The sequence below is a fragment of the Marinobacter sp. SS21 genome, assembly GCF_028369065.1.
Classification (GTDB): domain Bacteria; phylum Pseudomonadota; class Gammaproteobacteria; order Pseudomonadales; family Oleiphilaceae; genus Marinobacter.
Genome location: NZ_JAQNDA010000001.1, coordinates 57,672 through 172,667, shown reverse-complemented (window position 1 = coordinate 172,667; position 114,996 = coordinate 57,672). Strand labels below are relative to the sequence as shown.

The 114,996-nt window shown below is 62.4% G+C and carries 108 protein-coding genes, 1 tRNA gene and 1 pseudogene (1 of these 110 cut by a window edge); 47 read left to right on the top strand and 63 right to left on the bottom strand.

The features are described from left to right. Together N6L25_RS00775 and N6L25_RS00770 are read right to left on the bottom strand one after the other, a co-directional pair. On the bottom strand, positions 1-1,086 hold the 5' portion of the coding sequence (locus N6L25_RS00775; RefSeq protein WP_271977410.1) for an MDR family MFS transporter. 306 nt of this gene lie to the left of the window's left edge; the window shows 1,086 of its 1,392 coding nt (coding positions 1-1,086); the start codon lies at positions 1,084-1,086; the stop codon falls past the left edge of the window. 28 nt (positions 1,087-1,114) lie between these two features. Then, a complete protein-coding gene (locus N6L25_RS00770; RefSeq protein WP_271977075.1) occupies positions 1,115-1,540 on the bottom strand; it encodes a MarR family transcriptional regulator in 426 nt (141 codons plus the stop codon). Positions 1,541-1,815: 275 nt separating this feature from the next. Between N6L25_RS00770 and N6L25_RS00765 the strand changes: the two genes are divergently transcribed. Next, positions 1,816-2,718 (top strand): WYL domain-containing protein, encoded by a 903-nt coding sequence (locus tag N6L25_RS00765; RefSeq protein ID WP_271977072.1) that lies wholly within the window; start codon positions 1,816-1,818, stop codon positions 2,716-2,718. On the opposite strand, the gene N6L25_RS00760 is transcribed toward N6L25_RS00765, so the two are convergent. After that, positions 2,715-3,053 carry a hypothetical protein gene (locus N6L25_RS00760; RefSeq protein ID WP_271977070.1) on the bottom strand — a complete coding sequence of 113 codons (339 nt, stop codon included), beginning with the start codon at positions 3,051-3,053 and terminating at the stop codon, positions 2,715-2,717. The genes N6L25_RS00765 and N6L25_RS00760 overlap by 4 nt on opposite strands. Before the next feature lie 172 nt (positions 3,054-3,225). Between N6L25_RS00760 and N6L25_RS00755 the strand changes: the two genes are divergently transcribed. The 3 genes from N6L25_RS00755 (at position 3,226) to N6L25_RS00745 (ending at position 7,247) form a co-directional block, all read left to right on the top strand. Then, a complete protein-coding gene (locus tag N6L25_RS00755; protein WP_271977068.1) occupies positions 3,226-4,998 on the top strand; it encodes an ExeM/NucH family extracellular endonuclease in 1,773 nt (590 codons plus the stop codon). Positions 4,999-5,100: 102 nt separating this feature from the next. After that, a complete protein-coding gene (locus N6L25_RS00750) occupies positions 5,101-5,988 on the top strand; it encodes an alpha/beta fold hydrolase (protein ID WP_271977066.1) in 888 nt (295 codons plus the stop codon). A gap of 185 nt (positions 5,989-6,173) precedes the next feature. After that, complete coding sequence (locus tag N6L25_RS00745; protein WP_271977065.1) at positions 6,174-7,247, top strand: AraC family transcriptional regulator; 1,074 nt, start codon at positions 6,174-6,176, stop codon at positions 7,245-7,247. 16 nt (positions 7,248-7,263) lie between these two features. Here the strand turns inward: N6L25_RS00745 and queE are convergent, their stop codons facing one another. Both queE and queC read right to left on the bottom strand, forming a co-directional pair. Continuing rightward, a complete protein-coding gene (gene queE / locus N6L25_RS00740; RefSeq protein WP_271977063.1) occupies positions 7,264-7,920 on the bottom strand; it encodes a 7-carboxy-7-deazaguanine synthase in 657 nt (218 codons plus the stop codon). Then, on the bottom strand, positions 7,920-8,585 hold the full coding sequence (gene queC, locus N6L25_RS00735) for a 7-cyano-7-deazaguanine synthase QueC (protein ID WP_271977060.1): 666 nt from the start codon (positions 8,583-8,585) through the stop codon (positions 7,920-7,922). The genes queE and queC overlap by 1 nt, the downstream gene beginning before the upstream one ends. A gap of 160 nt (positions 8,586-8,745) precedes the next feature. Between queC and N6L25_RS00730 the strand changes: the two genes are divergently transcribed. Together N6L25_RS00730 and N6L25_RS00725 are read left to right on the top strand one after the other, a co-directional pair. Next, positions 8,746-9,282, top strand: coding sequence for a 3'-5' exonuclease (locus N6L25_RS00730; RefSeq protein WP_271977059.1), 537 nt, complete (start codon positions 8,746-8,748; stop codon positions 9,280-9,282). A 587-nt stretch (positions 9,283-9,869) separates the two neighbouring features. Then, positions 9,870-10,142, top strand: coding sequence for a hypothetical protein (locus N6L25_RS00725; protein WP_271977058.1), 273 nt, complete (start codon positions 9,870-9,872; stop codon positions 10,140-10,142). 48 nt (positions 10,143-10,190) lie between these two features. Here the strand turns inward: N6L25_RS00725 and N6L25_RS00720 are convergent, their stop codons facing one another. Genes N6L25_RS00720 through N6L25_RS00710 form a run of 3 tightly spaced genes read right to left on the bottom strand, consistent with a single transcriptional unit; the run spans position 10,191 to position 14,768 of the window. Beyond that, a complete protein-coding gene (locus tag N6L25_RS00720) occupies positions 10,191-10,607 on the bottom strand; it encodes a response regulator (RefSeq protein ID WP_271977056.1) in 417 nt (138 codons plus the stop codon). A gap of 40 nt (positions 10,608-10,647) precedes the next feature. Further along, a complete protein-coding gene (locus tag N6L25_RS00715) occupies positions 10,648-11,199 on the bottom strand; it encodes a hypothetical protein (RefSeq protein ID WP_271977053.1) in 552 nt (183 codons plus the stop codon). Between the two features lie 56 nt (positions 11,200-11,255). Next, complete coding sequence (locus N6L25_RS00710) at positions 11,256-14,768, bottom strand: response regulator (RefSeq protein ID WP_334312375.1); 3,513 nt, start codon at positions 14,766-14,768, stop codon at positions 11,256-11,258. 164 nt (positions 14,769-14,932) lie between these two features. Between N6L25_RS00710 and N6L25_RS00705 the strand changes: the two genes are divergently transcribed. Further along, positions 14,933-15,949, top strand: a complete 1,017-nt coding sequence (locus tag N6L25_RS00705) for a hypothetical protein (protein ID WP_271977052.1) — start codon at positions 14,933-14,935, stop codon at positions 15,947-15,949. Here N6L25_RS00705 and N6L25_RS00700 read toward each other — a convergent pair. Continuing rightward, positions 15,943-16,197, bottom strand: a complete 255-nt coding sequence (locus N6L25_RS00700; protein WP_271977049.1) for a hypothetical protein — start codon at positions 16,195-16,197, stop codon at positions 15,943-15,945. The two genes, N6L25_RS00705 and N6L25_RS00700, sit on opposite strands and share 7 nt — an antisense overlap. A 412-nt stretch (positions 16,198-16,609) precedes the next feature. Between N6L25_RS00700 and N6L25_RS00695 the strand changes: the two genes are divergently transcribed. After that, the gene (locus N6L25_RS00695; protein ID WP_271977047.1) at positions 16,610-16,954 is read left to right on the top strand and encodes a hypothetical protein; all 345 of its coding nucleotides are present in this window, start codon (positions 16,610-16,612) and stop codon (positions 16,952-16,954) included. 19 nt (positions 16,955-16,973) lie between these two features. On the opposite strand, the gene N6L25_RS00690 is transcribed toward N6L25_RS00695, so the two are convergent. Continuing rightward, complete coding sequence (locus tag N6L25_RS00690; protein WP_271977045.1) at positions 16,974-18,260, bottom strand: serine hydrolase domain-containing protein; 1,287 nt, start codon at positions 18,258-18,260, stop codon at positions 16,974-16,976. 128 nt (positions 18,261-18,388) lie between these two features. Here N6L25_RS00690 and N6L25_RS00685 point away from each other — a divergent pair, with 128 nt between their 5' ends. The 6 genes from N6L25_RS00685 (at position 18,389) to N6L25_RS00660 (ending at position 24,624) form a co-directional block, all read left to right on the top strand. After that, complete coding sequence (locus N6L25_RS00685) at positions 18,389-19,219, top strand: M90 family metallopeptidase (protein ID WP_271977043.1); 831 nt, start codon at positions 18,389-18,391, stop codon at positions 19,217-19,219. A gap of 66 nt (positions 19,220-19,285) precedes the next feature. Then, positions 19,286-19,750 carry a c-type cytochrome gene (locus N6L25_RS00680; protein ID WP_271977042.1) on the top strand — a complete coding sequence of 155 codons (465 nt, stop codon included), beginning with the start codon at positions 19,286-19,288 and terminating at the stop codon, positions 19,748-19,750. A 30-nt stretch (positions 19,751-19,780) separates the two neighbouring features. Further along, positions 19,781-21,151, top strand: a complete 1,371-nt coding sequence (locus N6L25_RS00675; protein WP_271977041.1) for a D-arabinono-1,4-lactone oxidase — start codon at positions 19,781-19,783, stop codon at positions 21,149-21,151. Continuing rightward, positions 21,151-22,452 (top strand): DSD1 family PLP-dependent enzyme, encoded by a 1,302-nt coding sequence (locus N6L25_RS00670; RefSeq protein ID WP_271977039.1) that lies wholly within the window; start codon positions 21,151-21,153, stop codon positions 22,450-22,452. The genes N6L25_RS00675 and N6L25_RS00670 overlap by 1 nt, the downstream gene beginning before the upstream one ends. 187 nt (positions 22,453-22,639) lie before the next feature. Continuing rightward, positions 22,640-23,698, top strand: coding sequence for a phospholipase A (locus N6L25_RS00665; protein ID WP_271977037.1), 1,059 nt, complete (start codon positions 22,640-22,642; stop codon positions 23,696-23,698). A gap of 122 nt (positions 23,699-23,820) precedes the next feature. Then, positions 23,821-24,624, top strand: a complete 804-nt coding sequence (locus N6L25_RS00660) for a DODA-type extradiol aromatic ring-opening family dioxygenase (RefSeq protein ID WP_271977036.1) — start codon at positions 23,821-23,823, stop codon at positions 24,622-24,624. Positions 24,625-24,628: 4 nt separating this feature from the next. Here N6L25_RS00660 and ada read toward each other — a convergent pair whose 3' ends face one another. Next, positions 24,629-25,705 (bottom strand): bifunctional DNA-binding transcriptional regulator/O6-methylguanine-DNA methyltransferase Ada, encoded by a 1,077-nt coding sequence (gene ada, locus N6L25_RS00655; RefSeq protein WP_271977035.1) that lies wholly within the window; start codon positions 25,703-25,705, stop codon positions 24,629-24,631. A 161-nt stretch (positions 25,706-25,866) separates the two neighbouring features. On the opposite strand from ada, the gene ybaK reads away from it, so the two are divergent. After that, positions 25,867-26,340, top strand: coding sequence for a Cys-tRNA(Pro) deacylase (ybaK, locus tag N6L25_RS00650; protein WP_271977033.1), 474 nt, complete (start codon positions 25,867-25,869; stop codon positions 26,338-26,340). A gap of 412 nt (positions 26,341-26,752) precedes the next feature. Continuing rightward, on the top strand, positions 26,753-27,196 hold the full coding sequence (locus tag N6L25_RS00645) for a YHS domain-containing (seleno)protein (RefSeq protein ID WP_271977031.1): 444 nt from the start codon (positions 26,753-26,755) through the stop codon (positions 27,194-27,196). A gap of 132 nt (positions 27,197-27,328) precedes the next feature. On the opposite strand, the gene N6L25_RS00640 is transcribed toward N6L25_RS00645, so the two are convergent. Next, on the bottom strand, positions 27,329-27,598 hold the full coding sequence (locus N6L25_RS00640; RefSeq protein WP_442915189.1) for a DUF3303 domain-containing protein: 270 nt from the start codon (positions 27,596-27,598) through the stop codon (positions 27,329-27,331). A gap of 25 nt (positions 27,599-27,623) precedes the next feature. Beyond that, the gene (locus N6L25_RS00635) at positions 27,624-27,899 is read right to left on the bottom strand and encodes a hypothetical protein (protein ID WP_271977027.1); all 276 of its coding nucleotides are present in this window, start codon (positions 27,897-27,899) and stop codon (positions 27,624-27,626) included. A gap of 269 nt (positions 27,900-28,168) precedes the next feature. Between N6L25_RS00635 and N6L25_RS00630 the strand changes: the two genes are divergently transcribed. Then, positions 28,169-28,993: an RluA family pseudouridine synthase gene (locus tag N6L25_RS00630; RefSeq protein WP_271977026.1), complete on the top strand. Its 825-nt coding sequence runs from the start codon at positions 28,169-28,171 to the stop codon at positions 28,991-28,993. Here the strand turns inward: N6L25_RS00630 and N6L25_RS00625 are convergent. Together N6L25_RS00625 and N6L25_RS00620 are read right to left on the bottom strand one after the other, a co-directional pair. Continuing rightward, positions 28,990-29,472 carry a nucleoside deaminase gene (locus tag N6L25_RS00625; protein ID WP_271977025.1) on the bottom strand — a complete coding sequence of 161 codons (483 nt, stop codon included), beginning with the start codon at positions 29,470-29,472 and terminating at the stop codon, positions 28,990-28,992. The genes N6L25_RS00630 and N6L25_RS00625 overlap by 4 nt on opposite strands. A gap of 96 nt (positions 29,473-29,568) precedes the next feature. Continuing rightward, positions 29,569-30,633, bottom strand: a complete 1,065-nt coding sequence (locus N6L25_RS00620; protein ID WP_271977024.1) for an AraC family transcriptional regulator — start codon at positions 30,631-30,633, stop codon at positions 29,569-29,571. Positions 30,634-30,746: 113 nt separating this feature from the next. Here N6L25_RS00620 and N6L25_RS00615 point away from each other — a divergent pair, with 113 nt between their 5' ends. Beyond that, positions 30,747-31,622 carry a metal-dependent hydrolase gene (locus N6L25_RS00615; RefSeq protein WP_271977023.1) on the top strand — a complete coding sequence of 292 codons (876 nt, stop codon included), beginning with the start codon at positions 30,747-30,749 and terminating at the stop codon, positions 31,620-31,622. 68 nt (positions 31,623-31,690) lie between these two features. Here the strand turns inward: N6L25_RS00615 and N6L25_RS00610 are convergent, their stop codons facing one another. The 3 genes from N6L25_RS00610 to N6L25_RS00600 form a co-directional block, all read right to left on the bottom strand. Beyond that, complete coding sequence (locus tag N6L25_RS00610) at positions 31,691-32,983, bottom strand: hypothetical protein (protein WP_271977022.1); 1,293 nt, start codon at positions 32,981-32,983, stop codon at positions 31,691-31,693. A 146-nt stretch (positions 32,984-33,129) separates the two neighbouring features. Then, positions 33,130-33,516, bottom strand: a complete 387-nt coding sequence (locus N6L25_RS00605; RefSeq protein WP_271977019.1) for a VanZ family protein — start codon at positions 33,514-33,516, stop codon at positions 33,130-33,132. Between the two features lie 155 nt (positions 33,517-33,671). Next, a complete protein-coding gene (locus tag N6L25_RS00600; RefSeq protein ID WP_271977017.1) occupies positions 33,672-34,730 on the bottom strand; it encodes an SDR family oxidoreductase in 1,059 nt (352 codons plus the stop codon). Between the two features lie 57 nt (positions 34,731-34,787). On the opposite strand from N6L25_RS00600, the gene N6L25_RS00595 reads away from it, so the two are divergent. After that, complete coding sequence (locus tag N6L25_RS00595) at positions 34,788-35,210, top strand: MerR family transcriptional regulator (protein WP_271977016.1); 423 nt, start codon at positions 34,788-34,790, stop codon at positions 35,208-35,210. A gap of 7 nt (positions 35,211-35,217) precedes the next feature. Here the strand turns inward: N6L25_RS00595 and N6L25_RS00590 are convergent, their stop codons facing one another. From N6L25_RS00590 to N6L25_RS00575, 4 genes are all read right to left on the bottom strand, one after another. Further along, positions 35,218-35,853, bottom strand: a complete 636-nt coding sequence (locus tag N6L25_RS00590) for a glutathione S-transferase family protein (protein ID WP_271977014.1) — start codon at positions 35,851-35,853, stop codon at positions 35,218-35,220. Positions 35,854-35,928: 75 nt separating this feature from the next. Beyond that, positions 35,929-36,582, bottom strand: coding sequence for an HD domain-containing protein (locus N6L25_RS00585; RefSeq protein WP_271977013.1), 654 nt, complete (start codon positions 36,580-36,582; stop codon positions 35,929-35,931). A 70-nt stretch (positions 36,583-36,652) separates the two neighbouring features. Then, the gene (locus tag N6L25_RS00580) at positions 36,653-37,684 is read right to left on the bottom strand and encodes a hypothetical protein (RefSeq protein ID WP_271977012.1); all 1,032 of its coding nucleotides are present in this window, start codon (positions 37,682-37,684) and stop codon (positions 36,653-36,655) included. 172 nt (positions 37,685-37,856) lie between these two features. Beyond that, positions 37,857-38,774: an oxygenase MpaB family protein gene (locus N6L25_RS00575; protein ID WP_271977008.1), complete on the bottom strand. Its 918-nt coding sequence runs from the start codon at positions 38,772-38,774 to the stop codon at positions 37,857-37,859. A 26-nt stretch (positions 38,775-38,800) separates the two neighbouring features. Here N6L25_RS00575 and N6L25_RS00570 point away from each other — a divergent pair, with 26 nt between their 5' ends. Beyond that, entirely contained in the window at positions 38,801-39,469 is a 669-nt protein-coding gene (locus N6L25_RS00570; protein WP_271977005.1) for a TetR/AcrR family transcriptional regulator, read from the top strand. 23 nt (positions 39,470-39,492) lie between these two features. On the opposite strand, the gene N6L25_RS00565 is transcribed toward N6L25_RS00570, so the two are convergent. The 10 genes from N6L25_RS00565 to N6L25_RS00520 form a co-directional block, all read right to left on the bottom strand. Beyond that, positions 39,493-39,960 (bottom strand): hypothetical protein, encoded by a 468-nt coding sequence (locus N6L25_RS00565; protein ID WP_271977003.1) that lies wholly within the window; start codon positions 39,958-39,960, stop codon positions 39,493-39,495. A 45-nt stretch (positions 39,961-40,005) separates the two neighbouring features. After that, a complete protein-coding gene (locus tag N6L25_RS00560) occupies positions 40,006-40,872 on the bottom strand; it encodes a M15 family metallopeptidase (RefSeq protein ID WP_271977000.1) in 867 nt (288 codons plus the stop codon). 270 nt (positions 40,873-41,142) lie between these two features. Then, positions 41,143-41,712, bottom strand: coding sequence for a YdeI/OmpD-associated family protein (locus N6L25_RS00555; RefSeq protein WP_271976998.1), 570 nt, complete (start codon positions 41,710-41,712; stop codon positions 41,143-41,145). A gap of 719 nt (positions 41,713-42,431) precedes the next feature. Beyond that, the gene (locus N6L25_RS00550; protein WP_271976996.1) at positions 42,432-44,675 is read right to left on the bottom strand and encodes an NADP-dependent isocitrate dehydrogenase; all 2,244 of its coding nucleotides are present in this window, start codon (positions 44,673-44,675) and stop codon (positions 42,432-42,434) included. Positions 44,676-44,970: 295 nt separating this feature from the next. Further along, positions 44,971-46,962, bottom strand: coding sequence for an acetoacetate--CoA ligase (locus N6L25_RS00545; RefSeq protein ID WP_271976994.1), 1,992 nt, complete (start codon positions 46,960-46,962; stop codon positions 44,971-44,973). Positions 46,963-47,001: 39 nt separating this feature from the next. Further along, on the bottom strand, positions 47,002-47,781 hold the full coding sequence (locus N6L25_RS00540; RefSeq protein ID WP_271976992.1) for a 3-hydroxybutyrate dehydrogenase: 780 nt from the start codon (positions 47,779-47,781) through the stop codon (positions 47,002-47,004). A gap of 13 nt (positions 47,782-47,794) precedes the next feature. Further along, positions 47,795-49,159, bottom strand: a complete 1,365-nt coding sequence (locus tag N6L25_RS00535) for a TRAP transporter large permease (RefSeq protein WP_271976991.1) — start codon at positions 49,157-49,159, stop codon at positions 47,795-47,797. Next, entirely contained in the window at positions 49,159-49,797 is a 639-nt protein-coding gene (locus N6L25_RS00530; RefSeq protein WP_271976990.1) for a TRAP transporter small permease subunit, read from the bottom strand. The genes N6L25_RS00535 and N6L25_RS00530 overlap by 1 nt, the downstream gene beginning before the upstream one ends. Before the next feature lie 109 nt (positions 49,798-49,906). After that, a complete protein-coding gene (locus tag N6L25_RS00525) occupies positions 49,907-50,959 on the bottom strand; it encodes a TRAP transporter substrate-binding protein (protein WP_271976989.1) in 1,053 nt (350 codons plus the stop codon). A gap of 316 nt (positions 50,960-51,275) precedes the next feature. After that, positions 51,276-52,721, bottom strand: a complete 1,446-nt coding sequence (locus N6L25_RS00520) for a sigma-54 interaction domain-containing protein (protein ID WP_442915188.1) — start codon at positions 52,719-52,721, stop codon at positions 51,276-51,278. 293 nt (positions 52,722-53,014) lie between these two features. Here N6L25_RS00520 and N6L25_RS00515 point away from each other — a divergent pair, with 293 nt between their 5' ends. Both N6L25_RS00515 and N6L25_RS00510 read left to right on the top strand, forming a co-directional pair. Further along, positions 53,015-53,236: a hypothetical protein gene (locus N6L25_RS00515; RefSeq protein WP_271976987.1), complete on the top strand. Its 222-nt coding sequence runs from the start codon at positions 53,015-53,017 to the stop codon at positions 53,234-53,236. A 5-nt stretch (positions 53,237-53,241) separates the two neighbouring features. Next, positions 53,242-53,931 carry a Crp/Fnr family transcriptional regulator gene (locus N6L25_RS00510; protein ID WP_271976985.1) on the top strand — a complete coding sequence of 230 codons (690 nt, stop codon included), beginning with the start codon at positions 53,242-53,244 and terminating at the stop codon, positions 53,929-53,931. On the opposite strand, the gene N6L25_RS00505 is transcribed toward N6L25_RS00510, so the two are convergent. The 3 genes from N6L25_RS00505 to N6L25_RS00495 form a co-directional block, all read right to left on the bottom strand. Next, complete coding sequence (locus tag N6L25_RS00505) at positions 53,915-54,541, bottom strand: HPP family protein (protein ID WP_271976984.1); 627 nt, start codon at positions 54,539-54,541, stop codon at positions 53,915-53,917. The genes N6L25_RS00510 and N6L25_RS00505 overlap by 17 nt on opposite strands. A 135-nt stretch (positions 54,542-54,676) precedes the next feature. Beyond that, the gene (locus N6L25_RS00500) at positions 54,677-57,799 is read right to left on the bottom strand and encodes an Ig-like domain-containing protein (protein ID WP_271976983.1); all 3,123 of its coding nucleotides are present in this window, start codon (positions 57,797-57,799) and stop codon (positions 54,677-54,679) included. Between the two features lie 476 nt (positions 57,800-58,275). Further along, positions 58,276-58,635: a DUF6164 family protein gene (locus N6L25_RS00495; RefSeq protein ID WP_271976981.1), complete on the bottom strand. Its 360-nt coding sequence runs from the start codon at positions 58,633-58,635 to the stop codon at positions 58,276-58,278. A 143-nt stretch (positions 58,636-58,778) separates the two neighbouring features. Between N6L25_RS00495 and N6L25_RS00490 the strand changes: the two genes are divergently transcribed. From N6L25_RS00490 to N6L25_RS00470, 5 genes are all read left to right on the top strand, one after another. Continuing rightward, positions 58,779-60,182 (top strand): DUF2868 domain-containing protein, encoded by a 1,404-nt coding sequence (locus N6L25_RS00490; RefSeq protein ID WP_271976980.1) that lies wholly within the window; start codon positions 58,779-58,781, stop codon positions 60,180-60,182. After that, entirely contained in the window at positions 60,179-61,609 is a 1,431-nt protein-coding gene (locus tag N6L25_RS00485) for a GTPase/DUF3482 domain-containing protein (RefSeq protein ID WP_271976979.1), read from the top strand. The genes N6L25_RS00490 and N6L25_RS00485 overlap by 4 nt, the downstream gene beginning before the upstream one ends. 82 nt (positions 61,610-61,691) lie before the next feature. Then, complete coding sequence (locus tag N6L25_RS00480) at positions 61,692-62,084, top strand: ectoine synthase (protein WP_271976978.1); 393 nt, start codon at positions 61,692-61,694, stop codon at positions 62,082-62,084. Positions 62,085-62,102: 18 nt separating this feature from the next. Then, positions 62,103-63,293 (top strand): MFS transporter, encoded by a 1,191-nt coding sequence (locus tag N6L25_RS00475; protein WP_271976976.1) that lies wholly within the window; start codon positions 62,103-62,105, stop codon positions 63,291-63,293. A 123-nt stretch (positions 63,294-63,416) separates the two neighbouring features. Beyond that, positions 63,417-63,623: a putative motility protein gene (locus tag N6L25_RS00470; protein ID WP_271976975.1), complete on the top strand. Its 207-nt coding sequence runs from the start codon at positions 63,417-63,419 to the stop codon at positions 63,621-63,623. 24 nt (positions 63,624-63,647) lie between these two features. On the opposite strand, the gene hrpB is transcribed toward N6L25_RS00470, so the two are convergent. From hrpB to N6L25_RS00435, 7 genes are all read right to left on the bottom strand, one after another. After that, on the bottom strand, positions 63,648-66,122 hold the full coding sequence (hrpB, locus tag N6L25_RS00465; RefSeq protein ID WP_271976974.1) for an ATP-dependent helicase HrpB: 2,475 nt from the start codon (positions 66,120-66,122) through the stop codon (positions 63,648-63,650). A gap of 412 nt (positions 66,123-66,534) precedes the next feature. Further along, on the bottom strand, positions 66,535-67,752 hold the full coding sequence (locus N6L25_RS00460; protein WP_271976973.1) for a YbfB/YjiJ family MFS transporter: 1,218 nt from the start codon (positions 67,750-67,752) through the stop codon (positions 66,535-66,537). Between the two features lie 113 nt (positions 67,753-67,865). Next, positions 67,866-68,531, bottom strand: a complete 666-nt coding sequence (locus N6L25_RS00455; RefSeq protein WP_271976971.1) for an SCO family protein — start codon at positions 68,529-68,531, stop codon at positions 67,866-67,868. 30 nt (positions 68,532-68,561) lie between these two features. After that, positions 68,562-69,467, bottom strand: coding sequence for a heme o synthase (gene cyoE / locus N6L25_RS00450; protein ID WP_271977407.1), 906 nt, complete (start codon positions 69,465-69,467; stop codon positions 68,562-68,564). A 23-nt stretch (positions 69,468-69,490) separates the two neighbouring features. After that, the gene (locus tag N6L25_RS00445) at positions 69,491-70,579 is read right to left on the bottom strand and encodes a COX15/CtaA family protein (protein WP_271976969.1); all 1,089 of its coding nucleotides are present in this window, start codon (positions 70,577-70,579) and stop codon (positions 69,491-69,493) included. A 24-nt stretch (positions 70,580-70,603) separates the two neighbouring features. Then, a complete protein-coding gene (locus N6L25_RS00440; protein WP_271976967.1) occupies positions 70,604-71,251 on the bottom strand; it encodes a hypothetical protein in 648 nt (215 codons plus the stop codon). After that, positions 71,220-72,059: an SURF1 family protein gene (locus N6L25_RS00435; protein ID WP_271976965.1), complete on the bottom strand. Its 840-nt coding sequence runs from the start codon at positions 72,057-72,059 to the stop codon at positions 71,220-71,222. The genes N6L25_RS00440 and N6L25_RS00435 overlap by 32 nt, the downstream gene beginning before the upstream one ends. Before the next feature lie 60 nt (positions 72,060-72,119). On the opposite strand from N6L25_RS00435, the gene N6L25_RS00430 reads away from it, so the two are divergent. Next, positions 72,120-72,323 (top strand): twin transmembrane helix small protein, encoded by a 204-nt coding sequence (locus tag N6L25_RS00430; RefSeq protein WP_271976964.1) that lies wholly within the window; start codon positions 72,120-72,122, stop codon positions 72,321-72,323. A gap of 27 nt (positions 72,324-72,350) precedes the next feature. On the opposite strand, the gene N6L25_RS00425 is transcribed toward N6L25_RS00430, so the two are convergent. From N6L25_RS00425 to coxB, 4 genes are read right to left on the bottom strand one after another with little or no spacing between them, the layout of a single operon-like run. Continuing rightward, positions 72,351-73,268, bottom strand: a complete 918-nt coding sequence (locus N6L25_RS00425) for a cytochrome c oxidase subunit 3 (protein ID WP_271976962.1) — start codon at positions 73,266-73,268, stop codon at positions 72,351-72,353. Between the two features lie 16 nt (positions 73,269-73,284). Next, positions 73,285-73,878, bottom strand: a complete 594-nt coding sequence (locus N6L25_RS00420; RefSeq protein ID WP_271976960.1) for a cytochrome c oxidase assembly protein — start codon at positions 73,876-73,878, stop codon at positions 73,285-73,287. Positions 73,879-73,893: 15 nt separating this feature from the next. Continuing rightward, positions 73,894-75,477 carry a cytochrome c oxidase subunit I gene (gene ctaD, locus N6L25_RS00415; protein WP_271976958.1) on the bottom strand — a complete coding sequence of 528 codons (1,584 nt, stop codon included), beginning with the start codon at positions 75,475-75,477 and terminating at the stop codon, positions 73,894-73,896. Positions 75,478-75,527: 50 nt separating this feature from the next. Beyond that, complete coding sequence (gene coxB / locus N6L25_RS00410) at positions 75,528-76,652, bottom strand: cytochrome c oxidase subunit II (RefSeq protein WP_271976956.1); 1,125 nt, start codon at positions 76,650-76,652, stop codon at positions 75,528-75,530. 289 nt (positions 76,653-76,941) lie between these two features. Here coxB and N6L25_RS00405 point away from each other — a divergent pair, with 289 nt between their 5' ends. The 6 genes from N6L25_RS00405 to N6L25_RS00380 all read left to right on the top strand — a co-directional run bounded on the left by N6L25_RS00405 (position 76,942) and on the right by N6L25_RS00380 (position 82,870). Then, positions 76,942-78,282, top strand: coding sequence for an MATE family efflux transporter (locus tag N6L25_RS00405; protein WP_271976955.1), 1,341 nt, complete (start codon positions 76,942-76,944; stop codon positions 78,280-78,282). 190 nt (positions 78,283-78,472) lie between these two features. Further along, positions 78,473-79,120: a hypothetical protein gene (locus tag N6L25_RS00400; protein ID WP_271976954.1), complete on the top strand. Its 648-nt coding sequence runs from the start codon at positions 78,473-78,475 to the stop codon at positions 79,118-79,120. A gap of 98 nt (positions 79,121-79,218) precedes the next feature. Continuing rightward, complete coding sequence (locus tag N6L25_RS00395) at positions 79,219-79,605, top strand: DoxX family protein (RefSeq protein WP_271976953.1); 387 nt, start codon at positions 79,219-79,221, stop codon at positions 79,603-79,605. A gap of 46 nt (positions 79,606-79,651) precedes the next feature. Continuing rightward, entirely contained in the window at positions 79,652-79,879 is a 228-nt protein-coding gene (locus N6L25_RS00390; RefSeq protein WP_271976951.1) for a DUF1653 domain-containing protein, read from the top strand. Positions 79,880-79,994: 115 nt separating this feature from the next. Further along, the gene (locus N6L25_RS00385) at positions 79,995-81,332 is read left to right on the top strand and encodes a Na+/H+ antiporter family protein (protein ID WP_271976950.1); all 1,338 of its coding nucleotides are present in this window, start codon (positions 79,995-79,997) and stop codon (positions 81,330-81,332) included. 206 nt (positions 81,333-81,538) lie between these two features. Beyond that, on the top strand, positions 81,539-82,870 hold the full coding sequence (locus N6L25_RS00380; RefSeq protein ID WP_271976949.1) for a Fic family protein: 1,332 nt from the start codon (positions 81,539-81,541) through the stop codon (positions 82,868-82,870). A 157-nt stretch (positions 82,871-83,027) separates the two neighbouring features. Here N6L25_RS00380 and N6L25_RS00375 read toward each other — a convergent pair whose 3' ends face one another. Together N6L25_RS00375 and prlC are read right to left on the bottom strand one after the other, a co-directional pair. Next, positions 83,028-83,273, bottom strand: a complete 246-nt coding sequence (locus N6L25_RS00375) for a YheV family putative zinc ribbon protein (RefSeq protein WP_271976948.1) — start codon at positions 83,271-83,273, stop codon at positions 83,028-83,030. 108 nt (positions 83,274-83,381) lie between these two features. Continuing rightward, positions 83,382-85,427: an oligopeptidase A gene (prlC, locus tag N6L25_RS00370; protein ID WP_271976946.1), complete on the bottom strand. Its 2,046-nt coding sequence runs from the start codon at positions 85,425-85,427 to the stop codon at positions 83,382-83,384. Positions 85,428-85,534: 107 nt separating this feature from the next. On the opposite strand from prlC, the gene N6L25_RS00365 reads away from it, so the two are divergent. Beyond that, positions 85,535-86,080 carry a gamma carbonic anhydrase family protein gene (locus N6L25_RS00365; RefSeq protein WP_271976944.1) on the top strand — a complete coding sequence of 182 codons (546 nt, stop codon included), beginning with the start codon at positions 85,535-85,537 and terminating at the stop codon, positions 86,078-86,080. A gap of 557 nt (positions 86,081-86,637) precedes the next feature. Beyond that, on the top strand, positions 86,638-87,087 hold the full coding sequence (locus N6L25_RS00360) for an Hsp20/alpha crystallin family protein (protein ID WP_271976942.1): 450 nt from the start codon (positions 86,638-86,640) through the stop codon (positions 87,085-87,087). Between the two features lie 43 nt (positions 87,088-87,130). Here the strand turns inward: N6L25_RS00360 and N6L25_RS00355 are convergent, their stop codons facing one another. The 8 genes from N6L25_RS00355 to N6L25_RS00320 form a co-directional block, all read right to left on the bottom strand. Then, positions 87,131-87,448, bottom strand: coding sequence for a PA4642 family protein (locus N6L25_RS00355; protein ID WP_271976939.1), 318 nt, complete (start codon positions 87,446-87,448; stop codon positions 87,131-87,133). A 144-nt stretch (positions 87,449-87,592) separates the two neighbouring features. Next, on the bottom strand, positions 87,593-88,429 hold the full coding sequence (locus N6L25_RS00350) for a flagellar motor protein MotB (RefSeq protein WP_271976937.1): 837 nt from the start codon (positions 88,427-88,429) through the stop codon (positions 87,593-87,595). Next, positions 88,429-89,202: a MotA/TolQ/ExbB proton channel family protein gene (locus N6L25_RS00345; protein ID WP_271976936.1), complete on the bottom strand. Its 774-nt coding sequence runs from the start codon at positions 89,200-89,202 to the stop codon at positions 88,429-88,431. The genes N6L25_RS00350 and N6L25_RS00345 overlap by 1 nt, the downstream gene beginning before the upstream one ends. Positions 89,203-89,334: 132 nt before the next feature. Further along, positions 89,335-90,159, bottom strand: coding sequence for a shikimate dehydrogenase (gene aroE, locus N6L25_RS00340; protein WP_271976934.1), 825 nt, complete (start codon positions 90,157-90,159; stop codon positions 89,335-89,337). Then, positions 90,152-91,084 (bottom strand): oxygen-dependent coproporphyrinogen oxidase, encoded by a 933-nt coding sequence (gene hemF, locus N6L25_RS00335; RefSeq protein WP_271976932.1) that lies wholly within the window; start codon positions 91,082-91,084, stop codon positions 90,152-90,154. Before hemF ends, aroE begins: the two co-directional genes overlap by 8 nt. Positions 91,085-91,093: 9 nt before the next feature. After that, a complete protein-coding gene (locus N6L25_RS00330; RefSeq protein WP_271976931.1) occupies positions 91,094-91,669 on the bottom strand; it encodes an L-threonylcarbamoyladenylate synthase in 576 nt (191 codons plus the stop codon). Positions 91,670-91,696: 27 nt separating this feature from the next. Beyond that, positions 91,697-92,896: a DNA-processing protein DprA gene (gene dprA, locus N6L25_RS00325; protein ID WP_271976930.1), complete on the bottom strand. Its 1,200-nt coding sequence runs from the start codon at positions 92,894-92,896 to the stop codon at positions 91,697-91,699. Positions 92,897-93,037: 141 nt separating this feature from the next. Next, complete coding sequence (locus N6L25_RS00320; RefSeq protein WP_271976929.1) at positions 93,038-94,057, bottom strand: LysM peptidoglycan-binding domain-containing protein; 1,020 nt, start codon at positions 94,055-94,057, stop codon at positions 93,038-93,040. Positions 94,058-94,495: 438 nt separating this feature from the next. Between N6L25_RS00320 and def the strand changes: the two genes are divergently transcribed. The 11 genes from def to N6L25_RS00265 all read left to right on the top strand — a co-directional run bounded on the left by def (position 94,496) and on the right by N6L25_RS00265 (position 104,289). Continuing rightward, complete coding sequence (def, locus tag N6L25_RS00315) at positions 94,496-95,002, top strand: peptide deformylase (RefSeq protein WP_271977406.1); 507 nt, start codon at positions 94,496-94,498, stop codon at positions 95,000-95,002. A 97-nt stretch (positions 95,003-95,099) separates the two neighbouring features. Beyond that, positions 95,100-96,035: a methionyl-tRNA formyltransferase gene (gene fmt, locus N6L25_RS00310; RefSeq protein ID WP_271976928.1), complete on the top strand. Its 936-nt coding sequence runs from the start codon at positions 95,100-95,102 to the stop codon at positions 96,033-96,035. After that, positions 96,036-97,337, top strand: coding sequence for a 16S rRNA (cytosine(967)-C(5))-methyltransferase RsmB (rsmB, locus tag N6L25_RS00305; RefSeq protein ID WP_271976927.1), 1,302 nt, complete (start codon positions 96,036-96,038; stop codon positions 97,335-97,337). Between the two features lie 39 nt (positions 97,338-97,376). Continuing rightward, positions 97,377-98,750, top strand: a complete 1,374-nt coding sequence (gene trkA / locus N6L25_RS00300) for a Trk system potassium transporter TrkA (RefSeq protein ID WP_271976926.1) — start codon at positions 97,377-97,379, stop codon at positions 98,748-98,750. 179 nt (positions 98,751-98,929) lie between these two features. Further along, complete coding sequence (gene glyQ / locus N6L25_RS00295; protein WP_271977405.1) at positions 98,930-99,895, top strand: glycine--tRNA ligase subunit alpha; 966 nt, start codon at positions 98,930-98,932, stop codon at positions 99,893-99,895. Between the two features lie 2 nt (positions 99,896-99,897). After that, positions 99,898-101,979, top strand: coding sequence for a glycine--tRNA ligase subunit beta (gene glyS, locus N6L25_RS00290; protein ID WP_271976924.1), 2,082 nt, complete (start codon positions 99,898-99,900; stop codon positions 101,977-101,979). A 7-nt stretch (positions 101,980-101,986) separates the two neighbouring features. After that, positions 101,987-102,535: a D-glycero-beta-D-manno-heptose 1,7-bisphosphate 7-phosphatase gene (gmhB, locus tag N6L25_RS00285; RefSeq protein WP_271976921.1), complete on the top strand. Its 549-nt coding sequence runs from the start codon at positions 101,987-101,989 to the stop codon at positions 102,533-102,535. Between the two features lie 62 nt (positions 102,536-102,597). Next, positions 102,598-102,674 (top strand) — tRNA-Pro (locus N6L25_RS00280). A 160-nt stretch (positions 102,675-102,834) separates the two neighbouring features. Next, positions 102,835-103,098 carry a hypothetical protein gene (locus N6L25_RS00275; protein ID WP_271976919.1) on the top strand — a complete coding sequence of 88 codons (264 nt, stop codon included), beginning with the start codon at positions 102,835-102,837 and terminating at the stop codon, positions 103,096-103,098. A 57-nt stretch (positions 103,099-103,155) separates the two neighbouring features. Then, positions 103,156-103,377, top strand: coding sequence for a hypothetical protein (locus N6L25_RS00270; protein ID WP_271976918.1), 222 nt, complete (start codon positions 103,156-103,158; stop codon positions 103,375-103,377). Between the two features lie 159 nt (positions 103,378-103,536). Further along, entirely contained in the window at positions 103,537-104,289 is a 753-nt protein-coding gene (locus N6L25_RS00265; RefSeq protein ID WP_271976917.1) for a VC0807 family protein, read from the top strand. Positions 104,290-104,425: 136 nt separating this feature from the next. Here the strand turns inward: N6L25_RS00265 and gyrB are convergent, their stop codons facing one another. The 7 genes and pseudogenes from gyrB to dnaA all read right to left on the bottom strand — a co-directional run bounded on the left by gyrB (position 104,426) and on the right by dnaA (position 114,389). Further along, positions 104,426-106,840: a DNA topoisomerase (ATP-hydrolyzing) subunit B gene (gene gyrB, locus N6L25_RS00260; protein WP_271976915.1), complete on the bottom strand. Its 2,415-nt coding sequence runs from the start codon at positions 106,838-106,840 to the stop codon at positions 104,426-104,428. A 24-nt stretch (positions 106,841-106,864) separates the two neighbouring features. Then, positions 106,865-107,995 (bottom strand): DNA replication/repair protein RecF, encoded by a 1,131-nt coding sequence (gene recF / locus N6L25_RS00255; RefSeq protein WP_271976913.1) that lies wholly within the window; start codon positions 107,993-107,995, stop codon positions 106,865-106,867. Positions 107,996-108,308: 313 nt separating this feature from the next. Beyond that, entirely contained in the window at positions 108,309-108,743 is a 435-nt protein-coding gene (locus N6L25_RS00250; protein ID WP_271977404.1) for a group II intron maturase-specific domain-containing protein, read from the bottom strand. 6 nt (positions 108,744-108,749) lie between these two features. Next, positions 108,750-109,577 (bottom strand): annotated as a pseudogene (locus tag N6L25_RS00245) (reverse transcriptase domain-containing protein); the annotation flags it as partial. An 805-nt stretch (positions 109,578-110,382) separates the two neighbouring features. Then, positions 110,383-111,654 (bottom strand): ABC1 kinase family protein, encoded by a 1,272-nt coding sequence (locus tag N6L25_RS00240; RefSeq protein ID WP_271976911.1) that lies wholly within the window; start codon positions 111,652-111,654, stop codon positions 110,383-110,385. 105 nt (positions 111,655-111,759) lie between these two features. Continuing rightward, positions 111,760-112,863, bottom strand: coding sequence for a DNA polymerase III subunit beta (gene dnaN / locus N6L25_RS00235; RefSeq protein ID WP_271976909.1), 1,104 nt, complete (start codon positions 112,861-112,863; stop codon positions 111,760-111,762). Between the two features lie 68 nt (positions 112,864-112,931). Next, positions 112,932-114,389 (bottom strand): chromosomal replication initiator protein DnaA, encoded by a 1,458-nt coding sequence (gene dnaA / locus N6L25_RS00230; protein WP_271976907.1) that lies wholly within the window; start codon positions 114,387-114,389, stop codon positions 112,932-112,934. Between the last annotated feature and the right edge of the window lie 607 nt (positions 114,390-114,996).

Here is a 114,996-nt window from a genome sequence, read left to right as displayed (position 1 = left end):
GGTCAGCTCCGACACCGCAAACAGCAGCGCCGACAAGGTGAACAGCCCGATACCCAGCACGATCAGCGCACGGGCGCTGTAGCGGTCGGCCATACGCCCGGCCAGCGGGAAGGTCAGCCCCAGGGCAATACCGGCGGGCAACATCAGTAAGCCGGCGTCGGTGGCCGAGTAACTCAACGCGGTCTGCACGAACAATGGGATCAGGTAAGTAGAGCCAAACAGCGACAAGCCCAGTGCCAGGGCACCGATGTTGGCATAGACGAAAGACGGCCGCCGCAACAGACTCAACTTCAACAACGGGTGGTCAGTGCGGCGTTCACGGATAATGAACGCCAACAGAGCCAATATCGCCAGCCCCGCCTCCAGCGCTATCCCACTGCGCGTGGCCAGATGGGATTGCAGACGGTTGAGAGCATCCAGGCTGGCCGCCACCGCCAGCCCGAGGCACAGCAGCCCCATCAGATCGAAGGGGTAGGGCGCCGGACGGGCAACCGGCAGCGGCAGGAACCGCCACGCCATGAACACCCCCAGCACCGTGATCGGTGCCGGTGCGAACATGACATAGCGCCAGTCCAGCTGATCCACCAGGAAGCCGCCCAGCACCGGACCCAGGGCCGGCGCCAGGATGACGCCCAGGCCATAGATACCCATGGCCTGGCCCCGGCGCTCACGGGGGAACACCCGGAACACCAGGTACATGGCCATGGGCTGCATCAGTCCGGCCAACGCGCCCTGGGCAATACGGGCGGCGATCAGGCTCTCGGCATTGGCGCTGAAGCCGCCCAGGACCGAAACCAATGAAAAAGCCGACATGGCGACCATCAGCGTCTTGCGTAGGCCGAAATGATCCAGCAGCCAACTCGACGCCAGCATGGTGGTGGTCATGGCGGCAATGAAGCCAGTTGCCAACCAATGGGCGGTGCCCTGACGAATGCCGAACTCGGACATGATATCCGGCAACGCGACGTTGACCACGGTGGCGCTGAGCACCGTCGCCATGGTGCCCAGCATCACCGTGCACACCGCCAGCCAGCGCCAGCGATCGCCGTGGCGGGCTTTCAGTGCCTCGACCGTATTGCCGCTCAGAATCCTGCCTCCCCTGGCCGGCGAACGCTTACTGCTGACGTTCCGCGTTTACCATGATTTTCTGGAACACCTGCAGCGCACATTCGATCTCGTCATCGCCAATACCGGCCAGCATTTCCTCGCGCAGCGCCTGGGCCCGGTCGTTCAGGTCATCCATGAAGCGTTCGCCGGATTCCGTCAGGAACAGCCGTCGGGCGCGGCGATCGTGCTGGCAGGGCCGACGCTCAATCAGCCCCTGCCCCTCCAGGCTGTCGAGCAGGCGCACCAGGGTAGGGTTCTCGATTGCCATCAGACTGGCCAGTTCACGCTGGGTCAGGCCCTCGCCGCCCTTCTGCAGGTAGACCATGGTGGTCCAGCGCGCCTGGGTGACCCCCAGATCCTTCAGTCGTTCGTCCAGCAGCTTGCGCCAACGGCGGGTTACTCGGGCGACGGCAAAGGGAAACTGGTCTCTCATAGGGTGGTACTCCGCAACACCAAAAAATTGATTTGAACCCGAAACAATGGATTCACCAATAGTAAGCTAATTATTGCCATGAAAACAGAATAGGCATCTCATCCGGCATCCGCATTTACCGAGAGCCCGCCGGCCTGAAAGCGCCGGGGCGCCCGCTGTTTGACATTGTTTTACATTAAGGCGACGTAACCCACGCCAGTTCTCCGAAGCGGTACCATGAAGCGAATCTTTGGGGTTGGGAGCCCTGTATCTGCCGAATCAACGAGCCGAGCGACATGAAAAAAACGGAATGGCCCATCCGGTGGGATCTGCTGCTGCGCTACCGCCTGATCGAAATCATCGCCCTCTGGGAAGGACGACTCACCACCAACCACATCTGTCATGGATTTGGCATTGGTCGGCAACAAGCGTCCAAGGACATCAACATGTACCTGCGGGACGTGGCTCCGGGCAACCTGGATTACGATCGCCACCGTAAGGGGTATGTTCCCTCGGCCGCCTTCAAGCCCAGGGTCACCGAGGGCGCAGCCGACGAATACCTGGAGCTGATGAGTCGCCATGACAGCCTGAGCCAGACCTTCGAGTCGCTGGACATTCGCCTGCCGGCCAGCGCTGTCGTGCGCCTGCCCTGCCACCAGGGCAACCCGGAAGTGGTACGGGCGGTCATCGCCGCGACTCGGCAGGGCCGCAAACTGGCCCTCGATTACGCCTCGCTGCATCAACCACAAGCGGAAAGCTGCGTGCTGTCACCCCACACCCTGGTGTGCAGCGGCAGCCAGTGGTTCGCACGGGGCTGGTGCGACCGCCAGCAGCAGTACCGGGATTTCCAGCTCACCCGCTTTCGGGGCAACCCGAAACTGCTGAGCGAGCGGGCGAGCCGCAGTGCCTCGCAGGATCAGCAATGGAGCCGCACCATCACCCTGGTGTTCCGCCCAGACCGCCGCCTCACGCCCCACCAACAGGCCGTGGTCGCCCAGGACTACGGCATGGTGGAGCAGCGGCTGGCGTTGCCCATCCGTGCGGCGTTGCGTTCGCATGTTCTCAGCCAGCTGGGCATACCGGTGTCAGGGGTGTCGGTGGACCCGCTGCAGTTCCCCCTGGAACTGGCCGAAAGCTCCGATGCAATGCCGGAGCCACACGAGCCCGCGCTCAAGTCCCCTCAGCCCGCGCCCTGCTAATCGTCCACGGCGCGCCGATGCTGGTCGCGCCAGGCCAGCAGTTCCCGTGCCCACAGTCTGGCGCGGTCGCCGCGCTGGTGCAGGGCCAAGCCCACTTCGCGGAATTCTGGGTGATCGAACTTCAGCACCAGCCGGTAGCGGTATCGGGCAGCCTCCATTTCCCGGGCATCCACCTCCACCGCCACCAACTGCTCCGCCGACAGTACCCGGTAGCGGTTTGGCCATACCAGCGCCAGCCGGCCGCTGCGGTCGTCCACCACCACCATCACGTTGGAACGCCACTGCCGGGACACCTCAAAACCGCTGGCGACCAGCGTCTGTAACGTGCGATCCATACGCGTGTGCTGGAACCAGACCAAGCCTGCCACTAAAAGTGCCACTACCACCAAAACCCAGAGCATGTTACTCATTAGCTGCAACTCCATTGTGATACCGTCCGCCGTCCGAACGACCGCGGTTACCCTTCACCGACCATCAATCCCGTAACAGCCAACACCCTGGATGATCATGGCCATCCCTGCCAGCCCACGCTCAACACTGCTCGCCCTGATCCTGCTGAGCCCCAGCCCGGCACTGGCTGCCGACTGCGGCCGGCCCGCCGAGCCCATCGCCGCCATTCAGGGCAGCGGTCCACACTCGCCAATGGTTGGCGAGCGGGTTATTGTGGAAGGCATTGTAACCTTCGACGCCAGTCAACGAGGGGGCCTGGGGGGCTTTTTTCTGCAACAGACGGATGCCGCTGCCGACGCCGACCCAGCCACCTCCGACGCCCTATTTGTCTACAGCAACCGGCCGTCGCCCCGGACCGGTCAGCGGGTGCGGGTTACCGGCACGGTGCAGGAATACCATGATCTGACCGAGCTGACTTCGGTCACCTCAGTCATAGCCTGCGGTGACGGGGCGCTTCCGGAGCCGGTGCCGCTGTCACTGCCCTGGCCCGAACCAGCGGCGCGGGAAGCCCTGGAAGGCATGCGGGTCACCGTGACCTCACCCCTGGTGGTCATCGATCACTTCGACCTTCATCGCTACGGCGCCCTAACCCTGGCACCGGCGCTGCAACCGGTGCCCACCCAGCTGCTCCCACCCGGTCCGGCGGCCATCGCCCTCCACCGGCAGCAACAACGGCAGCGGCTACTACTGGACGATGGCCGTCGCCAGCCGTTTCCAACGCCCGTGCCTTATCCCCCCGGGGGCTTGAGCCTCCAGCATTCGCTGCGGGCCGGCACCGAAGTCACGGGCCTGACCGGCGTACTGGACTACCGCTACGGCGAGTGGCGCCTCCACCCCGACGCGATGCCCCACTTTCACGACACCAACCCACGCCAGCCGGCGCCCGTCCATCCCGGTGGCAACACGATCCGGGTGGTCACCCTCAATCTGGGTAATTTCTTCAATGGCGACTCGGGTGACTTCAGCGGCTCCCGCGGTGCCCGCAATCAGCACCAGCTGAGCCGCCAGACCCAGCGATTGGTGGCCACGCTGACCGCGGCCGAGGCCGATATCGCGGCGGTCGCGGAAATCGAGAACGACGGCTACGGCCCGGCCAGCGCCCTCGCCGAGCTGAGCCAGGCTCTGGGCCCGGAGTGGCGCTACATCCAGCGGCGGGGCCATGACGGCGACGATGCCATCCGGGTGGCCCTGCTGTACCGCCACACCCGGGTGCAGCCGGTCGGCGCCGCGCAATCGCCACCGGCCGCCTCTCCGCTGCGGCGGGGCCGTCCACCCCTGCTGCAACATTTCCAACCGGCTTCCGGCGGGGCCACGGTCGCCATCGTGGTCGTTCATCTCAAGTCGAAGAGCTGCCGCCATGCCCGTGGCGAACAACGGGACCAGCAGGACGGCCAGGGCTGCTTTGGCCAGCGCCGCCTGGCCTCCGCCGAGGCGCTCAGCCAGTGGCTGGCGACACTCGCTCACCCGCCAGGTCATGCTGGCACCCTGATCACCGGCGACCTCAATAGCTACGCCCGGGAGCTACCGCTGCAACAACTGGCCCAAGCCGGTTACAGCAACCTGCTGCCAGCCGGTCCGAACCACGCCAGCAGTTATCGCTTTCGAGGCCGCAGTGGCACCCTCGATTACAGCCTGGCCGACGCCAACCTGCGGCCGCGGGTACGCCAGACCCACATCTGGGCGATCAACGCCGACGAACCCAGAGCCCTTGGCTACCAGGTCGGCTACGATGCGGGCAACGATGTGCCGGCCGAGGCGCACCCCATCACCGAGCCAGTGCCCTGGCGCAGTTCCGATCACGATCCGGTCATCACCGATCTCGACCTGTAGCCCCGACTTGCCCACATCACCGACACTCCAGGGCGGAACAGCCAACGTCAGCTCGCCGCACAGCTGTACACTAAAACGGTAACCGATGTATGAGGCGAAACCGTGACTGTACCGACTCCCAACCTTTGGCCCCTGGCGCGCACTGGCCACCGCTGGTTGCAGCAGAGCAAGCGCCGCGAAGGGCTCGTGGACCAACACCGTATGATTTGGCTGGAACGGGGCACACCGGGACCCGGACGTCCAACCGTGGTCTTGCTCCACGGCTTCGCCGCGATGAAAGAAAACTGGGGGCTGTGGCTCCTTCACCTGCCCCGGCACTGGCACATCCTGGTACCCGATCTGCCCGGTTTCGGCGAGAGCGATTACCGTGCCGACGCCAGCTATCGCTATGAAACCCAGGCCGCCCGCCTGCGCAACTGGCTCAGCGACCTGCACCTGGACAACGTGCACCTGGTGGGCAGCTCCATGGGCGGTGCTATCGCCACCATTCTGGCCCACAAGCTGGAACCTGCCGCCCGTTCGCTGACCGTGTTGAACAGCGCGGGCATTCCGGAGCACGCCGAGGTCGACCTCGAGGCACCGTTTGAATCCGACCGGGATGCGGTGCTGATCCCGGATTCCCTGACGGCGGTCTACCGCATGTTCAATTCGGTGGGTAACGGCAAGCCCAACCCCAGCTCCCTGGCCATCGCCGGGTTACTGGGACCAGACCTGATCAAGCGCTCCACCGCCCACCGCCACATCTTCGCGGATATGGTGGCCGATGGTCTGGCGCCGGCACGCTACCTGCCTCGCCAGTCCATTCCGCTGCAGGTTCAGTGGGGCGACCGGGACGTCATTACGCCCACCCGCTGCGTGGATTACTACCGTCGTGTCACCCCGAACGCCGATATCCGGCTGTTCCGCGGCGTCGGGCATCTGCCCATGGTGGAAGTCCCGCGCCGGTCTGCCAAGGCACTGATCGACTTCGTTCACCGCCATCAAAACTGACCCCCCGGGGCCAAAGTGACGCTGACGCGGAATTGGCCTGCGCATCCCATTGACCCGTCAGCGGAGTCATGGGGTGGAACGACTGTTCACGTCATAATCAAGTGGACGCTGTAAAGCGCCGGTGACCATCAGGGTCACCTCCGTTTACCGACACAATAAGAACAGAATCTAACGAGGATACACACATGCGAGCCTCAGCATCCCAGGCCCAGGACCTCGGCTTGCCAGCAATCTACCTGCATCTGCTGGCGGAATTGTTACGCAGTCTCAACGTCGATGAGCGCGCCCTGCTGTTGCGGGTGGGACTCGATCCCGCCCGCCTGCAGTCAACCGAACTGCGGGTCAGCCAGGCCCAGGCCAGCGAATTCGTGACCCGTGCCATCATCGAAAGCGGGGAGCCCGGTCTGGGTATCATGCTGGCCAATGAAATGAAGCTACCCTTGCATGGCGCGCTGGGTATCGCCGTCATGAGCAGCGACAATCTGGGGCAGGCGCTGGAGCTGGTATCCCGTTTCCTGACGCTGCGGGCCCCGCACCTGAGGGTGCTTCAGCGCCAGGAAGGCAGCAAGGTGGTGTTTCGCATGGTGTGTGACGTTGACCTGGGCCCCCTGCAGGGGTTTCTGCTCGATGCCATTCTGTTCGGCTGCGCCACCATGGGTGCTCAGCTGCTGGGCAGCGCCCCCCTCAACAACGCCGAGATCCGCCGGCGCAGCAACGAGCCCAGCTACTTTCACCGCTTTCGGCACCAGATTGCCGTCCCGGTCCGCTTCAATCAGGACGAGGACGCGTTTGTGCTGCCGCTGACTGAGCTCGACGCCCCCATCCGTTTCAGCGATGTGCAACTGGCCGCCTCATCCCGGGCGGAATGCGAGGAGGCACTGCAGCAATTGACCGAAGACGCGGGCTTTGCCTGTCGGGTGCGTCGGGTCATTGAAACCAGCCACCCCTTTCCACCCAAGCTGGCGCAAGTGGCCAACACCCTCTTTGTATCCGAACGCACCCTGAAACGACGCCTGCAGGAAGAAAGCTGCAGTTTCCAACAGTTGGTGGATGACGTGCGACTGGATCGGGCAGGGGATCTGCTGGAAAACACCGGCCTGAACCTGAGTCAGATTGCCGACTCCCTGGGCTACGCCGATGCGGCCAACTTCACCCGGGCCTTCAAGCGCTGGACCGGGGTCAGCCCCAGCCATTATCGCAACCAGAGCAAGGCGGCCCCGGTTCCGGTCCAGGAACCTCGCCCGGCCACGTCACTGTGAGTCCGGATACCGTCGGCTAGTCGATGCCGACGATCTTGTGCATCTGCAGGGTCAGGCGCCACTGCGGATGGGCGAGGCAGTAGTCCGTCGCCTTCCGGGTATTGGCCTCCTTGACCGTGTCCGGCCCAGACTCCGGCACTCTGGGCGAGGCCATCGGCGACAGGAAAAAGTGGCCGGCGGCGATGTCGGCAAACCGCTCCGGCGGCGCCAGCGGCTGCGGATACACCAGCTTGAGCTCGTCACAGCGTTTGATCACCAGCTCGGCATCGGCCTTGGGACTGACGCAGAGCCAGTCGATGCCCGCCGGCGCCGGCAGGGTGCCGTTGGTTTCCACCCCCACCTCGAAACCGGCGCGATGAAACGCCGCTATCAGCGGCTCGTCCAACTGTAGCAGCGGCTCACCGCCGGTGCAGACCACATAGGGACGACCGCCGGCATCGGGCCACAAGGCCGCGATATGGGCCGCCAACGCCTCGGCAGTCTCGAAGCGACCGCCATGCTGACCGTCCGTACCCACGAAATCGGTATCACAGAAGTTACACACCGCCTGGGCCCGGTCCCGCTCCCGTCCTGTCCACAGGTTGCACTTGCTGAAGCGACAGAACACCGCCGCCCGGCCCGCCTGGGCACCCTCACCCTGGAGGGTGTAGAAGGCCTCTTTGACCTTGTACATCAGGCTTCCTCTTCGTAGGGCAGCGGATCCCGGAGACCATGGGCGGCGAAGGCCTCACGGCGCTCGACGCAGGAGCCACAGCGGCCACAGGCCTTGGCGCGGCCGTTATAGCAGGTCCAGGTCTGGCTGTATTCCAACCCCAGGGCCAGGCCCTCGCCGAGGATTTCGGCCTTGCTGGCACGAATGAACGGTGCCGCGATGGCCACCGGCTGGTAGTTGGCGATGCGGCAGACCGCGTCCATTTTCTCGACGAACTCGGGGCGACAATCTGGATAGATGGCGTGATCGCCACCATGGGCCCCGAACCACACCGCCTGAGCTGCCACCGTCACCGCGTAACCGGTGGCTAACGACAACAGGATCATGTTGCGGTTAGGCACCACCGTGGTTTTCATGCTGTCCTCTTCATAGTGACCTTCAGGCACGGCCAGGTCGCCGGTCAGTGCCGAGCCGGCCATAACCGCATTCAACGCGCGAATGTCGATCACCTTGTGGGGGATTGCCAGCTCCCGGCACACCAGACTGGCACACTCCAGTTCCCTGACGTGGCGCTGGCCATAATCGAACGACAGTGCATGCACCCGGTGGCCTTCGGCGATGGCTTTGTGCAACAGGGTGAAGGAATCCATGCCCCCTGAATAGATTACAACGACGGTGTCTGTCATGAATGCCTCATGGTGATAACGGCGAACGTCCCGACCGGTCGGGACCACAGCAATGAATCGGTGAGCATATTGTAACAGTGGAATGGCAGGATAGGGTTCGCGTCTCTTTGACAGGACGGTTACACTCTGGAAACGGCTCACTAAAAAAAAACTATACCGAATGAAAACCGACAACAGCCCGGCATTTATTGATTTCGAGGCCTCAAGTCTGGACCTGATTGCCAGCTACCCCATCGAAGTCGGCGTCTGCCTGCCCGATGGCAGCCTGCAGTCCTGGCTGGTTCGGCCCCATGTCATCTGGAGGGACTGGTCGGACAGCGCCGAGCGCGTCCACGGCATCAGCCGGGCCACCCTGGAGAGGGACGGTAGAACGGTGCGGGACGTCGCCCATGAGCTCAACCAATTGCTGAGCGGCCAGATCTTCTGCGACGCCTGGTCCTTTGACAGTTTCTGGCTCCACCGGCTGTATCGCGCCGCCAACCTGACTCCGGCGTTTCAACTCGAGTCGGTATCCAGCCTGCTTAGCCCCGAGCAGGTGCAGCGTTGGTCCGCAACCCGCCAGGACGTCATTCAACAGCTGGCCCTACCGATCCATCGCGCCGCCAACGATGCCCTGATCCTGCGGGAAACCTGGTGCCGACTCAACAGCCGCCCACTGGGCGAAAGCAACCATCCGGGACACAGCCACCTGGCCTAGGGAGGCTCTGATCAATTCCCGGCGCGACGCCGCGGCCAGGCCAACAGGAGCCGGCCGTCATCAGACACCATGAGAAATCCGAGATAAAAAAAACGCAGCCTGGCGGCTGCGTCATAAAAGGAGAGATCCATTCAACGACTCCACCGGTAGACGGGGAGACATCGCGGATTGCACAACGTAAAACACGTGACAGGACAAATTATGCGACGACCCGCCGTGGCCGTCTGTAGGGGTTTGCCGAAGCCCAAACGTTGCTGCTGCGGTGCGTAGAAATGCCCACTTGCAAACCCACGGCAAGGCGATACACTGACGTCAGTACCGAATCCATTCCGCTGACCAAGCAACCACCCAAAGCAATTTAACGTCGAGCCAATCGCGATGCCGAACATCATGATCCATCGATTCACCGTCCGTTGCGAGAGCTGCCAAAACCGGCAGATTGCTCGTGCCTTGGTGGTAGTCAGCTAGCGGCTTTCGGTCTTTCCCGGGAGCCTTTGAGCGACCGGGTCTGGTTCTCCCCAACAAGCCCCGGTTACAGAGACCGGGGTTTATTGTTTTTGCAGCAGCAAAACGACAAGGAGAACACCATGAGAAGACAACCAAATACCCGGCCAGGCAAGCCATCGCCGCAACAGCGCCCAAGCACCCTCAAGCGCCCGGGCCAACTACCGCTGCTGGATGCCATCTGCAAGAAGTTGAATCAACGGGTCAACCTGGACGACGAGCAGCGGGTGCTGGGCTTGTACGAGCGGGGCTGGATCTTCAAGGGCGTGCTGGGCAACCTGGATGGCGCCGAGGCCCGTTACGTTCGGGCGCTGGCCACCAAGTACAGTTCCTGGATCGCCCGCCAGGTGGCCTGAGTTCAGACCGGCCTGAACCGGCGCTAGCGTCACCATAGCCGGCGCCCCTCAGTGGCGCCGGCGCAGCCCCCCCTTCAACATCGCTGCCTCACCACCGTGAACCATCGCGTAGTTGTTGAGGACATCCAGAATTTTCTCCTGGGAGTAGGGCTTGACCACGTAGCCATTAGCTCCGGCGCTGATGGCTTTCTGAATACTCTCGATCGAATCATCAGCGGTCACCAGCACGATATGCTGAGTGGGATTGGTGTTCTTGAACTCCGCCATCAGCTCATGGCCGTTACCGTCCGGCAGCCCGAGGTCCAGCATGATGATCTGATAGCTGTCGGCGGCGAAGGCGGCCCGGGCACTGGCGGCATCGGCCGCCTCCCGAACCCGGGTTGCTCCAGCCTGGTACAGCATGTCCCGGAGCAGCTCCCTCATGCTGGGCTCATCCTCGACAACCATCACTCTCAAATTTTCCATAAAACTTTCCTCTATCGTGTACGTATGCCAGCCGGCCCGCCTACATTGCATCGCCCTCATGGCGTCGCGGTATGTTGAGGGGCTCAGGTGAGACCTCGGCTTTCGACTCCTGGCCTGCTCTGGCAGCAGCATCGCCTGGTTGATCTTGAAGTGGCGCATGCTCTTGAATCAAGATATTACTTATACTGATCGCCGTGGTGTACAGGGAAATTGAGACAATTAACAAGATGGGCTGGACAAAAGCCACAAATCCCGGAATGTCTTCATTACCAACGATACTCAGGATCAGGATGATCGCCGGGCCCAGCACCACAAACATGGTGACGGCGATAAAGAACACGATACGTTCCTTGAAGCGCCCCAGATCCCGTTCCGTCACCAGCCCCAGCACGAACTTGCCAATCGCCAATCCGCCCAGAATCGCCGCCGCGATACTCAGATCCGGCCGCAGCAGCACGTCCTCCAGTTTACCGTCCCACAGCCGCTGCATCACGATGGCCAGGAACGGGAACAGCACAAACAGTACATCGGCGTAGGTGCCGTACATCATGCCGAGGGATCGGGCTTCGTGGGGTGGGGTGTTTTCGGTCATTGTCTTGGTTTCCTGTCGTTTTTGCTCTGGCGAACCATCGTTGCTCTGACGCACCATCACGCCTGCGCCTGCCCGGTCTGCAAGGCCATATCAATCAGCTGGTCAAGCTGCTCCAGTTGACGCTCGACCGCCTCCCAGTCTATCGAGGGCTGCTTCAGGCTGCGCTCCAGCACGCCAGCCTGCTCGGTCATCAATGGATAGCCCATGGCGCCCGCTGTCCCCTTGATCTGATGCGCCTGGTGACGCAAGGGTTCTTGATCCCGGCTCTGTAACGCCGACCGCATCGCCGCCTTGCGCTCGCCCAGACCGGCCAGGAACTGGTCCACCAGCTCCTGAATGCCCAAGGTCTCGGCGTTGTGGCCGCTGGCGCTCCCATCGGCTTCCAGGTAACGGTCCAGCAGGCCCACCAGGTGTTCCTGGTCGATCGGCTTGGTCAACACACCCTCGCACCCGGCATCTATCAAGGCATCGATTTCACGCTGGTCCCCGGCGGTAAAGGCCACAATCGGGCGACGGAAGCCGGCCTGCCGCAACAGCCGGGTGGCATCGACGCCATCCATCCCCGGCATGTGACGATCCATCAGCACCAGATGCACGGATTTGCTCAATGCCTGCTGCACCGCCTCCTCGCCGTTGCCAACCGCGATCACTTCCAGCTCCAGCCGCCCCAGCATACGCTCCACCAGTCGCCGGTTATCCTGATTGTCCTCGGCCACCAGCACCAGGCCCCGGTAACGCCGGTCGCCATAGCTGGATTCCTCACCGGACGAACGCAGGTATCGACCCAGCACCTCATAGAAACGCAGTTTATCGATGGGCTTGGCCAGGTGCTCGGTAAACCCGGCGGCTTGGTAATCTTCGATATCCTCCGCCATTACATTGGCAGTGAGGGCAATGATGGGCACATTGATACCCGCCTCCCGCAGGGCCACGGCGGCATCGCGACCATTCATCACCGGCATCTGGATATCCATCAGGATCAGGTCAAACTTCTCATGGGTCGCCAGATCCAGCGCCTCGGCACCATTGGACACGTGGCTCAGCTCGGCACCGGTGCGGTTCACCAACAAGGACACCAGCTTGCGATTCACCTCGTTGTCTTCGGCACAGAGAATGCGGCCCTGCAGTTTGGGGGCCACCACCATGGGCAGTTGACGGCGACGCTGGGTGAACTCGGAGGCATCGCGCAGGAAATGCACCCCCTCCAGGCTCCCGGTGTCGATGGACACTTCGAAGTCGCTGCCTTCGCCGTAGGTGCTGTTCACCACGATGTTTCCTCCCAGCAGCTCGGCCAGGCGCTTGGAAATACTCAGCCCGAGACCGGTACCACCGTACTGGCGGGCAATGCTGGTGCTGCCTTGGGCGAAGGGGTCGAACAGTCGCTGCAGTTGTTCCGGTTTCATGCCGATGCCGGTATCCACCACCCGAGCGATCAGGCGGCGAGCGTCCCGATCGCATCGAATCGCGACCGATATGGCGCCCTGCTGGGTAAACTTGATGGCATTGCCGCACAGGTTGATGATGATCTGGCGGAAGCGGGTGGGGTCGGTGTGGATGGTCTCCGGCAATGGGAACTCGCAGGCGATGGAGAACTCCAGCCCCTTCTCCCGGGCCCGCGGCTCGAAGAAGGCGCGAAGTTCATCAAGCATTTCCGGCAGATTGATACTGACGATGTCCACCTCGAGTTTGTTGGCATCGATCTTGGAGTGGTCGAGGATATCATTGACCAGGTCCAGCAAATGGCGCCCGCTGCGTACCACGGTTTCGGCGCTGTTGCGTTTCTCGGTGTCGTCCAGATCCGGGTCCAGCAGGGTTTCACCGTAGCCAATGATGGCCGCCAGCGGGGTGCGGATTTCATGGCTCATGTTGGCCAGGAACTGGCTCTTGGCGGCGGCGGAGCTATGCGCCAGCTCCTTGTCCAGCCGCTCCTGCTCGCGCTCTTTCTCGATCAGGTGACGCTGCTGCCGTTCAGTGGCATCAATGCAAGTGCCTTCCAGGTGCTGGGGGTAGCCCTCGGCATCGTACACCGTGTGCAGGGAAATCGTCGCCCAGCGGTCCTCTCCGCGCTGGTCCACGTAGCAGGCCTCGACCCCCTTGATCGCTCCCCGCTCCTGTAACTGGCGCTCGACCCAGCGGCGAATGCGAGTTTCCCCGAAACACAGGGCCAGTACATCCGGGCTATGGCGGATCATCTCCTGGCTGCTGCGGTAACCCATCAGCTCCGCCATCGCCGGATTGGCGGTGATAAAACGGCGGTCCAGGGACATCTGGAACACCCCTTCCACCGCATTGTCGAACAGCGACTGATACTGGCGCAGGTTGGCCAGAGCCCGGTTGCTCCAGCTCAAGGCCTCGCCCTGCACCAGTTTGATTCGATCTGCCAGGGCAAAGGAGAACAGGATGACCTGGCCGGTCAGACCGATCTGGCCGGCATGACCGGTGATGATGTTCAACGGCAACACCCCGATCACCGTCAGCGCATACACCGCATAGCCGGTGGCGGCGACGGTCCAGGCGAAGAAATAGGCCTTCGCCGCCGGGTTGTAATGGCGCCAGGACAGGTAACTGATGGCAATCATGATGACACCGAGCAGGACGGTGACCAGGACGCTCCATTCCATGCCTTGACGGTAGGGTAAAAACAGCGCCAACACGAAGCTGACGGCGACACCCCACAGGCTAAGCTTCAGCACCTGATCCAGGTCCGGCGAGCGCTTCCTGGTTTCAAGCAGCTCCCTGGCCATCAGCAAGCCGAACAACCAGCTAGCGAAGACCATCAAGTGCAGATAGTGCTTGTGCAGGAACCAGGGGCGGTCACCGAACAGCTGGATGCCATGAACCTGTTCGGCGAAAATAAAGACCACGGCGCTTACCAGATAGAGCACGTAGTAAACGGTGCTGGGCTCTCGCACCGACACCGCCACAAACAGGTTGTAGGCGAGGATACCCAGGATGGCCCCCAACAGAATGCCGCGGAACACCTCGTCGATGGAGACTTTTTCGATATAGCGGCCGGGATGCCACAGGGTGATGGGCAGCCGCAGGGTGTTCTCACTGGTGATGCGCAGGTAGAGCTGGGTCTCGCTGCCCCGGGGCAGGGTCAACCGGAAGGTGGGGTTGGGCACCGCCAGGTCCCGCTCCGACCAGGGCATGTCGTAGCCGCCGTGGCGTTCACTGACCACCAAACCGTTGCGAACCACAAACAGGGTGGCGTCATCCACCAGCGGCAAGGCCAGCTCCATGATCCAGTCCTGATTCGGGCTGCTGGCCGAGGTTCGCAGGTCGTAGTGGATCCAATAGGCCGAGTCGGTGTAGCCGACATTGAAGACGCCGTTCTGGTGCAGGGTGAAGGCCTCCTGACCCAGGTTACGTACCTGCCGCAGGCTAAACTGTCGATCCGGGTCCTCCAGATAGCGGAAGCACTGGCCCAGATCGTAGGATTCCCGGTTGCTTTGCAGCAACAACTGGTCGGAACAGGCCGCGCCGGCGGCCCCGGGCAGCGCCGCGACAAGGACCATTGTCCACAGCAACAGCCGTACCAGACCAGCAGTGAACTCCCGATAGTGCAAAATGTGATCTCCGCGCGGGCAGGCGCCTGGAATAGTCTCTATTGTTACCGCCTGGGGTCGGGCACTTGTTATGATTGGTGGCCGTCATCACTGTTATCCTGGGCCCTTTCCCCAGATTCACTTTAGCGTGTTATTGCTACTTTTACACCTCAGGGGCGTTGTGAATGAGATCTTTACCTTGGTGTCTGGCGCTGTCCGGCCTCGGCCTGTTGCTGACGGGTTGCGGCGACGACAGTTCCGACAGCGCGTTCAATCCGGCTGACGATGTCGACCTGGTGTTCTCCACCTTTGATCTGGTCGATCAGGAAGGGCAGCCGCCGACCCTCGAACACACCCGCTTCCATGATTTTTACCGCGGCATCGAACCGCTGGATGGCTCAGACACCGACGCCGCAGACACGGCCGCAGAGCTGCGCGGGCTGATTGATCAGGTCATGGGCGCGGTGGCGAGCGCCAGTGGTGACCACTACCGCAAGGTACGCAACCCGCTCGATTTGATGAATCAGGTGCTCGCCTCCGGGGAAGTCTCCAACTTTGCCACCGGCCGCGGCTATATCAGCGAACGTATCGCCGCCGGTGAGCCGGGCACTTACAATTCCCGGGCCAACGGCGCCCTGATCCGCTTTATCGATCAGGCCGCAACCAACGCTGGCGCGTCGCGGCCGGATCGGGAATGGCTATACCACACCCTGGCCTGGACCTACGCCCCGGACGATCCAGACGGCAATGCGGGTTATGAAAAGGTTTTTCGCACCATTCAGTACGTGTCCAGGGATGACGAAGGCGCCGAACCAGACACCCTGCCTGAACTGTTCAGCCTGCTGGCCGGGAGCCAGTTCGACGCCAACAATTTCGTCGTCCAGGGCTACAACCCGCCAGAGTACGCCAACGTCAGTTTCGCCACCCGAACTCTCGGTAGCATTGAATTTCGGCAGGAAATTATTGGCCAACAGACCGACACACTGTTCGTCAGCCGGTCAGACGAGGACGCCTCGCCGGATTGCCTGCGGGCGGAACTGGACTACCCCATGGCAACACTGCGGGTCTACACCTCTACCGATGAGCCTGCACAGATAGAGCAAGACGGGGCCTTCCTCGACAATCCGCAGCACTGCGCATTCCAGCAACCGGGTGACGAGCACAGCCGTTACGATACGGTGGCCATTGCCGAGCGTCAGTGATTGCCGGAGCCATCCAGCTGCCAGCGTGCGATAAAGCCTTTCTTGCGGTCGATCATGCGCTCGTAAGCCGAGATCATGATGTCAGCATGGGGGGATTGGACCAGGCGCAGGGTTTCAATGCGCCGCTCAAGCTGGGCCACCTCGTCATTGAGTCGACGCTGGACGTGTGAGCGGACGCTTTCGTGCTGATCGAGTTGAACGGTACGACGTTCTTTGTCTTCAGTAGGGTCTGAGGGTTGCGAGGCCATGGTTCTCATCCATTGAGTCGTGTCCTGTCCTTGTGCGCTTAGGGCAACGGCTTATTGCGGCCTGTGATCCAGCCGTGGTGGCGGTCACGCGATACCGTAAGCTTAGCAGTTCCAGTATAGCAACTGCGGAGTCGGCCGCAGCTGCTGGCGCAATTTTTCACATTTCCAGGCCCCTGGCAACAAGGGTGAACGCGACGTCATTTTTTTCAACCGGCCCGGGCCGATACCGCCCTGCTATAGTTCGACAGAACAGATCGCGAACGCGGAAGAACCGGTCGATAGGTGGATATGTCGATAGCAAGGGTCGAGAGCCCGAAAAATGGCGCGAGCGTTCGATAGAGGGCGCCGAATACCGTATCGTTAGCCACGACAACCACCTGCCGCCCAAAGCATGCCTCATGGAGTGACCAAAATGAACCAGACCTCAGTCGCAGACACTCTGCGTGAATACCTGTCACTGCTGGAGTTGCTGGATGATGCCTACTGGGAGGCCGGCACCATTCAGCACAAAGACATGCTGTACGACATCATCAGTATTTTCAGCCAGGAAGTGGCGGAGCTAAACAAACTCAGCGTGATGGACCACCACTACCCCTACGAGGTCATCACCGAGGGCATTCGCCGGGTGATTCCCAAACTGGAGCGGCTGGACGATCTGCGGGAAGACGTCATCCAAAGGACCCAGACCCTGACCGACTTCCGCGACATCCTGTCGTCGGTGCAGGGGATCCTGGAGGCCCAGCTGGACACCGTCTGAGGCCGGCCAGGCCCTGGGCTCAGACCAGCGCCAGGGGCCGCTCCGTCTCCGAAATCAACGGAAACTCCCGGCACACGGTGTAGACGAACTTCGCCAGCGCCGGAATGTGGTGGGCCACGATGGGCAGGCCGGTGTTCAGCAGGCTCACCGAGATATCCCGGCCGGCATCGGCCCAGCACAGTTTGTTGATCAGGCCCAGGTGGCCGAAGGCAGACCGGCTCTGCGGCCCCCAAATGCCCACCGGATTGCCCCCTAGCATCATGCCGGCACTGAATCGCATCGGCACCATCAGGGTGCGATCCAGCTGCAGCGAACCGAACTGCTGAATGGCCCGTCGCACGGTGATCTCGGAGCAGATGCGCTTGCCTTCCCAGACGCCCCCATTGAGCATCATCTGGAAGAACCGGCCCATTTCCTCGGCGGTACCACAGAGGTTGCCCGCCGGTATTACCGCCGCCTGGAAGCGGGGATCGTTGACCACCTCTTCCACCGTCAGGATGTCCCCGCCCAGGGCCCGCTTCACCACCCAGGACACCGGGAAGGTCGGCCGTGGCCCGGTGGCGTAGGTCTGGGCCAGGTGGACCAGCTCGGTCTGATCGATACCGTAGGTGAACCAGCGCATGCCCATGGGCTTGCGCAGGAAATGATCGAGGAAGGTGTCGATGGAGTCCCCCGTCACCTTTTCCAACACCCGCTGCATCACATAACCGCCGGTGATGGCGTGATAGGCCAGCTTGGCGCCATCCACTTCCACCGGCTTCGCCTCACACAGCAGGCGCCAGATTTCGTCCTTGTCCCAAAGCACGTCGATGGGGGTGTCCTTGGGAATGGCGGGAATGCCGCCCCGATGAGACAGTACCTGGTGAATGGTGATGGTGCGCTTGCCGTTGCGGGCGAATTCCGGGCAGTAGTAAGACACCGGGTCCATCAGGTTGACCAGGCCGCGCTCGGCCAGCATGTGCATCAGCAGGGCGGTGACCGCCTTGGACGCGGAGAAAAAACAGACCGGCGTGGCCGTGGTCATCGGCACCTTGGGGGTGTCAGCGCCATCGCCAGGACCATTGCCATGGGCGTGACCGATTGCCCGGTGCAGCACCTGTTCACCGCGATGCCGGATGGAAAGCTGGATGCCCGGGTGAACTCCGGTACGGTAGAGATTCTCAACGCTGCGCCAGATGGAGTCGACCGACTCCTTGCTGACGCCCACGGCGGCCGGATTTTCGCCATCCTGATCAAAATGGCTGACGGTACTCAGATCACTGGGCACCGCGCAGGTATGGAGGGCTCGCCGGGCAAGTTGTTTCATTCGTAACACCTTGATTATCGCTGTCGTTATCGTTGGAATTCTCTATCATTCTAGCTGCCACCTTCGAGCACATTGGCCGCAATGCGCCCCGGAGCGTGTCAACCCATACACAGTGCAGGATTCTCAGCATGCTCGGGTACGGAATTGCCCTCATCGCCATTGTCGCCATCTCGTTCTATGGCTTGTTCATCTACCCCCAGCAACGGGCCCAACGCATCGCCCGCCGGCCCTTTCCCGAGCCCTGGCAACGGTATCTGGTCGCGCACATGGCGCTGTACCGGCGGCTACCCCCGGAGCGCCGCTCGCGGCTGCACCGCGACATCCAGGTGCTACTGCACCGGGCAACCTTCTATGGCTGCGCCGGTTTGCAACTGAATGACACCATGAAGGTGCTGATCGCGGCCCATGGCGCGCTACTGGTCAACGGGCTATCGCCGGACTACTACCCGAAGCTACGGGCCATTCTGGTGTATCCCGGCGCCTATCGTGTTCGGGAGCAGGTGCAAGACGGCGAGATACTGAGTCACAGCGAGCAGGACCGGCTCGGTGAATCCTGGCACAGCGGCCGGCTGGTACTGTCCTGGGACACCCTGTCGGAAGAAGCGGCGGCCGAAGCTGGCCACAGCAATGTCGGCCTGCATGAGTTTGCCCACCAACTCGACCAGCTCGACGGCGCTTCCGACGGCGCCCCGCCGCTGGCGTCGGAGGCCCAGGCCCGACACTGGCAAACGGTGTTCAGCGACGCCTGGCAGCGACGCCAGCGGCAGACGGACCGGGACAGCATTATTGACGAATACGGCACCGAGTCACCGGCGGAGTTCTTCGCCGTGGTCACCGAGGCCTTTTTTCTCCAGCCGCTGACGTTGGCCCAGCAGGAACCGGAGCTGTACCACTGCCTGGTCCGATTCTACCAGCTCAACCCCGACGAATGGCCCGGAATACCAGACGCCGCGGCTTGACTTGCAAAACGTGATAGATGATTATGTTTTGACAAGCTGACCACCGGACTTAACGTGAATAACCCCATGCCAAAACTGCTAGCACAAGCGATGGCCTTGCTGGTTGGCAGCCTGATTCTCGCCGGCTGCGATCGAGGGCCCGACGCCGCCACCCTGAATCGCTACGCCAGCACGGCGCTGCCAGCGGACACGGAGCTGGCCGAGATCTATCAACGATCCTGCCAGGCCTGCCACGGCCAAGGTAGCTCCGCCGCCCCGCTGACCGGGGACGAGGCGGCGTGGCGGCCACGGCTGGCCCAGGGCATGGACACCCTAATCAACCACGTGGTGGACGGCTTCGGCGGCATGCCGCCCTACGGCCTGTGTATGGACTGCAACGTCGATGACTTCGAGCACCTCATCCACTTCATGTCCCGCTACCCTGACCGTCCTGAAGCCGTTGACAGTCCTGACCCCATGAACAGTCCTGACCCCATGAACAGTCCTGAAGCCATGAACAGTCCTGAACCCATGGACAGCCCTGAACCCTGACAGTCCCTGATCGACCGACAAGAGACCCCCATGGCCAACCGTCGCGAATTTCTGCAGACCCTCATCGCCGCCGCAGCGGCTTCCTCGCTGCCGGCACTGGCGGTCAGCGCCACCGGCAGCAACGCCAGTCGCCGGCTGCCCTGGAAAAACTGGTCGGGCTGTCAGCTCAGCCACCCCACTGACCGGCTGGCCCCGGCCACCGTCGCCGAACTGCAGGAACAGGTGCGTAACGCCCGCGGGACGATTCGTGCGGTCGGCTCCGGCCACTCGTTCTCACCCCTGGTGCCCACCGACGACACCCTGATCTCCCTCAACCGTCTCAGCGGCGTGATCAGCCACGACGACGTCCGCCAGCAAGCCACCATCGGCGCCGGCACCCGCCTGGGCCAGCTGGGTGAGCCGCTGGAGGCCCGCAATCAGGCGCTGATCAACATGCCTGACATCGACCAACAGACCCTGGCCGGCTCTCTGGCCACCGCCACCCACGGAACCGGAGCCGGGCTGCAATGTCTGTCCGCCAGCATTGCGGCACTGACGCTGGTAACCGCCGCCGGCGAGCAGGTGGAGTGCAGCCAGGAGCACAATCCCGAGCTGTTTCAGGCTGCCCGGGTCGGCCTCGGCGCGCTGGGCATCGTCACCAACGTTACCCTGCAAAACACCCGGCCCTACCGTCTGAAGCGGGTCTCGGAGTGGTTGCCCATCGAGGACATCCTGGCCACTGCCCAGGACAACGCGGACCGCTACCGCAATTTCGAATTCTTCTACCTCCCGTTCTCCGGCATGGGCCTTCAGGACACCCACGAACTCAGCGCCGAACCGCTTTCCAGCACCGACCAGTTCGACCAGAACGACGGTGCCCGGGACCTGCAGCAAGTGCGCGACCTGCTGAGCTGGTCGCCCACGCTGCGCCGGATGGTGCTCAAGGGCATCCTCAACAGCATCGAGCGGGAAACAAAAGTGGCGGCGTCCTGGCAGAACTACACCAGCGCCCGCAACGTCCGCTTCAACGAAATGGAGTATCACCTGCCGCGGGAGGACGGACTGCAAGCGCTGAAAGAGGTTCGCGAACGGCTGGAGAACCACTTCCCGGAGGTGTTTTTCCCGCTGGAAGTCCGCTTCGTCAAGGGCGACGACATCTGGCTGAGCCCGTTTTATCGGCGCGATACCATCTCCATCGCCGTGCATCGCTACTTCGAGGAAGATTACCGACCGTTGTTCAACGCGGTGGAGCCGATCTTGCGCCAGTACGGCGGCCGTCCCCACTGGGGCAAGCTCAACACGCTGACCGGCCCCGACTTCGCCGCACTCTATCCGCACTGGGAGGACTTCAAGACGGTCCGCCGGCAGCTGGATCCCACCGGCCGCTTCCTCAATTCCTACCTGCGGGAGCTGTTCGCCTGATGTCCCACAGCGAAGCCTTCCACCGCAGCCGACGCCGCTTCCTGCTGGGCAGTGCCGCCCTCGGCCTGGCCGGGGCCAGCGCCTGGCTCAGACCCGGCGCCGCTGGCGGACACCACAGCGACTATTTTCAGGCACTGAGCACCGCGGCGGCGGCGCATAACCAGTACCGGCCATTGATGATCGTCGATGAGCAGCGGCTGCTGGCCAACCTGGACACCCTGACCGACCGCCTGGCGGGACAGTACCACTACCGGATTGTGGCCAAGTCGCTGCCCTCGGTGGAACTGCTCCAGCTGCTGATGGCGCGGGCCGGCACCGAACGGTTGATGGTGTTCCACCAGCCGTTTCTGACCCAGGTCGCCCACCACATTCCACAAGCCGACGTGCTGCTGGGCAAGCCGATGCCGGTACAGGCGGCGCGCCAGTTTTACCAGGAGTTCTTCGCCAGCGGCGACCCGCGTTTCCAGCCGGCACGCCAGCTGCAGTGGCTGGTGGACAGCCCGCATCGGCTGGCGCAGTACCGGCAGCTGGCGGAGGAGCTGGGCCAGTCGCTGCGCATCAACCTGGAGATTGATATCGGCCTGCACCGGGGCGGCGTTCAGGACCGGGACCAGCTGGTGCAGATGCTCAGGCTCATCGAACAGTCACCGTGGCTGAGCTTTTCCGGCTTTATGGGCTATGAGGCCCACATCACCCAGGCGCCGGGGCGCGCCGAATGGCTGCGGGACCAGGCCATGGCGCGCTATCGCGCCTTTGTCGTGCAGGCCGAGCAGACGCTGGGGCGATCGATTCGCGATCTCACCCTCAACACCGGCGGCAGCACCACCTACCCGCTGTACCGGGACCAGCATCGACGCTTTGTCCCCAACGAGCTGGCGGTCGGTTCGGCCCTGGTCAAACCCACGGATTTTGACCTCCCCACCCTGAGCGACCATCGCCCCGCCGCCTTCATTGCCACTCCCGTGCTCAAGGTCACTGACCGGCTTGCCATTCCCGGCGTTCCAGGTCTCGGCCAACTGATGGCCTGGTGGAACCCCAATCGGGCCAAGGCCCTGTTCATCTATGGTGGACACTGGCCGGCGACCCCGGTGTCCCCGGCGGGACTGAGTACCAACCCGCTGTACGGCCGTTCCAGCAATCAGGAGATGCTCAACGGCAGCGTCGGACTGACGCTGCAACCGGACGACTGGGTATTCCTGCGGCCCAGCCAGAGCGAACAGGTGTTGCTGCAATTCAATGGCCTGGCCCGCTATGACGCTGAGCAGCGTCGAATCACCGGCCACTGGAGTGTTCTGGGCTAATCTGGACTAATCTTGGCTAATCTGGACTAAGCAGCCTCGCCGATCCGGTGTCAGCGCCTTACCACACCGTCATTGGGGGCAGGGCGACGACGGTGCTAAGCTCACGGCAACGGCGACCAACAGCGACCATGGCATGAACAGCACAACGATCGGGCAGACCTTAGCTTACCTACTTCCAGTTTGGGCGATGAGCTTGCCGGCACTGGCCCAGGAAACGCCCGACCCCTACAGCCTGCCGCCGACCCGACTGGATCGCTGCCTGCTGATCGAAAACGGCGTCAAACGGCTGGCCTGCTTTGATGCCGCCCTCGATACCGAGGCGGCCAGCCAAGCGGCCAGCCCGGAGGAACGGGCCCAGGCGGAGAAAGAAACCGAGTTGCTGTCCCCCCGGCAATACAGCGATACCGGCGGCGTCGATCGGGAAAACAGCATGGCCGCGGCCCTGGTCAGCCGCCACATCGCCACGGAACGGGCGTTCATGTCCTTCGCCGGTGGCTTCCTGCCCTATCGCCAGAGTTACCTGTTGCCCTACACCTACGCCCAGTCCGCCAACCAGCGGCCGTTCAGTCCCGCTCTGGGATTCACCGATTACGATTACGACGTCAAGAACCACGAGGCGAAATTTCAGTTCAGCTTCAAGATCCCGCTGCTCAGCGGCATCTTCGACAAACGCACCACCCTGTGGTTTGGTTATACCCAGCTGTCGTTCTGGCAATTGTATAATCGGGAAGATTCCGCCCCTTTCCGCGAAACCAATTACGCACCGGAACTGTTCCTGCGCTACGACGCCGGACTTGACCTGGGCCCGGGCCGGCTGGACGTGGTGTCGCTGGGCTTCACCCATCAGTCCAACGGCCAGACCGAGCCTCAATCCCGTAGCTGGAACCGCATCACCGGCAACCTGGTCTACGGCGTCGACCGCTGGTTGTTCATGGCCAGCCCCTGGTATCGCATTCCAGAGAGCCGCAGCGATGACAACAACCCGGACATCGAGAAGTATCTCGGCTACGGCGATTACTGGGCGATCTTCAAGGTGGACGAACACCGTTCGATTTCGCTGAAGCTGCGCAACAACTTGCGCGCCTCGGACAACAAAACCTCGGTCGAGCTGGGCTACAGCTTTCCCCTGGGTTCGTCAGTGAAGGGCTATATCCAGTATTTCAACGGCTATGGCGAGAGTCTGGTGGACTACAATGAACGCATGCACCGGCTGGGTGTGGGCATCATGCTGCACGACTGGCTCTAGGGAGCCTGCTGGCGACCCCGGAGCAACAAATTTTCTGAGGAAATCCGACAGCTTATTTCGCTATCAAGGCAACAGGGCAGTGAGGCATCATCGTCCTGCCCCCGATTCACTCTGGAGTCCCGATGAGCGAGCCCTCTGCCCCCATTCTGTACCTGCCTCACGGCGGCGGCCCGTTGCCACTGCTGGGTGATCCCGGCCACCAGGCCCTGCAGGATTTCCTGGAATCCATCCCGGCCCGGCTTGGCCAACCCGAGGCCATCGTGGTGATCAGCGCCCACTGGGAAGCCGACACGGTCACCGTCACCACCGGCGCCCAGCCGGAGCTGATCTACGACTACTACGGTTTTCCCGAGGAATCCTATCGCATTGCCTATCCGGCACCCGGCCATCCGGCATTGGCTGCCGACATCCTGCAATGCCTGGCCGATGCCGGTATCCCGGCCCGTGGCGACGATCAACGCGGCTTCGACCACGGCCTGTTCGTGCCGCTGAAAATGATGTACCCACAAGCCAAGATACCTTGCGTTCAGGTATCCCTGGTACACGATCTCGATGCCCAAACTCACCTGGCCATCGGCGCGGCCCTGGCGCCGCTGCGCAAGCGTAACCTGCTGGTGGTCGGTTCCGGCCTGTCGTTCCATAACATGAAGCTACTCATGGGTGGAGACAACAGCCATGACCGGGAAATCGACTCCTTCCATGACTGGCTGCGGGCCAGCCTGTGCGATCCCACCATCGTGCGGGACACCCAGGCCCTGCGATTGACACACTGGGGCCAGGCACCCGGTGCCCGGCTCTGCCATCCGCGGGAAGAGCACCTGCTGCCACTGCATGTCTGCTGGGGCATGGCGGCCGACTCATCCCAGGCCGAGGTGGTGTTTGATGGTCCGGTGATGGGTCGTCGGGCCATGGGGTTGCTGTGGTAACGGCTCAGTCCTTCCGATCCTGATCCCGTTCCCGTTCCCGTTCCCGTTTCAATAAGGCGCGTTTGCGCTCGATCCCCCAACGATAGCCCGATAGGCTGCCGTCGCTGCGGACCACCCGGTGGCACGGGATCGCCACCGCCAGTGTATTGGCGGCGCAAGCCCCGGCCACGGCACGAACGGCCGACGGCTGACCGATGCGCTCGGCGATTTCGCTGTAGCTGGCCGTGGTGCCCGCCGGAATGGCCTGCAGTGCCTGCCAGACCCGTTGCTGGAATGCGGTGCCGCGAATATCCAGCGGCAATTCCAGCCCCAGCCCCGGCGACTCCACGAGGCCCACCACCCTGGCCACGAGCCGCTCAAATTCCGCATCACCGCCCACCAGCTCGGCGTTGGCGAATCGATCCTGTAACTGGGTCACCAGTGACTCCGGCTCATCGCCCAGACTAATGGCACACACGCCGCGCTCTGAGCTGGCCACCAAAATGGCGCCCAGGGCGCATTGGCCGACGACAAACCGAATGGTGGCTTGATGCCCGCCCTGGCGGAAACGACTGGGCGTCATACCCAGCCACTGCGAGCTGTCGGCGTAAAAACGGCTGCTGGACTCATAGCCAGCATCGTAGGCAGCTGCGGTCACGCTGTCGCTTTGCCGCAAGGCGTCCTGCAGCCGCCGCGCGCGATGGCCCCGGGCATAGGCCGCCGGACTCAACCCTGTCTGCGCTTTGAATAGTCGCTGCAGATGGTAACGGCTGAGGCCGGCCCGCTCGGCAAGCTCCTGCAAGGATGGCGCGGTCTCGGCGGACTCGATGTAACGGCAAAGCTCGGCAATCCGCTCACCTGGCCCGGTCAGGGCCTCCGGCCGACACCTGCGGCAGGCACGGTAACCGGCCCTTTGCGCCGCCAGCGCGTCATCGAAAAACTCGACGTTGTCGGGGTTGGCCCGACGCGAAGGACAGGAGGGACGACAATACACGCCCGTGGTCTTTACCCCGTAGAAGAACTGGCCATCGGCGCGGCCATCCCGCGCCAACACCTGTCCCCAGCGGGGGTCGTGAATGGTTTCCGGCTGCTGGGTTGTCATGGTCGATTCTTTCCCGCTACTTGAGATGCTGTTATCACTTTACCCTGCGCCCACCGGCAAGACACTCCGTTTGTTGCGGTCAAACCGATCCACTGGGGAGCCTGCCGGTTTCGTGTTAAATTGCCAGCGATTCATCCCCTTATCCACAGAGCAGAGAGCTCATGACGCCCGCCATCAACACCGCCCGCAAGGCCCGGGTCAGCCATCAGGTCCACGACTACCCCCACGACCCCGGTAGCGAATCCTACGGCCTTGAGGCGGCCGAAAAGATGGGGGTGGCACCAGACCGGGTGTTCAAGACGCTGGTGGTTGCGGTGGATGGCAAGGAACTGGCGGTTGGGGTGGTTCCGGTCAGCGCCAAACTGAGCATGAAACGCATGGCCAAGGCCGCTGGCGGCAAGAAGGCGGCGATGGCCGATCCCGCTGCCGTGCAACGGGCCACCGGCTACGTTCTGGGCGGCGTCAGCCCCTTGGGCCAGAAGAAACGGCTGAAGATCTTCATCGACAACTCCGCTACCGGCTTTGACACGGTGTTTGTCAGCGCCGGCCGCCGAGGCCTGGAAATCGAGCTGGCCCCGGGCGACCTTCAGCGCCTGACCAGCGGCGTGTTCGTGTCCCTGGCGCAGGCAGAATGAACCTTAGGGAGCCTCTGATGAACTCCGAATCGCCTCTGCGCGATCTGAAGGCTGTAGATGCAAGACGCGGTTCGCAGCTAATGGCCGTAAGCCCTTGGCAAGAGCCGCAACGCCGCAGGTGCAGCCTTCAGAGCGCGCCCTGCGGGGCGTTCAGAGCCATCCACACTCGGCGTTGCGCCTTTTTGCAAGGTCCAGACATTACTGCCAAGTCCAGACATAACTAAAAAGTCGCGCCTTGATTGTGAATGGCTCTGAATGCCAGAGGTGATCCGGAGTTAATCAGAGGCTCCCCAGGAGCCACACCGGCCCTGTCCTTCGACCATCCTGGCCGGCTTTTCTGACGGCGACTCCGTAACAATCTGCGGTTTTCGGTGTCACTAATGGCACAGATCCAGCAGAGGAGGGTATCCCCATGGGCAGAGTCCTGTTATTGGCCGCAGGCCTGTTATTGGCCAGCACGATGGCATGGGCGGGCAAGGCCCCCGTCTACACCGGCCTGTTATCCAATACCGGTGCCGGAGGCTATGACGTGGTCAGCTACTTCGAACAGCAACAAGCGGTGCCCGGCTCCAGTCACATCACCACGGAATACCAGGGCGCTACCTGGCGCTTCAGTTCCGCTGAGCACCTGGCCCGGTTCGAGGCCGATCCGGAGCGCTACGCACCCGCCTACGGCGGCTACTGCGCCTGGGCCGTCAGCCAGGGATACCTGGCCAAGGGTGATCCCAGGCACTGGACCATTCTGGAAGACCGCTTGTACCTGAATTTCAGCCAGTCGGTTCAGGACACCTGGTTACAGGACACCGCAGGCTTCATTCAACAGGCCGACCGGAACTGGCCCAGCGTGCTGGAATAGGTGCTGGAATAGATGTTGGAATAGGCCCTGGCTGGTCATCAGCGGCGCGCAGAATCCGTACCCCACCGGTCGAATTCTGGGCCGGTGCAGGGCCCAGGTCAGGTCGCCAAACCATCAAGCGACGCTTAGCCGCTAACGGCGCAGCGCTGCGGCCATTATCGGTCCAACCTGCTCATCCGTTAATACGGGACTGACATCCAGGCGCATCAAATCATTCCATTCGAGCGCCCACTGCTGGATCAGCACCGGGTCGTTCGCCTCCAGGATGGCCACCCCGGTTTGCTGGGCAACGGCAAACCAGCGCCCCAACAGAGTGACGCCATCCGGCGGCTTACCGCCGGTTTCGAGAAATCGCGCGATGGCTTCATTGCGACGTTCGGGTTCCAGTTTCCAACTCAACATAAACAACATACCTAACCCCCCTATCTTAACGGGCAGGGTCCACCGCTCCATTGGACAGGCCCTGCCGGGCCAGCTGAGCGGCTAGTGCTCCGGCTTGCGGTTCCACATCTTGCGCTTGATCAGCCACTTTCCCGAGGGTTACCTGTTCAACAGTCAGGCGACGGTGAGCCGGAAGTTGGACGCTGCGGCAACCGATGGCCTCCCTGGCGAACCACTTCGAGTAGGTCAGGGAATCGCTGGCGTTGACGGCGCTGGCGTAGGAAAGGCACAGCGATTGGAGCACGTCGTCAGCTTGGGACATGGTGCTGCCTCCGTTACTGGATCACTGCGCTGGCTGAATGCTGCCGTCAGAGGCCAAAGGTGGCGGAGGGACCAGCCAGCCGGGCCGGCATTGCGGCCAAGCCTCTTGTTTCAGTTTAGTCGATTTTTGCTGGTACCCTATTGAGCAACGGGGCGGAAGGTGGCCCTCGGTTATCGCCCCATGGCCAGGGTTGGGCGGCTCTCAAAAACCAGACATCCTGGCCAAGTCCGCTTAAACTAGTCGGCTACCCAGCCAGACGCCAGAGCCCCATGCGCAAGAGTTTTGAGTTTACCCTGAGTCAGCCCCAGACCGCCGCCGAGGCCTTGGCGGAACACACCGGCCTGTCCAAGGGACGGATCAAGGACGCCATGACCAAGGGTGCCTGCTGGTGGACCCTCAAAGGCAAGCAACTCCGCCTGCGCCGGGCCAGCAAGGCGCTTCAGGCCGGCACCCGGTTGACCCTGTACTACGACGAGCGGGTGCTGGCGCTGAAACCAACGCCGGCGCAATGCATTCAGGATCATGGACGCTACAGCATCTGGCACAAACCTCATGGTCTGCTGGCGCAAGGCTCCCAATGGGGCGATCACTGCAGTCTGTTGCGCTGGGTGGAGCAGCAGACCCGCCGGGACTGCTTCCTGGTGCACCGCCTCGACGCCGATGCCGCCGGGCTGATGGTGGTTGCCCACGATGCCAAGGCGGCTGCGGCCCTGTCCCAGCTGTTCCACGGCCGCGCCATTCGCAAGCTCTACCAGGCCCGGGTAAGCGGGCAGCTGCAGACCGGGGAGCAGCGCCTGGATGCCGCGATTGATGGCAAAGCCGCGCTCAGCCACGTCACCGTTTTGCGCCAGGAAGAGGCCGCCACCCTGGTCTCCGTCATCATTGAGACCGGTCGCAAGCACCAGATCCGCCGCCACCTGTCGGGCATCGGGCACCCCATTCTGGGTGACCGGCTCTATGGCGGACCAACCGGCCAGCCCTTGCAGCTGGTGGCCGTGCAACTGACGTTTCAATGCCCATTACGGCAGCAAACGGTGGATGTGGTGCTGCCCGAAGAGCTGCAACTGCTGGCCGTGGCTGCACCCGAGCGCTAGCCGTCAGCCCGGTGACGCCGACGGTGCAACTCATGCACCTGCGCGGCAAGTTCGGGCACCGGGCCATCCACCTCGACTCCCGGAACCACCGCCTTGATCGGCAGTGTCTGTACCGGCGCTGGTGGCAAGCCCAGTTTACCCAGCCAATCCGCCAGCTGTGCCGACGAGCTGGCGTAGACGATCCGGCCCAGCCCGACCCAACCATGGGCGGCGGCGCACATGGCACAGTGCTCACCGGAGGTGTACACCGTCGCCTGCGCCCGTTGTTCCGGCGTCAGATTCTCGGCCGCCCAGCGGGCAATCTCGAATTCCGGATGGCGGGTGAGATCGCCACTGGTCACCCGGTTACGGTCTTCGAACAGCACCGTGCCATCGCCGCCCACCAGCACCGAACCAAAAGGATCGTCCCCCGCCAGGAGAGCCTCCTCCGCCAGGGTCACGCAGCGCTGCAGATTGCGGAAATCGGCATCGGTTACCATGGTGTCCTCCTGTGTTACCTGCCATCAGGCCCGCGATCACCGGGCCCGCCTGATTACAACTTAGTCGGCCAAGTGCTCCCCGGCCAGGCCAGCCGCTTACGAACGCCGGTGCCGCCGGCGCCACTCACTCGGCGTCAGGCCGGTCCAGAGCTTGAATACCCGGGTAAAGTTGGCCGGTTCGCGATAGCCCAGCAGCTCGCCAACCCGCTGGATTTCCAGATCTGAATTGGCCAGTAGCTGGCAGCTGTCGCGACGGCGGGCCTCTTCCAGCAATGACTTGTAGCTGTGCCCCTGATCCTGCAGGCGCCGGCGAAACGTCCGCGTGGTCAGATGCAGGGCTTCCGCCAGCTGTTGTGGCGAGGGGTAGCTCTCGCCGCCGAGGGTAATGGCGGCGCGGGTCTGACGTACCACATCATCGCCGGCATCCTGCAGGTTACTCTCCCGCTCGCAGTGGGCAATGGCCTGGGCCAGCGCTTCCGGGTTGGCGGTAGGCAGAGGCTCGTCCAGCCAGGCCCGAGGGCCATAGACCGCCAGCCCGGAACGGGGCATGTCGAAACGAACGGCGGGCAGTGAGTCCCGCCAGGCCTCGAAACCAACCGGTTCCGGGCCCTGCATCCAGATTTCCCGTCGCATGGCAACGGTCGGCATGACAAAGCCCATGCCACTCGCCATGCTGGCCAGGGTGGAGCTGAAAAGCAGATCCCGTATCTCCGCCGGTAGCGGCAGCTCAGGTATCAGCTCAAACAAAAGTCCCTGATCGAGCTCCGTCATCATCAGCAGCACGCCCCGGCCGCGCAGGTGCCAGAACCGTTGCAGCAACTCGGTCACCTCCCGGGGCGTGGCGGCGCACATCACCGCGTAGCCGAGACTGCCATGGGCGGTCAGCGGTAGCCGCAAGCCGGTCTGGAAACCGGTGGTCATGTCTCCACTCAGGGTGTGGACGGCCCTCAGCACCCGCAACGTGTCCAGTAGCGACAACCGGCCGGAGGGGTCATCCAGCGCGTCGGCGGGCAGTCCGGCCTGCCGGAGTATCTGTGCCCGGGCCACGCCCTGCTGCTGCACCACCTCGGCAAACATACGGGGATAGGTAACCGCCTGACTGGCTTGTCGGGCCCAGGCCGGGTAGGCCGGCGAGGCGGATGAAAATTCGGATGCAGACACAGTGGCCACCAATGACAAGTGCTTTGTCCACCGAGCATCTCACGCCGACCCGTAGCCGACCAGTACCTTAGAGGCCAGAGCACCACCAACCCTGTATTTCTTGGAGGTCTGATATGAACGCCATTGCAGCCATCACCCGTGCCACCAGGTTCCGCCGGGCCCAGGCCCAGACGCCGGCAGGCCTGGTGCCCCAGGTGCGGCAGCCGAAGTTCCATTTCCCCGACGATCTGCCGAAGTACTGGTGGGCCAATGATCCGGCCCGGACCCTGCTGCTGGCGGCACTGTCGTCAGGGTTTCCGGCGGGGGAGCGCTTTTTCATCGACTCGGTGCGCCATTATCAGGACCGCATCGACGATCCCCAATTGCAGCAGGCCGTTCGCGGCTTCATCGGCCAGGAAGCCCACCACTCCAAAGAACACAAGATGCTCAACGGCTATCTGGAGCAGCGCGGTATCGGTCTGGGCCGCCTGGAGCAGGAAATCCAGGATCTTCTCGACTGGATGCGCAAGACCTTCACGCCGGAACGGCAACTCGCCCATACCGTGGCCGTTGAACATTTCACCGCCCTGATGGCTGAGGAGTTCCTGCTCAAGTACGACGCCCTCGAAGAGATGGATCCACGCATGGCGCCCATCTGGGCCTGGCACGCCATCGAGGAGTCCGAGCACAAGGCCGTGGCGTTCGATGTGTACCGGGCCATCGGCGGCAGCGAGTTCATCCGGCTGTCCGAGATGCTGGTGGTCAGCGTACTCTTTCCGCTGTTCACCACCGTGCATCTGGTCCAACTGATGAAGGAAGACGGCCAGCTGGGCAACCTGAAGTCCTGGGCCGGTACCCTGAACTACCTGTGGGGCAAGCCCGGGGTGTTTCGCAAGCTGCTACCATCCTATTTCAAATACTACAGCCCGAATTTCCACCCGTGGAATCACGATGCCCGGGCGCTGGTGGCGCAGGCGAAACGGAAATGGCTGGATAAGGACGCCGGCTAGCCAGGCCAAGTGTACCTTGGGACCGGCCTACCCATGCCCGGAATGCATGGGTAGGCGGTTGGTAGGGGCTAAAAAATCGAGGAATGTTCGGTTTCAAAACCGGTGGCGGTACCTTCCGTGCCCTCATGGACATGGGTCCAGTTTGCCTGTACCGAAGGCGTTTCCCCAGACAGGTCCACGGCGATATCCAGTACGAAGCCGTTCATGGCGATGGCAATCAGCCGGACGGTATCGTCCCTAGTGCTGACCACTTCCGCCACGTTGATATCCCAGAACCGGGGATCGTTAGCGGCGTTGTCGGAATGGGGCGTGCCGCCCGCGAGCAAACCGAATGGGAATCCGTCCAGGGCCTCATCGGCGAACGAAAAGGAGCGGTTGTCATCGAGGTGGATGGTGAGCGGCAGCAACGCCGAGAACTGCTCCACCAGGGCGCTGTCGATGACCGGGTCAAAGATCAGTTGGCGGGTGGCGGTGAAGGACACCAGGCCGTTTTCTTCTGTGCCCGAGAGCACCCCGTTGTCGATCGTGGCGGGAACGAAATAGGTCGCGCCGGTGGAACCGTCTACCTTGAAGGATTCAAAGTTGCCCAGGGTGTCAAACGGCCCAGCCAGTTCATCATTAGCGGCATTGGCGTAAATGCCGTCCGCCGATTCGTTGGTGCCATAGGCATAGCCCTCACGGGACACCACGAAGGTCAGCCGGGTCACGGTATCACCAAAATCCACGGTGCCGTCATAGAGGCCGGCGTACTGGATGTACAGACCCAACACCAGGTGACCTTGCGCTTCGCCGGCGTCGACCAGGGTGTAGGGACCCTCGGGCAGTTCATCGGTCAACTGGGTCATGATGCTCTCAACCGCCGACTCAAAGTTCTCGCTGGTTTGATCAAACTCCAGAACGACACCGATGTCTTGAAGGGAGGATTCATCAATGGCAATGCCGTTGGAAGGATCCTGGTCGATGTCCAGGCTGATCAGCAGCCGGGCCATGTTCAGCACGGCGTCCGTGGCTTCATTGGTGTTGTCACCCACCAGCGTCGCCGGCGTGATAAAGACGGTGTCCTCGTTCATCACCGTGCTACCCAGTTCGATGCTGCCCACGAAGAAGGTCACCGTATCGCCGATCTCACAGGTCAGCACGCCACGGGCATCGGTCAGGTGAACATCCGTCGAGCTGGAGCACTGATACTGCAAACCGGAGACACTGCTGTCCACGAAGGTGGCTGACACCGTCTCCGGCTGTGGCTCAGGTGTTTCAGTCCCCGTCGATGGGTTATCGTCCTTATTGGAGCTGCCGCCGTTACAGGCACTCAGCGCGAAGCATGACGCCAACAATGCCGCCAAAATTCCTTGGTTTTTCATTATGTTAATTCCATAAATTAATTATTAGGCCAGTTAGCAAGTTGTACGGCGATGGACCGGTTGGTCACCGCCGTGCGCAAATATTACAGACTGTCAACATTTTGATAAAGCGCCAGCCTCGTCCGGGGCGCTCCCGATCTCTGCCATCAAGCCGCCGGCAACCTGGATGGCCTGCCCCACCGACTCAACAGGCTGAACACCGCGATGCCCAAGGCATCGGCAAGCAAATCCTGAGCGTCCAGGGTCCGGTGCGGTAACCAGGCCTGGGTCAACTCCTCGCACAAGGCGAACAGGGTGACGGCAACCGTGCCGAAGTACAGTCGCAGCCGGCCCAGACTCACTGTGCGAAGCTCCAGCGCGAGATTCAATAGCAGGGTCAGCAGCCCGTAGAGCAGCAGATGACCGAGCTTGTCGCCATGGGGCACTTGGCTGACCAACTGGATGAGCGCCGTGCTACCGGTGTCGGCGAGGTAAATGATCCACAGCAGGAAGACAAAAAATGCCAGGGTAAGCCAGCCAATGGGTTTTCGCATCGGGTCACCATCTCTTGGGTTGGTTAGGGGCGGCGCGGTGCATGCCCGCCCCAATCGATATCCGTTGGCAGCATAGGGCCACCAAGTGGCAATCCGGGCTTTAAAATAGGATGAATAGTGGCGCCAGACCCTCAATCCACCGAGCAAGATGACCCTTAGGGCGATGGCCGCCCGCCGCGACGGTCCAGGTAATGCGCCACCGAGCACCGGATAACCTCGGCCATGGGCGGTGGCAGTAAGCCGTGTTGCCGCTCAAAGGCCGCGATTGTGGTGGTATCGAAGCGGGTGGGCTGAATGAAGTGCAGCGCCTCCGGGTAGGTATTCATCAGGGCTGCCAGCCCCGGCAGGCGCAACAGCGCGGCCAGCCAGGGGATCGGGATGAACCGTCGCGGCGGGCGCCGGCCCAGCCCCACCGCCGCCAGCGCCAGCAGTTCTCGCAAGTTGGGGGTGGCCGGGTCCAACGCCAGCAACCGGGGTGGCGGCTCGCTGGCGGTGGTGGCCAGGGCAATCAGCCCCGCCAGGTGGTCCACCGCCACCAGCGGCAGCCAGTGCGCCGGTGTGCCCGGCACCAGCGCCATCCGGCCCCGGGCCAGGTTATCCAGCAGCGCAAACAGTGGCTGGGCGGCGTCCAGCTCACCGGTGTCGCTGTGACCGGCCACGGTGGCCGGCTGTACTTCCACCAGCGCCAAGGTGTGTTCCGCAGCGTAGCCACGAACCTGGAACGCGGCCTCCAGCTTGCTGGCCTCGTAGCCGCCAACCCGGTGGTACACCCGTGACCAGTCGGTTCGTTCCGGCTGCTCCTGATCAATGCCCACTCGTCTAAGATGTTCCCGGTTCTCCAGCATAAAGCCGCTGATGAACACCAGCCTGCAATCCTGGCTGTGAGCCAGGGCCGCCACGGCCAGACTGCCGGTGACGTTGGTGCGCCTGGCGGCTTCGGCGTCCAGCTGCCAGGCAAAGCGGGCGCCCAGGTGTACTATGGCCGAGAGTCGCGGCAGCGTCGGTGGCAGACCAAGCCCGGGCTGGTCCAGGTCGCCGGTCACCGCGTCGAGACAGTCGGCGTTGCCGCCGAGTGCCTCGACCCGGGCACGCAGGGGCGCCAGTTGCGTCTGGGGGTTGCGGAGCATGGCCAGGACTCGGTGATTGTTTCGGGTCAACTGGGCGCAGACATGGCGTCCGATAAAGCCGGTGGCGCCGGTGATCAGTACGGTCATAGCGGTGTCCTTTCGCGGTGTGAAGGCAGGGTTCACCACTACGCTAAGGTATAGAGTATGCTCGAAGGTCAACACACTTCAGCGATGGACACGATCATGCGCATTGCCGAGCTGGAACGGCGCACCGGGGTGAACCGCCATACCCTTCGCTATTACGAGAAAGAGGGTCTGCTGCAGGAGGTGGCTCGCCGGGGCAACAACTATCGGGATTATCCGGAGCAAGCGGTACAACGGGTGGGCATGCTCCGTCAGCTCAAGGAACTGGGTTTCTCACTCAAGGAAATCCGCCAGGTACTGGATGCCCTGCGCACCGACAGCATCGACTGTGAACAGGGTGCAGCGCTGATGGCCGACAAAAAAGCCACCGTCGATCGCAAGATTGCCGAGCTGAGAAAGGTCAGCGCACTGTTGGGCCGGGAACAACGGCGTCTGCAGGAAAGCGCGGCGTTGCAGCGGCAACAGGGCCGGTGCCGGGCCTAACGCTGACTCAGGATGACGCTGCGAGCTGATCATCCATGGCCCGGGCCGCCTGCAGTGCGGGTCGCTGGGCCAGCCTGGCGGCATAGGCCTCGAATTCCGGACGCTTGGGCATCGAGCCAAACTGCATCCCCCAAATCACATGGGAGCCGACGTAGACATCCGCCGCCGAAAAGCGGTCACCGGCAAGGTAGTCGGAGGCGGTCACCGCCATCGCCAGCACATCCAGCGTGCGCTCGAAACTGCCGTACCCGACCATCCGCTGCTGCTCGGCGCTGACGGTGACATGGCGGGCCTTGTCGATCATCGCCGCCTCCACCGGTCCGGCGGCAAAGAACAGCCAGCGGTAATACTTCGCCCGCTCGTTGGGCGCCGGTGCCAGGCCCGCATCCGGAAAGGCATCGGCCAGGTAGGCGCAGATCGCCGCACATTCGGTCACCACCTGCCCCTTGTGCGTTAGCGCAGGCACCTTGCCCATGGGATTGATGGCCAGGTAATCGTCGGCCTTCATCGGCGAGCCGTAGTCCAAGAGCACCTGGCGGTAAGGAACACCGGTTTCCTCCAGCATCCAGCGGACAATTCGGCCGCGGGACTGGGGATTGGTGTAGAAGATCAGATCACAATCCGCTGCATCGGTGATGGCCACAATGACGCTCCTTGTTGGTTGCAGGAATCCTTTCAGGCTAGTCGATCTTGCCCGAAGTTGGGAAATGATCCGGAGTCATTCCGAGGCGCCCTGGAGCGTCTCAATGGCATGGCGCAGATTGTCTCGGGCCTGCGACTCGAGCTTCTTGCGCAGTGGCGGCAAACGGTAGATCGGCTGTCGCGCCAGAAAAGCCATTAGGATGTCGCGGCGCTTGCTGTGGAAAGGGGCGTCCGGTACCCAAGCGTATTCTTCCCGCACCTGACGTTGGTATTGGGCAAACCGCGCCGGCGTGGCGCCCAGGATGGCCAGGTCGATATCCACCAGTAATTGCTGATCGATCCCCTCGGGCAAGACGCTGTGGCGGGTAGCCAACACCAGAGCCTTGACCCGGCCAATACGCTCAGGGCAGACCCCGGCGGCCCGCAATGCCTCCCCGGCCCAGGCCGCGCTGCGGGCTTCGTTGTCGCCCGCTTGCACGTCATAGATGGCATCGTGAAACCACAGCGCCACCGTCACCGCCGCGGCATCCTCCGCCAGACCGAGGCAGGATTCCAGCAGCGTCAGACACTCAACCAGATGTTGCCGGCTGTGATACTTCCGGTGCGGTTCGTCGTAGGCAGCGATCAGTCGCTGTTTCAGCGCCTCGCCGTCACCGCGAGCCCCCAGTGCCGACCAACAACGAGCCCAGGACGCATTGAGGACGGTGTCGTCAGAAACGGATGGTGACATGGGTCTTGGGAGCAGGCGGCGAAAGAAGCGCTATCCGCGCCATCCCCCGCACTGCCTCCGTACTCCTGTGTTATTGGGGTAGATAGACTTCCGATTTCACCGGATGATTGGTCGCAGCGATACGGCGTAACTTCAGGTTCATCGACTGGACCAGCATCTGAAAAGCGGAAATGGGGTCGACCAGTTCCTGTGTACTGTGCTCGAACCCGTCCAGTACCTGTTCCTGAGTGTCGGATAGCTCGCCGGCAGCCTCGTAGACGGCCTCAAGCAAGTGATGAAGCTGCATTTTCTCGTTCACAATGATCAACCGGTCCCGGACCTTTTCCCACTGCGCAACGCTCATCCTGGTGTTTCTGGCAAGCTTTCGTCTCACCTTGTTGATATTAATCTCAACCGCATAGGCCCGGCCCAGATCAACCAGTTCCTGCATCAGCTCGTCCGTCACATGAACCCCAACCGAGGACAGTCGCTGGCGAGTCCTGTCGCTGGTCAGCTGCTCTTCCCGCCAGCTCCACTCGGTCGTGTCTTCATAACACTCGATGAAGAATTCCCGGGGATCGGCAATTCTGATGGCTTTGCCTTCGGTCGTCAGCTCCTGTTTTAGCCGTTTCAGGAAATCAGTGATGGAATCGGCCTCGTCAAACAGCATCCGATGGCCGGCGGGACGGCTGTCGTAAGCCGCGTGAGCATTGGAGGTGATGCACAGACTGCCATCGTTCAGTTTGCCGGCGACTTCGTAGATAAACGAGGCCTCGGCGCTGGCCTGGGACGACTGAGCTTCGTAAAGGGCAACCACCGCCCAGTCCTTGACCTTCCACAGCGAGAGCCGAATGATCGCAAACCCGCTGTGGACACAGAAATAGCCCACGTGATGGGCGCCAAGGATTTTGAGCTGACGTTGCTGGAAATCCAACCGCTCCCGCTCCACCCAGTCGTCAGCACTGGACGGCTCCAGCTCCATCGACTGGTCTGGCAGCACGGCCATCGCCATCGTGAGGTCAGCATTGACTCGCGCTCTAACCAGCCGATAGACCTTCCAGGCCAACAGTGCGATTGCCAGAAGGAGAATCAGAAACACCACACCCAGAATCTGCAAGATCATGCCGTTACCCTACGTTCCCTGCCCATTGCTTATTGTTGCTGCGAGGGCTAAAACTGCCAGTAAACGCGTCACAGTAAAAGTGCCCGATACGGTTTTTTACCATGCACTTCGGTGCCGATCAGCTCCCATTAAGCCTAGCAGCCCGATTCGAATTGGCGTACTCGCACCAGGTTCAGTGAAACGGACACCCAGTGGTGGCGTTGCGATGATTGATCAGTTTCCGGGGGCCCAGCTGGCAATAGTCCAGGCGGTTACCTGGGTAGCTGGGGTAATGGTTGGCCAGCCAGCCGTCTGAGAACGGTTTGCGTTTCCAGGGCCGGTATATCTTCCCGGTCAGCCACCACAGCCCCAGTCCACAGCGGACAACCGCGGTCTGCAACCTGGTGGGTGGCGACAGGCCGAGATGCGCCAGCAGCGCTTTATCCTCCAGCAGGGCGACCACCACGGCAGGAATGACCGGCCGCACCCAGCGCGGAAACTGCGCCTTGATGCCTTCGATGGCGCCCAGGGCGACGGCTTGATTGGCCGGGTGGTACCGCTCATGCCGGCGTCGGTAATCCTGCTGCCACTGGTTCAGCGACGCCAGGCTTTGCTGTTCAAGCTCACGACACGGATCAAACTCAATACCCATGGCCTTGCCGACGCTGACCATTTCAGCCCTGATCAGCTCGATTTCATCCGGCGTCAGGCTACGCCAGCCCCAGCGGGCGTTCCAGTCAAGCGGGTTCAGGAACAGCCGCAACAGCGTGTACAGATAGTCCTCGTTGGTGATCGAATAGTGACTGTGTACCCAATTCAGGTGTTCAATCATCTGCGCGCGTTCACGGCTGCCTTCCGGGTGGCTGAAAATCGAGGTCAAGGTCGCGCGGGTGTCGTCCAGCCGCTTCACCCCATCCATCTCATACTGGCCGGTACGGTGCAGAAGTCTGGAAATCGAGGGGATGGCGTAGGTCTGAAACTGGGCCAACTCACCGGCAATCAGGAAGTCCAGGGGGAAATCATGCTCCATGATCCGGCGGTAGCGTGAGAATTGGTGGCGTCGTTGGCGCTCGCCGGTGTCGCCGGCCGGGATGACGATGGACTCGTTCATGGTCTGGTTGTCCGATGAATAGACTCGTGTCTATTATTAAGGCAACCGCACAAAACGCCATGGACGGACCGGCGTCGGTGTCCATTTCTGGACACCTTGACAGCCATGTCCAGACCCAGAACCCAGAACCCATCGAGGTGCCCATGCCTTCAGCCAAGCGTGCCATCCAGCAGGCGTTTCTGGGCCAGTTGACCCAGCAGCCCTTCTCGCGGATTCAGGTCAAGGAGCTGGTCGAACACGCCGGCGTGGCCCGTGCCACGTTTTACCTGCACTTCAACTCCAAGGAAGAACTGCTGCTGGATTACTGCGACGATATGTTCGATCGCTTTTTCGAACGCATCGAAGGCCAGCTGAACCTCGCGGACTCGGTGGATGAACCGGTTGCCAGACTGATGTTCGCCACCTTCGCCGCCGAAAAAACGTTCAGCAGGGTGCTGACACAGGACTCGGTGCAGTCGATCCTGCTGGGCCGATTCCAGGGCTATCTGGCGCGGGTGGTCGGGCATGTCTCGCGCCAGTCCGGTGGCTATCGGCTGCCCCCCAACCAGCTCACCTACCTGATCGACTATTGGGCCGGGGGCTCGTTTCTGTTGATCAAGCAATGGATTGAACGGGACTTTACGCCAGGCGAGGAGGAAATGGCCCGCCTGTATTCGAAGCTTGCACTGTCCGGTCTGCGAGCGCTGATGGACTAGTGTGCCGTCGGCTCAATAACCCGTCACGGTGCTGGCGATACAGGCATCCGCACTGACCGGACCCGAATATCGTGAACCAGGATGGTGTCGCCAGACTGGGCCAGCGTGATGTCCAGCTGGGCGTCTCCGGCAGTGAAGTGGGCGAGCAGGGAAAAGCCCAGCAAGTCATAAACCGTGCCGGCGATAGGCACGTCGGTACTGACGCCGAGGTATTGCAAGTGCTCGAAGGACCGCAGTGACCCAAGCCTGGCGGCCGCCTGCACAAAGCGCTGGCCGTCGTCGGAGGACAACTGGCCATAAAGGGCTGGCGTCAGCATCGGCGCCAGCCGTTCCAGGTCCCAGGTCACCAGGGTCGCCAGGCTGCCCTCGAAGTAAGGCTGGGCAAGTTCGATGTTTTTTGAGGTGTTGATGCCGAACCACACCACCACCAGGAGCAGCAGGGCGACCAGAGCCGACATCAGATAGCCCAGCGTCTTCACAAATCGGTTCATCTGCGGCGTCCTTTCCCCATCATCAGCAAGAGATCGACGGCACAATCATGGCATCGCCTCGAAGACCTGTTCGATACACCCGGCACGCTGGCGTTTGAACGGGTCCTCGTTAACGCCTTCCGCCATGCAGGCGGTGTACAGGGCAATGTAGCGATTCAGCAAGGCGCGACCGTCTTCCACGGAATGTGCCGCCAGGGTTTGCACAAAGGATCGCGGGCCCACCTGGAAGTGCTGGTAATCAATGGGGTAGTTCCAGTCGCCGCCCCAAACAAAGAAACCGTGGCGGGCGAACAGGTCCGCCACATGCTCCGCCATACCCGAGCGTGGCGTTTTGTTGGGACGACTGTCGGAACGATTGACCGCATAGCGGGCACTGGCCGGCGGCAGGATTTGCGCGGTGCCGTCAGTCCGAATGTCGATAAACGGGTTCTGGACCGGGTTGAGATCAATCGCGACGCCATAGGCATGGCTCGACCAACCGGAGCCGCCGGTAATGCGCCGGCCGTTGAACGCAGAGGTGTTGTTAGCGGCCATCGAGGCGTTGTCGTCGCCGCCGTAGGCTTCAATGGGACGGGCGCTGGCGATGAAAAATTGCCGTGCCAGCAACTCATCGGTGATCGCCGCAACGTTCGGTGCGACCACATCCAGCACCACCAATTCACCATCGCGCTTGATCTCGCCGTTGTCGCTGGCATAACTGAAGCTCACCTTGCTCAGGCGATGGCAGGGCACCGGATTATGGTCGGTGATGACACCCTGCGCCTTCAGTGCACGACACTCTGCCAGGCTCAATAACCGGTAAGAGGCGGTTTCCACGGCGGCAACATCCATGGATGCATGGGCGCCGCAGGCGAGCCAAAGCTGCAAGGCTGCCCCCAAGGCAACCAGGCATTGCACCGATGTTTTCTTCACACCCGACTCCTTGAAAGGGTTAGCCTCATAGTCATTTCGCGCAGACGTACTGTATCCAATGCCGGGGATTCGGTCACTTCAAAAACCCGCTCCGGCTCCCTCCGCCCCAGTGTTCCGTCCAGTTCATTCGCCGAGCGTCTGAAGGAATTGTCCCAGAGGGCTCTGAGCCGATGTTGCCACTCGTGGATGTGGAACCACATCTGCAGGCTGGCGCCTTGGTCGGAACCCTCTGAGATAATCAGTAGGTCAGCGAATGAGCCAGACGGGACATTAACGATCGCTCAAGCCCTTGCCGTCAAGAATCCTCGGTACGCAATTTTCAACCCGCGACTGCCGCGTGCGCGACTGTTTCGCGCCCGAAAAATGGAGAAGGTAGCCTCGTTGCCGCCCGGGGGTTAATTGCTCAAACGCCGTTTTCAAGGCCGGGTTCCGATCCAGTTCGTTCTGGAATTCCTCGGCCACAGGAAACTCGTTCGTTGGCTTGAAGTCCACCGCTTTGCCGGCCTTTTCGACGGCAATGGCTTCGCGCAGGTAGGCCTCCAGGGTAGATGCCTGCGACGCGATGTCGGCCACCCCGGTGAACCGGATCTGCCGCGCCGATTGCACATTCTCGGTTTGTGCGACAAGAATCCGCTCAGGATCCTGAATCAAGGCGCCTTTCATAAACAACAGCGCACAGTAATCCTTGAAGCCGTGCATCAACACCACGTTTTTTCCGTCAAGGGCGTAACACGGCTTTCCCCACTTGAACGCCTCCACCAGCGGACTGTCGAGCAGGATCTCGCGGAGTAGCCGGTACTCCTGTTGCCATTGGCTGGCGTTAGCCAGGAACGCGTCCACTTTCGGATTCGGTGCCTTACCAGTGAGCTGAGTCATCATGAACTCCTTTTCATACTTGTTAGCACTGGCCTGCCTGCTAGGGAGCCTCTGATTAACTCCGAATCGCCTCTGCGCGATCTGAAGGCTGTAGATGCAAGACGCGGATCGCCGCCAATGGCCGTCGCCCTTGGCAAGAGCCGCAACGCCGCAGGTGCAGCCTTCAGAGCGCGCCCTGCGGGGCGTTCAGAGCCATCCACACTCGGCGTTGCGCCTTTTTGCAAGGTCCAGACATTACTGCCAAGTCCAGACATAACTAAAAAGTCGCGCCTTGATTGTGAATGGCTCTGAATGCCAGAGGGGATCCGGAGTTAATCAGAGGCTCCCTAGTACTTTACTGTCGGAGAGTAGCTGATGCCAGAGAGTACCTTATGCCAGAGACCGGATGGCACTTTATGCCGGCGAGCACTTTACGTCAGATAGCCCTCTTATCTCTGATAGCACTCTATCGCCGCCGTGCCGGTAACGCCAGCCTCAACCCGGAACCTTGGGTGTGCGGTTGCGGCGCTGAGGCCGTGGCGAACACCGCCCAAAGTCGACCGTTTCCGTAAGGATCGCTCTCGACCGGGAGCGGATTCGCAATCTGCAAGGAGAGACGCCATGCCAGGCACAAAAAACCCGAACCACGGCCGGTGATTCGGGTTTTTTTGTGCCTGCAGGCCGTCAGCCGGCCCTCAGATCTGTCAGGCTACAGACGCCCGGGCGTCCGCCAGGATCTTGTTGAGGGTCTTGCTCGGCTGCATTACCTCGCACACCTTGTCGGCCGGGGCGTTGTAGTAGCCGCCGATTTCGGCCGGGTGGCCCTGGATCACGCTCATTTCTTCGAGGATCTGGTCCTTGTTGGCTTCCAGCTGCTCGGAAATGTTGGCGAAGTAAGCCTTCAGTTCGGCGTCCTCGTCCTGGCTGGCCAGGGCTTCCGCCCAGTAGCGGGCCAAATGGAAATGGCTACCGCGGTTATCCAGCTCGCCGGTCACCCGGGACGGGGACTGGTTGTTGTCCAGCAGACGCTCGGTGGCCTGGTCCAGGGTATGGCCCAGCAGGCGGGCGCGGGCGTTGGCTTCTTTCTCGCCCAGCTCGTCCAGGGAGACGGCAATGGCGAGGAATTCACCCAGGGAATCCCAGCGCAGGTGGTTCTCTTCCAGCAGCTGCTGTACGTGCTTGGGCGCGGAACCGCCAGCACCGGTTTCGTACAGGCCACCGCCGGCCAGCAGCGGCACGATGGACAGCATCTTGGCGCTGGTGCCCAGCTCCAGGATCGGGAACAGGTCGGTGAGGTAGTCACGCAGCACGTTGCCGGTCACCGAGATGGTGTCGAGGCCGCGAATCAACCGCTCCATGGTCCAGCGGATGGCCCGCACCGGGCTCTTGATCAGAATTTCCAGGCCGTCGGTATCCAGCTCCGCCAGGTAGGTCTCGACCTTCTTGATCAGCTGGGCGTCGTGGGCGCGCTCGTCGTCGAGCCAGAACAGCGCCGGCATGCCGCTGGCGCGGGAACGGTTGACCGCCAGCTTGACCCAGTCGCGGATCGGCTCGTCCTTAGTCTGACAGGCACGCCAGATGTCGCCTTCCTCAACCTTGTGTTCGATCAGCGCACGGCCGTCGGCATCGACCACCCGGATAATGCCGTCTTCCTTCATTTCGAAGGTCTTGTCGTGGGAGCCGTATTCTTCCGCCTTCTGCGCCATCAGCCCGACGTTGGGCACGGTACCCATGGTGGTGGGGTCGAAGGCGCCGTGGGTCTTACAGAAGTTGATCACTTCCTGGTAGATGGTGGCGTAAGTGGACTCCGGCATGACCGCCTTGGTGTCCTTCAGTTTGCCATCCCGAGCCCACATCTTGCCGGAGTTACGGATCATCGCCGGCATGGAGGCATCGACAATGACGTCGCTCGGTACGTGCAGATTGGTGATGCCCTTGACGGAATCCACCATGGCAATTTCCGGGCGGTGCTCGTAACAGGCGTGCAGGTCTTCCTGGATTTGCTCCTGCTTGGACTCCGGCAGCTGCTTGATCTTCTCCAGCACGCTGGACAGGCCGTTGTTGGGGTTGACGCCGATTTCGTCGAACAGCTCACCGTACTTGTCGAACAGCTCTTTGTAGAAAATCTTCACCGCGTGACCGAACACGATCGGGTGGGAGATCTTCATCATGGTGGCCTTGACGTGCAGGGAGAACATCACGCCGGTTTTCTCGCAATCGGCAATGGCGTCCTCGAAGAACTGACACAGCGCCTTCTTGCTCATGAACATGCCGTCCAGCACTTCGCCTTCCAGCAGGGCCAGGTCGTCTTTCAGCACCGTCTGCTCGCCCTGGCTGTTCTCGAACACGATGCGGGCATTGGTGGCCTTGTCCAGGGTCAGGGACTGCTCGCTGGAGTAAAAATCGCCGCCGCGCATGTGGGCAACGTGGGTACGGGACGCCGGGCTCCATTCACCCATAGAGTGGGGGAACTTACGGGCGAAGGCCTTGACCGCGGCCGGGGCGCGACGGTCGGAGTTGCCTTCCCGCAGCACCGGGTTAACCGCACTGCCCAGCACCTTGGCGTAACGGGCCTTGGCCACTTTTTCCGCATCGGTCTGGGGGTTCTCCAGGTATTCAGGCAGTTCGTAGCCCTGTTCCTGGAGCTCCTTGATCGCAGCACGCAACTGGGGAATGGAAGCACTGATGTTGGGCAGCTTGATGATGTTGGCTTTCGGGTCCTTGGTGTATTCACCAAGCTCAGCCAAGGCATCGGGGACCCGCTGGTCTTCACTCAGGTAATCCGGGAACTGGGCCAGGATGCGGGCCGCCAGCGAGATGTCGCTGGTGTCGAATTCGATGCCGGCCGGCAGAGAAAAAGTTTCCAGAATGGGTAGCAGGGAACGGGTTGCAAGCGCCGGTGCTTCATCCGTCAGGGTGTAAACGATCTTGGACTTTGATGCGGTCATTTTCGTCCTCTGGATAGTGTTGGAGTTCAGGACGGTCATGGCCAGACCGGACGTCTTGTGAACGAGCGGTCAGGGCAAAGACTGATTACGAACTTTTGATGGGCGTACAAAGATACCAGTTTTTTCATCACAATGAGTAAGAAATTAGTATAACAACCTACTTATTGTCCCATGTGGCGGTGACAATCCGGTTAAATAGCGGATTTTTTCGGAACATTCGGAAAACTTATGAAAAAGCGGGGGCGTCCCCCGCACCAATACCAAGCATAGGCACCAGTGCGGGGCATTGCCATGCTCAAGAAGAGGGCAAGAGCTTGGCGTCGATCAGCACCGCACGGATCTGGTCCAGTGCCTCCGGGTTGGCGAGGGCGTCGCGGTTGTCGCTACGGGCGGCGCCGTTGATCAACCGGGCCACCGCCAATTCCACTTTCTTGCCGCTGCGGGTGTAGGGAATGTCTGGTACCGAGACGATGTGCCGGGGTACGTGACGGGGGCTGGCGCCGTCCCGGATCCGCTTGCGCAGCCGCGCCACCAGTTCGTCGTCCAGCCGGTGGCCGGCCACCGGCACCACCAGCAGCACCACTTCGACGTCACCGTCGATCTGCCGCCCCACCACCAGGCTGTCTTTCACCGCCGCCTCGGTTTCCACCTGACGGTAGATTTCGGCGGTGCCGATACGGACCCCCCCCGGATTGAGGGTGGCGTCGGAGCGGCCATAGATGATGGCACCGCCATGCTCGGTGAATTCGATGAAATCGCCGTGGGCCCAGACACCGGGATAGGTGTCGAAGTAGGCCTCGTGGTAGCGGGCGCCATCGGCGTCGTTCCAGAAACTCACCGGCATCGAGGGCAACGGCTGGCGACACACCAGCTCGCCACGGCCGTCACTGACCGGTTGGCCGTCGTCGCCATAGGCCACCGCATCCACCCCGAGGAAGCGACACTGGATCTCCCCGCGCCGCACCGGCAGCAGCGGCGTGGCACCGACAAAGCAGCCACAGATATCGGTGCCGCCGGCGATCGAGCCGAGCAGCGCCTTGGGAGCCCCGACGGTATAGATCCAGTCGTAGTCCTCCGGCAGCAGCGGCGAGCCGGTGGAGAACACCACCCGCAGCGCACTCTGGTCCAGATCCCGTGCCGGCGCCAGTTCGGCCTTGCGACAACCGGCAATGAAGCGGGCACTGGTGCCAAAGTGGGTCACCCGCTCGTCCGCCACCGTCTGCCAGAGGAAATTGAGGTCCGGGTAGCCCGGCGAGCCGTCCACGGTGATCACCGCAGCGCCAGTCAACAGGGCGGAAGCCTGCCAGTTCCACATCATCCAGCCACAGGTGGTGAAGTAGAGGAAACGGTCGTCCGCGCCGACATCGCCATGGAGCATCAATTCCTTGGCGTGGTTGACCAGCAGGCCAACGGCACCGTGGACGATGCACTTGGGCTTGCCGGTGGTGCCGGAGGAGTACAGGATATACACCGGATGGTCCGGCGGCAGTGGGGTAAAGGAGGGCGCCTGGCCCTCGCCGAAGGCCAACGCCTGTTCCCACGGGGTCACCTTTTCGCCCTGCAAATGCGGCTGCTCCGGCAGCTGCTGCACGCTGACCACGCAGCGCAGGCTGGGCAGGGCGGCGGCCAGCTCGGCAAATTCGGACTGGCGGGGGAAGACCTTGCCGCCGTAGCCGTAGCCATTCACCACGATCAGCGCGGCCGGTTCGATTTGGCCGAAACGGTCCTGGATGGCGCCAGTGCCAAAGTCCGGCGAGGCGGAACTCCACACCGCCCCCAGGCTGGTGGCGGCCAGCATGCCGACCATGGCCTCGTAGCCGTTGGTGACCACCCCGGCAACCCGGTCACCGGCCACGATGCCCTTGCTGCGCAGGAACGCCTCCAGCGCCCCCACATCCCGCTTCAGTTCGGCGTAGCTGCGCCGCAGCACCGGGCGGGTCTCGCAGTAGGCGACTACCGCCTCCCTGGTGGCGTGTTCGCCGTCGGCGTGGCGCAGCAGATTGGCCGCGAAGTTCAGCTGCATGCCCGGGAACCACTGCGCCCCTGGCAGATCGCGGCGGCCCAGCACCCGCTCGGCGGGGGTCTCGCAACCCAGGCCGCAGAAATCCCACACCGCCTGCCAGAAGCCTTCCAGGTCGTCGATCGACCACTGGTGCAGGGCGTGATAATCGGCAAACGGGCCCTTGCCCTGGTCTTCCAGCCAGGCTTTGAATCGTGCCATCTGGCTGGTGTTCAGTGTCTCGTCGCCGGGGACCCACACCACCGATGACTGTTCGGTATTGCTCATGCTTTTCTCCTATCGATACCGCCGTTCGGCGCCAACGCCCTATTGCATGTGCCAGCCGTGGCTGACCACCACCGACTGCCCAGTGAGCGCCGCCGAGGGGAAGGCGGCCAAGTGTACGGCCAGTTCCGCCACGTCTTCCACCGTGGTGAACTCGCCGTTCACCGTGTTCTTCAACATCACCTTGCTGATCACCTCCTGCTCGGAAATGCCCAGCTCCCTGGCCTGTTCCGGGATCTGCTTGTCCACCAGCGGGGTGCGCACGAAGCCCGGGCAGATGATGTTGCTGCGCACACCATGTTCGGCACCCTCTTTGGCGACCGCCCGGCACAATCCCAGCATGCCATGTTTGGCGGCCACATAGGGCGATTTCAGCGGCGACGCCTCCAGCGAGTGCACCGAGCCCATGTACAGCATGGTGCCGCCGCCGTTTTCGTACATCCGCTGCAGCGCGGCCCGGGTCACCAGGAAGGCGCCGCCCAGGTGGACATCGATGACCTTGCGCCAATCGCCGTAGGCCAGCTTGTGTACCGGGTCGATGTGCTGGACGCCGGCATTGGCCAGGGCGATATCGAGCCGGCCCCAGTCGTTGACAATGGCCGCCACACCCTGCTCCACCGCGGCTTCGTCAGTGACATCCATGGTTACAGCCATGGCGGTGCCACCTTCGCCTTCGATGGCTCGGGCCGCGGCTGCGGCGGCCTGGCCGTCCAGGTCGGCGACCGCCACCCAGGCGCCCTCACGGGCGAAATGTTCGGCAATGGCCCGGCCAATGCCACGGGCGCCGCCGGTAATCAGGGCAGTCCGGTTCTGTAATCGCATCTTGTCAGTCTCCTTAGTCGTACGCCACGCTGGGCAGCCAGGTCGCAATTTCCGGCACCAGGAACACGATGGCCAGCGCCACCAGCTGGATAAGGATGTAGGGCACCACGCCACGGTAGATGTCGGTGACCTTGATCTCCGGCGGCGCCACGCCCTTGATGTAGAACAGGGCAAAACCCACCGGCGGCGTCAGGAAGGAGGTCTGCAGGCACATGGCAAACAGGATGGTGAACCACACCAGATCAAAACCCAGCTGCTGCACCACCGGCGCCACCAGCGGCAGGATAATCAGGGTGATCTCCACCCAGTCGAGAAAGAAGCCCAGCAGGAACACCCCCACCAGGATGGTCAGTACTACGCCATATGGACCGAACGGCAGCCCCAGCAGCGCGCCCTCGATGACCTCGTCGCCACCGAGCCCCCGCAACACCACCGAAAACGCGGTGGCCCCGAGGAAGATGGCGAAGATGAACGCCGCCGTGCGGGTGGTCTGGAACAGCGAGGTGTTGAGTACCGGCAGCGTCAGCCGACCCGACAGCAGCGCCAACACCAGCGCGCCCAGGGCGCCTACCCCCGAGGCCTCGGTGGGGGTGGCCACGCCGGCGAAGATGGAGCCCAGCACCCCAAGGATCAGCGCCGCGGTGGGAACCACCGCCTTGAACACCTCCCAGATCACCGCGGGGCTGACCCGGACGGTACCCGCCGGCACCGGCGCCAGATGGGGCTGGAACAGTGGCCGCAGGATGGCGTAACCAACATACATGGCACCCAGCATCAGGCCCGGCAGGAACGCGCCCATGAACAGGTCCCCCACCGAGGCGTCCGGCACCGCCAGCCGGTCCGCCATCAACACCAGCATGATGGAGGGCGGAATCAGGATGCCGAGGGTGCCGGTGGCGCAGGCAGTGCCTACGGCAAAGCCTTTGTCGTATTTGTTCTCCATCATCACCGGCAGCGACAGCATGCCCAGCAACACCACCGACGCCCCGATGATGCCGGTGGTGGCCGCCAGCAGCACGCCGATCACGATCACGGTAACGGCATAGCCACCCCGGACCGCGCCGAACAGCTTCACCATGCTCTTCATCAGACGCTCGGCGATGCCGGACTGGTCGAGCATGATGCCCATGAAGATGAACATCGGCAGGGCCACCAGGGTTTCACTCTCGACGATGCCCCAGATCCGTTCCGGAGCCAGGCCCATGGACGAGGGGTAATCGAACCAGAGATTGGCGCCAAACTGCTCCACCGACACCACGCCGATCACAGTCCAGATCACCGCGGTGCCGCCCAGCACCCAGGCCACCGGGAACCCGGTCAACAACAGCGCCCCAAAGGTGAGGAACATGCCGATTACATATAGGGTTTCGAGCTCCATCAGGCGGTGTCCCCTTTATTTTTCTGGGTGGGTTGGCATGGGATGGGTCGTGGGAACCCGAACAGCAAAGCGGTGACCTTGAACAGCCGGGACACCGCAGCCAGGGCAATCAACAGGAATGAAATCGCCACGATGGCCTTGAGAATCCAGCGCTGATCCAGCCCCGCCGGCGCCGGACTGGTCTCGCCCACCTGGTAGGAACTGAGCGCGTAGGGCACCATCTCGTAGATGGAAATCACCAGAAATGGCAGCAGCAACAGCAGGATACCGATCAGCTCAATCCAACCCTGGGCCTTGAGGCTGAGGCGTTCGTGGAGCACGTCGACCCGCACATGATCGTCACTCACCAGGGTATAGGCCAGGCCCAGCAACCAGCCGGCACCGGCGATGTGCCACTGCAGTTCCTCCAGCAGTACCGAGCCCTGGCCAAATACGTACCGGCTCACCACCGCCCAGATGATCACCCCGGTGACCACCACCCAGCACCAGGACGCCACTTTGCCAATGGCCGTCAGCACGCCGTCGAGCCACCGGCTGAGCCGGGTGTCCGGCAATTCGGTGTGATGATGGATCAGCTCTTCGGTTGCGGTTACGGAGGCATGCCCGGGCACGGGCGAGCCTTGATCAGACACCGTCATGGAAGGTTTCCTCGTTCAGACTACAAACGACGGATGGCCACCGGCTGGGGCCATCCGTTCGGGTCGCAGCCACCGGAGCGATTCCGGCACCTGCGACCATCTGGCGGGTTTACAGGTCGCTCGGCAGGTAGGCGCGGCTATCCCAGACCCGGTAGGTTTCCATGAACGCCTGCTGGCTCTCGTAGACCCGTTTGAAATCGGGATCCTTGGCAGCCTCTTCCTGCAGTACCTCCTGGGTCACCGACTTCAGCTCTTCCAGGACTTCGCGGGGGATCTGATCGGCCTGCACCCCTTGATCCTGGAAACCGGCCAGCACTGCACCGTTCTTGTACTCGCCTTCGGCCAGGCCAAGGGTGGTGGCGGCGGTGCAGGACGCTTCCACCAACGCCTTCTGTGAGGCGCTGGCGTCTTCCCACTCGTCGCCGTTGATCAGCAGGTACTGGGCGGTGAACTGCTGGTGCCAGCCCGGGAACAGGTTGTATTTGACCACCTGCTGGAAGCCGAGGATCTGGTCGATGGCGGGCATGGAAAACTCGGTGGCATCAATGGTGCCTTTCTCCAGCGCCTGGTACAGCTCGCCGCCGGGCATCATGGTGACCGACGCGCCCAGACGCTCCAGCACCTTGCCGCCGAGGCCGGCAAAACGGATCTTCATGCCGTCGTAGTCTTCCAGCGTCTCGATCTTGTTGGCGTACCAGCCCGCGGTCTCCGGGCCGATGATGCCGCACAGCTGGGCGTGCACGTTGAAGCCCTTGTTGGCGTAGACCTCCTGCAACATGTCATGGCCACCGCCGTAGTAGTACCAGCCGATGTAGGCCCAGGGCTTCATGCCGAAGGGCACCGCCGCGAACAGCGGTACCGCCGGTACCTTGCCCTGGTCATAGCCGATCCAGGTGTAGCCGGTGGACACCTTGCCATCGGACACCGATTGCAGGATATCGAACGGCGGCACCAGTTCACCGGGTTCGTAGACCCGTACCTGGATACTGCCGTCGGACGCGGTGGTGAGGTTTTCGGCAACCCAGGCGGCCGGTGATCCCAGCCCCGGCAGGTTGGTGGCGAAGGCAACCGGCATTTTCCAGCGCAGATTGTCTGCGTAGGCGGAACCGGTCGAGAGAGCGATCGCGGCGGCGACGCCAGTGATGGCCTTGGCAAGTTTCATCGAAAGGTCTCCTGATCTTATTGTTGTCTCTTGCCTGTCGGCTGGAATGCCGCAGGCCTGGTCTGAGTGTAGTCAGCCCACGCAGGAAACAGAAAAGGCGGGAGGAAACGTAGGTGCCATTTTTGTTGTCTGCGTTGTACCGACGTCCTGCCTGCCGACAGTAGCAGGGGCCGTGCCACTCATGACTATTTCAATAAAAACAAAAGGATATCAACATCGATGGGAGCGGACGCGAATTCATTTTGTCTTGAAACTCGGACAGCTTCAGACATTGGTCGCAAGGGGATGTCCGGAAAACGGGACAATCGTCCGGCTTTCAGGACAGTTTGGCCAATTTCTCGTAGAGTACCGATCGGGAAATGCCTAACAGCTTGGCCGCACGGGTGCGATTGCCACGACTGGCGACCAGCGCCTCTTCGATCGCCTGGGCCTCCACCGCCGCCAGGGTCTGGGCCAGGGGTCTGATGGGTCGCGGCGCCAGCGACGATGCCGGCCGGCCGGAGCTGCGGGGCAACACCTTGAAGATGGCGTCGGCATCCAGCAGGCCGTTGTCCTCCCCCATGGTCAGCGCCCGTTCCAGCACATTGCGCAATTCGCGAATATTGCCGGGCCAGTCGTAGCTAGCCAGCGCGGATACCGCGGAATCGGTGATCTCGCCGCGCAGTTCCAGGCCCTGGCACAGGTCCTCCAGGATCGCCTCACACAGCACCCCGAGGTCCGGCAGCCGTTCCCGCAACGGAGGAATGGGGATTTCCAGCACGTTCAGGCGGTAGTAGAGATCGGAACGGAAGCTGCCCTCGGCCATCATCGCTTCCAGATTGCGACTGGTGGCGGCGATCACCCGGACATTGACCGGCACCACCTTGTTGGATCCCAGCGGCTCGATCTCCCCCTCCTGCAGCGCCCGCAACAGCTTGGCCTGCAGCGCCAGCGGCATGTCGCCCACCTCGTCCAAAAACAGGGTGCCGCCATTGGCGAGCTGGAACTTGCCCTCCCGCTGGCGACGCTCGGCGCCGGTGTAGGCACCGGGGGCCACGCCGAAGAATTCCGCCTCCAGCAGGTTTTCCGGAATGGCGGCGACGTTGACGCCAACGAAAGGCCGCTCCGCCCGGCTCGATGCCGAATGGATGGCCTGGGCCAGCACCTCCTTGCCGGTGCCGGTTTCCCCCAGCAGCAACACCGCCACGTCCCGCCCCGACGCCAGCCGCGCGCGCCGCTTGACCTCCAGCGCGGCGGGGCTGGCGCCGACAAAATCACCGAGACTGTAGCGGGTGCCCCGGGTCTTGCGGGCCAGCGCCTTGCGGGCGGCCACCAAGTCCTGGTGCAGGCGGCGGTACTTGCTGACCAACGGAGTCAGCGGCTGCAGGTCGTCGTAGAGCACGAAGGCCACCGCGCCCTGAATCTCGCCGTCCTGGTCATAGAACGGCAGTCGGGTCACCACCAGTTGCTGGGTGTCATGCTCCATGATGTCCAGCAGCAATGGCTGGCCGGTTTTTACCACCTCGTCCATGCGGGTCTGGGGAATCACCGCACGCACCTCCCGGCCAATCACCGCCTGGGGATCCGGCAGGCCCAGCAGACTGGCATAACTGGCGTTAATCCAGGTGATACGGCTGTCCCGGTCGACCGCGATGGCGCCGGCGCTGGCCTGCTCAAACATCGGGAACAACACCTCGATGAGCTCACGGGTCAGTCCGCTGCTGGGATTTTGCTGGTACGGCTTGGTCATAAACTGGCTACGGCCTGGAAAGGATTCGGTCATGGCAACTTACCCGCCCAGCCCTCGATGCGCGAGGACGGACTGTTCCAGAGAGTATATGGGGGGGTCTGAATTGGCAATTGGCAAGCCCTAGCGGATCCCGTGCCAAGTTTTCTTTTACCGATAAAACAATCGGTTAACAAACCAGCGAGGACACAGTGTCCTGATGGCCGGACACTGCCAGACGCCGCTGGGGCCCATCACCGCCCGGCACAGGGCAGCACTGGCCCATCTCCCGCACCCCACTGCGGCTGCGTCAGGCAATCCAGACAGTGTCCGGCCAACCGGACAGAGCCATGGACAGTGTATGGCTAGAGATACAGATAGAGATAGAGATAGAGATAGAGATAGAGATAGAGATATGGAAACCAGGCGCCTCAAACCCGGAAAAAAGGGCGGGCGCCACCGGGCTTATTATTGGTTTTATGGATAACAGTATCCGAATTAAGTCATTTTTTTGGATTAGCGGGCTGTCGCATACTGAACGAGCCAACGTCGGCCGCCGCAGTATGGTTTGATCGCCATGACAGATTCCACCGTCCACAAACCCAATCCCTGTGCCTCCGCGCCCTGCCTGCTGACCGGGCAAGATCCGGCACACGCCTATCCCACGGCGTCAGCCGACCAGGTGCTGCTCAACGGCCTGGCACGGAGTTTCGGCCTGCGGGCCGATGGCGCCGGGGAATCGACGCCCCTGCGTGAGCTGGGCCAGCTGTTTCACAAGCAGCAGGTCACCGCCGACACCGCGCTGGAGCAACACGATGCACCCTGGGCCAATGTCTACCTGATCCAGCATGGGGTGATGCGGCTGTTCCGGGAAGCGCCGTCCGGCAAGATTTCCATCCATCATTTCTTCGCTGAAGGAGCCCTGATCTGGCCGGTGTTCGGCCGTAGCCGCACCGTTCGCAATACCCTGTGCCTGTCAGCGGTGACGCCCTGCACCCTCTGGATCGCCGATTTCCACGCCTTCCGAGCCACCATCCGCCAGCGTGGGGAGGGCCACTGGGCCCGGTTCGCCCTGGCACTGACCGAGGAACTGGCGGAGTCTGCTTCCATGCGCGAGTTTCACAAACAGACGCTGTCGGCGCAGCAGCGCTACGGGCTGCTGTTGCGGGACTATCCGGAACTGGTGCAACGGGTGCCGGACAACCAGCTGGCGTCCTGGCTGGGGGTGGTGCCGGCGACCTTCTCGCGACTCAAGAAGGCTCGCTGACCGACGCTGGCCGCTGGCGCCCATCGGCTTGCCACAATGGGTAGGGAATACCCGCCAACCGGTTGATCACAAACGCTTGCCCCAACAGCAACGCCACCCCGGCCATCAGCACCGGCAACTGCGTCGGCTGCGGCATCAATCCCAGCGAGACGATCAACGCGGTGGCCCCGGCTGGCGGGTGGGGGACTCTCAACAGCACCATCAGACAACCGGTCAGTCCGAGCGACACCGCCGCCGCACCCACCCGAGCCAGGCTCACCCCGGTCTCGATGGCCGAAGGCGCCTGCAGCAGGCCAAACAGATACAGACTGAACAGGCCGGTGACGGCGCCAAGGAGATGGCCGCAGAAGGTGTTGCGGGGGGAGGCCGCCTGCGCCAGCGGGACGTGGAACAGGATGAAGGCGGTCGCGCCGAGCGAGGGAAAGATGAACGCCTGTTGGGTGAGCAGCGCCACCAGGGCGATCAGGGCGATGCTGAGGCCGCCATTGACCAGGTTGAACCCGGCCAGCACGGTGCGTTCGCTATAACGTTGGCTCAGCCGCTCCAGATGCAGAGCGCGCAGCAGACCGCTGGCCAGTTGCCAGCGCAATCGATCGTTCCGGACTCCCATGCCCTTCCCTCATACGCACCAAAACAGGGCGAGCATGTTAGAAGAGAGCGCCGTGTCGAGACAAGCATCGCCCGCGATCGAACTTGACGTACATCAAGGTGGCTACCTTGAGGTACGTCAAATCCGGGCTGGGGCTTACTGAGCGTCCATGAATACTGACAATTCCTTGACCGGGGCCGACAGGTAGCTCAGTCGCAAGCCGTTGACCGGAATCTCCAGATCGAACTGCACCAGACCGGCCACATCCACCGGGATGATCTGGGGCTGCTGGTTGTACTGCTCGATCACCTGACGACCGTCGTCGAGGAAAGTCAGCCCGCCCAGCAGGTTGAGATCCAGCTGAATGCTGTGCTGGTTATGGGGCAGGTTCAGGGGCGTTTCCAGGTCGGGCGCGTCCAGGTACAGGTTGACGTCGGTCTCGAACACCGGGAAGCCGTCGTCGCCGGTACGGATCAGGCCCGGAATCAGCGCGCTGCGGTTGCCCTGGTCGTCCTCCGCGTAGCGCATGCGGATGATCTGCTTGCCGGTCGGGGTCTCGGCCCAGGTCAGGTCGGTCAGCACTTTCGCATGTACCGTCAAGGAGTTGGTGGTGAGCAGGGTCGGGTGCAGCAGCACCCGCACGCCGGCCTCGGGATTGTCCGGATCCACCGGCCCAACCACTTCGGTATACAGCGCCCCGGTCTGGTAAATGAACTTGAGCTCCGGACAATCGGTCTCGATCCAGCTTGAGAAAATGTTCTTGCGGTCGCGGTTACAGCCAACCCGGGCATCGGCACGGCTGGTGCTGACCACTCGAGTGGCCTGGGGCGGCGTCAGCGGCACGCCCTCGCTGTCGAAGGTGACGTCCGGCGCCTCGGCACAGTCCTCGGCGTAAGTTTTTCGGATCACCACACCATCGGCGTTGGTCTCATCCACCACGCCACACTGGATGCTGTTGTCGGCGTTGACGTCCCGCACCGGCAGGTTGCGCAGCGGCAGGAACACGGTGTCGGTGGGCGCCGCGCCGCGGAAGTAGATGGTCAGGTCCGGCCCGCCGGGATTGCTGAGGCCCCACAGGGCGTTGGTTTCCAGGGCCTGGCCGGCAGCGGAGCAGATGACACGACGGCAGTCCGGACTGGCGCTGGCCTGGGACACCAGGGTGTAGCGATAGTACACACCCGGTTGCCAGGGCTGGTCCGGGTAGAAATGCAGCCGCTGGTGGTTCAGCGCCAGCCGTCCCGGGACCGGTTCTGCGGTGACGGCGGAGCCATCGCCGCTGCCCAGGTCGGTGATCCGCTCCACCTTGAGAGTATCCTGGAGGCGGATCGATGACAGGTCCATGGTCTGGGAGAAGGTCACCATCAGCGGGCGGTTGGCGGGCATGTCATGCACCGGCATGGCTTCATCCGCTTGGTTGTAAGGCACCCCGTTACCATCCAGCGCGCCGTCGCAGCGGCCGTGGGAGCCGTTGTTCAGATCCAGGCCGGTGGTGACACAGGGGAAGCCGGGATAGCTGGCGACCGCCAGCGGCGACGATGCCGACTGTTCCATCAGCGGCGGCAGCGAGAAACGGACACTGCGCTGCTGGCTGCCGTTGCCGGCCAAATCGGTCAGTCCGCCGTCGATCTGCAGCTCGTAGTCGCGACCATGCTCCAGGCCACCGACCGGGTTGACGGTCACCGAGGTGCCATCGACGATCGCATTGAAGGCCGCAACCTCCGCGCCATCGGCAAACAGGCGCAATCCCGCGCGGGCGCTCTGGCGATCCAACGGCTCATCGAAGAACAGGGTGATGGGGTCGCCCGGACGATGGCTGCCCGCCATTCCAGCCACCGTGTCATCCGGCATCCAGCTGCGCAGCACCGGCCCGGTCACATCCGCCTCCGGCGCCGGGGCATTCTCCTGGGCCCGATCGCGGGTTTCAGCGCGGATATTGAACGCCAGCGACGCCACCGCATCCTCCAGCCCCAGCAGCCGGGGCTGCACCATGCTCAAGGCATCGATTTCCAGGGCGCCGTCGTGAATCATCGCCACCCCCACCAGCTCCAACCCAATCAGGTCCTGGGACAGCGACGCATTGGGCTGGCCGTGTTCGGTGTTCATCGACACATCCATGAACAGGCGCACGTGCCGGGGCGCGTCATCGGCATCGCTGAAGGGGTTGCGGTAGAGGTAGCCGATGGCGTCGGTGGTCATGACGACCCGGATCTCGCCGGTCTGCTGCACGCCACTGGCGGTCATCAACGGCACCACACCGCCCACGTTAACGTCCAGCGAGGTACTGCTGAGCACGGTGCCGCGGGGAATGCGCAGCGGGGTCATGGTGGGGTAGTTCGGGCTGTAGGCCAGCTCCGCCCACATCTCGCCGGTCTGCCAGGCATTGGGGGTCTGGCCCAGCAGTACCGAACTCAGGGCAATACCGTTGACCGGCTTGCCATTGAGGATGGAGCGCAGATCCTGGGCGCTGCTGTTGGTGGTGGCGGTCTGATAAAGCACTTCGGTGGGACCCGATTCTCGCGGCGTCAGGGTCTGGCTGAGGTTAAGCAGTGCATCGCCATGGAGATTGGGCAGATCGCGGATCACCAAAGTATAGCTCTCGCCCGGCGTGAGCTGGTCACTGCCACTGCCGTCAGCGGCCAGCGGATCGATCACCAGCTGCCGACCGCGAGCCAACGTGTAGGCCGGCACCAGGTTGCCCGCGCTGTCCTCAAGCCGCACCGATTCGCCGTAGACCACCGCCTCCGGGTGGATGGCCTGGGTCAGGGTCAGCCGCAGGGTGGAGAAGTCCATCACCGGGTAGAGGTCGCCATCCGGAATCATCCGCTCCAGCATAAAGCTGGCTGCGGTGGACGCCTGGGCGCGAATGGTGCTGGTGCTGGCCTGGGTGGTGAACACCAGCTCGCCGTCGGCGTCCAGTTGCGTCAGCGTCTGAGTGCCCACCGTCAGCGGCTCCGCCAGGCTGAGGCGGTAGCGTTGCACCGGTGCCAGCGGTTGCCGGGGCGAAACGACCCAGCTACGACCACCGTCCACCGCCGTCAGGGTATGGTCGAGGGCACGGTCGGAGTCGGCCTCGGTCAGCAACAGTTGAGGTTCCGCCACCGGCGTGGAGAAGCGCAGCACCAGGTCGGCGCGGGTGGCGATCTCGGCCTGGCCATCGGCCGGGTAGCTGTAGATCAGGCTGGGCACCGGTTCCGGCGTTTTCATAGTGGATTCTTCAGCGCCACAGCCTGCCAGCACAATCAGCGGCACGGCCAGCGCGATTACGTTCTGGAACTTCATGGTGTCACCCTCCAGGTCAAACTTGCCAGGTCAGAATTGCCGGGTTAAAGCCCGGGCATTCAACAGGCTCGGGGCCGAGGCCAGATCCGACGGCCGCAGCGCGGTCGCGGTAAAGATCAACGGGGCGTCGCGGCGACGGACCGCTGGCGGCAATTGGCATGACTCAGCTTCCTGTTGGTTCAGCTTGTTCAGCGTTGGCTTTGTACAATACGGTGCGGCCCGGCACGATCCGGCATCGATCGCCGCCAGCGCGCAATAAAGAAGGCACCTTAGCCGTCCCGGGCCAGAGCCAGATTGGCAAACGCGACTGGCGCCCGTGGCACTGCGGCCTACCTACGAAAGCGACACAATGTAACTTATTGTTACATTTGGAAATGTTCGATAAGTGCTGGAAATATGGCCAGAAAAGCCAATTTTTGTTCTGTGACAGCGGTCACAACGGGGGCCGTGAGATGGATCGGATCGTGGACCCGTCGTCACCAACCGAAGAACGGAACCAGACTCAGGCCCACGATCAGCAAGATGGCAACGCAGGCCGCCAGGGTGGTCAACGGCCGGCGCCGCAAACGATGCCAGACACCCCCGGTCACCCCCCGCTGCAACGCCTGCTGATATTGCGCTCGCTGCTGTTGCTGGCGCTGGCGCTGGTAGTCGTCGAGCAGTTGCCGGGCCCGTTCCGCCTCGACGTCGTCATGCACCCAGAAGCCGCCCATGCTGATGCCCCAGCGACTGGGCGGGGTCTCGTAGTAATGGACGTCGTGGTGCTCGAACAGCGCGCGGATCTCCTCCGCTTCGTCGTCCGGCACGTGGCGCAGATTCATCAGGTGGTGTGGCATGTTACGTACGGCATCCGGATTGGAGATACACTTAGGGAGACTCTGGCTAACCTCGAGCCTGTCTTGGCGTTCGGCGTTACGCAGAGGCTCCCTAGCGTAACACGTTCAGGGACGTATCACTCTTCGGCCGAAAAGGATCCGCGATGTCCGAGCACCCGCTGACACTGTTGCTGGAATTCGACGACCAGGTGCGACGGGACCAGCACCAGGCCCCGGCCTTCCTGCACCGGCGTGACCGCAAGTTCGCCCTCGATGCCCGGGACGGTGCCACCGGGCCGCGCCAATGGCTGGCCCACCTGCAGCACTTGAGTGGCCGCCCTCCTGGTCAGACTGACAAACGCCTGGCGCGCTGGCGACGGATCAGTTTCAGTTTTGCCGCCGCCGGCGCGCTGCTGGGCATGCTGACCATGCTGGGCCTGCTGTTCTACGACGGCAGCGGCCGCATCAACATCACCGTGATCCTGGCCTTTATCCTGCTCCAGTTGCTGCTGGCGCTGGCCACCACGGTGCAGGCGTTCGTCGGCTGGCGTCCCTGGGGCTGGCTGGTTGACCGCTATACCCGCCGGTCCGGGGAAATTGTCTCGGTGCTGACCCGGTTGCACCCCCAATTGCTGGCCCGCGCCGCCCATACCGGCGGCTTGCTGTTTGGGCTCTCCGGCCTGGCCACACTGTTGCTGTTGGTGGTGATGCAGGATCTGGCGTTCGGCTGGAGCACCACCCTCAGCACCGGCGCCGACAGCTACCATCACTGGATGCAGATCCTGGCCTGTCCGTGGCAGGGGCTGTGGCCGGCGGCGGTGCCGAACGCCGAGCTGGTGGAAAGTACCCGCTTCTTCCGGGCTGGCAGCCCGCAGCCCATTGCGGCCGCCCGCTGGGGCGACTGGTGGCCGTTTGTTGCCCTGACCTGGTGCTGCTACGTATTGCTGCCGCGGCTGCTGCTGGTGACGCTGGCCCAGATACATCTGCGCTGGCGCACCCGGCGTTTGCTGCTGCGACACCCGGGGCTCACCGCACTGCGGTACCGCATGGAAACCCCCATGCTGGATACCGGCAGCATTGAGGAGGCGACTCATCAGTCGCCGCAGCTGGCCACCCCGGCCGACTTGCAACCGTATCCCGACAGCCCCGCAGTGATCCGCTGGGCCGGTGCCGGCGACCCGTTGCTGCCGGAGGATTTCACCGCCACCGCCCAGCGTCAGCTGCTGAGCGCGGGCGGCGCCGCCAGCCTGAGTGACGACCGCCGCGCCATTCAGCAGGCCCGAGGGGTGCTGGCCCACCACCCCGAACCGGCGGTGATCGTGCTGACCCGGGCCTGGGAGCCGCCGACCGCCGAACTGGAGGATTTCCTCACCCTGGCGCGGGATCAGTGGCCGGAAGCCACCCTCATCAGCCTGCTGCCGTTGGCCACCGACCCTCGGCACCGTCCCGGCGAGACCCAACTGGCGCAGTGGTTGCGCTTTGCCGAACGCCAAGCGGATCCGCGCCTGCAGGTCAGCGTTTACGAGCTGACCGAGGCGGTAAACCGGGCGGCGGAGGGGCAGTTATGACTGACGCGCCGGTCTTTGCCGTGGTCGGCCACCCCAACAAGGGTAAATCCAGTGTGGTGGCCACGCTGTCCCAGAACGACGCCATCGCCATCGCCCTGGAACCCGGTACCACCCGCCACAGTCAGGCCTACCCGCTGCGCATCGACAACGAGGTACGCTACACCCTGGTGGACACACCGGGATTCCAACGGCCACGGCAGGTGTTGGAATGGCTGCAGGCCCACAGCCTGTCAGCCTCCGACCGGGCCGAAACGGTGGCGGCGTTTGTCCACCAGCACCGTGACGATCCCCGTTTTCAGGACGAATGCGAATTGCTCGGCCCGCTGATCGAGGGCGCGGGCATCATCTACGTGGTGGACGGCTCGGTGCCCTACAGTGCCGAGAACGAGAGTGAAATGACCATCCTGCGCTGGACCGGCCAACCCAGCCTGGCATTGATCAACAGCATCGGCCCGGACGATTACAGCGAGGCCTGGCACAACGCCTTGGGCCAGTTCTTTCAGGTGGTGCGCAAGTTCAACGCGGTGTCGGCGCCGTTCAACCAGCATCTGAGCCTGCTCAAGGCCTTCGGCCAACTGCAGCCGGCGTGGGAGGCGGTGCTCGATCAAGCGGTGCTGCAGCTGTCCGGCCAGCGGGCCCAGCGCAAGGAGCAAGCTGCCCGACTGGTGGCCACTGCGCTGGAGGACCTGATGGCCTGGCAGGAGCAGCGCACCCTCACCGCGAGCCAGCTCGCCGGCCACTCCCGCGACTCACTGGCGGAGCAGTTGCGGCAACGCTGGTACCGGCACCAGCGGCAGCGGGAACAGGCGCTGCGGCTGGCCATCGAGCAGCTCTACCAGCACCATCGCATTCAGCGCCAGGAGGCCGAGCTGACCTGGCACAGTGAGCATGACCTGTTCAGCGACAACAGCCGCCAGACCTGGGGCGTCAGCAAGGCCTACCTGGCCACGGCGGGGTTCGGCGCCGGGGCCATCGGCGGTGCCGGGCTCGATGCCATCACCCTGGGAGCCTCCCTCGGCACCGGGGCGCTGATTGGTGGCCTGCTGGGTGCCGCCGGCAGCTATTTCTACGGCGACCGGCTGAAGCTGCCGGTGCTGCACCTCGGGGTCCTGCGCAACGGGCTGCAGACCGCCCGGTTCGGGCCGGTACAGGACATTCAGTTCGGCTATGTGGTGCTGGGCCGCGCGGTGGACCACTGGTGGCACGTCAGCCATCGTAATCACGCCGGCCAGGACCTGCTGGACCTGGAGCCCACCGATCGCCACTGGCTGGAGGAGCTGGCCTCGGCGTACCGCCATGACATCCAGCACGCGCTGGCCCGCTGCCGCCGTCAACGCGCCCTCAGCAGCGACCAGCGCCACCGGCTGGCGGTCGCGGTGGAGGCCGCTCTCGACACTTACAGCCAGTGGCGGCAAAGTCGGGGCTGAGTTTCGGATGCTGCGGATTTGAAACCGGGGCGGTATGGATGTTTATACTGTAGGGCTATTCCACACAACCTTGAGGAATGCTATGAAAATCGTACGGGTACAGGACATCATCGGCACCGAGCGTGAGGTGGAGGGACCAGGCTGGACCAGCCGCCGGCTGCTGTTGAAAAAGGACGGCATGGGGTTTTCGTTCCATGAAACCATCATTCCGGCGGGCGCCGAGCTGAACCTGTGGTACAAGCACCACCTGGAGGCGGTCTACTGCGTCGCCGGCAACGGTACCATCACCGACCTGGCCACCAGCGAAGTCCACGACATCACCGACGGCACCCTGTACGCCCTCGATAATCACGACCGGCACGTGCTGCGGGGCGGCACCGCGGACATGCGCCTGATCTGCGCCTTCAACCCGCCCGTTACCGGCCGTGAGGTGCACGACGAAGACGGCGCCTACATGCCGGATCCTGAGGGCTAGAGGCTAAGCCCGAACACCGTGCCAGCAAAACCCTCCGGCCACGGGCAGGCATCCCGGTTTGAGCTGATCATCATCGCCAGCCTGTTATGGCTGGCCGGCGCCTATCTGCGGGTGCCGGTGCTGGTGGCACCGGCCCTGGCGCCGTACATCGCCGACGACCTGGCGCTGAGCCAGGCGCTGACCGGTGCCCTGACCACACTCCCCATCCTGATGCTGGCCGTTGGCGCCATGCCCGGTTCACTGGCCATTTCCCGCATTGGCCCCCGTCACACCCTGGCTCTGGCCATGGTTGTCATGGCCCTGGGTTCCACCGCCCGCGGACTGGCGCCGGAAACCGTCAGCCTGCTGCTGGCCAGTACGGTCATGGGCTTGGGGGTGGCGATGATGCAACCGGCGCTGCCGGCACTGTTGCCCCGCTGGCTGGAGCCCCGGCATCTGGCCCTGGGCAGCGCCATCTACATGAACGGTATGCTGACCGGTGAATTCATCGGCGCCGGCATTACCCTGCCGGTGATCATGCCACTGGTGGACCATAGCTGGCGCCTGACCTTACTGGCCTGGTCATTGCCAGCGCTGGCGGTGGCCGCCCTGTTGTACCTGCCACGGCGGGACCGGGGCCGGCCCGAGCGCCGGCCGGCCTGGCTGCCGGATTGGCGTAATCCGCTGACCCTCAAGATCGGCCTGCTGCTGGGGTTGTCCGGCTCACTGTTTTTCGGCTTCAACGCCTACCTGGCGGCCTTGCTGGCGCAGCGGGGCGAACTGGACATCCTCGCCGACGCCCTGTTCTGCTACAACCTGGCCCAAGTTGGGGCCTCACTGGTGATGCTGAAGATGGCCCGGCTCTGGGTCGGACGCCGCAGCGTTATCCTGGTCATGGCCCTGGCCGCCCTGGCCGGCACCGTCGGCGCGATGGTGTTCGAGGGCTGGCTGGCCATTGCCAGTGCCACCTTCATGAGCTTCAGCGCGGGAGTGTTGCTGATTCTGCTGGTGGCGCTGCCGCCATTGCTGGTCAGCGCGGCCGAGACCGGCCGCCTGTCCGCCGGTAACTTCCTGGTGGGTTACACCCTGGCCTTCGGCGTTCCCATGCTGGGCGGCGTGCTGGCGGATGTCAGCGGCGATATCCGCCACGCCCTGGCGGTGATGCTGGCGTACGGGGTACTGGTATTGCCACTGATTCTGTCCCTGGACCTGAACCGCCGCCCCAGCTGATGCCCCCCGAGGCCGACCTGTAAGCCCAGGTAACCGTTTGCAAGAAAAGGCAGCCGAAGCTTCCCACCACGCCACCGCTGGTGATATTTTAATCACCTCACTCACCACTCCCGGATTCCTGTCGTGGACGTTGCCTCTCTCGCCAGTTTCAGTACCCAGCTCAGCCAGGCGCAATTGCAGCAGCAGGTGCAGATCAGCACCCTGAAAAGCGCCCAGGACATGGCCGCCGCCAGTGTGCTGCAGCTACTGGACAGCGTGGCCACCAGCAGCCCGGTCACCGCCACCAGTGCCAACCCCAACCTCGGTGGCCAGATCGATATCCGGGTCTGATCTCGTCTCGGGCCCGCCGCCCTGTCAGTGTCGCTGTTTCTTGGTGCCCTGTTTCGCCTCGGCGGTGAACGGATCTTCCGGCCAGGGATGCTTGGGATAGCGCCCGCGCATGTCCTTGCGCACCTCCACATAGCCGTTGCGCCAGAAACTGGCCAGGTCACTGGTCACCGCCAGCGGGCGTTGCGCCGGCGACAACAGGTGGAGGACCACCGGTACCTGACCGCGGGCAACGGTGGGGGTCTCGGTCCAACCGAACAGCGCCTGCAACTTGGCCGCCAGCACCGGACCGTGGTCCGCCAGGTAATCCAACCTCACGGCCTGGCCGGTGGGAATGGTGAGACTGGCCGGAGCCAATTCCGCCAGCGTCTGCTGCTGATGATAGTCCAGCAGGCTGGTCAACGCCGGCGCCAGCTTCACCTGCTGCAACCGGGACCAGCGATCGACACCGATCAGAAACGGTGCCAGCCAGGTCTCCAGCTCCGCCAGCAACGAGTGATCGTCCAGTGCCGGCCAGGCCTCGGGCCACAAACGATGCAGGCACTGGATCCGGGCTCTCAGCTGACGGGACTGCGCATCCCAGGGCAGGCTCTTCAGCCCCTTTTGTCGAACCGCGTTTAACAGTCCGGCAATGATCTGCTCCGGTCCCGGCTCGGGCAAGGCTTGCTCGGCCAGCACCAGTTGCCCCAACCGGGTCTGGCGACGGGCAATGACCCGGCCACGCCCCTCATCCCAGAGCGATTCATCCAGGGTTTCGATATGCCCGGCCAGGTCCGATGTCAGCATCGCCGGGTCCAGCGGCGCCGCGAGATAGATCTGCGCCTCCCGCGTCTGGCCGTCCAGATCGGCGGCCACCAGCCAGTCCTCCCCGGCCAGCGGATCGTCGTCTCTGAGCTGGGCACCCCGACCGTTACTGAGCTGGTAGCGGGGGGCATTACCCTGGCGACGGCGGGCGATGCGATCCGGGTAGGCCTGGACCAGCAGACGGCCCAAGTCCATTGCACCCGCCGTCGATGCCGTTGCCGACTTGCCCTCAGTCATCCGCCGCACCGCACGGCGCAGGGCCTGCAGCCGCTGGCCATCGACCCGGCCATCCCGCGTCTCGCCCCGCAGCAGCTGCCAGCGCTGGAAAAGATCGGCTCCGGCCCGGGGCCCCAGCAGGTCCCGCTCCTCCAGCAGCGCCGCCAGTTCGGCGGCGACCTGGCCCAGCCCCCAGCTGCGGCCCCGCAGCACCATATGGGCCAAGCGCGGATGAACGGGCAAGGTCCGAGCGGCCTTACCCTGCTCACTGATGCTGCCGTCGTCGTTGAGCAGATCCAACCAGCGCAGCAGGCTGACCGCCTGTTGCCAGTGGGCACTGGGGGGCGGATCGATCCACTCCAGGTCGCCAGCAGCCCGCGCGCCCCACTGCGCCAGCTCCAGAACCAGCGGCGCCAGATCCGCTTGCTGAATCTCCGGTGGGGTAAAGTCCGCCAGGCCGAACTGGTCGGATTCACTCCACAGTCGGTAGCACACCCCCGGCTCGACCCGGCCGGCACGGCCCTTACGCTGCTCCGCCGAGGCCTTGGAGACCCGTCCGGTCAGCAACCGGGTCATACCGCTGTTGGGGTCGAATACCGCGCGCCGCTGCTGACCGGCGTCCACCACCACCCGAATACCCTCAATGGTGAGACTGGTTTCGGCAATGGCGGTGGCCAGCACCACCTTACGTTGGCCGTCCGGGGCCGGGGCGATGGCCCGGTCCTGATCCTCGTTGCGCAGGCTGCCATACAGCGGTGTCACCGCCACGGCAGCCGGCAGGTTCCCAGACAAGGCCTGCTCGACCCGGCGGATCTCGCCGGCGCCGGGCAGGAACACCAGCACCGAACCGCTCTGTTCGGCCAAGGCCTCGCGAATCACCGTCACCACCTGATCGGTGAGCCGGGCGTTGCGGGGCAGCGGTCGATAGAGGATGTCCACCGGAAAAGAGCGGCCTTCACTGGTGAGAATCGGCACCTCCCCCAACAGGCGGGCGATGGGCGCGGTGTCCAGGGTCGCCGACATCACCACCACCCGCAGGTCTTCGCGCAGGGCCTGCTGACACTCCCTTACTAGGGCCAGGCCCAGGTCCGCCTGCAGCGAGCGTTCGTGAAACTCATCGAACAGCACGGCGGCGTACGCCTCCAGCGCCGGGTCGTCCTGGATCAGCCGGGTGAGAATACCTTCGGTCACCACCTCGATGCGGGTCTGGGCTGAGACTTTGGTATCCAGACGCGTACGATAACCCACGCTCTGCCCGGGTTGTTCGCCCAACTGGCGGGCCATGTAGCGGGCGGCGGAGCGGGCCGCCAAACGGCGGGGCTCCAGCATCAGGATCTTGCGTTCGCCCCGCCAGTCGGACGCCAGCAGACTCAACGGCACCCGGGTGGTCTTGCCGGCGCCAGGAGGCGCCTGCAGCAGCACGGTGGGGTTGTCGGTCAGGGCCTGGTGGAGGTCTGGGAGCAGGGCTTCGATTGGGAGCATGGTTGGTCGGGCTGGTGGTTTTGGTGGTTGGGTGTTTCTGTGATTGATTGAGTGCTTCGGTGGTTGGGCGCGGGTAGGGGCTCTTCCTTAAAACGGAGCTTTAAACTCGCTGCGCTCAGACACCATCTCCGTTTTAAGGAAGAGCCCCTACCCACACCCTGTCTGGCTCAGCGGTAGTCTCATGGGATATTAACGGTGTCTATTCAGATAGCGAAGCGGGAATACCCTAAGATCTCATCTTCGAGCTTAAGTGCCAGCGTGAAGCTACCCACCAACGGCGTCCAGCAGTCTGTTCCCAAGAGTGGGGTGGGGGTTCCATTTAAAAAGGGAGATGGTGTCTGAGCGCAGCGAGTTTAAAGCTCCATTTTTAAATGGAACCCCCACCCCGCTCATCCCCCCCAACCCCACAAGCCTATGAAGCAGGCCGCGAATGCCAATCCTCCGGCCGCGGCACCAGCACGGTAAACACCAGCCCCCACAACAACGCCACCACCCCGATCCAGAACGCACTGTCGAGGGTGCCACCGAAGTCCAGCCACTGCTTGGTAAGCCAGGGCCCTACCATCTGGGTAAAACCGTACAGGGCGACCAACGCCGCCGACAACCGGGGCCCCTGGTGAGGGTGGAGGGCGCGACCGATGCGCTGGGTCAGCAGCACCGTGCCCAGGAAGGTGCCTCCCACCAACAGCGCACACAGCACAATGCCCACCGGCCCCGGCCAGATCACCGCAGCCAGCACACCCAACAACTGAATCCCGAAGTTCGCGCGTATTGCCGGGAGATCGCCGAATTTAGCCCCAAAATGATTCCAGATGAACGCAGCAGGCAGGGTCGCCAGCGCCACCAGCAACCAGGCCCCGTCCACCAGCCAATGGCCCGCCGGCAACTGGATGGTGGCCACTAGGGGCAGGAACGTCATCGGCAGTATATAGCCCAGACCGGCGCCGGCGTAGGACAGGAACAGCGGCACACTGGCCCGATCCAACAGCGCGGTGGGGCGTGGGTGAGCATCCTGGTCATCGCCGCTGCGCACCGGCACATCCAATTGCAACAGCCTGGCCGTGCCCCACCACGCCAGGGGGATAGACACCAGCGCCGCCGGCCACCAGCGGTCGGCGCCCGTCAGCCAATCCGCGCTGAAGGTCACCAGGACACTGGAGACCAGCAGGCCCAAACCGACACCCAGGTAAACCAGACCACTCAGGCTGGCCCGGTTGCGGCGCACCAGCCATTCCAGAATCAGCGCCGGCGCCTGCACGAAGACCACACCATTGGCCACGCCGTTCACCCAACGGGAGGTGGCGATGGCGGAGGCCTGGTCGAGCTGGGTCTGTAACAGGGTGGTCAATACATGCACCGTCAGTGACAGCGGCAACAGCCAGCGGATATGGTCAATGCGGTGCCAGCGGATGGCCAGCATTGCCCCCACCAGGTAACCCAGGTAATTCCAGGTGGCGATGCTGGCGCCTTGCTGCGGATCGATCTGACCGTCACTGATCAGGTAGGGCAGCAAGGGGGTGTAGATGAAACGACCGAGCGCATGCACCACCAGCAACAGGGTGGCGCCCGCTGCCAGCACCGCAAATAGCTCCCTCGGCGAAGTACAGGATGGCGATTGGCTGGCTGACATATCGTGCACCGCTACTGGGGATGAGTGAGCGGGACAGTCTAAGGGCTTGAGCTCGGAGGGGAAAGCGGACCTTGGGAGCAGTACGGGTAATCCGATACCTCCTACGCCCGACCTTAACCCGCGCCTGCCTGGTTGGCCCGTGCCCAGCGGTAGATGCGCTGGAACGCCTCGGCCAGGCCTTCGGGGGTATGGGGGGGTTGAATGACGGCGATCATTTCACCCTCCGGATTGATCAGCGCGACATGAGCGCTGTGATCCACCAGGCGAGTGCCGTTAACGTCGCGGTGGACAAACACCGCGTTGAGGCTCTTGGCCAGCTCCCGCAACATCGCCATGTTCCCGGTGAGGCCACTGAAATCCTCGCCAAAGAAACGAAGATACTCCGCCAGCCGTTGCGGCGTGTCCCGCTCCGGGTCGGCGGAGATCAGCAGGTAATCCGGCTGGGGCAGCTCCGGAGGCAACAACGCGTCGGCCCGGCGCAAGATGGACAAGGTGGCCGGGCAGACATCGGGGCAGAAGGTGTAGCCAATGAAGGCGAAGGTCCAGCGGCCAGTCAGGTCGTCCCGGGTTCGTGGCTGGCCGGATTCGTCCAGCAGCTGGAACTCCGCCAGCACCCGGCCCTGGTCGTAGACGAAGGTATTCAGCTCGCTGAGCTCGGGCGCGGGTGCAGCCTTGCCAGTATCGCCCGGCTGAAACACCTGGCGGCCGATCACCAGGCCAAAGATCAGCACCACCACCAGAAGCAGAATGAAAACGGTGCTACGGATCGTCAGTGCCATGCTCTCTCCCGGGGTCGGCGGTTAGCGGAATCAGTAACGGGCATAATGATCCACCAGCAGTACCACAAACAGCACCATCAGGTAGCTGATCGAGTACTTGAAGGTGGCCAGCGCCACCCGCCGGTCGTCGCCCCGCCACAATCGTACCGCATAGTGCAGGAATCGCGCGCCCAGCGCCAGCGCGCCCACCAGGTAGAGGGTCCCAGACATGCCGGTGACGAAGGGCAGCAGACTCACCGCCAGCAGCATCAGGGTGTACAGCAGAATGTGCAGTTCGGTATAGCGGTTGCCATGGGTGACCGGCAGCATGGGGATACCGGCTTGGGCGTACTCTTCCTTACGATGGATCGCCAAGGCCCAGAAATGGGGCGGCGTCCAGGCAAAGATGATCAGCACCAGCAACAGGGCATGGCCATCCACCTGACCGGTGACCGAGGTCCAGCCCAGCAGCGGCGGCATGGCGCCGGCGAGCCCGCCGATCACGATGTTCTGGGGCGTCGCCCGCTTGAGGAAGAGGGTGTAGACCCCGGCATAGCCCACCAGCGACGCCAGTGTCAGCCAGGCGGTAAGCAGGTTGACCTGCCACACCAGCACCAGCATGCCCGCCAGCGCCAGGGACGTGGCAAACAGCAGGGCGTCGAGGGGGGCGATACGACCGGTGGCCACGGGGCGTTTGCGGGTCCGCGCCATCACCGTGTCGATCTTCTGGTCCACCACATGGTTGACCACCGCCGCCGCACCGGCCAGCAGCGCGATGCCCAGGTTGCCAAACAGCAACACCGACCAGGACGGCAACCCCGGAGTGGCCAGCAGCATGCCGATCACCGAGGTCAGGATCATCAGCGCCACCACCCGCGGCTTGGTCAACTCGAGAAAATCCCGCCAGGACAGCTTGTCCAAGCCACGAGCGGTCGGGCTCGAAGTCGAAGATGGCATCGCCAATGCCTTGCCTGGTTCGCTCATACAGTCGCCTCCCGGTTAGTCAGTGTGGGGTGTTCCAAGGCCAGGGATTCGCTGCGGCGGCAATGCTGCAACCGCCACAGCAGATGAATGAGGGTGAGCAGCAGCCCCGCGCCCAGGGCGTTGTGGGCTACCGCAATGGCCAGCGGCAGGTGCAACGCCACGTTGGCCAGACCCAGCGCGACCTGGGCCACCAGCGCGGCGCCGACCAGCACCGTCGCCCGGCGCACCGGTCCGGACTCACTGCGTCGCCACAGCAGCACCAGCAGCCATGACCAGTACCCCAACACCGCCAGGGCCCCGAGGCGGTGGCTGACGTGGATGGCCACCCGACCCTCGGCCGTCAGTTGGCCGCCAAGGTAGTTGGGGCCCACCTGCTGAGTCAGGTCGAAGCCGTGGCGGAAGTCCATGGCCGGCCACCACTGCCCCTGGCAGGTCGGCAGTTCGGTGCAGGCCACGGCGGCGTAGTTGGCTGCCGTCCAGGCGCCAAGGGCGATCTGCACCACCACCAGCACCAGGCCAGCGAGCAGCCAGGGCCGCAGTCGCGCCAACCGCTCGGCCTGTTCGACCGCAACCGCCGCCGGCCGGGTCAGCAGCCGAAGGCTCAGCAACGCCAGCAAACTCAGGGTGGTGAATCCCCCCAGCAGATGCAGGGCCACCACCTGGGGCCACAGTTTCAGGGTCACCGTCCACATGCCGAAGGCGCCCTGCAGCAGGATGAACCCGGCCAGGAACAAGGGCAGTTTGAGTGGCAGCCCCTGACGCCGGTGCCGTACCGCCACCGCCGCCAGCCCGAACACCATCAGGCCCAGGCTGCCGGCGGCGTAGCGGTGGATCATTTCCGGCCAGCCCTTGCTGGCGTCCACCGGCGTATCGGGGAAACGGGCCTCGGCGACGGCGATCTGGTCCGCACCCTGGGGCACGGTGAGAAAGCCATAGCAGCCGGGCCAGTCCGGGCAACCCAGACCGGCATCCACCAACCGTGTCCAGGCTCCCAGCATCACCACCACCGCCGCCAGCAGGGTGGCCGCCAGAGCCCAAAGCCCCATGCGCCGACGCAGCAACTCGTTATGCGCTTGCTTTTCCATAGTCGTTATCCGATTCCATAGCCGTTAACCGATCTGCGACAGTTTGAGCAGATGCTTGAGATCCTTGAGCATGGCCTCACCGCGGTGGGAACTGTCGTAACGCATCATCACATTACCCAACGGATCCACCAGCAACAGACTGGGGGCCTCGGCCGGCGCCAGCTGTTCCGGCCACGCAGGCACCGCCTCGGGCAATACGGTCAGCCGCTCGATGGTCCGGTAGTCATCGGGCCAACGTTGCGCCAGTGCGTTGGGGAGTTGCCCCACCCAGGCAGCTCCCGCCACCCGGTTGGCGTTCTTGCCAAGGGCAATGTTGACCTGACGGGCCAGGTACAACAGCTGTTCACAGGACCCGGCGCAGCCATCGGCCACCACCAGCAGCAACCACTTTGCCTCGGCGGCCTGGGGCGCAAACCGCTGCGCCAACGGCTGGCCGTCGGCCCCCACCAGCGCCAGTTCGGTCACCGCCACCGGCGGTTGCAGCAGCTCGCCCTGGTTGGTGTGACCCGCGGGGTTGAGCCAGCCGGTGTAGTACATCGCCGTGGCCAGCAGCATCGGGCCAAAGCCCACGGCAAACAGCAGCCAGGCCATGCGCCGACCGCGGCGGAGCTGTTCGGGACTGGACTGGGAGGGTGTGTGATCAGTCATGGCGTTGGCCGTGGTTGTTGTCATGGTCGGCTCCTGAGGTACTGGGGCTAAGGTAAGCTCTGGGGTTAACGGTAACTCTGGGATTAAGGTACGAATGAGGGGTAACGGAAGCACCGGGGCCGGGGGCTCTGCGGTAACTGGCCACCACCGTGAGCACCGCCAGGGTCAGGGCCAGGGAGAACCATTGCAGGGCATAGCCATAGTGGGTCTGGGGCCCCATCCGGTCGGGTTGCCAGTCGGCACGGAAAGCGCCGGGTTGACCACCGTCGGCCAGCCGCACCAGCAGTGGCGCCACCGCCGTGCCGATCGTCCTCGCCTGCTCGGCAGTCAGTGCCTGCACTCGTTGAGGCCAGCCGGCCAGCTCCGGCTGCGCCGCCAGCACCGGCGGCTCGGGAAAGTCCGCCAGGCGGCCATCCAGTTGCACCAGCCCCGGTGGCGTGGGAAACACCGGCAGCGTGTTTCGCCGGGCCGGCGCTCGCAGCCAACCCCGATTCACCACTACCGCCGGACCGTCGTCGACCAGAAACAGCGACAGCACCTCATACCCGGCCATTCCCTCCCGGGTACGGTTGTCGAGCAACCAGGTGAACTCACCGTACCGGCCACGGAGCACCACCGGCTGGCCCGGCATCGGGTGCCCTTGCCACAGCTGCGCCCCGCTCAGTGCCGTGGCCTGCTGCTGCCACTGCTGCAATTGCCTCTCCTTGTCAGCGGCCCGATCCAACTGCCAGATGCCCAGCGCCACCAGCAGCGGCAGGAACACGCCGCTGAACACCAGAAGCCTGAAATTGGGCTGCCACTGCCTGGGTCTGGATACCTCGTGCCGGGTCATGCTCTGCTATAGTGATCCCTGGTTTTGCTTTGCCATTCAATGGACCCACCGGAGCCCGCCATGCTGAAAGTTGTCATCGTCGTAATGCTGATTGCGGTACTGATCAGCCTGTTTACCGGTCTGGTCTTCCTGATCCGTGACGGCGGCCGCACCAATCGGGTGGTCAATTCCCTGGCGGTCCGGGTTGGCCTGAGCCTGGCCCTGATCGCCCTGATCGTGGTGGCGCTGTGGCACGGTGACCTGACCCTCAACCCCACGCCCTGATTTCGTTCCGCCATCGCCCGCAGCCCACTACAGGATGTAGACGAAGGTGAACAGCATCAGCCAGACCACATCCACGAAGTGCCAGTACCAGCTGGCCGCCTCGAACCCGAAGTGCTGCTCCGCGGTGAAGTGCCCCTTCATAACGCGCACCAACATGATGATCAGCATCAGCGTGCCGAGAATGACGTGGGCACCGTGAAAGCCGGTCAGCATGAAGAAGGTGGTGCCGTAGATACCGGATTCCAGCGTCAGATTGAGATCCTTGTAGGCGTGAACGTACTCGTAGGCCTGAACCACCACAAAGCCCAGGGCCAGGGCGATGGTGGCCGCCAGCCAGAACTTCAGCTTGCCCCTATGGCCCGCCTTCAAGGCGTGGTGGGCGATGGTCACGGTTAACGAGGAGGTGACCAGCAGGATGGTGTTCACCAGCGGCAATCCCCAGGGGCCAATCACTTCCTTGGCCGGCGGGTAGGCGACTGGATCCGGGGTATTGATCAACGGCCAGGTGGCCTGGAATCCTTCCCACAAAAGGTTGCTGCTGCCCCGATCTCCCTCGCCGCCTAGCCAGGGCACGGCAAATACCCGGGCATAGAACAACGCGCCGAAAAAGGCCGCGAAGAACATCACCTCGGAGAAAATGAACCAGCTCATGCCCCAGCGGAAGGAGCGATCCATCTGCGGGCTGTACAGGCCGGCCCGGCTCTCACGGATGACATTGCCAAACCAACCAAACAGCATATAGGCCATGATCAGGCTGCCCACCAGGAACAGCAGCCAGGAACCGCCGGTGGATTCACCCTGAGAACTGTTCACCATGATCGACGCCACGCCGAACAGCGTAAGTCCCAGCCCCACCGTCGCAATGATCGGCCACTTGCTTTGTTCGGGAACGTAGTACTTCTGGTAAGCGTACTTCTCGTGCGTGTAGGTATGATCTGTCGCCATGCCGGCCTCCGACGATCTATCCGTTGCGGTTGGTTGTCGTTATTGCCTGCTTGATGCGGGACACCTCCCCCATCACGCTCTGGTCGTATAGGGTGTAGGACAGGGTGAGCTTGTGGATATGCTCCGGCAGCGCCTTGTCGACGATGAACACCAACGGCATCTGCACGGTTTCCCCGGCCTGCAGGGTTTGCTGGTTGAAGCAGAAGCACTCGGTCTTGTGGAAATACAGCGTGCCTTCCGCTGGCGCCAGACTCGGCACCGCCTGACCCACCATCGCCTTGGCGGTGGGATTCTCGGCGTAGAACACCACCGTGGTGGGCTCGCCGGGATGGACCTCGATACTGCGGGTCACCGGCTTGAACACCCACGGCATGTCCGGCCCGTTCTGGGCAAGGAACTGCACTTCCACGATACGGCTCTCGTCCCGTTCCAGGGGCACGGAACTCTCGTAACGACCGCCGGTTTTGCCATTGATGCCGGTGATATCGCAGAACACCTCATACAGCGGCACCAGGGCAAAGCCGAAGCCAAACATGCCCACCACGCCCGCCAGACACCAGGCGATGACCCGGGCGTTGGAGCGTGTTGACGGCTGTGGTGACCCGGTCATAGCGCCTCCTTGCGGTTACTTCACTTCCGGCGGTGTCTGGAAACTGTGATACGGCGGCGGTGAAGGCAGGGTCCACTCCAACCCCTCGGCCCCTTCCCAGGGCTTGGCCGGAGCCTGCTCGCCACCGCGAATGCACTTGACCACAATCAGCAGGAACAGCAACTGGGTGGCCCCAAACATGAACGCCCCAATGCTGGACACCATGTTGAAATCGGCAAACTGTAGGGCATAGTCCGGTATTCGCCGGGGCATGCCCGCCAGCCCCAGGAAATGCATCGGGAAAAAGGCCAGGTTCATGCCGATGAACGACAGCCAGAAATGGGTCTTGGCCAGGGTTTCGTCGTACATATGGCCGGTCCACTTGGGCAGCCAGAAATACGCCGAGGCGAAGATGCCGAAGATGGCCCCGGGCACCAGCACATAGTGGAAGTGGGCCACCACGAAATAGGTGTCGTGGTACTGGAAGTCGGCGGGGGCGATGGCCAGCATCAGGCCCGAAAAACCGCCGATGGTGAACAGGATGACGAAGGCCACCGCGAACAGCATCGGCGCCTCGAAGGTCAGCGCGCCCCGGAACATGGTGGCCACCCAGTTGAACACCTTCACCCCGGTGGGCACCGCAATCAGCATGGTGGCGTACATGAAAAACAACTGGCCGGCGATGGGTATGCCCACGGTAAACATGTGGTGGGCCCAGACCACGAACGACAGCAGGGCGATGGCGCCCACCGCGTAGACCATGGAGGCGTAGCCGAACAGCGGCTTGCGGGAGAACGCCGGAATGATATGGGACACCGCGCCGAACGCCGGCAGGATCATGATGTACACCTCCGGGTGGCCGAAGAACCAGAACACATGCTGGAACAGCACCGGGTCACCGCCACCGCTGGCATCGAAGAAGCTGGTGCCGAAGTTGATGTCCATCAGCATCATGGTGACCACCCCGGCCAGCACCGGCATCACCGCGATCAGCAGGAAGGCGGTGATCAGCCAGGTCCACACGAACAGCGGCATTTTCATCAGGGTCATGCCCGGCGCCCGCAGGTTGAGGATGGTGGCGATGACGTTGATCGCCCCCATGATCGACGAGATCCCCATGATGTGGACCGCGAAGATAAAGAAGGTGGTGCTCGGTGGCCCGTAGGTGGTGGACAGCGGCGCGTAGAAGGTCCAGCCGAAGTTGGGGGCGCCGCCGGACATGAACAGGGTGGAGGCGAGGATCAGGAAGGCGCAGGGCAGCAACCAGAAACTCCAGTTGTTCATGCGCGGCAACGCCATGTCCGGTGCGCCCACCATCATCGGCAACATCCAGTTGGCGAGACCGACGAACGCCGGCATCACCGCCCCGAACACCATGATCAGACCGTGCATGGTGGTCATCTGGTTGAAGAATTCCGGATCGACAATCTGCAAGCCGGGCTGGAACAGCTCGGCCCGGATCACCATCGCCATGCTGCCGCCGAACAGGAACATGGCGAAGCTGAACACCAGGTACATGGTGCCGATGTCTTTGTGGTTGGTGGTGAACAGCCACCGGGTGATGCCCTTGGCGGGCCCGTGATGATGCTCTCCGGCGTGGGTATCGATAACCGCACTCATGAAAGACCCCCTGTAGCCACCGGCGCGCGGCGGTGGCGAATGTCAGTCGGTTACTGCTGGTTCTTGTAATCGAACACCTGTTTCGGCGTGATCATCTCGCCGGTGTTATTGCCCCAGGCGTTACGCTCGTAGGTGATCACCGCCGCCAGGTCTGCCTCCGACAGCTGGGGGCCGAACGCCTGCATGGCGGTGCCGGAAACCCCGTTCACCACGATGTCGAGGTGGGCCGGCAGATCCTCGGTCACCACCGGGTTGCCCTTCAGCGCCGGGAAGGTCGGGGGAATGCCCGCACCATTGGCCTGGTGACAGGCGGCGCAGGCGGTGGCATAGACCCGCTCACCCCGCTCGAGAAGTTCCTCCAGGGTCCACTCCTTCTCGGTGAGCTGGCGTTCGAGCTCGGCGGCGGCAAGCTGATCCTGCACCCAGGCGTCGTACTCCGCCTGCGGCACCGCCTTGACCACCACCGGCATGAAGCCATGATCCCTGCCACACAGCTCGGTGCACTGGCCCCGGTAGATGCCGGGTTCGTCCACCCGGGTCCAGGTCTCGTTGATGAAGCCGGGAATGGCGTCCTTCTTGACCCCAAAGGCCGGTACCCACCAGGAATGGATGACATCGTTGGCCGTCACCAGGAAGCGGACCTTCTTGCCCACCGGGATCACCAGCGGGTTGTCCACATCCAGCAGGTAGTGCTCAGACTTGGCCGCCCGGTTGTAGATCTCGTCCTGGGAGGTGGCCATATTGGAGAAGAAACCAAAGTCGTCATTGATGTAATCGTAGCGCCACTTCCACTGGTAACCGGTGATCTTGATGTCGATGTCCGACTCTTCGGTGTCGTACATGTCCACCAGAGTCGCGGTGGCCGGAATGGCCATGATCACCAGAATGACAAAGGGGATGATGGTCCAGGCCACCTCCACCGCGGTGTTCTCATGGAAGTGGGCCGGCTTGTGCCCCTCGGATTTCCGGTGGGCCAGGATGGACCAGAACATGACCCCGAAGACCACGACGCCAATGGCGACACAGATCCACAGAATGGTCATATGGAGGCTGAAAATCTCGTTACTGGTGCCGGTGACGCCGGGGGTCATGTTGAGTGTCCAGTCCGCCATTGACCAGGCTGGGAGCAACAGACCACCCGCGAGGACACCTGCCCGCATTGCGTGCACGCCCATAGTGTGTCTCCGCAGAGGATTATTCTTGTCGGATTTTCTTGCGCACCGCTTCGGTTACCTTCAGTGTTCGCACGCACCGTTAGAACCGAAGTGGAAGTCTGCTCACGGATTCTAGGGAGCCCCTGAAAGCCCGAGATGATCTGGAATTAATCAGCGGCTCCTTAACACGTCTGAGTATAGACAGGGGTTTGGGAATTGCTAAAAATCGTCTAAACAATAAACGACTATTAACAAGCTTTTTTTATAATTAAAATTTCTAAGCCATAGTCACGCGACGCCTCCTGAACCCATGCCCACATTCCTCCCCACCCGGCTGACACTGCCCAGCCTCGACCGCCGCCTCTGGGCCCTGGCCTGGCCGATGATGCTGACCAACCTGACGGTGCCGCTGCTGGGTCTGGTGGACACCGCGGTGCTTGGTCATCTGGACAGCCCCATCTACCTGGGCGCGGTAGCCATCGGCGCCAATCTCTTTACCTTGCTGTACTGGACCTTCGGCTTCATGCGTATGGGCACCACCGGGCTGACCGCCCAGGCCTACGGACGTCGGGACGGCTTCGGCCAGACCGCGCTGCTGGTCCGGTCGCTGCTGCTCGCCGGCGCCATCGGCCTGGCGCTGATCGCTATCCACCGGCCCTTGATCGAGCTGGGACTGACCCTGATGAACCCCAGCCCGGAGGTGGCGACACTGGCCCGCGAGTACGCCGCCATCCGGATCTGGAGCGCGCCGGCGGTGCTGTGTCAGTACACCCTGGTGGGCTGGATGATCGGCACCCAGTTTCCCCGGGGGCCGATGCTGATGCTGATTGCCGCCAACGGCCTCAATATACTGCTGGATCTGCTGTTCGTTACCGGCCTGGGCTGGAACAGCCGGGGCGTGGCACTGGCCACCGTGATCGCGGAATACACGGCCGCCGGCCTCGGCGGCTGGCTGGTGCTGGCCCGGCTTCCCGGCCACCGGGCCAGCCTGCGGGCGCTGTTCGGCACCCTGGCGGATTACACCGGTCTGCTTCGGGTTAACCGCTACCTTCTGGTGCGTACCGTCACCCTGTTGCTGGTGCTGGCGTTCTTCACTGCCCAGGGTGCTCGTCAGGGCGACGTTGTGCTGGCCGCCAACGCGGTACTGCTCACCTTCCTGATGGTAATCTCCAATGGCCTGGACGGCTTTGCCAATGCCGCCGAGGCCATGGTGGGGGAAGCCCTTGGCCAGCGGGACCGACGCTATTTCCACCAAACCTGTACCGCCGCCCTGCGCTGGTCAGTGTGGGGCGCGCTGCTGTTCACCGCAGGCTTTGTCCTCGCCGGACCGGCGCTGATTGCCCTGCTCACCAGCCTCGAAAGCGTCCAGCACGAGGCCTGGCGTTACCTGCCATGGCTGTGGCTGCTGCCGCTGGCGTCAGTGGGCGGCTTCGTGCTGGACGGCATCTTCATCGGCGCCACCCGCACCCGGGAGATGCAAAACAGCATGCTGCTATCGGCGCTGTTGGTGTTCCTGCCGCTGTGGTGGCTCACCACCGGCTGGGGCAACCATGGCCAGTGGTTTGCGCTGATTTGCCTGATGCTGGCGCGAGCCGCGAGCATGGCCTGGCGAATGGTAAAAGACCTTCAAACCGATCGCTGGTTCACGTAATCCGGGTTCGGCGGGCACTCTGTTAAAACTCAACTACACTTTCACTCAAGAGGCCTCGCATTGCCCACGGGCAGGGGGCCGACGGCTGCCAGTGTCGGTCTGTAACCGCTGAGCTGGCTCGATGGATCGCACCTTAAGAGCGGGAGGCGCCTTGCGACCCTATTCCGTTGACACACCGGCATCTCCTGATATGACACCAGCGGTATTACTCGACATCATTGACCAGGCCCGCCGGCAGGAAGCCCGCTCCGGAGAGTTTCTCCGGCAGATGAAGGAGAAAGCGTCCGCGCTCCCTGCCAGCATCACGGTGGACGGCTACCAGCCCGCCACCAGCCTGTTCCAATTCGCGGTGGAATACATCGAGATGGCCCCTCGGCTGATCGAATGCGTCGATGCCTGTGCCCGCCAGGCCGGCTGCCTGGAGCTGTTTGCGCCGTTTATAGATACCGCCACCCGCTACTTCACCCAACCGTCGGAGCTGTTGGCCCGCCACGAGGGCCTGGATGGGCTGTTGATTCGCGCCTACCTGTGCCACCGCCTGATGGAAGAAATGTACGAGAACAATCGCTCCATCCGCAGCAGCCAGCTGGTGGATGTCGAAGCCACCCGCGCCAACCTGCTGGCGCACCAGTTGATCGGCGAACCCTTCTCCAATGAACTGGACGAATCCATCGACGTCACCATGATGCAGATCGCCGGCACCCCGGACTACTACGAGCTGGACCTGGATCCGTTCGTCGACCAGGCCAAACACGCGGCCTGGGACTGGATGCGGGACTACTGGGAAAACCTGCTGATGCGCAACCACATCCGCCTGACCCTCGGCAAGGGCGTCTAGGACGACCGTACCAACACCGAATCCCGCGCTTTTCGCTGTCAGACATTTACGCTAGGCTAGTGGCAAAATTGGTAAATCTCTGATCATAGGAGAAAAACGTGCTCGACAACGCCGACCTTGGAAAACTGATCATCCGCCTGACCCTCGGCGGGTTGATGCTGTTTCACGGCATTTTCAAACTGATCAACGGCACCGGCTTCATCGAAGCCCAGTTGGCCAGCCACGGCATCCCTGCGTTCTTTGCCTACGGCGTCTATGTTGGTGAGGTGATCGCGCCGCTGATGGTGATACTGGGCTACCAGACCCGCATTGGCGCCCTGATCATCGTGTTCAACATGCTGGTGGCCATCGCCCTGGTCCACGGCCACGAACTGCTGGCACTCAGCGGGTCCGGCGGTTGGGCGCTGGAGCTGCAGGGTTTCTTCCTCTTTACCGCGCTGGCTTTGATTTTCATGGGCCCGGGCCGGTACAAACTGAAGAACTGAGACCCCAACCGGGGTTTCGGCCCCGGCCATCTGTGAGAACGTTACCATGATCCGCGAACTTGCCCCTGGCCGCTACCGCCACTACAAAGGCCACGATTACGAGGTGCTGGGCGTTGCCCGCCACAGCGAAACCGAGGAACCGCTGGTGGTTTACCGCTGCCTCTATGGCGACTACAGCCTGTGGGTTAGGCCCCTGGCCATGTTCCGGGAAACCGTGGATGTCGCCGGTGAGCAGGTGCCGCGCTTCGCCTACCTCGGCCCGGCCGGCGAATAAACCCCAGCTCCGGGTCACGACGGGTTCCCTAGGTACAATCCCGCTTTGACGGTGCCGCAGCCATCCGGCACATTAGCGGCTTTTTTGTCGCCAATTCGTCCAACTGGAGCCTGCCATGAATGCCGTCGTTGCCGCGGTCGGGATCATGCTCATTCTGAGCCTGTGCCGAATTCACGTTGTCGTCGCCCTGATCATCGGCGCCATTACCGGTGGCCTGATCAGTGGCCTGTCACTGGAAGCCACCATCGAAGCCTTCAACGGGGGTCTCGGCGGTGGCGCCACCGTGGCTCTGTCCTACGCCACCCTGGGCGCGTTCGCCGTGGCCATCGGCAAATCCGGCCTCGCCCATGCCCTGGCCGATAAGGCCCTCGCCCTGGTGGGTAACCAAGACCTGGGCCAGCAGGACCGCGACAAGGCCGCCGGCGGCATCCGCCTGCTGATCATCGGCCTGTTGATCGCCATTGCCATGTCGTCCCAGAACATCCTGCCGATCCACATTGCCTTCATTCCGCTGGTGGTGCCACCGCTGCTGTTCGTAATGGCCAAGCTGAACATGGATCGCCGGTTGGTGGCCTGTGTGCTCACCTTCGGCCTGATCACCCCGTATATGTTCCTGCCGGTAGGGTTCGGCGGCATCTACCTGAACGAAATCCTGCTGGCCAACGTCAACGACAACGGGGTGGCCACCGACCACCTCAACGTCATGTCCGCCATGGCACTGCCTGCGCTGGGTATGCTGCTGGGGCTGTTGGTCGCGGTGTTCGTCAGCTATCGCGGAGACCGCGCCTACAACCTGGAGGCCATTAGCCAGACCGAAAGGGTCGACATCCGCTACAGCGGCCGCACCCTGGTAATGGCGCTGGTGGCCATCGCTGCCGCCTTCGTGGTGCAGCTGTGGCTGGGCTCGATGATCCTCGGCGCGTTGACCGGCTTCGTGCTGTTCAACTTGTCCGGGGTGGTGAAGTGGAAAGAGGCCGATGACCTGTTTACCGAAGGCATGAAGATGCTGGCGATGATTGGCTTCATCATGATCGCCGCTTCCGGCTTCGCCGAGGTGATGCGGGAAACCGGCGAGATCACATCGCTGGTGCAAGGCTCGGTAGGCGTGATCGGCGACAACCAGGCACTGGCGGCGCTGCTGATGCTGTTGGTGGGGCTGCTGATCACCATGGGCATCGGCTCGTCGTTCTCCACCATTCCCATCATCGCCGCGCTGTATGTGCCGCTGGCGCTGGAAATGGGCTTCAGCCCCCTCGCCATCGTCGCGCTGGTGGGCACCGCCGGTGCCTTGGGCGATGCCGGTTCCCCGGCCTCCGACTCCACCCTCGGCCCCACCGCCGGCCTCAACGTCGACGGCCAGCACAACCACATCTGGGATACCGTGGTACCCACCTTCCTGCACTACAACCTGCCGTTGCTGGTGTTTGGCTGGGTGGCGGCGATGCTGCTTTAGTCATTAACCTAAGTTACCGGTGAGGCATTCCAAAACAACCATCAAATTAATTATTAATTTTCAAACTACTACATACACCTACTAATTTTTTAAAATTTAGTAGGTGTTGCTTTCAGATCAACAATCTACTAAATTTTTAAAAAATAGTAGATTGCGAGCAATCAGCAATGAAGGTTCCTCAAAGCCCCCCCAAACTCGAGGAGTGTATGCAGAGTTGGGGGAAAGAGCTTACTCCCCAAAATGTCCTGTTAATGATGAATGCCCAGATCGGTCCCTGCGATCCCAAGGGCAGATATCTGCATTGGGACAAACTCCGCCACCTCACACCACCAAAAGGCCTGACTTCCGAGTTATTTTGGTTAGCAACCAAACAGGCTAGACAAAGCACGTCTAAGCAACTGCCATTCCATGACAAAAACGGGGTTCCATTCCAGTACTGCATACCTGACGTCGTCATGCGGGATATTCTCTGGGTGGTCGAAAATGCCACCGGGGCTATTGAGGCGGATTCGCGGATTACCGATGCTAAAACCAAGCAAACCTATCTGATCAACTCCTTGATAGAAGAAGCCATCAGCTCCAGCCAACTTGAAGGCGCTTCGACGACAAGAAGGGTGGCAAAGGAAATGATCAGGACCGGGCGGGCGCCAAAGGATCACTCGGAAAAAATGATCCTTAACAATCATAGAGCCATGGTGTTTATTCGGGAGTTCAAAGACGACGACCTGACACCGTCGATGATCTTTGAGCTGCACAAGATTCTCACCGAAGACACCATGGACGACGAGGATGCTGATAAAGTTGGTGTTTTCAGAGGAGCAGAGGACGATATTTGTGTCTATTCAACTGACGAAGTTCTCTTACACGTCCCACCATTGGCGTCGGAGCTAGCTCAACGATTGGATAGGTTGTGCGATTTCGCTAACAAAACTGACGAGGACGAGTCCTCCTATATCCCACCGATTGTTCGGGCGATCATTGTTCACTTCATGATTGGATACGATCATCCCTTTGTAGATGGCAACGGCAGGACGGCCAGGGCTCTCTTTTATTGGGTAATGGCCAAGGAAGGCTATTGGCTGATGGAGTACATCTCCATCAGCCGAGTTATAAAAAAATCGCCGGCCAAATACATGCAGGCATACCTCTATTCAGAAACTGACGGCAACGACGTCACATACTTCATCATTCACCAGCTCGAAGTGATAAAGCAGGCCATTCAGGATCTTCATGCCTACCTCGCAGAAAAATCCAGGCAGTTGCGCGAAGCTGAGGGCATTCTTGAGAACTCCCGTTTACAGGGGGAACTGAATTACAGGCAACTGAGCATCCTGAAAAATGCCTTGGAAAACCCTGGGGCCGAATACACGATACAAAGCCACAAATCTTCTCATGGAGTGACCTACCAGACCGCAAGAACGGATCTTCAAAAGCTTTCTGATGAATTTAAAATCCTCAGAAAGTATAAAGTTGGCAAAAAGGATGTGTTTATTGCCCCAGCCAATATCAAGGAACTCATTTCAGGTTTCTCGGTGTGACTGACAGTTTCCAACGAAACCTGGACGTTATCTAAAGTAGAAAAAAGGGAGCGGGGGCGCCTTCCAAAACAATCAGAGAAACAACGTTTCTCGTTTTGGAAGGCGCCCCCGCTCCCTCTCACCCATGGCTGATCATTAACAGGCCGGCCAACTCAAATCAATCGTCAGAGCCTGCCTTGAAGAACACCACCTGCTTCACCGTGTGGTCATCCTCGTTCTTGCGCTGGTTCACCCGGGTATCCAGTTCGGTCACCTGCGGTTCGGCTTCTCCCTGCTTGTCGCTGTAGCCGCAGGCCACGCACTCGCGGAACTGGCCCTCATCGTTGCTGTACATCACGATCTTGTCCATCTCCGCACAGCGGGGACACACCGCACCGGCGATAAAACGCTTGGGACTCGCCATCTTGTCTCTCTCATCTAGCATTGGTCAAACGGGGTTCGGGGTGGGGCCGGTCCTGCCACCCACCACGGACCCGTGCTGTGGCTATTGTAACCCACCACGGACCAGACCTCAGGCGGCCTGATCAGTGATGCCCGACTGTCGCAGCAGCGCATCCACTTCCGGCTCACGGCCGCGAAACGCCTTGAACAGCTCCATCGGTTCCTGAGACCCGCCTTTCTCCAGAATGTTCGTCAGAAATGCCTTGCCGGTCTGCGGATCGAAGATGCCGTGCTCCTCGAACAGCGAGAACGCATCCGCCGCCAGCACTTCCGCCCACTTGTAACTGTAGTAGCCCGCCGCGTAACCACCGGCAAAGATGTGGGAGAAACTGTTGGGGAAGCGGTTGAACGCCGGTGCCTTGACCACCGCGATCTCATCGCGAACCTGACGATGCACCTCCAGCGGATTAACCGGAGACTCGGGACTGAACTCCGCGTGGAGGCGGAAATCGAACAGCGAAAACTCCAGCTGGCGAACCATCTGCATGCCGGACTGGAAGTTCTTCGCCGCCAGCAGCTTGCTGAGCAGATCTTCCGGCAACGGCTCGCCCGTCTCATGATGGCTCGCAATCAGTGCCAGCGAATCCCGGTGCCAGCACCAGTTTTCCAGGAATTGGCTGGGCAGCTCCACCGCATCCCAGGCCACGCCGTTAATGCCGGAGACCTCCGCCACCTCCACCTGGGTCAGCATATGGTGCAGGCCGTGGCCGAATTCGTGGAACAGGGTGGTGACCTCATCGTGGGTCAGCAGCGACGGCTTGCCATTCACCGGCGGAGTGAAGTTGCAGGTGAGGAACGCCACCGGCAGCTGCAGATGGTCCTGCAGGTTACGCCAGCGCACCCGACAATCCGCCATCCAGGCACCACCGCGCTTGCCCTGGCGGGCGTAAAGATCGAGATAGAACCAGGCGATGGGCTGGCCATGACGGCTGATGCAATAGGCGGTGGCGTCTGGGTGCCAGGTTGCCACCTCCGGCTGCGCCTCGATCTGCACGTCGAACAGCTTCTCCGCCACCGCGAACAGGCCAGGCACCACCTTGTTGACCGGGAACCAGGGACGCAGGGTCTCCGGGGAGATATCATACTGCTGCTGACGCAGCTTCTCGCTGTAATAGCCGATATCCCAGGCTTCCAGCTCCTCGACCCCATACTGTTCGCGGACAAAGGCCGCCAGCTCCGCCACTTCCTGCTCCGCCACTGGCTTGGACTTGCGCCCCAGCTGGTGCAGGAACGCCATCACCTCATCCACGGTGCGGGCCATCTTGGTGGCCAGCGAACGCTCGGCGTAGCTAGCAAAACCCAGCAGCTGGGCGAGGGCATGGCGACGCTTGAGGATCTCCGTCATCACCTGGGTGTTGTCCCACTGGCCAGCGTCTGGCCCCATGTCCGAGGCCCGGGTGACAAAGGCCTCGTAGACGTCCCGGCGCAGCTCACGGTTGTCGCAGTAGGTCATCACCGGGTAGAAACTGGGGAAGTCGAGGGTAATGACGTAACCGTCCAGCTCCCGCTGCTGGGCCGCCTGGCGGGCACCTTCCAGCGCGGTCTCCGGCAGACCGGCCAGGTCTTCGACGTCGGTGATGTGACGGAACCAGTGCTGGGTGGCATCCAGCACATTGTCGCTGAACTTGTTGGACAGCTCGGCCAGCTCCCGGGACAGGTCGGCATACTGTCGCTTCTGCTCCGGCGGCAGGTCGACACCGCCCAGGTGGAAATCCCGCAACGTGTTGGTGATCGCCTTGCGCTGAGCTTCGCTCAGACTACTAAAATCGTCCCGCTCCGCCAGCGCCTTGTAGGCCGCGCACAGCTCGGCGTTCTGGCTGACCTCGGTGCTGTATTCGGTCAGTTTTTCCAGCAGGCGCTTGTACACCTCGCGGAGTTGGTCGTTGTTCATCACCCCATTGAGATGGGAGATCACCGACCAAGCGTTGTTGAGCCGGTCATCCAGTGCTTGCATGGGCTGGGCCAAGGTGTCCCAGGTGGGATCGTCCTGCTTGGCCAACGCCTGGATCTGCCTCCGGTTGTCACTGAGAATCTGGTCAATCGCCGGCTCCATGTGTTCGGTGCGAACGCGGCCGAACGCCGGCAACAGATCATCGGTCAGCAGTGGGTTAGTCATAGGTCCCCTTCTCAGTGCTTGTCAGGTCAGGTAACTTGAGCGGCAATCCGTGTTGCTGCGCGCCTGGCGCGCTCGCCTGTGTCTCACCGCGTATAGAGGTATATGTAATGACGAATGTCCGTTCACACAAGGGTAGCAGTCCACAAATCGGCGACCGGGTATGGATTGACCCCACCGCCACGGTGATTGGCGACGTGCAACTGGGCGAGGACTGCTCGGTGTGGCCAATGACGGTGATCCGCGGCGATATGCACCGCATTCGCATCGGCGCCCGCTGCAGCCTCCAGGACGGTTCGGTGTTGCACATCACCCACGCCAGCGACTACAACCCCGGCGGCTGGCCGCTGATACTCGGTGACGATGTCACCGTAGGCCACAAGGCCCTGCTGCACGGCTGCACCATCGGCAGCCGGGTATTGGTGGGCATGGGCGCCATCGTGATGGACGGCGCCGAAGTGGGCGACGAAGTCATCCTTGCCGCCGGCTGCCTGGTACCGCCGGGCAAGCGCCTGGAATCCGGCTACCTGTACGTGGGAGCGCCGTGCAAACAGGCGAGGGCGCTGAGTGACAAGGAACGGTCGTTCTTCAAGTACACGGCGGCGAATTATGTGAAGTTGAAGGATGAGTATTTAGACGGGGGTTCTGGTTCCTAGCATTCAGCTTACTAGCCTGCGGATTTAGTGCCTGCGACCGGTGGTGGGCCTTCTTCCGCTCTCCTCTAAGGTACGTCCCTGTACCTGTCGGAGACCGCGCCATCCATGGCGCTGCTCCAGAAGGCCCACCACCGCCCGCCAAACGGGCGCTGTGATATCGCCACTTTTCGTTCCGGTTCTACTGGCAGGAAGCGCTTGGCAGCTGCGTACTACGCGACTGATATAACGCCAAAGCTCAAAGTGGTCAGAGGGTAAGATTGCGCAGCAGCGCCAGGACGGCGCGGTCTCCGATAGGTACAAGGACGTGCCTTGGAGGAGAGCGGAGCAAGCTTACCCTCTGACCACCGCCCGGGAATCAACAGGCTGGAACAACGTCACACCAAACCGAATCTGTTTAAAATTTAGCCATTGAAATTCCCCCCCACCGTTCCTATAACTCGAAATAGAAGCAGTTCGAGGATTCCCGTCCAGTAGGCGCCACTGCGATGGAGCTGTTCCGAGAACGGAGCTGATGTCTGAAACAACCGTGATTTCAGGTTCGTAGGAGGAGTTTCATTATGAGCAACATCACACGCTGGAACCCGATGGGTGAGTTTGAAGATCTCTTCGATCGGTACAACCGGCTCTTTAACCTACCCCGCACCAACGGCGAACGGGAAGGCATGTTCGGTCGCAGCGACTGGGCACCGGTGGTGGACATCAAGGAAACCGAAGCCGCCTTCACCATCGAGGCCGAACTCCCCGGCATGAAACGGGAAGACGTCAAGGTGACGGTCCATGACGGCGTGCTCGCCATCGCCGGCGAACGCAAACAGGAAGAGGAAAGCCACGACAAGAAAGTGCACCGGATTGAACGGGTATACGGCAGCTTCACCCGCCGCTTCACCCTGCCGGACAACGTGGACCCGTCCAGCATCGCCGCCAGCTTCAAGGACGGCATCCTGACGCTGACCCTGAACAAGGTCGAGCCTCAGGAGCCCAAGGCCATCGAGGTCGAGGTGCACTGAACCCCCGCCCCGATTAGGGCTGTCCCAGTGGTCGTCGGTCGCGTTAGCGGCCGACCTCCGCTGCGGGCAGGGCACCGGCTTGCTTCAGGCTGGCGACATAGTCGCCGCTGCGGCCGTGCTCGGAAATGTGATCGAGGATGGTCTGGCCGTCGCCATTGATCGCGTTAAGGTCACGACCGGCCGCCACAAAGAAGCCCAGCAAACGCTCGAAATCGCCCGCCCGCAACGCTTGGTAGGCCCGGATCAGCACGAAATAGTCGGCATTCTCTTTGGCATCGTAAGGCGTGACCGCCAGGTAGCTCTGGATGCGCTCGTCGCTCAGCTCCTCGCCGATCACCTTCGGTTTTTCTGGTCCGCTCATGGTCTCTCTCTTCTCGGTTGGGCTCACACGCCAGGTGCGGCCTCAGGCATGGAAAGGCCGACAGTATAACGACCCAGGCCCGCCATGTTTATAGGATTTGGGCATGAACACTTGACCTGAATGAATAAGAACCGCTTGCGGCGGCTACGGCAGGATCTCCACCGGCAACTCGGAGGCGGCCGTATCCGGCTGGCATTCCGGGTCGCGAATGGAGATTTCCACCCTGCGGTTGCGGGCCCGGTTGTCCGGCGAGTCATTGGCCACCAGCGGGTTGGTTTCGGCCCGGCCGGCGGCGGTGACGCGGCTTGCCGGCACCTGGCGATTCAGCACCAGTTCATGCACCACCGACACCGCCCGCGCCGCCGACAGATCCCAGTTGGAGCGGTAGCGGCCGCTGACGATCGGCCGGTCGTCGGTGTAGCCCGCCACCAGCACCTCACCGCTGCAATTGGCCAGTACCCCCACCACCTGCTCGATGATCGGCGTCATGCCCGGCTTGAGCGCCGCCTCTCCGGAGCGGAAGGTGGCCTCCTCGGAGAAGCGGATGACCACCCGCTCGGTATCGTAGCTGACCGTCAGCGCCTCCGAGGCAACCTGGGGCTCCAGTGCCTCAATCAATCGCGACGCCAGATCCACGATCCCCGCCGACACCGGGGTAGGCGCCGGTGTGGTGATCCGTTCATCGACAAACTCCGGGCTCTCGGCGGCGGAATCCACCGGTTCCGGCAGCGACACGGTGTCGCTCTCGATCAGGGTCAGCGGCGAACCCCCGACCCCGTCCGCCAGCACCTTGCCGGAGCCGAAGGCGACCGCCATGGACTGGGCCATCATGCGGTATTTCTGGGCATCCAGTTCGGCAAAGGACAACAGCAGAATGAAGAAGGTCAGCAGCAGGGTGGCCAGATCCGCGAAGGTCACGATCCAGGCCGGTGAGCCGTGGCCGCGTTTCTTGCCCACCGCAACCCGCTTGCCGGCCACCATCAGCTCTCCCGCTCGGCCGCCAGCCCGCTGCGATGCTCCGGATGGACGAAGGACGACAGCAGCTCCGTCATCACCCGCGGGTTCTCACCCCGCATGATGTTGCGGATGCTGGTGGTGATCAGCAACTGGTTGCGTTGCTCGTCCTCGGCCTTCAGCAGCAGCTTGTCCGCCAATGGCAGGGCGATGAGCTGGGCAATAAAGGCACCGTAGAGGGTGGTGAGCAGGGCGATGGCCATGGCCGGGCCTATTGACGACGGGTCGTCCAGGGTGTTGAGCATCTGCACCAGCCCCACCAGGGTGCCCAGCATGCCAATGGCCGGAGCCGATTCGCCGATGCCCCGGAACACCCGCTCGGAGACTTCGTAACGTTCGGCGGTCTGCTGGATCTCCTGGGCCAGGGCCTCCTCCACCAGCTCCGGCGCGTGGCCGTCGACACACAGGGTGATGGCCTTGGCCAGGAAATCGTTGTGGGTGTCATGGCTTTCCAGCCCGAGGATGCCTTCCTTGCGCACCACCCGCGCCAGCTCACCCACTTCCCGAATCAGCTCGGTGGGCCGTTCGACCCGGTCGGTGAAGGTCGCGGACAGCGCCAGCCGGAAGGCCCCCATCACCGACGGCAGGCGGAACTTGATCAGCGTCACGGCGAAAGTGCCGCCCACCACGATGGCCAGGCCCGGCAGGTTGAGGAAGGTCAACAGGGTGGCATTGGCCAGCATCGCCAGCGTCACGATCAACACGCCTGCAATCAGGCCAACAAGGGTCAGGATGTCCATGGTTCGCCTTACGCCTCTACCTCGTGCCGGTTCAAGCCCGGACGACTACATCGGTTGCCGCGCCGTGAGCCGGCGCCCGCCGTCGACCACGGTCAAGTTCCCAGCATAGTCCAAATTGGTGGCTGCGGCCGCTCAGTCCCGCAGCTCGGCAATCACCGGCGCGGTCACCGGCTTGATCCCCCGCCAGACCCGGAAGGACTCGGCCGCCTGCTCCACCAGCATGCCCAGACCATCAATTGTCTGTTGCGCACCCCGCTCCCGTGCCCACTGGTTGAAGGTGGTTTCGCTGGCAGCATACATCATGTCGTACACCACGGTGCGGTTGTCGATCACAGATGGCGACAGTGGTGGCAAGTCGCCCTGGAGACTGGCGCTGGTGCCGTTGATAATCAGGTCATACGGCCGATCCGGCGCGTCGAATCCACAGGCGCTCAGGCGGGTTGCGCCAGCGTCGGGGGCAAACAGCGCCAGCAAGGCCTCGGCCTTAGCCAGGGTGCGGTTGGCGATGGTCAGGGCAGCCGGTTTGGCCGCCAGCAACGGCGCCAGCACGCCGCGGACCGCACCGCCGGCGCCCAGCACCAGAATGTTCGCGCCGGCCAGTTCGACCCCGTGATTACCACACAGGTCGCTGACCAGACCCTGGCCGTCGGTGTTGTCGGCGGTAAGGCGGCCGTCTTCGTCAAGGTACAGGGTGTTGGCGGCGCCGGCCTTTTGTGCCCGCTCGGTGCGGCGTTGGGCCATTTGCCAGGCCTGTTCCTTGAACGGAACTGTCACGTTGAGGCCACCACCGCCGCGCTCGAAAAACTGTGCCACGGTGGCCTCGAAACCATCCAATGGCGCCTGAATGGCGGTGTATTCCAGCGCTTCGCCCGTCTGGCAGGCGAACAGGCTGTGAATGCGCGGGGATTTGCTGTGACTGATGGGGTGGCCCACCACCGCGTACAGGTCGTTAGTCATAGTTCAGCTCCAGCCAATCCCGGGCGGTCAGGAAATGCTCGGTCAGCCGCGCCTCCTCGCTTCCGGGTTCTGGGGTACGGGCGTAATCCCAGCGAACCAGCGGTGGCAGCGACATCAGGATCGATTCGGTCCGGCCCCCGGACTGCAGGCCAAACAGCGTGCCGCGGTCATACACCAGGTTGAACTCGACGTAGCGGCCACGCCGGAACAGCTGGAACTCCCGCTCACGTTCGCCGTAAGGGGTGTCCTTGCGGCGGTCGACGATGGGCAGGTAGGCGGCCAGATAGCTGTCGCCCACCGCTCGCATCAGCTCGAAATCGCGCTGGAAATCCCCGGTGTTGTGATCATCGAAAAACAGGCCGCCGATGCCCCGCGGCTCATCCCGATGCTTGAGGTAGAAGTAGTCGTCGCACCAACGCTTGTAGTCGCGATAGATGGTATCACCAAACGGATCACAGGCGGCGCGGGCCACCCGATGCCAGTGCACGCAGTCGTCGTCGAAACCATAGTAGGGCGTCAGATCGTAGCCGCCACCGAACCAGTAGACCGGCTCGCCCTCCTGCGGGGTGGCGATGAAGAAACGGACGTTGGCGTGGGACGTCGGCACATAGGGGTTGTTCGGGTGCATCACCAGGGATACCCCCATCGCCTGCCACGGCGCGCCGGCCAGATGAGGGCGGTGGGCGGTGGCGGAGGCCGGCATGGTTTCCCCCATGACGTGGGAAAAGTTCACGCCGCCCTTTTCGAACACCGCACCATTGCCGATCACCCGGCTGATACCGCCGCCGCCTTCCGGGCGAGTCCAGCTGTCGGTGGCGAAGCTGGCCTGGCCATCGGCCCGTGCCAGGCCATCACAAATGGACTGTTGCAGGTCAAGGAGATACTGGTGTACGGCTGCGGTATCGGGTGCGGAATTGGATGACATCGTAGACTCCTAGCGCAGGCGCCGACCGGTGCTGATGTCGAGGATCTGGCTGGGCTTGCGTTCGGCCCCCAGCTGCCCCGGTACCAGCCAGTCGAGGCCGTCGGTGAAATACTTGCGAACCTGCCAGGCCGAGCGCGCCGGTTGCCGCCCCGCCGGGTTGCAGGAGGTGGATACCAGCGGCTTGCCCGCAGTGTCACACAGGGCCTGAACCAATGGGTGATCGCTGACGCGCACGGCAATGGAGGCGTGCCGGCCCCGCACCCAGGCTGGTATCTGCTGGTGCAGGTCGGGAATCAGGCAGGTGACCGGTCCAGGCCAATGGGCGAGGGCCCGCTGGCGCAATTCCGGGGCCAACGGGGCAAGCAGGAACTCGACTTGCGCCACCGACGCTGCGACCAGGATCAGCCCTTTGTGCACCGGCCGCTGCTTGAGTGCCAGCAGGTGATTCACTGCGTCCTCATTCCAGGGGTCACAACCCAGTCCCCAGACGGCTTCGGTGGGGTAGGCAATCACCCCGCCCCGGTCGAGGGTGCGACGGATGCAGTTTCGTTGCCAGTGGTTCAAAGGGTCAGGGTGCTCGTTCATCGTATCTTCGCGGTCACATTAGACAAATCAGGCCAGCCGTATATAGCCACCTGGGACCGACGCTACCAGTCCCTGCATTTCCAGCAGCAGCAGCGCCTGCATCAGTTGATCGGCGGCCAGAGCGGTGCCATCGCACAGCTCATCGGTTGATTGCGGATCATACCCTAATGCCTGCCAGACCGCGATTTCGCGCTCGTCCAGTCCTGTCGGCGCGCCGCTGTCCAGCGCTAACTGCGGCGCTTGCCCGGCAGCCGCCGTTTCCGCGCGCGCGCGATCTGTGCCCGGCACCGTCCACCAGGCACCCAGTTCCTGCTCGATGTCGGCCACCGATTCCACCAGGCTGGCGCCCTGGCGAATCAGCTGATGGCAGCCCCTGGCCTGGGGATTGTGCACCGAACCGGGTATGGCGAACACTTCCCGGCCCTGTTCCAGCGCCAGACGTGCGGTAATCAACGAGCCACTGCGCAGCCCCGCCTCCACCACCAGGATGCCCCGGCTGAGTCCACTGATGATGCGGTTGCGTTGCGGGAAATGGGCGGCCTTGGGCGGACTCCCGGGGGGCAGGTCGGAGACGATCACACCGTGTTCGGCAATGCGCTCGGCCAACTTCCGGTGGCTTCGGGGGTAGCTGACATCCACCCCGGTACCGATCACCGCAACGGTGGGAAAGCCGGCATCCAGGGCGCCGGCGTGAGCGGCACCGTCCACCCCCAGCGCCAGGCCACTGGTCACCAGATAGCCCCGTTCGCTGAGCGCAACGGCAAACCGGCGGGCGTGGTCCAGCCCGGCGGGCGAGGCGTTGCGGCTGCCGACCACCCCAATCTGATCCCGCCCGAGCAGGGCGCGGTCACCCTTCAGATAGAGCACCAAGGGGGCATCGTGAATGTGACGCAAGGGCTCCGGGTAATCGTGATCGGCCCAGGTCATCAGCTCAATGCCCTGGCATTGGCAGCGGCTCAGGTAGTGCTGAAGCCGGACCAGCTCCGGGTGCTTCCGGTCCTGGCGCTGCCAGGCCAGGACGGTTCCGATGGCGACACCACCCAGGCCGAGGCTCTTGAGGGTTGCGGAATTGGCGGCCGCCAGCTGCTGGGGTGTCTCGAGCTGTTCCAGCAACGCCAGCCGGCGCTTGCGGCCAAGGCCCGGCAAGTGCGCCAGCAGCAGCCAGCAACCCGCATCAGCGGTGAACAGGTCAGGGACGGTCTGCGGGGCGCAGGCAGTTTCGGTCATTACAGGGCTTCCTTGTCACGAGTTGCCATCCTGGCAGGAGAAGGTGAATCATCGGGGCAGGGCAACCGGCAGCCGCCCGGTCACCCAAAAAAAGAGCCGGGGCTGGCCGGCTCTTTGGGTTATTCCGCAAACGGATTGAGGTCAGGGGTTCTGTACCCGGTCGCCCAGCGCCAGCGGACGCAGTGCCTGCAGCACCAGGCCATAGCTCATTTTTTCATAGGACTGGAACACCATCACCAGACCGGCGCGTTCATCCGGCAGCTTGACGGTTTCGTTGGTCACCGGGTCGCGCACCAGGTTGCCGGTCTTGAACACCGCCAGCACGTTGCCGGGAGCGAGGCCTTCGCGCTGGCCCCGGTTGATGGCCACCACGTCGTACTGACCAATCTGGGTCACCCCGCCTTCCACCGAGATCATCTCACCGAGAATCTCGGTTTCCGGTGAGCTGGGGGTAAAGGTGGTGCTGATGCTGCGGTCTTCGCCCGCCAGCAGGCGATCGGCAATGCGCACTTCCTCGGTGGAACTGTTCAGTTCAACGGTGAGCACATCGCCGTTTTCCGCCGCCACTTCGCCACGGGCGATGGCGCGGGCCTCCAGGCCGAGGAACTCGCCGGTGTCCGGATCGACAAAGCTCTTGCTGCGGCGGAACACGCCGATCTTGTCCGCCGGCTTACTGCCACGGGCATAGACCCGATCACCGGCGCCAGTGATGATGCGGCCATCCTCCCCTTCGAGCACATAGGGTGCGCCGTTCAGCTCTTCGGCACTGACGATACGGGTATCGGACAGGAAGCTGCTGATGGCATCCAGCGGGATGGCCGGAATTGGCGTATCAATCGGCTGGGAACGGATGCTCGGGGACAGCCGCACCACATCGCTGGCGCCCACCTTGGTCACCCGACGCTGACCATCGATGTAGACCAGGGCCAGGACATCGCCCGGATAAATCAAGTGAGGGTTGCGCACCTGGGGATTGACGTGCCAGATCTCCGGCCAGTACCAGGGGTTGTCCAGGAAGCGGGATGAAATGTCCCACAGGGTATCGCCCTTGACGACGGTGTAACGCTCGGGATGATCGGACCGGAACTCAGGCCCCGCGGCCTGGGCCCAGGAAGTTAACAGCAGCAGTGTCGCCGCCAGAGCGTACAGCAGTTTCCTCATTGTGTAAGTCCTTGATCGCGTGCCTTAATCGGTGGTTGTGGGTGCGGGTCGCCAGACCGTTACTATTTGCGTATTCCACTACTATAGAAGAAGTCTCGCAAATTGTGATGTTATCTTTTGTTCTTCCAGTAAATTCTACCTGCCGGCAGTCGCCGTGCTGGTCAGTTTGTACTCAAGCGTGAACTTAAGGGATAATAGCGCTGTCCAAGCCGGCGTTCACGCGAAAGGCGACTCACGGGAGGCGGTGTTAGGGCGTCACAACGCCAGCCAGTCGCGGACGTTTAATTCAGCCTCCTTTGCCCCGATCATAATAGACACGACCCAGGCGATGCGCAGTACACCGTCGCATTTCGGAAAGGAGATCCCTCCAGCCAGGGATTGATGATGGGGCAGAACGCCGGACATCGGCCATAACGCACTCTACGAAAGATTCGACCAATTATGATCCTAGAAATCCTGGAGTATCCGGACCCCCGGTTACGCACCATCGCCAAACCGGTGACCGAAGTCACGGACCAGACCCGGCAGCTGATCGATGACATGTTTGAGACCATGTACGATGCCCCCGGCATCGGCCTGGCCGCTACCCAGGTCAACGTTCACCAGCAGGTGATCGTCATGGATCTGTCGGAGGATCGCAGCGAGCCCCGGGTGTTTATCAACCCGAAGCTGGAGATTCTCGACGGCGATTACGAGAAGATGCAGGAAGGCTGCCTGTCCGTGCCCGGGTTCTACGAAGATGTCGAACGCATCGAGCATGTGCGGATCAAGGCCCTGGATCGCAACGGCGAGGCCTTTGAGCTGGAAGCCAGCGGGCTGCTGGCGGTGTGTATCCAACACGAGATGGACCATCTCAACGGCAAACTGTTTGTCGACTACCTGAGTGCGCTCAAACGCAACCGCATCCGCAAGAAGTTGGAGCGACAGCACAAGATCCGCGCCTGACCGCCCGCTCGCAGGGCCGGAAAATAACCGCGGAGTTCCAGGAGACCGGGTGCCAACCCGGTCTTTTCGTATTCACCGACGCAGAGAAACCCAATTCGTGCAAATCGTATTTGCTGGCACCCCCGATTTTGCCGCCATCGCGCTGAAGGCGCTGATAGAGGCTGACCACGAGATAGTGGGTGTTTACTCACAACCCGACCGACCGGCCGGACGCGGCCGCAAGCTGAGCCCCAGCCCGGTCAAGCAGGTGGCCCTGGAACACCGCCTGCCGGTGTTCCAGCCGGTCCACTTCAAGGACCAGGACAGCCGTCAGGAACTGGCGGCGCTGCAGCCCGATGTCATGGTGGTGGCGGCCTACGGCCTGATTCTGCCGGCCGCGGTACTGACCATCCCGCGCCTGGGCTGCCTCAACATTCACGCCTCCCTGCTGCCACGCTGGCGCGGCGCCGCCCCCATCCAGCGTGCCATCGCCGCCGCCGACCGGGAAACCGGCATCACCATCATGCAGATGGACGAGGGTCTGGATACCGGTGCCATGCTGCTCAAGCGCAGCACCGCGATCGGCGCCGACGAGACCGGCGGCAGTCTCCACGACCGGCTGGCGGAGCTGGGCGGCGAGGCCATCGTCGCTAGCCTCGAACAGCTGGCCACCGGCACCCTCCAGGGTGAGACCCAGGACGACAGCCAGGCCTGTTACGCCCACAAGCTGAGCAAGCAGGAAGGCCACATCGACTGGCGCCGCTCCGCCGCCGACATCGACCGCCAGATCCGCGCCTTCACACCCTGGCCCGGCACTTACACCGACCTCGGCGACCAGCGCGTGCGCCTTCACCAGGCCCAACCCCTGGCCGGTGTCGCCACTGACCGCCCCGGCACCATCCTCCGCCGCGAGCGGGACGGCATCGATGTCCAGTGCGGTGACGGGGTACTGCGAATCCTGCGCTTGCAACTGCCGGGTACCCGCGCCCAATCGGTGAACGACCTGATCAACGGCGGCAAGGCGCTGTTGCTGGTCGGCCAGGAGCTGAACTAGATGACCGCCGCACAGCCATCGGTACGGGCCATCGCCGCCCAGGTCCTGTGGGCGGTGGAGCAGGGCCAGTCGCTGTCCCAATGCCTGCCCCCGGCACTGGCCCGGATCGGCGACGGCGAGCGGGGCGAGTTGCAGGCGCTGTGCTATGGCAGTTGTCGCTGGTTTCACCGGCTCGATGGCGAACTGCGCGGCCGGCTGCAACGGCCCCTGCGCAAGCAGGATCGGCTCATTCATCACCTGATGCTGGTGGCCTTGTTCCAGTTACGCTTCAGCCAGCAAGCCAGTTACGCCGTGCTCAATGAAACGGTTGAGGCCTGCCGCAGCCTTGGCAAGCCCCACCTCACCGGCCTGGTCAATGGCGTTCTGCGGCGGGCCGAACGGGACGGCGAACCGGCGCCGGCCAGCCCGGACATCGAACACAGCCACCCCGACTGGATGCTGGCCAAGCTGCGCCACAACTGGCCCGAGGACTGGCGGGACATCCTTGCCGCCAACAATGTGCAGGCGCCCATGACCTTAAGGGTCAATGCCCGCCAAGGACCTCGGGATGCCTACCTTGATCGGCTCCGCCAGGCCGGTATCGACGCCAGCGCCACCCGCTTCGCGCCCCTGGGCATCCAGCTCGCCCAGCCGGTGCCGGTGGACCGCCTGCCCGGCTTTGAGGATGGCACGGTCAGCGTCCAGGACGAAGCGGCTCAGCTCTGCACCACCTTGCTGGAGCTGGCCCCCGGCCAGCGTGTGCTGGACGCCTGCGCCGCCCCCGGCGGCAAGACCTGTGCGATTCTGGAGGCCTGTGACGACCTTGCCGAGGTGGTCGCGATCGAGCAGTCGGTCGAGCGCTTGCCGCGTATCCATGACAACCTCGACCGACTCGGCCTCGACGCCCGGGTGGTGGCCGCCGATGCCGCCGACACCGCCCACTGGTGGGATGGCCAGTCCTTCGACCGCATCCTGCTGGATGTGCCCTGCAGCGCCAGTGGCGTCATCCGCCGCCACCCGGACATCAAGCTGCTGCGACGGGAAGACGACATCACCCCGCTGGCGGCCATCCAGCTCGGCCTGCTGGAGGCGCTGTGGCCGACCCTGGCCCCGGGCGGGCGGCTGCTGTACGCCACCTGTTCTGTATTCCCCCAGGAGAATCACCGTATAATTCAACGGTTTCTCAAACAACAGCCCGAGGCACAACTGCTGCGGCCGGACGTCACCTGGGGCCGGGATATGGGCCAAGGGCGGCAGCTGCTGCCCGAGCCCGGTGGCCACGACGGCTTCTTCTACGCGGTCTTGATCAAGAACGATGGGTAACCAGCAGTCCGGCTCAAGGCCGGTACAGGTAAGGGACTTATGAAGATCATCATACTCGGTGCCGGCCAGGTCGGTGGCACCCTGGCGGAGAACCTGGCCAACGAAGCCAACGACATCACCGTGATCGATGCCGACAGCACCCGCCTGCGGGAGCTGCAGGACCGCCTCGACATCCGCACCGTGCAGGGCCGGGGCTCCTACCCAACGATTTTGCGGCAAGCCGGGGCCGACGATGCCGACATGCTGATCGCGGTCACCAACAGCGACGAGGTCAACATGGTGGCCTGTCAGGTGGCCGGGGTGCTGTTCAAGACCCCCACCAAGATCAGCCGGGTGCGCGCCAACGCCTACCTGGCCCGCAAGGAGCTGTTCAGCGAACACGGCTTCCCGGTGGACGTGCTGATCAGTCCCGAACACCTGGTCACCCGTCACATCACTCGCCTGATCGAATACCCCGGCGCACTGCAGGTGCTGGAGTTCTCCAAGGGCCTGGTGCGGCTGGTGGCGATCCGCGCCACCAAAGGCGGCCCGCTGGTGGGGCATGAACTGTCCTACCTGCGCACCCACATGCCGCGCATCGATACCCGGGTAGCGGCGATCTTCCGTAAAGACCGGCCAATCATCCCGCAGGGCGACACCGTGATCGAAGACGGCGACGAGGTGTTCTTCATCGCCGGCACCGACCACATCCGTTCGGTGATGAGCGAGCTGCAGCCGCTGGAGAAACCCTACAAGCGCATCTTCATCTGCGGTGGCGGCAACATCGGCCAACGGCTGGCCCACACCCTGGAGGGCCGCTACCAGGTCAAGCTGCTGGAACGGGATCGGGAACGCTGCGTGATGCTGTCGGAAAGCCTGCGCAAGACGGTGGTGCTGGAGGGCAATGCCGCCAACAAGGACATCCTGCTGGAAGAAAATATCGAGAATACCGATGTCTTCTGTGCCGTCACCAACGACGACGAGGCCAACATCATGGCCTCGCTGCTGGCCAAGCGATTGGGTGCCCGCAAAGTGCTGACCCTGATCAACAACCCGGACTATGTGGACCTGATTCAGGGCGGTGACATCGACGTCGCCATCTCGCCCCAGCAGACCACCATCGGCAGCCTGCTCACCCATGTGCGTCGGGGCGATGTGGTCAACGTCTATTCCCTGCGCCGGGGCGCGGCCGAGGCCATCGAAGCCATCGCCCACGGTGATCACCGCTCGTCCAAGGTGGTGGGTAAGCGGCTGGACGAAATTGCCCTGCCGGAAGGTACCACCATCGGCGCCATCGTGCGCCACAACGAGGTGCTCATCGCCCACGACCACCTGCGGGTGCAACCGGACGATCACGTCATCCTGTTCCTGGTGGACAAGTCGCGCATCCGGGATGTGGAGCGGTTGTTCCAGGTGGGCCTGACCTTTTTCTGACGGTGTTCCCAATTTGCGGCCGGCGAACCGCCCGGTTACAACCGCGACTTAGAAAACCAGACCACGGCAGCGTATAATGCTGCTCTTTTCATTCCATGCGTACCCCGGTCCGCGGGCCGGCACGCTACATACAGACCGACTAGCAGGCAATCGTCGTGACTGACAAGGCAACCAACACTATGAGCCCGGACGTCAAAACCTTCCAGGGTCTGATCCTGGCTCTGCAGAAATTCTGGGCGCAGCATGGCTGCGTGATTCTCCAGCCACTGGATATGGAAGTCGGCGCCGGCACCTTCCACCCCGCCACCTTCCTGCGGGCGATCGGGCCGGAAACCTGGAACGCCGCCTACGTGCAGCCCAGCCGTCGGCCCACCGACGGCCGTTACGGCGAGAACCCCAATCGCCTGCAGCATTACTACCAGTTTCAGGTCGTGCTCAAGCCGTCACCGGACAACATCCAGGAACTCTACCTGGACTCCCTGAAGGCACTGGGCCTGGACCCGCTGGTGCACGATATCCGCTTCGTTGAAGACAACTGGGAGTCCCCGACGCTGGGGGCCTGGGGTCTGGGTTGGGAGATCTGGCTGAACGGCATGGAAGTCACCCAGTTCACCTACTTCCAGCAGGTCGGCGGCCTCGAATGCTACCCGGTGACCGGCGAACTCACCTACGGCCTGGAGCGCATCGCCATGTACCTGCAGGGCGTGGACAGCGTCTACGACCTGGTGTGGACCGAGGGCCCGGACGGGGTCGTGACCTACGGCGACGTCTTCCACCAGAACGAAGTGGAGATGTCGACCTACAACTTCGAACAGGCGGATACCGAGTTCCTGTTCCACTGCTTCGACGTCCATGAGCGCGAGAGCAAGCGGCTGATCGACGCCGGCCTGGCACTGCCCGCCTACGAGCAGGTGCTGAAAGCGTCCCACACCTTCAACCTGCTGGACGCTCGTCATGCCATCTCGGTCACCGAGCGCCAACGCTTTATCCTGCGCGTCCGAACCCTGGCCCGCGCCGTCGCCCAGGCCTACTTCGACAGCCGCAAGGAGCTCGGCTTCCCGCTGGCGCCGGACGCGCTACGCCAGGAACTGCTGGCCGAGGCCACCGACGAACAAGCGAAAGACTCTGGTAAGGGGAACGCATAACCATGGCAACACAGGATTTTCTGGTCGAGCTGGGTACCGAAGAGCTGCCACCGAAGGCGCTGAAGACCCTTTCCGATGCGTTTACCCAAGGCATCACCAACGGCCTCGATGACGCCGGCATTGCCCACGGTGCGGTGGAAGCCTTTGCCGCCCCCCGCCGACTGGCGGTGCGGGTGCGTGAACTGGCCGATGCGCAACCGGACAAGCCGGTGGAAAAACGCGGTCCGGCGGTGAAGGCGGCGTTCGACGACGCCGGCAACCCGACCCGGGCGCTCAATGGTTTTGCCACCTCCCTCGGGGTGACCCCGGACCAGCTCGACACCCTGGAAACCGATAAAGGGGCCTGGGTGGTCTATCGCACCGTCGAGCAGGGCAAACCCACCGCGGAGCTGTTGCCACAGCTGATCGAACAATCGTTGGCGGCGCTGCCGATTCCCAAGCGCATGCGCTGGGGCGCCCACCGCACCGAATTCGTCCGGCCGGTGCATTGGCTGGTGCTGCTGTACGGCAACAAGGTGATCGACACGCCGGTGATGGGCCTGACCCCCGGCAACCAGACCCGCGGTCACCGTTTCCACTGCCCCAAGGCACTGATCGTACCGACGCCGAATGACTACGAAGTGGTGCTGCGGGAAGAGGGCCGGGTGATCGCCAGTTTCGCCGATCGCCGCGAGGCCATTCGCCGCGGCGTCACCGCCATCGCCGAGCAGCAGGCCCAAGGCCAGGCGGTCATCAATGACGACCTGCTGGACGAAGTCACCGCCCTCAACGAATGGCCGGTGCCGCTGTTGGGCCGCTTCGAGGAGCGTTTCCTCGAGGTGCCGGCGGAAGCGCTGATTTCCTCCATGGAGGAGCACCAGAAGTACTTCCATGTGGTCGACGCCAACGGCCGTATGTTGCCGCTGTTCGTCACCGTGGCCAACCTGGAGAGCAAGGACCCCGCCCAGGTGGTAGCCGGTAACGAAAAAGTCATCCGGCCCCGACTGGCCGACGCCGCCTTCTTCTACGACACCGATCGTAAAACCCCACTGGAGGACCGTGTCGACCGGCTCAAGCCCATCGTATTCCAGGAAAAACTCGGCAGCATCTACGACAAGTCGGTACGGGTTGCGGCCCTGGCCAACAGGATTGCCGACGCCATCGGCAGCGATCCGGCGTTGGCCGAACGCGCCGCGATGCTGGCCAAGACCGATCTGGTCACCGAAATGGTGCTCGAGTTCACCGACCTCCAGGGCGTCATGGGCCAGTACTACGCCCAGAACGATGGCGAGCCGGACGAGGTCGCCAAGGCGCTGAACGAGCAGTATATGCCCCGCTTCGCCGGCGACGAGCTGCCCTCCACCCTGACCGGCTGCGCGGTGGCCATCGCCGACCGTCTCGATTCCCTGGTGGGGCTGTTCGGCATCAACCAGCCGCCCTCCGGTACCCGCGATCCGTTCGCCCTGCGACGGGCGTCACTGGGCGTGCTGCGCATCATCATCGAACGGCAGTTGCCGCTTGATCTGCAGACCTGCTGCGAGTGGGCCGCCGCCAACTTCAGCAACCTCAGCGAGAGCGCTGTGGCCACCACCGTGGTGGACTACATGCTGGAACGGTTCCGGGCTCACTACGAGGAGCAGGGCATTGGCGCCGAGGTCTACCTCGCGGTCCACGCCCGCCGGCCGACCCGGCCACTGGACTTCGACCGCCGGGTCAAGGCGGTGGAAGCCTTCCGTCAACTGGCGGAAGCCCAGGCTCTGGCCGCCGCCAACAAGCGGGTTTCCAACATTCTCACCAAGCAGGGTGGTGATGCCATCGGCGAAACCGTCGACAGCAGCCTGCTGCAGGACGCCGCCGAGCAAACCCTGGCCGAACAGGTCGCCGAACAGGCCGATAAGGTGGTCCCGCTGTTTGAGCAGGGCGACTACGCCGCGGCGCTGAGTTCACTGGCCAGTCTGCGGGCTCCGGTGGACCGCTTCTTCGACGAAGTCATGGTGATGGCCGACGACGCGGCCGTCCGCAACAACCGGCTTGCCCTGCTCAACCGTCTGCGTAACCTGTTCCTGCGGGTCGCCGACATTTCCCTGCTGCCCACAGCCAGCTGACGCAGCAATGCTGGTCATCCTGGACCGGGATGGGGTCATCAACCTCTACGACGGCAGTTACATCTGTTCGCCGGAGGCTTGGTTGCCCCTTCCCGGCAGCCTGGAGGCCATTGGCCGGCTGTCGGTGGCCGGCTGCCGCATTGCCATCGCCACCAATCAGTCCGGCATCGGCCGTGGCTATTACGACACCACCACCCTGGAGGCGATGCACGACAAGCTGCGCTCGCTGCTGGAGCCGTTTGGCGGTCGCATCGATTTCATCGCTCACTGCCCCCATCATCCGGACGAGCACTGCCACTGTCGCAAGCCCAGAACCGGGCTGCTGAGCCAGATTCGGCAACATTTCGAGCTCGCCTCGCTGGCTGACAGCGTCATGGTCGGCGACAGCCGCAAGGATCTGGAAGCCGCCCTGGCCGCCGGTTGTCGGCCCTGCCTGGTGCGTACCGGCAATGGCCGGGAAACCGAGGAACACCTGAAGGAACGGCCGTTGCCCGCGGTTCGGGTGTTCGACGACCTGGCGGCGTTTACCGACGATTTCCTGGGCACCAGGCGCTGACCAATTTCCTGCCTTGAGGACTGGCAAATCGACACCAGTTACGTATAATACCGGCCGTGATTCGGCGTGTGGCGCAGCTTGGTAGCGCACTTCGTTCGGGACGAAGGGGTCGGAGGTTCGAATCCTCTCACGCCGACCATTTCCCTCTCTCTGCAGTCGTTCAGTCTCCCAGTTCAAACTCCGTCACGTTTATTGTCATCCGGCATCCCATTGCGACGGGTCCGCGTTACACTTGAGGGTCAGTCCTGCACGCTGTCCTGTGCGCCGTCCGCAACCAATCGTCGGGGACGCTACCACCGATGCCAATCACCAATCGCTCCATTGCCTTGGCCCTGGTCGCTTTAGGGCTGACCGGCTGCGCCAGCAACACCTCACAGCTGCAAGCTGGCACTGAGGATCCCTGCGCGACTCTGCACGCCGTCATCGCCGATTATCCCAACTGTTTTAGCAGCCTGCGAGGTAAGGCCGACCACTTTGCCAGCGCCACGGTGTATCGGGCGACCGCCGAGCTCATCGCCGGCCATTGCCAGATCTGGAGTTGGGGCCAGGGCGACAGCGCCTAACTGTGCTCCGTCACCAACCCGAACCTGGATATCGCCAAGCGCCGCCATGGGCAGGCATTGCAGACGCTGCAGGCTTGCCTGGGCGCTGACTGGCGGGAGCAGGGCGATTGGCGCCAGCGTGCCGGCCAAACCGACGGCTACGCCTCGCGGTTCTCTGCCACTGGTTCCACCACCGTGGTCTCGCTGGAGACTACCGTTCAGACCGGGGGACCGGGGCAGTACTTCACCAATTTCCTCTATGTCGGCAATCCCCCCGTCAACGCACGCCCCGGGCCATGACCCCACCATCGCCAAGGCCCTTACATAACCGACACAAAAAGGTCCTTCGGTCCACAGTGGCACCATCGTATACTGAAGGTTCCCGTTACCGACGGTTCCCTTAGAACCCGCCCCACACATCCTTAGCACGTTTAGCACTGACTCGGCACAGGCCCAACTATGACTAACCCCCATTCCCCCACACCATCCCATAAGCCCCGGCCCTGGATTGACCTGCTGGTCAGTATCGTCATTCCCTCGGTCATCCTGATGAAGCTCAGTGGCGACGACTACCTTGGCAGCACCTGGGCGCTGGTGGTTGGCCTGGCGTTTCCGCTCGGCTGGGGGCTGTTCGAGTTGGTGAAGTACCGCAAGTACAATTTCATCGCGGTCCTGGGGGTGATCAGTGTCGGCCTCACCGGCGGCATCGGGCTGATGGAACTGGACCCCCAGTGGTTGGCCATCAAGGAGGCGGCGGTGCCACTGGTTATTGGCCTGGCGGTGCTGGTGTCCACCCGAACCCAATACCCGCTGGTCCGCACCCTGTTGTACAACCCCTCGGTACTGGATGTGGACAAGATCCGCGCGTCTCTGGTCCAGCACAACAATGAGACGGAGTTCGAGTCGCGCCTGCTCAAGGCTAGCTACCTGTTCAGTGGTACCTTTTTCTTCTCCTCGGCGATGAACTACATTCTGGCCAAATGGATCGTTACCAGCCCCGCCGGTACCCAGGCCTTCAATGAAGAGCTGGGCAGAATGACGTTGGTCAGTTACCCGATGATTGCGATTCCATCGATGATCATGATGATCGCCATCTTTTACTACCTCTGGCGAACCATCCGCCGACTCACCGGCTACACCCTGGAAGAGGTGATGTCACCACACCTGCACCAACACCCCGAGCGGGCAGGGGATCACTCCTCCTCCAAGTAACACCACAAGGCGACCTTCGGTCGCCTTTTTTATTGGCCAAAGTAGACATTCAGCGGCGCTTAGCCCATAAAAAAAACGGAATGCCCTTTCGGGTCATTCCGCTTTTTGGCTACCACCGTCAATGGATGGCGCTCAATCACACATCCAGGTTGGTAACCTCCAGCGCGTTGGTCTGGATGAAATCCCGGCGCGGTTCCACATCGTCCCCCATCAGGGTGGTGAAGATCTGGTCGGCGGCAATGGCATCCTCGATGGTCACCTTCATCATGCGACGGGTTTCCGGGTCCATGGTGGTTTCCCACAGCTGATCCGGATTCATCTCGCCCAGCCCCTTGTAGCGCTGGATGTTCAGTCCCCGCTGGGCCTCCTTCATCAGCCAGGCCAGCGCGCCCTCGAAGGACAGCACCGCTTGCTTGCGCTCGCCTCGCTGCACGAAGGCACCGTCCTCAATCAGCCCGTTGAGGGTCTCACCCATGCCGGCAATGGCACCATAGGAGGCAGACTCGAAGAATTCATGGCTGAACACGTGGTTGTGGGGAATGCCGTGAATGTAGATCACCACCTTGGGCAGGTAGAGTTGACGCTCCTCATCCTTCTGAACCGAGAACACGTACTTGGTGCCGGTTTTCGTATCCAGGTCCAGATTGTCGCCCAGGCTGCCAACCCAGCGGGTCACCGCCGCTTCGTCCTTCAGGGCATCCGCGGTAAGGGTCGGTGCCAACAGCATCTGTTCCAGCACCTTGGCAGGGTATGCCCGGGACAGCCGGTCAATCATCGCCATTACCGCCTGGTACTCTTTTACCATGGATTCCAGGGCCGAGTCCTTGATCGCCGGTGCCTCCGGATTGACGTACAGCTGAGCCCCTTCCAGCGCGGTTTGGGTGAGGTAGGACTCCTTGGCCTTCTCATCCTTCAGGTACTGTTCCTGCTTGCCTCGTTTGACCTTGTACAACGGCGGCATGGCGATGAAGACATGGCCGCGTTCAATGATTTCCCGCATCTGACGGAACAGGAAGGTCAGCAGCAGGGTACGGATGTGGGAGCCGTCCACATCGGCATCGGTCATGATGATGACAGAGTGATAGCGGAGCTTGTCGGGATTGAATTCCTCACGGCCGATACCACAACCCAGCGCGGTGATCAGCGTACCCACTTCGGCGGACGACAGCATCTTGTCGAAACGGGCTTTTTCCACATTGAGAATCTTACCCTTGAGCGGCAGGATGGCCTGGGTGCGGCGTTCCCGGCCCTGTTTGGCGCTACCGCCGGCCGAGTCACCCTCCACAATGAACAGTTCGGACAACGCCGGGTCTTTTTCCTGGCAGTCGGCCAGCTTGCCGGGCAAACCGGCAATATCGAGAGCGCCCTTGCGCCGGGTCATGTCGCGGGCCTTGCGGGCGGCTTCCCGGGCTCGCGCCGCCTCGATCATCTTGTTGACGATCTGCTTGGCTTCGTTGGGGCGTTCCTGCAGGAAATCGCTGAAGGTCTGGTACATCTCCTGTTCCACCGCCGATTTAACCTCGGAGGAAACCAGCTTGTCCTTGGTCTGGGAGGAGAATTTCGGGTCCGGCACCTTGACGCTGATGATGGCGGTCAAGCCTTCCCGGGCGTCATCACCGGAGGTGGACACCTTGGCCTTCTTGCCTAGGCCTTCCTGCTCGATGTAGGTGTTCAGGGAGCGGGTGAGGGCGGCTCGGAAACCGGCCAAGTGGGTGCCACCGTCCCGTTGCGGAATGTTGTTGGTGAAGCAGAAGATGTTCTCCTGGAAGGCGTCGTTCCACTGCATCGACACCTCGACGACGATACCGTCTTCCCGCTCCCGGATAAAGTGGAACACCTGATTGATCGGGGTCTTGTTGGTATTCAGGTGCTCGACAAAGGCCCGCAAGCCCCCTTCGTACTCGAACACGTCTTCTTTACCACTGCGCTCGTCCTGCAGCCGGATGCGGACTCCGCTGTTGAGAAACGCCAGCTCGCGCAGCCGCTTGGCCAGAATGTCGTAATGAAACTTGATGTTGGTAAAGGTTTCGGCGGACGGAATGAAATGTACTTCGGTACCGCTGCGATCGGTATCGCCCACCACGCCCAGCGGCGCATTGGGCACACCGTGGGTATAGGTCTGTTCATGGACCTTGTTGGCACGGCGAACCGTCAGTTTCAGGGTCGAGGACAGCGCGTTCACCACCGATACCCCAACCCCGTGGAGACCACCGGACACTTTGTAGGTGTTGTCGTCAAACTTACCACCGGCATGCAGAACGGTCATGATAACCTCTGCCGCCGACACACCTTCCTCTTCGTGCATATCCACCGGTATGCCCCGGCCGTTGTCCCGCACGGTGATCGATTCGTCGGGATGGATCACCACCCCAATTTCCGAACAGTAGCCTGCCAGCGCCTCGTCAATGGAGTTATCCACCAACTCGAAGACCATATGGTGCAAACCGGTGCCGTCATCGGTATCACCAATGTACATCCCTGGCCGCTTACGGACCGCATCGAGGCCTTTCAAGACTTTGATACTGGAAGAGTTGTAACTCGATTCGCTCATTCGGACGCTCCTAAGGCGCTGATCTTATTCTTCCGTCACCCTGCCATGTTCCACGTGGAACACTCGGAATTCCGGCATGGACTCCCGCCATAGTTGGTGCGGACGGGGCTGCTCGATGGATGTCATGAACACCTGACATCGCAGTTCATGAAGTTTTTCGGCCAACATGGCCCGGTGCTCACCATCCAGCTCGGCATTGATGTCGTCGAGCAGGAAGGTGACCTGTTTGCCAAGCTGGGACAGCACCATACCCTGGGCGATCTTCATTAAAATCACCAGGGTCTTCTGCTGGCCACGGGAAAACGTTTCGGCGACAGGCCGCCCCTGAAACCGCAACTTTAAATCGGCGCGGTTTGGGCCATACAAGCTATGGCCCATTCGCAGTTCCTGCTCTCGTTGCGCCACCAGCACTTCTGCCAGCGATCGCTTGTTGTCCCAACCGGGGTAAAAATCCAGCTTCAGGCCTTCCACCCAGGGCGTCTCCACTTCCGCCAACAGCGACTCGAAAGCCGTCTGAAACAACGTCATCGTTGCCTGACGGGCCTGGGTCACCTGAGCTGCCAACGCCACATACTGGTTGTCCCACACACGGAGCAGGGATTGGTCCATTCTACCATTTCTAAGGGCCTGGTTCCGCTGTGACGTCACTCTTTGGCATTGTTGCCAAAGGTAGGCAAAAGAAGGTTCCACGTGGAACACCAACCAATCGACAAACTGTCTGCGCTTGCCCGGACTACCGGCCACGATGTCGAACACCCCAGGATCGATCACCGACACCGGAAGCAGTCTCGCCAGGGCGGACAGACTGCGCACCGATTCACCATCCACCCGCAGCTGGGTGTCCTTGTCGATCACATCGCGGGCAAAGCCCACCCGATGCTGCAGATGCTCGTTACGGTCGCCGGAATCGCCGCCAGCAGCAGGGCAATCTGCCAACCCACCAAACACCGTGAAACGGCTGGTGCCATGTCGGCTGACGGCTTGATGACGACTGACCCGGAACGAGCGCCCCAGACCCAGATAGCCGATGGCCTCCAACAGACAGCTCTTACCGCTGCCGTTCTCGCCGTAGATCAGATTGAACGCTGGAGAAAAATCGATGGGATCTCCCGCCAAATTGCGGAAGTGCTCGGTGTGCAGCTTAACCAGCGCCATAGGGGTCCGGTGAGGTACGGGAAATGGAGAGAACAGCGTGGACCAAGGCTCCGCCTGGGCCGCAGGTTAAGTGTACAAAAGCGCCCCGCTGAAGGCGACGCCTAATTCCATTTCCCGTCAGCGCCTTGAAAGGGCAGAGGGAGACGGTGGCCCATGGTAATCGGATCAACCCACTTCTTTTACCGGAGCACGCAATGGGACATGGCGAATACTTTATGGAGCGGATCAAGTAGGGTGAGGCGTCACCGCCTCATCCCTCTCACAGAACCGTACGTACGGGCCTCGTATACGGCTCATGTCAGCAGTTATCCCTTCAGATCACAGGGAAACAGAGTCCCACTCGCTGACTGCTCAGGTCGAACAGACCCAGTTCATCGTGCAGCCAGCGGTTGGGCATGGCGTAGCTTGCCAGTGGACTTTGGGCGTTGCGCCAGCTCTGCATGCCGATCGCGCTGAACACGCCCCGATAATCCAGCTGCCGCAGCCGCCGGTGCAGCCGGGATGGCCGCTTCCACTGCTTCAGCTGGATGGCGCGGAGTCGGCGTCGCAGCCAGCTCATCAGCCCCTTCATGGGCCTTGCGCAGTTCGCTATCCGGAAGTAGGTCAGGAACCCTCTGAGCACCGGATTCAGTTGCCGGATGACTTCCGCCAAGTTGGCGCCGGTGTTTCTGCGGGTCTGGACCTTGAGCCTGGCTTTCAATCGTTGCAGCTTCTTCGCCTGGATCCGCGTGTAGCGCGGTCCAATCACCACGCCCAGGAAGGCAATGCCGTCCCGGCTGTGTGTCAGGTGCGTTTTGCTGCGGTTGACGATCAGTTTGAGCTCGCCTTCCAGATAACCGGTGGCCACTGCCAGTGCATTTTCCGCCGCCGGCTTAGACCCGCACAGGATCAGAGTATCGTCCGCGTAGCGGACGATTCGGTGCCCTCGGCTTTTCATGTACTGGTCGAACGCGTCCAGCTAAATGTTGGCGATCAGTGGACTGATCACCCCGCCTTGGGGGCTGCCGCGTTCGGTGGCCTGATGCTGGTGGCCTATCATGACCCCGCTTTGCAGGAACTGCCTGAGCAGGGCCAGGAGGCTGCCGTCGGTGATCTTGCGGCGGAACTGGCGCAGGATGAGATCGTGATCCAGGGTGTCGAAACACTTGGACAGATCCATATCCACGGCCCAGTGATGCCGGTATCGCCGGACGAACAGCTGTGCCTTGGCGATGGCCTGATGGGCGCTGCGGCCCCAGCCGGTAGCCTTAGCTGGACGTATCGAAGTCTCCGTTGAAGATCGGTACCAGCTGGTTGCGAAACGCTTGCTGTACGATGCGGTCGCGAACGGTTGGAATGCCCAGCAGACGTTCGCCCCGTTCGGTTTGGGGAGGGTAACGCGCCTGACCGGCTGTGCGCGGTAGCGCTTTTCCTTCAGTTCGCTTAACAGACAAGACAGCTCCTGCTCCAGATTGGCATCGAACGCACTCAGGCTCTGCTCATCGAATCCAGCCGCACCCTGGTTGCGTTTGACGTGTCTGTGAGCGTCGTACAGTACCCGCTGGCTCAGCAGGCGTCCGTACAGGCTGTAGTATTTCCTCATGCCTGCGTCTCGGTGTCGGTTCCTCTTCTGTCTTCCGGCGCACAGTGCTGGTTGCTTCTGACGGTTCGCATAGGGTACTAGCACTTTGGCAATCTGCCACACGAGTCCGCCTTACTCCCGATGCAGGTTCGCTGGACGCACTGCCGTTCCCGGCAGGCGCCGTCCCGTAACCCCCACTCCGTCAAGTGGCTTGTGCATCACGCTGTACGCTGCATTCAGGGTCGGTTCCGTTGGTTACTGACTTCCGCCCTTCGCCGCCCGGTTTGGCTTGCGCCGCGCCGGGCGCCCGAACACCTCCAGTCCGGGTCGTGCCAGTGTTCTCCTCCACGCTGTTACCAGGCTTCTCTGGCTGGCACTTCTTCACTACTACGGCGTCATCTGCCACCTCGCCCCAACTTCTGTCTTGGCTCTCACCTTGAGCAGAAGCTCCCTGAACTCAGGGGCTGGGGTCAGGCTTCCCCGGTTACTGCACTGGCTCCCCGCAAACAGCTCCATCCTCAAACACGTCGTATTGCTGACCGAGAATTGGGCTTCGCGCTATTTTGCACGCTTACCGCCTATACGCCGCCGAATCAGGTTCGCTTTCGCTATGTCCTGTTTGCTTCCTATGGCTTCCTTCAGACCCCACCGTTGGCCAGTGACGCCCTTGCCATTCGGATTGTCTTCCCATCGGTCGGGGTGACGTCGCCTTCTTTCAGACGACCGGGTTTGCCGGCTTCGCCGGTCAAACAAAAAAAACCCGATGCATACGCATCGGGTTTTCGATCGGCAGCGGCGATTCCACCGCCAGATAACAAGTTTGCGATCAGTGCAACATGTTTAGCCGCTCATCCATGAACACATCCATCTCGGGCGCCAGGATATGCACGTAGCGATCGAAGTAGAGGAACTGCTTCAGCAACAACGCAAATTCCCTGGGGAAATGCAGTCCGTGGCCTTCGCCAATCTTCACCATGTCCATCAGAATGTTGTTGACGTCGTCCTCGGCCTGGTCGGCCTGGTAGGGCACCTGATCCGGCACCATCCGATCCATCTGCTGGTATAACCGTCGCAAATCCTCGGCCAAATCGGCGACCACCACGGTTTCACGGGTTATGCCGATGCGGATCATGGCATCCGCAACGCCTTCGAAATTACCGACCATGACTGCCGAAATGAAATCGGACACCGCCTGCCAGGTATCGGGCTTGATGCGGCCAACGATGCCAAAATCGATGAAGCCGATGCGGCCGTCCTTCAGCACCATCAGATTACCGGCATGGACATCGGCGTGGAAAAACTCGCACTGGGTCAGACTGGCGAACCAGGTGTTCATCGCAGTGATCAACGTCCGTTCCGGATCCCGAGCATAGCCACGGATGCTCTCGAGATCGGTGAGCGGCACACCGTAGAACCGTTCCATGGTGAGGATGTGGCGGGTACTGCAGTGCTCATAGACCCGCGGCACGGTGGCGTCTTCGTTATGGGTGTTGTGGAGGAATTCGCGGAACACCCGGAGGTTGTTGGCCTCCTTGATGAAATCACACTCTTCCATCATGGTGCGTTGAATCTCCTCGACGATGCCCGACAGCGAAGTCCAGGACAGCTTCGGCGCCAGAGTCTCGAGGATACGGGCCGACAGGTAGAGGAAATTGAGGTCGGTCAGCAGGGTGTTTTCCACCCCGGGCTTTTGCACCTTGATCACCACGTCTTCGCCGGTGACCAGCTTGGCGGCGTGAACCTGGGCGATGGAGGCCGAGGCCAGGGCGACCGGGTCGATATGGGCGAACACCTGATCGATGGGCCGGTCCAATTCCTCGGCGATGATCTTACGAATCACAGCGAAGGGCAGGTTGGGGGTCTTGTCGAGGCAGTACTGAAACTCCTCGACATAGGCCTTGGGAAAAAACGTCGGTGAGCTGGCAATAAACTGGCCCAGCTTGATGTAGGTGGCACCCAACGACTCAAACGTCTGGCGCAAGAGTCTTGGAGTCGGCGGACGCTCGCCCCGTACCCAATTGAGTCCGGTCTTGCCCAGAACCGTCAGGGTCTGACCAATGCGAAACGCCCCCTTGATGCTGTTTGTCACTGCTGCCATGACTGCCTTCCTTTTTAACATATGTCCTCTGCGAGTCTCGACCAGGCGCCAAACCGGCACACTAAGCCAGGCCGGTTCGTCGCGGCTGCCGTGACCGGGTCCCCATTACAGCCGCATGGGCATGACCACGTACAGGCAGCGGTTATCGTTCTGTGCCTCCAGCAACGCACTGCTGTTGGGATTGGCCAGGGTGATCTTGACCTGCTCATCGTCCAACGCGTTCAGCACATCCACCAGATAGCCTACATTAAAGCCAATCTGCAGTGATTCGCCCTGATACTCCACCGCCAGCGCGTCTTCAGCCTGTTCCTGATCCGGGTTGTTGGCGAAGACCTGCAGCTGGTTGGGGGCGAGGTTGAGCCGGACCCCACGGATGTTCTCGTGAGACAGGATACCCGCCCGCTGCAGCGTGTTCTTCAGCGTGGCCCGGTCGGCCAACACAACCTTGTCGCCGCCACGGGGAATGACCCGATTGTAGTCGGGGAACTTGCCCTCGATCAGCTTCGAGGTAAAGGTATAGGCGCCAACCGTTGCCCGCAGATGGTTATCGCCGATAACCAGGGTGACCGGCGTCTCGACATCGTCCAACAACCGCGCCAGTTCCAATACCCCTTTACGAGGCACGATCACCTGACGCTGGTCCGGACAGGCGGTGGCCAGCTCCAGGTGTGCCATCGCCAGGCGGTGGCCGTCGGTGGCCACCGTGCGCACATGCGCACTGTCCACCTCCAGCAGCAGGCCATTGAGGTAATACCGCACGTCCTGCTGCGCCATGGCAAAGGCGGTGGCGTCGAGCATCCGCCCCAACTCTTTCTGCGGCACCTCTAGCCGGAAGCTTTCGGCCTCATCTTCGACATTGGGGAAATGCTCGGCCGGCAGGGTCGACAGGGTGAAATGACTGGCGCCGCAACGCAGATGCAGGCGATCGCCTTCCAGCGCCAGCTCGATCGGAGCCTCGTCGCCGAGAGCACGGCAGATGTCGGCGAGCTTGCGGGCAGGCACGGTGATTTTCCCCGGCTGGTCAACATGAACCGGGGTGACGCGACCGACCAGTTCCACTTCCATATTGGTACCGGTCAGGGTTAGGGTACTGCCCTCGGCCTCCAACAGGACGTTGGAGAGTACCGGCATGGTCTGTTTCCTCTCAACGACACCGGCGATGGATTGCAGTGGCGTTAGTAGGGACTCGCGGCTAATGGTCAGTCTCATGGCTCGCACTCGGCTTGTTATCGGTTTATGACAAACGGTTGTTAAAGGGTGATTCGGGGCATCCCAACCTAGGTGGTCAGGAGCCGCATGAAATTCTGGTAATCTTCACGAATGTTGGGATCCGATTCCTGCAGTTCGACAATCTTCTTGCAGGCATGCAGCACGGTGGTGTGATCTCGCCCGCCAAAGGCCTCACCGATTTCCGGCAAACTGTGGTTGGTGAGTTCCTTCGCCAGCGACATGGCCACCTGCCGCGGCCGGGTCACCGTGCGGGTACGTCGTTTCGACAGCAGATCCGCCACCTTGATCTTGTAGTACTCCGCCACGGTGCGCTGGATATTGTCAATACTGACCTGCTTCTCATGCAGCGCCAGCAGATCCTTCAAACTCTCGCGGATAAACGGCGGGGTGATCTCCGACCCGGTGAAGTGAGCATTCGCTATCACCAGGCGAAGCGCGCCTTCCAGCTCTCGAACATTGGAACGGATCTTCTGCGCGATAAAAAACGCCGCCTCGCTGCTCAGCCGGACATTGGCCTGCTCGGCCTTTTTCATCAGAATCGCCACCCGGGTTTCCAGCTCCGGCGGTTCCACCATCACCGTCAAGCCCCACCCGAAACGAGACTTGAGGCGCTCCTCCATGTCGACAATTTCCTTCGGGAAACGGTCGCAGGTCACAATCACCTGCTGGCCGCCCTCGAGCAGCGCATTGAAGGTGTGAAAGAACTCTTCCTGGGAGCGTTCCTTGCGGGCAAAGAACTGGATGTCATCGATCAGCAAGGCATCTACCGAGCGATAATAGCGCTTGAATTCGTTGATGGCGTTGAGCTGCAACGCCTTGACCATATCGGCAACGAAGCGCTCCGAGCGAAGGTAGGCCACCTTGGCGCCGGCATTACGCCGAACGATCTCATTGCCAATGGCGTGCATCAGGTGAGTCTTGCCCAAGCCAACGCCGCCATAAAGGAACAGCGGGTTGTACGCGCCGCCGGGGTTTTCCGCCACCTGCATCGACGCCGCCCGGGCCAGCTGGTTGGACTTGCCCTCGACAAAGGTCTCAAAGGTGAAGCCTTCGTTGAGGAAGCTCTGGTGCTTGATATCACCTTCAACCTGCACCGAACGACGCTCAGGCTCGCTCCTCGGTCGAACCTGGGGTTCCACCAGGGTAGCGGCGACGCCCTTTTCCTCTTCGGTCACGGTGCCGACGTCGTCCGCCAGGGCTTTACCCCTGGTTCTGGCCACCGGCGCCTGGGCTCGGGCCACCGGCGGCTCGTCGGACTTGGGCGCCGACCCGACTTTCATCTGGATGCGTGGGGCCTGGCCACCTTGCAGGTCCTTCAGTACCTCCTCTATACGACGCAGGTACTTCTCGTTCACCCAATCCATCACAAACCGGTTGGGCGCAAACAGCATTAACAGGCCTTCCCTATGGTCAGACTGCAGCGGCCTCAGCCAGGTATTGAACTGCTGTGCGGGAAACTCATCCCGGAGTACTTCTAGACATTGATGCCAAATTGTCTGCGGCACGACGCCCGCCTCCGATGCCAGCTTGCTTCCTTGATCATCCGATGCGCCGGATGTGAGGAACCGATGAAAAGTAATCCCGGATTCTACTCGCCAGCACCTTCCAATAAAAGCCCAAAACAACATCCATTAACAGGCTGTGGAAATTTATAAACTTATTTTTCATGTTCTTAGGAACTTACCTACAGGGTTGTGTACAGAAAAAATCAAAAAAATAGTTATCCACATGATTGTGTGTAAACCCTGACCAAAACCCTGTGGTCAGGTGGTGCAACAGTCAGTGGATAACCCACAGATCAACCGAGGTCGCCAGTTATCCCCAATTCCTGAGGTCGATACCCACAGGGCTCAACGGTACTGGTCAACCGCCTTATCAAGTTGATAGCTTCATGTATTTCTAAGAAAAAAAAGGCTTACCCACAGAATAGGCCTAGGCTAATAACAGTAATAAATATCTTTAAAAAGAATTTCAAAGAAACCTAATGAATTAGTTACTGACCAGGATGCTGGCGTTGCCGAGATCACCGCCAAACCGGCATTGCAACTCCGCTTACAAATCCCCATTGAATTAGCTCGCCAGTTTGCATAGAATGCCGCTCCTGTTTTGACT

Bases quoted from the DNA above. Each gene is read 5' to 3' on its own strand.
- N6L25_RS00480 (WP_271976978.1), top strand. From the start codon at position 61,692: ATGAAAATCGTACGGGTACAGGACATCATCGGCACCGAGCGTGAGGTG.
- N6L25_RS00435 (WP_271976965.1), bottom strand. From the start codon at position 72,059: ATGACCCGGCACGAGGTATCCAGACCCAGGCAGTGGCAGCCCAATTTC.
- N6L25_RS00510 (WP_271976985.1), top strand. From the start codon at position 53,242: ATGACAGATTCCACCGTCCACAAACCCAATCCCTGTGCCTCCGCGCCC.
- N6L25_RS00725 (WP_271977058.1), top strand. From the start codon at position 9,870: ATGAGAAGACAACCAAATACCCGGCCAGGCAAGCCATCGCCGCAACAG.
- dprA (WP_271976930.1), bottom strand. From the start codon at position 92,896: ATGACCGAAACTGCCTGCGCCCCGCAGACCGTCCCTGACCTGTTCACC.
- N6L25_RS00525 (WP_271976989.1), bottom strand. From the start codon at position 50,959: ATGAAACTTGCCAAGGCCATCACTGGCGTCGCCGCCGCGATCGCTCTC.
- N6L25_RS00745 (WP_271977065.1), top strand. From the start codon at position 6,174: ATGCGAGCCTCAGCATCCCAGGCCCAGGACCTCGGCTTGCCAGCAATC.
- N6L25_RS00680 (WP_271977042.1), top strand. From the start codon at position 19,286: ATGCCAAAACTGCTAGCACAAGCGATGGCCTTGCTGGTTGGCAGCCTG.
- N6L25_RS00550 (WP_271976996.1), bottom strand. From the start codon at position 44,675: ATGACCGCATCAAAGTCCAAGATCGTTTACACCCTGACGGATGAAGCA.
- N6L25_RS00275 (WP_271976919.1), top strand. From the start codon at position 102,835: ATGCCAATCACCAATCGCTCCATTGCCTTGGCCCTGGTCGCTTTAGGG.
- queC (WP_271977060.1), bottom strand. From the start codon at position 8,585: ATGACAGACACCGTCGTTGTAATCTATTCAGGGGGCATGGATTCCTTC.
- N6L25_RS00720 (WP_271977056.1), bottom strand. From the start codon at position 10,607: ATGGAAAATTTGAGAGTGATGGTTGTCGAGGATGAGCCCAGCATGAGG.
- N6L25_RS00670 (WP_271977039.1), top strand. From the start codon at position 21,151: ATGTCCCACAGCGAAGCCTTCCACCGCAGCCGACGCCGCTTCCTGCTG.
- N6L25_RS00545 (WP_271976994.1), bottom strand. From the start codon at position 46,962: ATGAGCAATACCGAACAGTCATCGGTGGTGTGGGTCCCCGGCGACGAG.
- N6L25_RS00505 (WP_271976984.1), bottom strand. From the start codon at position 54,541: ATGGGAGTCCGGAACGATCGATTGCGCTGGCAACTGGCCAGCGGTCTG.
- N6L25_RS00385 (WP_271976950.1), top strand. From the start codon at position 79,995: ATGAATGCCGTCGTTGCCGCGGTCGGGATCATGCTCATTCTGAGCCTG.
- N6L25_RS00610 (WP_271977022.1), bottom strand. From the start codon at position 32,983: ATGAAAAACCAAGGAATTTTGGCGGCATTGTTGGCGTCATGCTTCGCG.
- N6L25_RS00240 (WP_271976911.1), bottom strand. From the start codon at position 111,654: ATGGCAGCAGTGACAAACAGCATCAAGGGGGCGTTTCGCATTGGTCAG.
- N6L25_RS00530 (WP_271976990.1), bottom strand. From the start codon at position 49,797: ATGACGGTGTCTGATCAAGGCTCGCCCGTGCCCGGGCATGCCTCCGTA.
- N6L25_RS00635 (WP_271977027.1), bottom strand. From the start codon at position 27,899: ATGTCCCAAGCTGACGACGTGCTCCAATCGCTGTGCCTTTCCTACGCC.
- N6L25_RS00390 (WP_271976951.1), top strand. From the start codon at position 79,652: ATGATCCGCGAACTTGCCCCTGGCCGCTACCGCCACTACAAAGGCCAC.
- N6L25_RS00675 (WP_271977041.1), top strand. From the start codon at position 19,781: ATGGCCAACCGTCGCGAATTTCTGCAGACCCTCATCGCCGCCGCAGCG.
- hemF (WP_271976932.1), bottom strand. From the start codon at position 91,084: ATGTCATCCAATTCCGCACCCGATACCGCAGCCGTACACCAGTATCTC.
- N6L25_RS00265 (WP_271976917.1), top strand. From the start codon at position 103,537: ATGACTAACCCCCATTCCCCCACACCATCCCATAAGCCCCGGCCCTGG.
- coxB (WP_271976956.1), bottom strand. From the start codon at position 76,652: ATGGGCGTGCACGCAATGCGGGCAGGTGTCCTCGCGGGTGGTCTGTTG.
- ctaD (WP_271976958.1), bottom strand. From the start codon at position 75,477: ATGAGTGCGGTTATCGATACCCACGCCGGAGAGCATCATCACGGGCCC.
- N6L25_RS00440 (WP_271976967.1), bottom strand. From the start codon at position 71,251: ATGACAACAACCACGGCCAACGCCATGACTGATCACACACCCTCCCAG.
- N6L25_RS00400 (WP_271976954.1), top strand. From the start codon at position 78,473: ATGACACCAGCGGTATTACTCGACATCATTGACCAGGCCCGCCGGCAG.
- N6L25_RS00595 (WP_271977016.1), top strand. From the start codon at position 34,788: ATGCTCGAAGGTCAACACACTTCAGCGATGGACACGATCATGCGCATT.
- N6L25_RS00455 (WP_271976971.1), bottom strand. From the start codon at position 68,531: ATGGCACTGACGATCCGTAGCACCGTTTTCATTCTGCTTCTGGTGGTG.
- N6L25_RS00405 (WP_271976955.1), top strand. From the start codon at position 76,942: ATGCCCACATTCCTCCCCACCCGGCTGACACTGCCCAGCCTCGACCGC.
- N6L25_RS00640 (WP_442915189.1), bottom strand. From the start codon at position 27,598: ATGTTGAGTTGGAAACTGGAACCCGAACGTCGCAATGAAGCCATCGCG.
- N6L25_RS00575 (WP_271977008.1), bottom strand. From the start codon at position 38,774: ATGAACGAGTCCATCGTCATCCCGGCCGGCGACACCGGCGAGCGCCAA.
- N6L25_RS00495 (WP_271976981.1), bottom strand. From the start codon at position 58,635: ATGCCACACCACCTGATGAATCTGCGCCACGTGCCGGACGACGAAGCG.
- N6L25_RS00760 (WP_271977070.1), bottom strand. From the start codon at position 3,053: ATGGATCGCACGTTACAGACGCTGGTCGCCAGCGGTTTTGAGGTGTCC.
- queE (WP_271977063.1), bottom strand. From the start codon at position 7,920: ATGTACAAGGTCAAAGAGGCCTTCTACACCCTCCAGGGTGAGGGTGCC.
- glyS (WP_271976924.1), top strand. From the start codon at position 99,898: ATGGCAACACAGGATTTTCTGGTCGAGCTGGGTACCGAAGAGCTGCCA.
- N6L25_RS00705 (WP_271977052.1), top strand. From the start codon at position 14,933: ATGAGATCTTTACCTTGGTGTCTGGCGCTGTCCGGCCTCGGCCTGTTG.
- N6L25_RS00690 (WP_271977045.1), bottom strand. From the start codon at position 18,260: ATGAAACAACTTGCCCGGCGAGCCCTCCATACCTGCGCGGTGCCCAGT.
- N6L25_RS00375 (WP_271976948.1), bottom strand. From the start codon at position 83,273: ATGGCGAGTCCCAAGCGTTTTATCGCCGGTGCGGTGTGTCCCCGCTGT.
- N6L25_RS00665 (WP_271977037.1), top strand. From the start codon at position 22,640: ATGAGCTTGCCGGCACTGGCCCAGGAAACGCCCGACCCCTACAGCCTG.
- N6L25_RS00645 (WP_271977031.1), top strand. From the start codon at position 26,753: ATGGGCAGAGTCCTGTTATTGGCCGCAGGCCTGTTATTGGCCAGCACG.
- N6L25_RS00490 (WP_271976980.1), top strand. From the start codon at position 58,779: ATGTCCGAGCACCCGCTGACACTGTTGCTGGAATTCGACGACCAGGTG.
- N6L25_RS00730 (WP_271977059.1), top strand. From the start codon at position 8,746: ATGAAAACCGACAACAGCCCGGCATTTATTGATTTCGAGGCCTCAAGT.
- N6L25_RS00460 (WP_271976973.1), bottom strand. From the start codon at position 67,752: ATGTCAGCCAGCCAATCGCCATCCTGTACTTCGCCGAGGGAGCTATTT.
- N6L25_RS00355 (WP_271976939.1), bottom strand. From the start codon at position 87,448: ATGAGCGGACCAGAAAAACCGAAGGTGATCGGCGAGGAGCTGAGCGAC.
- N6L25_RS00420 (WP_271976960.1), bottom strand. From the start codon at position 73,878: ATGACCGGGTCACCACAGCCGTCAACACGCTCCAACGCCCGGGTCATC.
- N6L25_RS00535 (WP_271976991.1), bottom strand. From the start codon at position 49,159: ATGGAGCTCGAAACCCTATATGTAATCGGCATGTTCCTCACCTTTGGG.
- dnaN (WP_271976909.1), bottom strand. From the start codon at position 112,863: ATGAGACTGACCATTAGCCGCGAGTCCCTACTAACGCCACTGCAATCC.
- N6L25_RS00605 (WP_271977019.1), bottom strand. From the start codon at position 33,516: ATGCGAAAACCCATTGGCTGGCTTACCCTGGCATTTTTTGTCTTCCTG.
- N6L25_RS00330 (WP_271976931.1), bottom strand. From the start codon at position 91,669: ATGAACGAGCACCCTGACCCTTTGAACCACTGGCAACGAAACTGCATC.
- aroE (WP_271976934.1), bottom strand. From the start codon at position 90,159: ATGACTAACGACCTGTACGCGGTGGTGGGCCACCCCATCAGTCACAGC.
- N6L25_RS00485 (WP_271976979.1), top strand. From the start codon at position 60,179: ATGACTGACGCGCCGGTCTTTGCCGTGGTCGGCCACCCCAACAAGGGT.
- recF (WP_271976913.1), bottom strand. From the start codon at position 107,995: ATGGCGCTGGTTAAGCTGCACACCGAGCACTTCCGCAATTTGGCGGGA.
- N6L25_RS00685 (WP_271977043.1), top strand. From the start codon at position 18,389: ATGCTCGGGTACGGAATTGCCCTCATCGCCATTGTCGCCATCTCGTTC.
- N6L25_RS00755 (WP_271977068.1), top strand. From the start codon at position 3,226: ATGGCCATCCCTGCCAGCCCACGCTCAACACTGCTCGCCCTGATCCTG.
- N6L25_RS00445 (WP_271976969.1), bottom strand. From the start codon at position 70,579: ATGGAAAAGCAAGCGCATAACGAGTTGCTGCGTCGGCGCATGGGGCTT.
- gmhB (WP_271976921.1), top strand. From the start codon at position 101,987: ATGCTGGTCATCCTGGACCGGGATGGGGTCATCAACCTCTACGACGGC.
- N6L25_RS00380 (WP_271976949.1), top strand. From the start codon at position 81,539: ATGCAGAGTTGGGGGAAAGAGCTTACTCCCCAAAATGTCCTGTTAATG.
- N6L25_RS00365 (WP_271976944.1), top strand. From the start codon at position 85,535: ATGACGAATGTCCGTTCACACAAGGGTAGCAGTCCACAAATCGGCGAC.
- N6L25_RS00580 (WP_271977012.1), bottom strand. From the start codon at position 37,684: ATGATCTTGCAGATTCTGGGTGTGGTGTTTCTGATTCTCCTTCTGGCA.
- ybaK (WP_271977033.1), top strand. From the start codon at position 25,867: ATGACGCCCGCCATCAACACCGCCCGCAAGGCCCGGGTCAGCCATCAG.
- N6L25_RS00540 (WP_271976992.1), bottom strand. From the start codon at position 47,781: ATGCGATTACAGAACCGGACTGCCCTGATTACCGGCGGCGCCCGTGGC.
- trkA (WP_271976926.1), top strand. From the start codon at position 97,377: ATGAAGATCATCATACTCGGTGCCGGCCAGGTCGGTGGCACCCTGGCG.
- prlC (WP_271976946.1), bottom strand. From the start codon at position 85,427: ATGACTAACCCACTGCTGACCGATGATCTGTTGCCGGCGTTCGGCCGC.
- N6L25_RS00565 (WP_271977003.1), bottom strand. From the start codon at position 39,960: ATGAACCGATTTGTGAAGACGCTGGGCTATCTGATGTCGGCTCTGGTC.
- N6L25_RS00360 (WP_271976942.1), top strand. From the start codon at position 86,638: ATGAGCAACATCACACGCTGGAACCCGATGGGTGAGTTTGAAGATCTC.
- N6L25_RS00500 (WP_271976983.1), bottom strand. From the start codon at position 57,799: ATGAAGTTCCAGAACGTAATCGCGCTGGCCGTGCCGCTGATTGTGCTG.
- hrpB (WP_271976974.1), bottom strand. From the start codon at position 66,122: ATGCTCCCAATCGAAGCCCTGCTCCCAGACCTCCACCAGGCCCTGACC.
- N6L25_RS00425 (WP_271976962.1), bottom strand. From the start codon at position 73,268: ATGGCGACAGATCATACCTACACGCACGAGAAGTACGCTTACCAGAAG.
- N6L25_RS00765 (WP_271977072.1), top strand. From the start codon at position 1,816: ATGAAAAAAACGGAATGGCCCATCCGGTGGGATCTGCTGCTGCGCTAC.
- N6L25_RS00600 (WP_271977017.1), bottom strand. From the start codon at position 34,730: ATGACCGTACTGATCACCGGCGCCACCGGCTTTATCGGACGCCATGTC.
- N6L25_RS00630 (WP_271977026.1), top strand. From the start codon at position 28,169: ATGCGCAAGAGTTTTGAGTTTACCCTGAGTCAGCCCCAGACCGCCGCC.
- N6L25_RS00700 (WP_271977049.1), bottom strand. From the start codon at position 16,197: ATGGCCTCGCAACCCTCAGACCCTACTGAAGACAAAGAACGTCGTACC.
- N6L25_RS00520 (WP_442915188.1), bottom strand. From the start codon at position 52,721: ATGACCGAATCCTTTCCAGGCCGTAGCCAGTTTATGACCAAGCCGTAC.
- N6L25_RS00585 (WP_271977013.1), bottom strand. From the start codon at position 36,582: ATGTCACCATCCGTTTCTGACGACACCGTCCTCAATGCGTCCTGGGCT.
- N6L25_RS00515 (WP_271976987.1), top strand. From the start codon at position 53,015: ATGGACAGTGTATGGCTAGAGATACAGATAGAGATAGAGATAGAGATA.
- N6L25_RS00695 (WP_271977047.1), top strand. From the start codon at position 16,610: ATGAACCAGACCTCAGTCGCAGACACTCTGCGTGAATACCTGTCACTG.
- N6L25_RS00345 (WP_271976936.1), bottom strand. From the start codon at position 89,202: ATGGACATCCTGACCCTTGTTGGCCTGATTGCAGGCGTGTTGATCGTG.
- N6L25_RS00660 (WP_271977036.1), top strand. From the start codon at position 23,821: ATGAGCGAGCCCTCTGCCCCCATTCTGTACCTGCCTCACGGCGGCGGC.
- ada (WP_271977035.1), bottom strand. From the start codon at position 25,705: ATGACAACCCAGCAGCCGGAAACCATTCACGACCCCCGCTGGGGACAG.
- cyoE (WP_271977407.1), bottom strand. From the start codon at position 69,467: ATGCCATCTTCGACTTCGAGCCCGACCGCTCGTGGCTTGGACAAGCTG.
- glyQ (WP_271977405.1), top strand. From the start codon at position 98,930: ATGAGCCCGGACGTCAAAACCTTCCAGGGTCTGATCCTGGCTCTGCAG.
- N6L25_RS00320 (WP_271976929.1), bottom strand. From the start codon at position 94,057: ATGAGGAAACTGCTGTACGCTCTGGCGGCGACACTGCTGCTGTTAACT.
- N6L25_RS00625 (WP_271977025.1), bottom strand. From the start codon at position 29,472: ATGGTAACCGATGCCGATTTCCGCAATCTGCAGCGCTGCGTGACCCTG.
- N6L25_RS00615 (WP_271977023.1), top strand. From the start codon at position 30,747: ATGAACGCCATTGCAGCCATCACCCGTGCCACCAGGTTCCGCCGGGCC.
- gyrB (WP_271976915.1), bottom strand. From the start codon at position 106,840: ATGAGCGAATCGAGTTACAACTCTTCCAGTATCAAAGTCTTGAAAGGC.
- N6L25_RS00350 (WP_271976937.1), bottom strand. From the start codon at position 88,429: ATGGTGGCCGGCAAGCGGGTTGCGGTGGGCAAGAAACGCGGCCACGGC.
- N6L25_RS00715 (WP_271977053.1), bottom strand. From the start codon at position 11,199: ATGACCGAAAACACCCCACCCCACGAAGCCCGATCCCTCGGCATGATG.
- N6L25_RS00430 (WP_271976964.1), top strand. From the start codon at position 72,120: ATGCTGAAAGTTGTCATCGTCGTAATGCTGATTGCGGTACTGATCAGC.
- rsmB (WP_271976927.1), top strand. From the start codon at position 96,036: ATGACCGCCGCACAGCCATCGGTACGGGCCATCGCCGCCCAGGTCCTG.
- N6L25_RS00770 (WP_271977075.1), bottom strand. From the start codon at position 1,540: ATGAGAGACCAGTTTCCCTTTGCCGTCGCCCGAGTAACCCGCCGTTGG.